Below are 115,343 nucleotides of genomic sequence, written 5' to 3' on the forward strand. Positions count from 1 at the left end.
CCGTATCGAAGAGGTTGGTTCAGGGAAGTTGTCCTGTACCAACCTCTTTTTTGTACGTTCGGATACGTTAAATTCTGTTATTGACAAGGTACGGAAATTGCTCTTATTATTTAATTAGTCCAGTGGACAAAATAATTAATTGGCCGTATAAATCTCGCAAAAGGAGGGCAGCTGTTTTTAGTTCATTCAAGCTTGCAGATCATACGAAGAAGATACAAGAGGAGAGGTCGCTATGAAAAAAACGAAGCTTGCAGCAATGCTTGTCGCCTGTTTTATGTTGCTTACCGTTATGGGCTGCGGCGCAAAGTCTGGCAGTGAAACAGGCGGCAACGCCACGAATGCTCCGACTGCTACGCCTGCTCAATCGAAGGAGCCCGCCCAAGAAGGGTTGACGGGAGAATTTGAAATTCAATATTTTGTAGGCGGTTACGGAGATGCTTGGTGGCTAGAGACGATTGAGCAATTCCAGCAGGCTAATCCTAAGCTGAACATTAAGCAATCTGCTGGAGCCGTTATTAACGATCAGATGAAGCCGCGCTGGATTCAAGGCGATCCGCCTGATGTCGTCTATATCGATGGTGCTGGCTCCAATCCTAGACAGATGATCGAAGACGATCAGCTTCTCGATATTACGGAATGGATTCAGGAGGCCAAAAACGCCAACAGCGAGCGATTGCTGGATGTGCTGATTTCGCAGCCTGAGGTATACGGTGGCAAGGTCTACAACCTCCCGCTTGTATTCGGGGCATATGGCAACTTCTATGATCAAGCGCTGTTTGAGAAGAACGGCTGGAAGGTGCCAACGGACTACAACAGCTTCCTTGCGCTTAGCGAAGAGATCAAGGCATCTGGCATCAGCCCTTACGTTCATACAGGTGTCTACCCTGAATATATTCATGGCGGCTTCCTGTTCCCGGCTATTATATCCGCTAATGGTGACAACACGAACATCTTGGTTGATATGGGCGAGATGAAGGAAGGCGTCTTCCAGAGCGAGCCTATACTGAAGGCGCTTGAGAAGCTCAGCGAGATCAGCAGCCTGGGGTACATCGACAAAGCTTCGTCGGCGCTGAATCATACGGATTCGCAAATGCTGTTCTTGCAGCATCAGTCGGCCTTTATTCCGAACGGACTGTGGCTGGAGAGCGAGATGAAAAACGATACGCCTGAGGATTTCAAATTTGCTTATATTCCGTCCGTGACACAATCGAACGGGGGCAAATATGTAGCTATTCCTTATACGGCTACTGTGGCAATCGCGAAAAAGGCGAAAAACGTGGAAGCTGCAAAAGCCTTTATCGAGTTTGCATTCACGAAGCAGCATTCGCTTAACTTTGCAGAGAAGACAGGAGCGCTTATGAACGTAAAGGCCGACCTGGAATCTTCGACAGCAAGCGATGTAGTGAAAGGCGCAATGAACTTCTACAGCGACGGCAGCACATTGGTGGCTCCGGTCGTTGAGTTTAATCCGGATGTGAAGACGGAGATGAACAATGCGACAGTAGCCTTGACTCTGGGCAAAATTACGCCGCAGCAATGGGGCGAGCGGGTAGAAGCCGCAGCAGCCAAAGCTCGCAAATAGATCGCTTATCCTGATAAATGGATCGTTGCCGGATAGCTTGCGGCACATCCCCGTGAATCGTGCGGGCGGCTATCCGGCTCCGGTCGGGATATGGATATGAATTTGATACAAGGAAGGATCAGAATGATCAATACGAACAAGAGAACATGGTTTATTCTTTCATTTCTTTTCCCTACATTTTTATTTTTCACCGTATTCACCATTTATCCGATTGCGCGAGGCATGTATATTTCTTTGTTTGACTGGTCGGGAAGCTCGGAATTTATGACGTATGTCGGATTTCATAATTTTGTGGAGCTTGCGAAGGATTCGATTCTGTGGAAGGCAGTTGCCAACGATTATTTTCTGGTTGCGGGCAAAGTCATCGGCATTGTCGTACTGGCTACTTTTTTTGCCGTAGCGGTTACGCGGTTCAAGATTCGCGGCGCAAAGTTTTATCGCATCATCTTTTTTATGCCGAACATCATCTCGGTCGTGGTTATCGGGGTGCTTTGGCGGTTTATCTATAATCCGAATATCGGCATTTTGAACTCGCTGCTTTCGATCTTTACGGAAGAGCCGGTAAGGACGCCGTGGCTCGGTCAGGCCGGTACTGCGCTATGGTCCATTCTGTGGCCTTCGATTTGGGCGGGGGTTGGCTTTTATTTTCTGCTCCTGGTCGCTGCCATTCTGAACATTCCGGCATCGTTGTACGAGGCAGCGGAGATGGATGGGGCGTCGGAGGGGCGTCAGTTCTGGTCGATTACGGTGCCGCTTATTTGGGAGCAGATCAAAGTCAGTATTCTTCATATTGCCATAACAACGCTGAACGGCTCGTTCGTCATGGTATGGATTATGACAGAGGGCGGACCGGATAATGCTACGCAGGTCATGGGCTCTTATTTGTATCAAATGGGCTTTAAACAGTTTCATATGGGATACGCCTCGGCAATTGGCGTCATGATTCTCGTGATATCCCTAATTACAACGTTGGTTCTTCAGCGGTTGCTGCGCCGTGATGAGACACAACTGTCCTAGGAGGATGCAGCCAAGATGAACCTTATTACAACCAAGCGTAACCATCGTTTCTTGAAGCTTTTATCGCAATTCATTCTGCTGCTGTGGACGACAGCCATATTGTACCCGCTGCTATGGACGGCTCTCGGCGCTCTGAAGAACAATAAGCAGTTCATGCTGGAGAAGCCGTGGGCACTGCCTAAGCTGCCTTTGCTATGGAGCAACTTTGCGGATGTATGGAATCGGTATCATTTCAATGAATACTTTCTGAACTCCCTTATTGTTACGGTAGTCAGCACTTTTCTTGCAATCTTGCTATCGGCGACTACGGCTTATATATTGGCCCGTTTCGCTTTCAAGGGCAGTCAGGTGCTGTTTTATGTGTACTTATCAGCGATGATGATCCCCATGATTTTGGGACTGGTACCGTTATTTTTTCTTCTGAATGACATGGGGTTAATTAATAAACTTGGCGGGCTCATTATTGTGTATACCGCTTGGGCGCTGCCCTTTAGCGTCTTCGTCATGGTGAGTTTTTTCAAAAGCTTGCCGAAAGAATTGGAGGAAGCGGCTTATATCGATGGAGCCGGCTACAATCGGACCTTCTTTCAAGTCATGTTCCCCCTAGCGCGATCCGGCGTGATTACGATCGGCATTATGAATGCGCTGAATACGTGGAATGAATATTTGATGGGCACGGTGTTTGTGAATGATCCTGGGAAGTATACAGTGCCCGTCGGAATCGCCGTCATGCAGGCGGAGATGCAATTCCGCACGGAATGGGGGCCTCTATTCGCAGGATTATTATTGTCTATGCTTCCGGTTATGGTGATGTACGTACTGTTCCAGCGTCATATCGTGGCCGGTGTAACATCAGGCGCGGTGAAGTAAGGAGATACAAGAACGGCAAAGATAGAGAGAGAGGATGGAGTGTATGGAAACGGCTGAACGGGTTGAACAACCCTCTGGCAAAAACAGATTGAGCCTCGAAGAGAAGGTTGCGCGCATGTGTGTAATTGGCGTACCGAGCACTCGGATAGACGCGGAGACGACGGAGAGATTCGTTGCAATGCCTTTTGGCGGACTTGGAATCTTTCCTCATAATATCGAATCGGAAGCGCAGCTAGAGAATTGGGTTGCGTCGGCTGATCGGTTGACGGCTGCCAAACATGAAGCAAAGCCATATTACCTGTCAATCGATGAAGAGGGCGGGAGCCTATCCAATATGAAGGCATTTTTCCCCTATGTGCCTAGCAACCGGGCTGTTGGACTGGCAGAGAGCGAGCGTATCGCTCATGAGCATGGGAAGCTGATTGGCAGCCAATTGTATTCAATCGGTATACCGATGAATTGGGCGCCTGTGCTGGATGTGAATACGAGCATTGACAATCCGGTGGTCGGCATACGGTCGTTCGGCGAGGATTCAGACACGGTCGCACGCTTGGGCGCTGCCTATATTGCGGGCATGCATGAGGCGGGAGTGGCTTGCACAGCCAAGCATTTTCCCGGCCACGGACAAGTTAGCGGGGATTCTCATATCGAGCTGCAAACCTGTGAACTGGACATTGAAGAGCTGATTGCGGGACCGCTAATCCCGTTCCGGAAAGCCATTGATGCGGGAGTCGATTCAATCATGCTGGCTCATATCGTGTTCCCTAATATCCCGGAATCGCAAGGATGGCCAGCTTCGCTCAGCCGTTACTTCGCCACGGAACTGCTGCGGGACAAGTTGGGCTTCCAAGGTGTCATCTGCACCGATGATATCGAGATGGGTGCCATTAAGAACAATTACGAGCCTGCCGAGATTGGAGTAATGGCTGTCTTGGCCGGCAATGACATGATTGTAATGTGCCATACGCCGCACTTTCAGAATGATGTGATGTCTGGAATCGTGAGAGCGGTTAGAGATGGTGTAATTCCGGAGGAGCGGATTGACGAATCGATAACCAGAATCGAAGAACTGCAAGCCAGGATGGCCGCTTACCGCGCATCGGCATCGCCTGTTCCGCGAGAGCAGTGGAAGGAACGCATCCTTGCGCTCGCCAGGGAGACGGTGAAGCTGGCGGTTGATCCACAGCAGATGGTTCCTTTGCTGAAGAGCAAGCGTTACTTGCTCGTCGTTCCGAAGCTGGAGAGACAAAGCAAAGCGGACAATTCGGATGGCAAGGGACTGCCACTTGCTGGATTGTTGGCCGACCGCGGCATTCACTTGACAGAGATCTCCATATCGCAAAATCCGGATGTGAATGAACAGAAACGGGTTGCCGATCATGCGGCAGGTTTTGATGCTGTCATACAGGGAACGATTAATGCGCATTTGTTCGAAGGACAAGCACAGCTAGCTCATACGCTGGCGCAGCATAAGCCGTTGCTTGCAGTCATTCTCCGTAATCCTTATGACACAGGAGTACTGCCGGAGCAAGCAAGCCAGGCGCTGCTGTGTTCTACCTCGGATTATTCGCTAATCGCACTGGCTGAACGGCTTGTACCGAGAGGGGGGATTGCATGAGAGTGAGGTAAGCCAGGGCATGGAGCACGGCATCACGAATTGCAGATGCAAGTGGATTCAACTGTTGTAAAACCTACACTTTCGAAAGGCGGTTGTGCAATGTTAAGTTGGAACACTCGATGGAGCGTTAGAAGATGGAGTCTGATGGTGCTGGTGATGAGCTTGCTGCTGCTTGGGACGCCGATTTACAAAGAGGTATCTTATGCAGCGCCGAGCAATCTGGCAGCTGGCAAATCCGTAACGGCAAGCCAGCCGATCACGGGAAGTCCTTCGATTGTGACGGACGGCAACAAAAGCAGCGATAATTATGTAGGCGTGACCGAGAACCTGCAATGGATACAGATCGATTTGGGACAAAGCTACTCGTTAAATCAGGTGAAACTGTGGCATTACTTTGCAGACGGCAGAACGTATCGCGACGTTATAGTTCGCTTGTCTAACGACGCCAGCTTCAGCGGCGGAGTCACGACGGTATTCAACAATGATACCAACAACAGCGCAGGACTAGGCTTCGGCAGCCATGCAGAATACAGCGAGAGCAGTGCCGGAAAAACGATCGACTTCTCTGCCGTCAATGCCAGATATGTTCGGCTGTATTCGAACGGCAGCAGTGCCAACATCTACAATCATTACGTTGAAGTAGAGGTTTGGGGCGAGGGCTCAGGCGGCGTTACGCCTCCAGTCGTTACGCATGCACTGTTCAATGACTTCAATTATTCGGGGCCGTTTGACTCTAATATCGGACTTCATAACTGGGTAATCCGTACAGGGTCAGGAGCTCCAGGTCCGGTTGGTACGTCCTGGTCCGCCAGCAATATTTCGTTCCATGACGACGCCTCGCTTGCAAGCAACAGGATTATGCGTCTGAAGGCGAGCACGAACGGTACGGGAGCGGGCACCAGCCAGGCAGAGATCTATACCTCCTCCATGAAATTTAGGGAAGGCACCTATGCGGCGCGAGTACGCTTCACCGATGCTCCCATCTCAGGGCCGGATGGCGACGGTATTGTAGAGACGTTCTTTACGATCTCCGCGCTGCGCTATGATAACGATCCGTTGTACAGCGAGCTTGACTTCGAATTGTTAGCCAATGGCGGATGGGGCGTCTCGCAGCCAGCGATGTGGAATACATCCTGGTACACGTACAGCAACAGTCCGTGGAGCAAAGACAATCTGTATTCCGCGCATGTGGGCAACTACACAGGCTGGCATACACTGGTCATGGTCGTCTCCGGGGGCGAAGTGAAATATTACTTGGACGGCAGTCTGCTGTCCACGCACGGCGGCAAATATTATCCGAGAACCAATATGTCGATCAACTTCAACCTCTGGTTTATGGCAGAGCAACTGATGGGCACTTCGACACCGAGAACGTATGAGATGGACGTAGATTGGGTCTATCATGCCAAAAACACGGCTCTGACGCCGGCACAGGTGCAGGCAGTGGTGCAAAACTACCGAAATCTGTCCATTCGGCAAGCGGATAATATTTAGTTAGCTGTAAGAAGGGGGGAGCCGATTCAACTCCCCTTCCCTGAGGATACGCTATGTCTGGCCCGTCTATTATGCTAAAATATAGGAAACACGCAGTCGGTGAAAGGATAGGTTTGGGTGCAGGTGAAAGGCAATCTTCAGCTTATGAAAGAAATTAATATGGCGACGATTCTGAATCTGCTCCATCGCGAAGGCATGCGGACGAGGGCGGAACTAACAACATTGACGAGGCTGAGCGCTACGACGGTGTCCGCGCTTATCGAAGAGCTGATTCAGTTGAAGCTGGTAGAAGAACTGGGTGAGAAGCAGACGACAGGTGTCGGCAGAAGAGCGATTTCGCTGCAAATCAACAAGGATGGCGGCTATGTCATCGGACTGTCTTTCGGCAATCAATATTTGAGATGCGCGATCATGAATTTGCATGGCCAATGTATTGCGGAATACAAGACGGAGATCGAGAAGGGCAATGAGGGGATCGCCTCTCAAATCGACGAGGCGCTTGACCACTGCATACGGCATGCGGCTGGTGTCGATTTGTCGCTTATAAAAGGAATTGGCGTTTCTACACCCGGCATTATTGATTCAAGCGGCGAGACCGTACTTGTGTCCCGTTACTTGCAATTAAAGCAGTTTAACGTAAAGACGCATATTGCGAGATCCTACCCGAATATTCCAGTGAAGCTGGTGAACGACTCTAATGCGGCTGCATTTGCAGAGTTTTATTCCGGTGCGGCCAAGGGAATCAGCAACATTGTCTATTTGACTATTAATGAAGGTATCGGCTCAGGCATTATTATCGATTCAGCTATTTATGCAGGATATCAGGGTACAGCTGGCGAGATAGGGCATATCCCGGTCGATCCCGGCGGCGAGAAGTGTACATGCGGAGCGGTTGGCTGTATTGAGACCGTATTGACGAGCCCTTATATATTGAAGAAAAGCCAGACCTTAGCTCAAAAGCGCGAGGTTACAGTCCCGGCTACGTTCGACGACGTGATGGAGCGCTACAATGCTGGCGAGGAATGGCTAAAGCCGATCTTCGATAAGGTGCAGTATGTGACAACCTTTATGCTGGCTAGCGCAGGCAACTTTGTCAGTCCAGAGGTGATCATCATAGAAGGGTGGATGAATAGCTCGCCGCGATTCATGAGTGGGGTGAAAGAGGCGATGGAGGCATTCCCGTTCCCGCTGCCGTTCCGTCAGGAGCGCATCATTCCGGCTTCCTTCGGCGACAAAGGCTCTCTCCAAGGCGCAGCTACGCTTATGCTGCAGCAAATATTCAGTGCATCGGTTCTAAAATAGGGAACTCATCTCCATAGTGCCCTCTTCAAAGCAGACCAGCGTCCTTAATCGAGACAGCACGTTTAATGAAAATAGCGTCAAACTAAAAGGCATAGCGGTACTAGGGAGGTCATCCCAGTACCGCTATTTCTATTTCTGGATCGATTGCCGCTTGTTTGAGCAAAAGATGGGCAAGTCAAACGTAATGGGATCAATCGAAAGGGAAAGGTTGACACTGTAATAAATCAAAGTTATTATAGACACATGAAGTCTTTGATTGGATGAAGGGTGAGACTTATGAAATATTCCAAAGCAACGAATTATGCGCTCCATACGATGATGTATATGATTGCGATTGAGCCGAACAGTCCGTTAGGCGTACAGCAGCTTGCCGACAAACAAGGCGTATCGCCTACTTATCTCTCGAAGATATTGACCAAGCTAGTGAAAGCGGGCTTAATTGAATCGGCATCGGGAGCACATGGCGGATACAGATTGAAAGGCAAGCGGGAGGATATCTCGTTTCTGGATATCATTCATGCTGTAGAAGGCACCGCATCCTTATTCGAATGCTGCGGCAGCGAAGATTCCAAATGCTTGATTCATGGGGTTATGCTGGAGGCTGAAGAAGGTATGGAGCAACATCTGAAAAACACGAAAATGATCGATGTCGCAAGGAAACGATTCAGCGGCATTTCATGATGCTAAGCGAAATTTATGCCAACATCAACCGGCATTGGCCCATGTATGAGGGTCATTGCCACTTATTTGATTTAATTATAGACATAAAATATCTACAAAGTCTTTCAATCGAAAATATGGAGGAATGATGATGATGACAAATTATGATTGTGCAATAGTAGGCGGCGGCCCTGCCGGATTAAATGCTGCGTTGGTGCTTGGCCGAGCGAGGAAGAGCGTAGCGCTTCTTGATAACAGCAAGCCTAGAAACGGCGTAACGCATGCTTCTCATGGCTTTATTACACGAGATGGCGTTACACCGGCCGAATTTCGCCGCATCGCTTATGAAGAAGTGTTGAGTTATCCGACGGTTCGTCATTGGCAGGATGAGGCAACACGAATGGAGAAGGACGCGCATGGCTTTGTCATTCACACATCCTCAGGCGAGCAGCTGCATGCGCGCAAGGTCATTCTCGCTGGCGGCTTGAAGGAAATATTGCCCGAAATTGAAGGCATACTTGATCTGTATGGGAAAAGTCTGTTCAATTGTCCGTTCTGTGATGGTTGGGAGCTTCGGGATCAGCCGTTGGTGGTCATTTCTGAGATGTCAGACTTGCATCATAAGGCGAAGCTGCTGCTGAGCTGGAGTCAAGATTTGGTTCTTTGTACGAATGGACGTGGTCAATTAAATGCTGAGCAACGGGAGGAAATTACGGCAAAAGGAATTCAGATTATCGATACGCCGATTGCAGCATTAACCGGACAGGACGGCAGGCTGGAGCAAGTGCGCTTTGCGGACGGGACGGCAATCGCTCGCAGCGGAGGTTTTATATCTCCTGTTATGGTGCCGCATGTGCAATTTGACGATACGCTAGGTTATGACACGACCGCAAGCGGCGGCATAGTGACCGATGAGATGGGCAGGAGCACGATGCATGGGATATATGCTGCAGGAGACTCCGCATATGTCATGCCGTCACAGTTGATTTACGCCGCAGCATCAGGCAGTAAATCGGCAATAGCTGTAGTCGCAGACTTGACAGAAGAAGACTGGCAGACTAAGTAACGTAGTGGCAACTGCCACACAACCAACATCTGTTGAAAACCATCAACCTTGTGGAGCTGGCTAACGTAAAGGAGATTAAAAATGAACATAAAGCACCGATCTATAACGCCGTTGAGCAGCAGTTAAAGCCAGTTTTGTATCGTGATGACGTTTAGATGATCGACACCTCCCGATTGTGTATCGCAGCCGTCAACAATCAGCATAAAACCTTAATTATCCATTTCCTTTCTGATATACTATAGGTACACGGTGGGGAAACGGGCTTTCATTATCCCTTTATGGCGGCATGTATCTTTTGGTTACCGGCGGTCCTCCTTTCTAAAAAGTATCCCGGGCATTTCGGAGCATCGGTTAGCTATAAAGTAGGCGGGGCATTGTTTGTCGTCAGCGGCACAATTTCCATCGTATTTCTTATCGACACATTGATCTTGATGCTAGTTTAAGAGAAGAAGTCGTATCGTATTCAGTCATAGCTCATAACATTTCTTCTATATGAAGTCGCGTTGAACGCGGCTTTTTTTAGTTTTAGCCTGCAAGGAATGATGATGGGAGGGCGTGCCAATGGCTGTTGACTTTGCCCTTAGGGCAAAGCGCATAGTTGGAACTGAGCAAAGCCGGAATTCATTAATACCGTTGTCCGTTCAGTGAGGGATAGAATGGAGGTGATCAGATGCTCTCAATCGGAGAGTTTTCGAAAATATGCGGCGTATCGACCAAAACGTTGCGCTATTATGCGGAAGTGGGCTTGATTCATCCGGAAGAGATTAATCCGGAGAGCGGCTATCGGTATTATTCCATTCGGCAGCTCAAAAAAATGCTGTTCATTAATCGTCTGAAATCGTATCATTTTTCACTTGACGAAATTAGGTCATTGCTGGAATGGGAAGAGGACCAAGCCGACGAGAGGGTTGGTCGCGCCCTGCAACGCAAGATCGGTGAGCTGCAGCAGAAAATGGACGCATATGCCTATACAATGGAGCAAATGAAACGAGATGCGGTACAACTGGAGAATGGCATACCGATGATGGCTTATCTGGAACATATCGAAGTGCAGCTAGTGGAGACGCCGCCGATGAATCTGTTGTATACACGGCAGTTGCTGCGCGTCGAGGATTATGCGGGAGGATATGGCCCTTACTTTAGCAGGCTCTACGAGCAGGTGGCGAAGAAGGGGCTTACACTGCTGGGTACGCCCATCACGATCTATCACAGCCCGGAGTTTAATCCGGCAGGCAACGATACTGAATTTGCTATTCCTGTTATGGAAATCGTTACGGGAACACGAGATTTTCCCGGCGGCTTGTGTGCAAAGTCCGTTCTTAGGGGTCCCTATTCCGAGATGACGTCCGTTCACGCGAGACTGCGGGAATGGATCGAGAACGAAGGTTTCGAATTATCGAAGGCACCTTATGAAGTCTATGTGACGAATCCCGCAGAGTCTGCCGTTCCAGCGGACATTGTAACAGAGGTATATTTTCCGGTCAGAAAAAAGTAACCTCGAGTGTACGTGTAATAGGATCATAATCGGCGTCATTCCGTAGAGGAGGAGCAGGATGAATCACAACGAATGGCCAATTGGACAAGAGCGCCACGCCGACTCGGCAAGCACGGATATGGACCTGGACAAATTGTCGGGACTCGGTGCCGTCGTCACATCAGAGTATAGCAATATGAACGGGCTCGTAATGGTTAGAAACGGATCGATCGCCCATGAAAGCTACTACAACGGCTATGGCCCGGAGGATAAGCACCATGTCGCCTCTGTCACCAAAAGTGTAGTATCAGCCCTGATCGGCATCGCAATCGATAGAGGCGATATTCCAGACGAACATGTAAACGTATTGGATTTCTTCCCTGAATACGACTTCGACCGTGCGGATAAGGACGGACAGAGGGGACGGATTACGATTCGACATCTTCTTACGATGACAGCGCCTTATCCTTTTCCCGATTGGCAAGAGCCGTTGGACAAGATGTGCATGCAGTCCGATTGGGTCAAGTATGCGCTGGATATGCTCGGTCAGAATGGAACCATTGGCGCATTCAAATATGCTACAGCAGGAGCGCATTTGTTATCCGCCATTCTTACGCGCAGCACAGGCAAAAGCGCCCGTGAATATGCCAATGAATATGTATTCCGTAAGATCGGTATTAGCGAAATACCGGATTATGGGATGACGGCGTTTGGCTTTGAAGAGCTGTTCGGGAGCGAGGTAAGAGGCTGGGTACATGATCCCGGCCATTACTCGACAGGAGGATGGGGATTGACGCTTACGCCCCGTGAGATGGCCCGGTTTGGCGAATTATATTTGAATCGCGGTAAGTGGAACCATGCAGGTGTGATTTCGGAGAGCTGGATAGAGAAATCAACGGCGATGAATCCGAATCAGTACGGTTATCTGTGGTGGCTGCGCGAAGAAGAAGGCATCCGTACGTTTTCTGCAATCGGCGATGGCGGCAATATGATCTGCTGTTTGCCAGATGAAAATCTGGTCATTGCGATCGCATCTTCATTCATGGTCAATCCTAGTGATAGATGGCCGTTAATCAAGCAACACATTATCCCGGCTATAAGGGGATAGCTACAGAGAAGCCCTGCGACGAGTCGAGGGCTTCTTGCCGTTTTTATGGTCAGCATGCCACGTGTGTACAAGCTAATTCATACCGACAGCTGCAGTTCTTAATGATAAGCTACGGGCATGAGGTGGACATGATCCATCGTGCAGTTGTAGTTGCTGTACGTGAATACTGCGATATAAGAGCCTGCCGACAAATAACCGACTGGAATGGTCAGTTCCGTATAAAAGCCGGTTACGCTTCTGGTTGTCTGATGAATCAGGGATGAGGGTTGACCGAGGAAATTAGTGCTGTACAGCTTAATGGTCACATCGCAAGATGAAGTGGTGGAGAAACACTGGATTCCGGCTCTCAAGTCATACGTGCCGGACGGGCCAATCGTAAAGGAACCGCTGTCAGCTGAAGCCGTAGCGGCAAAAGTGAAAAATACGGTCAACACTATAAATAAAGCTCTCTTCATCATTCTAAAACCTCCTTTGAAATGTCGTACTTCAATCTTTTAATGCTTAGACATAGGGATCGTGCGTTTTATCCCTCCCCGAATGATTATCTTTCAAACCTGTTTCCATCAAAAAAACCACTATTCAGATCCATCGCGAGAGTGTTATCGTCTCTTAAACAAGCGGGATCGACCAGTGGTTGGTTACTATTATATACCATTTATAGTGATTTCTCACTAGGATTCTGGATATCCAAGATGCGTAGGCCGAACGACTCAAATCGGAACTCTCTTACGAAAGATTATCTATGAGGATATGAGTACGGGGGGACTACAGACATGAGTAAGGCAGAAAAAACGAAGCAAAAGAGAAGAAGGGGATTATGGAAAAAGGGACTCCTGCTGCTCGGATTGTTCTTGCTGCTGTTGGGGGTATCCGGCTGGATCGGGCTTCGAATGCTCGTGTCCGCCCAGGACGTTGCGTTGCTGGATCAACCCTTGCCTGCACCAACAATAGTATTCGACGAGAACGAGCAAGAGGCCATCACTATTTCATTAAACGAGATCGAATCTATCGCTTTCGAGGAGATTCCAAGGCATATGATTGATGCGATTGTAGCTGTGGAGGATAAGCGTTTCTACGAGCACGAGGGTATGGATATTTGGGGCATCGGGCGAGCGCTCATCCAGAATGTAACGGCTGGTCAGACCGTTCAAGGCGGCAGTACGATTACACAGCAGCTGGCGAAAAACGTGTTCCTCTCCCATGAGAGAACGCTGAAGCGCAAGTGGAATGAAGTGCTGCTTGCTCAAAAAATCGAAGAGCAATACAACAAAAATGAAATTATAACGATGTACTTGAATCAAGTCTATTTTGGCGAAGGGGCATGGGGCATTAAGCGCGCAGCGGAGGTTTATTTCGGCAAGTCTGTCGGCAGTCTCACTGTATCGGAAGCGGCATTGCTGGCGGGATTGGTGAAGGCGCCCTCTGTATTGTCCCCATACAAGCGGCCGGAGCAGGCGGTTGAACGCCGTAACATTGTGCTGTTATTGCTCAAGAATCAAGGTTATATCGATCAGCAAACGTATGATCAGGCTCTTAACGAGGCTCTGTCGCTTCGCGAATCCAGGCCGAACCGTACGGATTCCATTCAATACCCGTATTATACGGATCAAGTTATTCGTGAAGCGATCAGCTTGTACGGTTTGACCGAAAACGATGTGCTGCACGGAGGACTGCGAATCTTCACGACTCTTCATCCCGGCATGCAACTGGCTGCCGAGCAAGTATTCCAGACTGAAAGTCTCTTCCCTCCTAGTATGGGCGATCAGCTTATACAAGCAGGAGCCGTTCTCATCGATCCCAAGACAGGTGGAATCAAGGCTATAGTAGGCGGCAGAGGCGATCAGCCGTTCCGCGGCTTCAACCGCGCCGTCCAATTACGCAGGCAGCCGGGTTCCACGATCAAGCCGATTGCCTCCTATACGCCGGCACTAGAGAATGGCTTCCGGCCAGATAGCCGTATTCTAGACGAGCCGGTACGCTTCGGCAGCTACGAGCCCAGGAATGTGGACAACCGGTTTCATGGCAAAGTTACGCTATATGAAGCGCTGATTCAGTCTTATAACATACCAGCAGTTAAGCTGCTGAATGAACTGGGAATGGATCGGGGAATCGATGCGTTGACCCGATTCGGCATTCCGCTTGAAGCGGAGGATCGCACGCTTGGTCTGGCGCTTGGCGGCATGAAGCATGGTGTATCACCGCAGCATATGGCTGAGGCATACAGCGCATTCATTAATGAAGGGAATCGTATGAGCAGTCATGCCATCATGCGCATTGAATCTGCTGACGGAACCATCATCGCAGAGCGCAAGGAGGAAGCGGGGACGAGAGCTGTAGCTCCTGAGGTTGCCGGGACGATGACCGCCATGCTGCAAGGCGTGGTGGAGCATGGCAGCGGCAAAGCAGCGGCGCTAGCAGGCCGCGAGGTTGCGGGCAAAACCGGCACGACCGAAATGCCGGGCGTTGCTGGCGGGGCAAGAGACAACTGGTTTGTCGGCTATACGCCACAGTTGGTCGGCGCCGTCTGGCTCGGGTATGACAAGCCGGACAGCCAGCATTATTTGACCACCACTTCCAAGGCTGCTGCTCTCGTATTCAAGGAATTGATGAACCGCGCGCTGCAAGACCAGCCGGCGATTCCATTCCCTGTCGTGAAGGGCATGAACAAGATTAAGCAGGATTCAGGGAAATCGGAGGATGAGGACAAAGATCATAAGGACAAAAAGAAGGATAAGGAAGAGAGGAAGAAAAAGAAAGATCGGGAAAAGGAAGAGCGGAAGCGCAAGAAACAGAAAGAAAAAGAAAAAGAAAAGAAGCAGCGTGAGCACAAGAAAAGAGACAGAAAAGATAGAAACAAGGACGATGATTAAAAGGGCTGGCAGTAACCGATGAATTACGTTCTGTCAAAAGCCGATTTGAACAACTGGAAACGTTTGGGTAGAATAATAGAATAAGAGGATAGAAAAGGAGGCTGGCATGGATGTATGAGCGATTAGTAGAGAAGCTGGAACGAACGACATCGATTAAGTGGTTCCAAGGACACGGCGTGGAAGAAGGCTGGATAACCGAAGCGGAAGCGGAGCTGGGGTATTCTCTGCCTCAATCTTATCTTTGGTGGCTCCGGCATTATGGCAATGGCCGACTTGACGGCGGATCCATTCTTTCGCTTACACCTCCCGAGTTTAGAGATATCGCCGACGATGATATCCTCTATATCCATCGGCTTAATCTAGCGGATGAGGATTGGGTGGAGCAATTCCCGGGTAGGCTGGACCTGTTCGTGCCGGACTCGGATGAGTTGTATTTTTTCGATACATCGTTCGTGAATGATCAGCAAGAATTTAACGTGATGCGTTATGATTTGATGAACGGCATTATTGAGGTGTATGCCCCGACGTTTGCGGAATTTCTGGAGCAGCTGATCGATCAATGGGGATAGCGGTATGACTGGAATAATGCCCAAGAACAGAGAACTGCGTTATCCGGACGGTCGCACCATTATCTGCAAGGCTTGGGGTAGGGATCAAGATGGCGAATATTTGCTGGTGGAGCATCGCATGACCCAGAAGGGAGCGATCAACGGGCCTCATTGGCATCCGGTGCTGACGGAGAGATTCATGGTTGAGCAAGGGACGATTCACTTCAAGGTGGACGGAGAGGTGATGGCGGCTGGACCGGGTTCCATCGTATCCGTATGGCCTCGCCAGGTTCATCAATTCTGGAAGGACGATGACGAATTGCTCGTTATGCGTCAGGAAATTCGTCCTCCGGGCAATCACTGGCACATGTTCGAGCTGATACATAAGCTGGAGACGGAGGGGCTTATGAATCGGAAGGGGCTTCCCCGCAATCCGCTTTGGCTAGGCGCGGCATGGGCGTCCATGGACGGCTATATTGCCGGTCCTCCTAAATTTGTACAAAAAGTGCTGTTGGGCGGTTTAGGCCGATTAGCCAAAGCACTTGGCTATAAAGTGTAAGAACCGCGCCTTGCGCGGGTTTTTTCTATTTCCTTAAACTTGGCGTGCTAGCATGAAAGTGACAAATGAGAAGGGGAGATGACAATGAACGAGTAACTAGCTAGTTTGTCAGTTAGGCGGGGATTATGGTAGTATGAATACCGCAACCAATCCTTTGAGAAACGGAAGAAATCAAGTCGCTGATCAGACAAGAGAAGCGATTGGACTACCCGTGAGACTGCTGACGGAACAACATATAGAAGTAAACAAGCTCATGCATGAGCTGAACGAACCAAGATGAACGGGAGGCATAGCCATGAGTCAACGATTTCGTATTACCAGATCCTTTCAAGAGAATACAGAGGAACTGACGATTACACTAGAGGAATGCCAGCAATACTTTGCGTCCAAGCCGGACTTTGAATATTCGCCGTCTTTTACAGTAAAGGGACCTGAGAGCACCATGACCATTGATGGAGATTTCTTCATGTGGAGCTATGGCGAGCTCAAGATTCCGTTCCGTCATTACATGGGCGATCTGTATGTAGCGGTCTCGAATGAGGCGGTTGTCCCCAAGATGATTGAAGTTGCCAGTGATCTTCAGGCCGATTTGACCGAGGGATAACAACCTCGATTTTTTTGTATGCCATCATTTACCCCATAATGGAAATAAGGCGCGCTCGGGAACGGGAAACTTCATGCCCAGGATGAAGAGAAGCCCGGCTGCCCATACAATCATCATCCAGCCCAGAAATACCCATGCGTCTCTGCGTTTCTTTTTTTTGAATATAAATCGGAATTGAAGGGCTGTTATGATCAGAACGACGCTCGAAAACAAGATGACAGAGCTTATCATTTTTTGATCATCGATTTGCTGGAATTGTAAAGCGGTGGTCCAATCGCTCCCACATTGGTAATCTCGGCCTGGATGTCCCATTGAATTTTCTGCTCGCGATACATGGTGTTCCATTCCTTGCTAATAGCATTCCAATAATTTGGATATTTTTTGTAGATCATAGCTCCGAGACCAGCGCTATCTACGCCAAACTTCTTTTGCAGTGTGTGGAAGAGGGTGGTGTAATGGCGCTGGATTTCTTTCTCGAACTGTTTGTTGAGCTGATTCAATATTTTGGGTGAAAATAAGTCGACATTGGCTGTATTATCCGTCACCTGGCCCTCGGCTTTCACCTTAAAGGAGAATTGCGGCTTATGGTCGACGATGGATACGTGGCGAGCGACTTTTATTTTTGAAATCATGACGGATACTCCTCCTTCTTGTTCCGGAAACTTAAGCATAACACCGGCAACAGATCTTTTTCCAAGTAAACTAGTAAATGCTTGCGTTTCATCTACGTTCAAAAATCCAATCAATTTGTGATCCTGAAAGATGGCTAATCCATTGAACGAAATTTTTCCGAATTTCTTGGTGTAGGCAAGCGCAAAGGGCTGCACGCCAGGTGTGGTGGAAGAGATAAAGTAGTCTCTTAAAGAAGTCGGCGTATGTGCTTTTCGTACAGCGATTTCATAAAAAGCCTCTTGCGGCAAAGCTTCAAGCGGAATATTCACATCCAGCAGTTGGTATGCGGGCATGTTCTTGGATATGATCAGCAAGGTGTTGATCCGGTTCTTCGGATTTCGACTGACTTGATCCAGGAACTCCTCGATGCCTTGGCGGGCCAAGGCTTCGCCGATAATGAGTACGCGCCGATGTGACGTAACGATGTCGCGTGACAGCATGTTCTCCGCGATAAAACGTGATTCATCAATTGAACGCGCTTCAATTCTCATGTGTGCGATGGAAGACTTGCCGGTCTGAGCCTCTGTGCCCGATTGTCCTTCTCCACCTAATTGCTTCGGCTCGGCGATATGGCTGTGAAAAAGATATTTATTCGGTGATTTTCCTACGTCGATCGTCGTCGTTAAGATGATGGCCTGATCGACGATTTCTTTGCGATCCCAGCATCCGGGCAACAGCAACATGCATATGATTAATGCGAGCACCTTGAAAGCTTTTATTTTCATTATGACCAATCCTTTTTGCGCTTGTGATCAGTTGTGACTTCTGATTGTGCCGTAGGCTTGCGAATGAAAAAGTGTTGGAAATGCTTCCAGACGAGGGGGGCAATCGGCGACAAGTAAGGTACCCCGAAAGATCGGAGTCCCGTCAAATACACCTGAGTGAAAAATATGCCCACTGCAATGCCGTAAAACCCTAGTGTTGCCGCCATGAAGAGCAGGAGCATGCGAAGGATACGAACGGCAAAGGTCATCTCATAACGAGGAATCATTAAGGAAGCGATTCCGGTAATGGATACGACAATGATCATAGGAATGGACACGATACCCGCCTGTACAATTGCTTGTCCGATGACCAATGCGCCCAGTACGCTCGCTGTTTGGCTTAAGCGCTGCGGCATGCGGACGACCGCTTCCCGCAAGGCTTCGAAGATGCTCTCCATAATCAATGCTTCTACGATAGCCGGAAAAGGAGTCCGTTCCCGAGAAGCCGCGATAGATAGCATCAGCTCCATAGGGAGCATTTCAATATGAAAGGTTGTGATAGCAACATAAAGAGAAGGCAGGAATAAAGCCATAATGATAAATATGGCCCTTATGATACGCAAAAAATTAGCGCTGCTGTACAACAGGAAGTGATCCTCAATCGACTGAAACGCATTCCAGAATAAAAATGGAGCCACTAATGCAAAGGGAGAGTTATTGACTAGAACGACTACCCGGCCTTTCAAAAGGGCATCCGCGACGACGTCTGGCCGTTCCGTAGATTGCAGCGTCGGAAACAAGCTGCGAGGACGATCCCTAATTTGTTCGCTAATATAATTGCTGTCGATTACGCCATCCAACTGAACGGATTCCAGTCTTTTTTGCATATTGGAGATTAGTGCGGCAGGAGCTAGTCCTTCCAAATAAAGCAAAGCGATTTTGGTGCCGCTGTAGGTTCCTTTGCAGGAATCATGAACTCTCAGCTTCGGGCTGGACAAAATTCGGCGCAACAGGGCTACATTCGTAACAAGCAACTCTGTGAAGCCTTCGCGTGGTCCATGAATGACATTTTCGGTCTCGGAGGTGGTTATGGAGCGGTGTGGCATAGAGGCCGCATCAGCCGCAATCACATATGACTGGTTGGGCTCCGCAATAAGGACCATTCCCGACAGCAGCAACTGAAGGGCCAGGTCGAAGTCATCCGTTTTTTGTACATGGGGCGAATCCATATCCGTATAACTGCCACCCGCGTCTGCGCTCTCAAGGGCTACAATGATTTCTTTCTCTACTCGAGCCTGATCAACCAGTCCGGCTATGTAGACGATCAATAATTCCTTGACCTTACGGAAAATAAGATCGGGCGGCCTCCCGAAGGCATGGCTAATTTCCTCACGGAATCTATTCAGATTAACCAGGTTCAGACGCTTGCTTGTGTCAGTTTGTTGTTGGTTCATGGAGTTTTCTCCCTTCACCTGTTCTTCTATTCTTTACAGTCATGATGACTAATACGATTGCTGGAAGCACGATAAACAACGGAAGCAGAATCAGCCAGCCTGTCCAATTGATCGCAACAAACAGATGGCTGCTCAAGTTGTCCGTCATAAAGTAAGCCAAGACAATCACAAGCAGCGATACGGGCATAATGATGCTTTTATAACTGTCCAGCTTGCATAAGCGAGCAATACCGGCACAAGTAGCAAGAGCATATACCGCAATTTTAATCATTAGCGTGATCATATAGTTCGTCACGATGACCGGATCGATATTGGTGATGAAGTCTGCAATGTTGATCATTTGGAAGGTCGTCATCAGAGGGAAAAAGGATCTTGAAAAGATGGTCGATCCAAGCGTGCTGACCGACAATATATCCCATATCGTAAAAATCAATCCTGCACTGGCAACAGAAAGCATGGCAGCTTTCTTGTAGGCGCGAGGGGCGACCGTAAGCGCTCCGAACATGGAGAATACGAAGGTCTCGCTGTAAGGAACACTTATACTGAACGGGAACACTGTCGTGGCGATCAGATTCCAGTTCTCGGCTACCGGCATGAGCCGTGAGAAGTCCATGATGCCAGAGAAAGAGATTAAAATGATTTGCAGCACGATAAATAAAAAAATAATAGGCATGTTCAGTTCTGCCAATCGCCCCATTCTCTGAATACCGGCATAGCAAATGTAAGCAACCAGTAATTGAAAAATCATCATATCGACAATGGGAGGCGTATTGAACAGCAACTGGACTTTCGTTACCTCTCCGAGATCTCTCAAGTTTCTGGCAGCCAAATATAGAAATACGACGATATATACAGTGTGCAAAAAAGTACCAAGGTATCTGCCGAAGCTCAGCTTCAGCAATGAAGTCCAATTCTCGCCAGGGCGAGTGGCGTATAGCTTATAGTACAGCCACTGGAGCAGGAAAGCCCCCAATGTGCTGAGGAACGCAACAATCCATGCGTCTTGCTTGGCGGTGCCGGCAAATCCGAAGACGACGTTGGTGCCCATTTGGAAAAGCAGCATGAGGCTGTAGATCTGCCAGGTAGATAAAGCCTTCATGTTGGACCTCTCCTTGAATAGATTGGAAATTCTACTGGTATTGTGTCCCAGAGAACGGCAATTATGCCTAATGGGGCTAGTGGAGGGGGAGCAGGGGCACGAAGATTTAGCAAATACTTAGCAAATAAGAAGAAATATTTGACCGTGTTCTGTGATAAAGTAATGGTGTTGGAATTCGAGAGGAGGACGACCAGGCAGCTGTTGGTATAGGTATGTTCATGTTGGGGATAATCGTGGAATAGTCATAGTTATGTAAATAGATCAAATTTGAGAGGGTACTTTTATCATGTCGCAAACGGAAGAGTCTCAACAGAAACATTGGAAGAGAAACATTATATTATTTCTAAGCAGCCAGACGCTCTCGTTGTTCGGGTCCGCTTTGGTGCAGTATGCGATCATGTGGTACATTACGCTGACTACACAGTCCGGTATCATGATGACGCTGTATATTATTTGCGGATTTGTTCCTACATTTGTGCTTTCACCCTTCGCTGGTGTATGGGCAGACCGCTTCAATCGCAAATATCTCATTATGCTTGCAGACGGTGGGATTGCGCTTGTTACGCTGATCCTCGCCATTACCTTTATGCTTGGCTATGAGGGCATGTGGCTGTTCTTCGTTATTGCAGCCGTTCGGGCACTGGGAGCGGGTATACAGGCGCCTGCAGTAGGGGCGATTCTGCCGCAAATCGTGCCGCAAGATCAACTGACGAGAGTGAATGGCATTAACGGAAGTCTTCAAGCCGTTATTATGTTTATTGCGCCGATTGTAAGTGCGGCCTTGCTGACGATGGCATCCATCGAAGCGATATTATTTATTGATGTCGTGACAGCGGCCATTGCCATTCTGACCTTGTTTTTCTTTCTTAAGATTCCGTTGCATAAGAAGGCAGCCGATGCGCAGCAAACGGGCTATCTGGAGGATTTCAAGCAGGGATTGCGCTACATTAACGAGCACGCCTTTCTGAAAAGCTTTTTTATCTTTTTTGCGTTCTTCTTCGTGCTTATGGCGCCCGGCGCATTTCTTACCCCTTTGCAAGTCACGCGGACTTTCGGAGATGGGGTATGGCGGCTGACGGCAATCGAGATTGCTTTCTCCATAGGCATGATGGCTGGGGGAGGCTTAATTGCGTCATGGGGCGGTTTCAAAAATAAAGTGTATACGATGACGCTGGCAAGCCTTGTCATGGCGGCATGTACGGTAGCGCTTGGACTGTCGCCTGTCTTCTGGATTTACCTTGCATTTATGGCCGTGTTCGGCATTGCGATACCGTTATTTAATACACCGACAACGGTCATGCTGCAAGAGAAAGTAGATCCCAACTATATGGGCCGTATCTTCGGTGTGTTCGGGATGATCTCGACCTCCATGATGCCGCTCGGGATGCTTATTTTCGGTCCGCTTGCCGATGTGGTCCAGATTGAATGGTTGCTTATTGGCACGGGTTTACTCATGCTCATCCTGACGGCTTTCTTTGTTGGCAACAAGCGATTGGTGGAAGCTGGGAAACCTGTTGAAGTGGAAGCTGTATCGGAATAGGGATGAAGCCGCCTCCAGTGCGGCTTTTCGTATGATGAGGTCAGCCAGTTTTTACTGGTTGGCCCATCAGTATGAACTTTGTCACAGGAATGTTTGTACAGACTAAGGAAGCATTTATGGTGATCTGTAGCGTTTGATAATAAAACACACCTGTCAGTCCAAAGGGAATTCCGGATAAAAGAAGTTAATCTAAAGGCTCAAACCCAAAATTAGCGGTTGACGAATGCGATTGAACTAAAATGAGGGTAAAAATGGAAAAACATCTGCAAATCCTGTATTGTTGTAAGTCCTACCAAACAACAAAAGGATATGACAGATGCCATTCCAGTATAGCAACGAACTGCTCGGATTACCAGAGATACAACTACAAAAAATCATCTCCATGGATACCCAGAATGTTCATTTAGAAGCATCGCCAGTGACCTACCAACAGGCGTGTCCCATTTGCGGTACCGAACAAGATGTGAAGCGTGACGGTCGTAACAAACCGCGCAAAATTCGGCATCTGAGTATTTTTGGCCGAAGGAGCTATCTGTATGTTCCATCTCTGCATCTTGCTTGCACCCGTTGTCGAATTAGCTTCGTTTGGACGGATGACTTTGTAGGTCCTAAGCAGCGATACAGCCTTGCTTTTCGTGCTCAAACGGTAGAACAAGCGCTTGGTTCCACAACAGCACATAGCGCAAGCATGCAAGAAGCGCCTGTCAGTACGGTACAGCGAATGCATCAGGATGCCCTTCCAGCGAAAACAAACGTTTAGCGGAACAGGCGTGGTGTGAAGCTCTGGACACTTCAGGTCTGGTACTGGGAATCGACGACTTAGCAATCAAAAAGGGACACAAGTACAATACGGGCATCCATGATCTTCGGGGTGAAACGATGCTGGACTTGTTGGCTGGTCGTAAGCTCGAAGACTTGCGTGCCTATGCTCGCCAGCATCCCGACTTCCTCGCACTAAACCCTAAAGCAGTTGTGATGGACCTAGCTCAGGCGTATCACACATGGATCCGTGAATGTTTCCCGAGCCACCCGCATTGCAGATCGCTTTCATGTTCATGGTTATGTCATTGATAGTGCCCAGGAGGTTCGCAAGTCGTTCAGCACACCCTACCTCCCAGGGCTAGGGCGATCTTAAAAAGTCACCATCGGCTGTTCAATCCTCCAATAGACCGCCTGAAATGAGCAAGACTCAGTTGGAAACCCTGTTTGCCTACTCTCCCTTACTACGCAGAGTTTGGGAATGGAAGGAATCTTTCACTCAATGGTATGACCGTTCTGCGAACGTCGACTTAGCCTGTTTGGAATTTATTCGCTGGATAGAGCAAGGCCAGAAAATAGACCATCTAGCCGTGCAGAGCACTTTGAAAACCATGTGTAATTGGCAGGAAGAGATTGTGAACTACTATCGCTGTCGCTGGACGAATGGAACCGTTGAAGGACGACATAATCGCATCAAAGCTTACCAGCGCCGGCACTATTTCACACGTAATCGAGAATGCTACAAAGCTGGTATTTTAATAGAATGTAATCGACTTCGCTTACCCTGCTGAAAAGTTCAACCACTAATTCTTAGATTGAGCCTTAATTATAGAAGAGATTGCAAAAGAAGCCAGTGGGGGGCAAATAACTATACCGCAACTCCACATAAGCTGAGACATAACTGCGAAAATGTGCTTTATAATGAAGGTTAGGAGCTGATCTGTTGGCAATTGTCTATTTATAGGGGCACGCAGACCCCAAAACGGCTACTATTTATACAAAAGATAACATAGAGAAATACGAAAAATTATAATATCAAACCCTTAAAATATTCTGGTTATGAGGGGGAAAACTGTTAGGCCAGGTTAATCCGGATTCAGGACAGGCTGCTTCATTTAATTACGCAAAATTCAAGTTAGACGAAATTATAGAAATGGAAATACATGTTTGGTATAATAGTCACAGATCAATTAGCTTGTTAAGCTCATTAAATAATTACAAAGTCATTTGATATATGCCATCAGGAAACAAGTTCAGTTTTCAACAATGGAATTTCAAACCAAAATATTAAAAAACGCATATTCGCATAGGGAAAGGGGACTTGAACAGCTGGGGTTCCTCATGGAGTTGCAGGAGAGAACAAGATGTGCCCCGGCGCCTATCGTGCCGCCCGGTTTCGTCAGAATGATATCGCTCAGCTCAGTGGGATGGAGGGACTAATGTATTCTCAGGTAAACATAAAGAGAAGTACACACTATTGGTAAGTTTATAGTCGAAGGCTTTAATTATGTCCTAAGAACAGAAGGGGAAATATGTGGAAATTGAATTTTATTTAGTAACATAAAGCCGTTGTCTCATATACTTAAAATCATTCAACATCTGTGTAGACAGACAGCTTTAAAGTGCTTAAAACAATTAAAGGTGAAAGGTTGAGTCTCTCTGACTTAAAATGAAAGTGCCAGAACTTTCACCATTAAATCTAAGAGAAAAGATTTGTTGGCATATATTTCATGACTCTTGTAATGCAAGAAAGTGAGGTGTTAATTTTGAATATTCGAAGGATTGGAATAATAATTTTAATTTTAACTATTATTGTTTTTTTATATTATCGTTATTTTTTAACAAGTACGATTATTATCGCAACTCTAGAGGAAAAGATTGAGACGAATAATACTCAATTTATTAAAGTAAGATCTGCGGATAATACACTTATAAAAGTAAAAGTACCTGAGATTGTTTGGCCCTTTTTAGAAGAAGGTTCAGAGTATAGCATTAATTACAAACGAAATGAGTTAAGGTATCCTTTTGTTACTTATATAACTCCAATTGATAAGAAATAAAAAATACTTCTAGTAGCTCGCGGGACTGACCCCATAACATGAGACAAATCAAAACACCTTTAAGGAAATAGAACTATGTCGTAAGATATGGGGATAATCTTGGAGGTGTTTTTGCGTTGGCAACAAAAGTGAGCTATCCTGTGGCGACGAAGATGAAAGCTACTGAAATGAGATTAGCAGGTGTATCCGTAAAGTAGGTCATAGGACGACTTCATATCCGAAATAAGACACAAGAGGAAACGTGGATGAGATGGTATGGCCGTGGTGAGTTGAACCGGTTAAAGTAGCCTGTAGGCACAGCATAAAGCTATGGAAAAGGGTCTAAGTACAGCACAGAACTAGAGCAACTGAGGGTAGAGAATCGTTTCTTGAAATAATAGCTAGACGTGTTAAAAAAGTAAAAGGAGTTGGAGAGGAGGTGTCGGTAAAGATTGTAGTAGAATTGGTCTAGATGCTTCGAAAGTTTGTGAGTATGACTCAAGTTTGTGTTTGGCTAGACGTTCCTCGTGCAACGTACTATCGTTGGAGAGCGGCGAAGGAGAAGACACTGGATCACGTAGTCGAAAAAGTTCGGGTGCTATGTATGGAGCATAAGTTCCGTTATGGTTACCGGAAGATGACAGCAATACTGCGTAGGGAATATATGGTCAACCACAAACGCATACAACGAATTATGCAGAAAGAGCAGCTGCAATGCCGAGTCAAGAAGCGGAAGGCAATGGGTCAACCAGCGTACGTAGCCGAGCATCACTTAAAGCGTCAATTTCAAGCAGATGCACCGTTGCAAAAGTTTGTAGCGGATATAATGTACTTGCCGTTTGGCAGGAAAATGATGTATCTTTCAAGTATGCTTGATTTATTTAACGGAGAGATTGTAGAGTGGAGTATGTCGGACAAGAAGGATACGGAGTTTGTACTCGACACGCTTCATCAATTACCTGCTCTGTCAGGAACGATCCTTAATAGAGATCAGGGCAGTGTCTACACATCACAGGCTTACTAGAAAGCTGTCAAAGGAAAAGGCATGACCATGGGCATGTCCCGTAAGGGTAGGCCCGTTAGATAATGCCTCCATCGAATCGTTTCATTCCACACTAAAGTCTGAAACGTTCTACCTCGAAGGTTTACCCATACAACGACGGCAATCGTTGAACAGCTCGTTCGAGACTACATCATTTACTATAACGTAATTCGGATTCAAACGAAACTAAATAACCAGTCGCCAACTGAATATAGACGACTGGTCGATTAAATAGAAAGGTGTTTTGATCCCTGTATCACAAACGGGGCGCAGTTACTAAAAGTGTTTTTTTATAGTCGAATAAATATTGACTTTTGATTGGCTAACTAGGATAACAGAACCTGGATTCCCCCGGTACACAAAACGAGGCGTAAGTACAATGCCAGTAATACCATGGGATTTATTTATTGGAGTCCACTTAATTCATCGTTTCCTTAACGAGACGTAGTTCCATAATTTTTATAATTTTGTAAGGGTGAGAATCCCGGAACAAAGATAGCCCTCCGACTTCCTATTGGAAGCAAGAGGGCTGTAAAGATAACTTATAAGAGGATTGGTCTAAATTATCATAATCGTTCTGAAAAATTATAATTATGCAATTGTAAATGTATTTTCCCAACTCCATGATTTTCCAAGAAATGGGGAGTAAGTAATTGAAACAGCTCCTATATTAACTGAAGGAGTAATTACTGAATAAGGATGAGCATACTTTACAACCCATTTGCCAGTTGTACCGGAGTAGATTTTGGGAATTCTAACTGTATCAATAAAATAGCCGAATGTCTCTTCAATAATTTGGGTATTGGGGAGTTTAATCGATGCGCTAGCTCCCGTAGTTGAATCATTATGACTTGTTGTTACATTCATGTTAGCCCAAATTCCAAAAAGTTTATACTGTGCTCCCGCCTCCCTACCTATGCTTACAGTATGCGGGTTCCAAGCATGAGCAATTCTATCGGTATACTTATAGTTAACATTAGCATCATAGGAAAAATATTCAATATATTCATATTCTAACTCAGCTGCAGTGGATCCACGGTACATCAACAAACTGTAGCCGTAAAAGCTCCCGTCTCTTTCGGAACCAAGAGAAAATGGTGTAATACCACTATTATTGTTAGAGTTATTTAATTTTGAAATCTCTTGTTGTTTGATCTTATCAATTTCTTCTTTGTTTTCTTCTGTTACTAACCGTTGCTTTCCATCTGGGGTTACAAAATGCTCAGTCTTTTTAGTAGTAGTGATTGGAACAGCAACCCCTCCTCGTGAAACCACTTTTTGTTTTATTGGTAAAGGCATATTAGATATTTGGTCATGATTAACATTCATATTTGTGAGAATAGAATCTAGTTGTGAGATTGTAAGCTTGTTTGCGTTTTTTATAGGCGAGACTCTCCCATCTTCGGTTTTCTCAATAGTAAGATTTGAATCCACAAAAATTATGGATGTAACATCTTCTCTTTCACTTTTGGGTGAATTCACAAATCCATGAGTACTTCCCACTGGTGTAATCAAGAAAGTGATCAAAAAAATAAAAGATGTAACATAAATAAAAATTTTTTTCATAACATTAACTCCTTTTTTGTATTTTTTGGTTCAATAAAATACTAACATAAAAAATAAATTAAAAAACAGTTTTCTAAAAAAATGGTTCTTTTTAACTATGTATATTCCTGTTATTTTGTCTAAATTTGTAGAACATTGAATGATTATTAGTGGATAATAATTTCATGGACAAGTTAAACCAAAAATCTATTAGGCAACAAAACGGAGGGACAGATACGAGGTTTCAAAAAATACATGAATAAATTGAAAAAACAAAACAGAATTTTATATAAAAATGTTGGCAGATGAACAAGAAGCTTTGTTTATAATAAGAGAAAAAAACAAGACTAAAGCGTCAGCGTAACAAAACAGCCAAACGTCCTCAAGTTTGACCGAAGATCATTCTAGTGTCTTGAAAATGGCCAAAGATATGTATCCACTGTGATGTCGTTAGACAAGAGGGTCGAGGTTGTAGGATGTCAAGAGTATGGGCCGATTGAATACCGCATAAATCGCGTTTTTTTGTTTTAGCGTGCCCAGCAAAGCACACATTTTTTAGCCGCTGTAAGTCCGGTCTCAGGAAGGGCCAAGTCCCCGCGTAGCTTAGATATTTGCGTATGGAGAAATCGGTGCGTAAAAGCGTATCGATAAAAGGACCTGTCAGAGATAAGGCGAGCACACTGCCAGGCCTTAAGATCAAGTGAATCCTGCCGCCTCGCAAGAGGGAAAAGGGGAAGCCGAGTCTTGTGAAACTGGGAGAAGGCCATGGAACTTACTAAGAACTTGAAGCGGTAACGAAGGGTCCTCCGGCGTAAGGGGAATGGCATGTCAGGAAAGAAGATGGAGTGAATTGGGGAGACCCTCCCCTGTACGTTTTTTGAGACCGTAAAGAGACGATCTATAAGCCAGAAAGGTGAAGTGAGCCGTCTGCAGGAAGGTAGTCTGAGGGGCGAATAGTACCGAAGAGCGCAGGACAACACAACCTGCGGGAGGGAAGGTGCCCTGCTTTGTTCATGTTTTTTAAGGAGGTACGAGTCAGTGAATGCCAAACAGCTAACGATACCTAAGGAAAACGTTCAACAATTCCAAGAGAAGCTAGGTCATGGGGCCAAGGAAAGCAAGAAGCGAAGATTCCATGCGTTGGACGACAAGGTCTACCGAATGGATCCTGTATGAATGCCATCGACTCCTGAAAGAAGGATATTATCACCCACAGCCTGTTCGGCGGAGATACATCCCGAAGAAAGACGGGAAAAAAACACCAACTATTCGAGACCGTGTCATACAGATGGCAACAAAATTGGTCGTGGAACCGATCTTTGAAGCGTATTTCAGGAATCCTCATTTGGATTTCGTCCGAAAAGAATGCAACCGCAAAGGAAATTGGGTGGTTGACGTCGACATCAAAGGCTACTTTCAGCGACAGACGTATCCTGAAACTGTTGAGGAAGTGGTTAAAGGTGGGAGTCATGGAGGAAGGAGCGGTGAGGCGGTCGGATTTAGGAACACCGTAGGGTGGGATGATTTCTCCGCTCTTAGCAAACATCTATATGAATTATCTCGACATCTTGTGGGAGAGACATGGCTGCGGAATCGGAGAACTGTCGCGATACGCGGATGACTTCGTCATCGTGTGTAAGACAAGGAAAGACGCAGATCGTACGTACTTATACTCACGATCATGGAGCTTCTGGATACGGTTAGAATAAAAAGTGGAAGCCTCCTAACGTTAATTAGATAATAATCCTAATAAAAGGTGAGGTGTTTACAATGGGGAAAACGAGACAACACTACAACGATGAGTTCAAGCTGCAGACGGTGAAATATATTCAAGAACAAACGAAGAACATCCCACAAATTGCAGAGGAGCTCAACATCCCGGAAAGTACACTACAGCAGTGGATGGTCAAATATCGAAAATTCGAGAATGAGCCCCTACTCACGCCAGAGGCCTTACGGGAAAGAGATCGTAAAATTAAAACTCAGGCTAAAGAGATTGCAGATCTCCAGGAGGAGATTGAGATTCTAAAAAAGGCCATGCACATCTTCAGCAAAGAAAAGAACTGAAGTTTCAATTCATTGCCGATCACCGCTCCAATCACGCAGTGGAGAAGATGTGCAACGCCCTAGGAGTGTCTAAAAGCGGTTATTACAAATGGATCCAAGGACATGCCAATGCGGAACAAAATTGATCGGAATACCTCACTACACAAGTGACTAGAACGAAGTTATCTCAGTTATATCCCTGTATTGTAGAAAATCTATAAGTCGCTTGACCGCAGTGATGTAATTCCTTATGGTTCATTAAAAACCGACCTTAGGGTAAACTGGAACTTCGAGCAGGTGCAACTTGAGGTCTAATTACACAATGCCATATGTAAAACGAATCAAATCAAGTATTCAATGATGTATTCATGGGGATGCTTTGTCGTAGTTTAGTGACACAAACCATTGCTTATAAGTTGTAATTAGAATTCAAAAAATAGTTCTTCACTTAACCAAGAAGGCTCAGGTGAAAAACTATTTTAATGTTTCAGTAAATTATACTTCTGTATTCCTTCTAACACTAAGAATAAAGGGGCGGCGTATCACTTCGGATAAGCGTGATATTCATTAAACGGAAATCGGTTGCGTTTGTTGTTGGCCCAACACCAATCTCAAGAATTCTTTTTACTCCAAATGGCAAAGTTATAGAACCTACATTAAAATCCTTCCATTTTGCGCCTCTATCTATTATTCCACTATTTTCAGTCGATGTATTGGCATTTAACACTCTAGTAGTTAATAATTTTCCAGTAACTCCATCCTTTTCTCTTATTTCCATGTATGTAGTTTGTAATGAACTTAATCGCAAATAAAGATCATAAGAAAGAGCTTCCGTAGAGTGGGCATTTAATAAATCATACTGTACGGTTATATTACTTCCTGACGGCGGAAAGCCAATGGAATCGCCATTGTTAGCGTATTGTTCTAACAATTGTTGCTTTGTCAATGACCCCATACGGCTCTCGGCGTATTGTAATGGTGGGATATTAAAACTCATTGGTAAGCGTTCCTCAACATTATAGGGTGTCCTATGTTCCCGATGAATACCATTTAAGAATGCGGTTTGAATATTAGGTCTGCTGAATACTGCGACAGGACCATTCACCCAATCTCTAGATGGCACATCAAGTTCCCAACCAATACCTGTAGTAGAAGTAGTCGCTACTGTTGGATGACTTACTATCCCTGAAAAATTAGTAACTTTATATTCTGGTAGAGAATAGTTGCTACCCGCAGCAGCAACTGTCTCTAATAAACTGTAAGATTTACCATTACCTGAAAATAATGCGGCATCTGTACTAACTGTTACTGCTGCAGGCTCAGGAGAATCAGGAGACAAATTATTCTGATGTACTGGATTAGGCCCTCCAGTAAATACCCTTGCATCTGTTAAAGGGAGTTTTGTTGGATCCGCAAAATGACTATTTGCTTGACGATGTTCCCATAAGTTAACAGTCCAACCTTTTCCAGGGCGTGGCGCTAACGTTTCTCCGCCAACACGACCGCCATTTATTCTGCTAACATATTTAGGTGTCAGCCAACATATTCCACTCCCTAGTATAGTTTCGCTCATTCCACCACCGGAGAAGCTTGCATGCCCTACAAAATATCGAGTTTCTGCTCCAGACAATGTAGCAGCTGGAGCCCCATGGAAAATTCTATTCCAAAATCCCCAATTGCTTGCGTTAATGACAGGGCCATTGCCTAAATTATTGTAATGATAGATATTTGCACTTGAACGTATACTTAAATTATCAAATTTGAAGAACGTCCATAAATTAGCTAATTCTAACACATTTAATATCATATATTTTCTGAAATTTAAAACCTTTTTGGCACCTTGATTACGTGCTAATTCTTGGCCAAATCCAGTTTCATATGTTGATGTACAATGGTTTGTATGCAAAATTACTCGATTCTTTAAACGATCCTTATATTTTTGTACAAAGGGATTCGGTAAATTCCACTTCGATTGATTAGAGATGACATCTCGAATAAAAACTAACTCCAAATTAGCAGCTTGAGCGAATAACGGTAATAAGACCAATTCATATTTTTTTTGCGTGAATCCTGGAATTTTTAAAAGGATATCCCCATACGTCGCATCAATATAAGTTTGGATATCTCTATTAATCGTTTCTTGGCTTACCGTTGAATCTTGATAAAATCGTGAAAAATCCAGTGCTACATCTTCATCAAATGCCTGCAGACGTGAACGTAAAGCTTCTAAATCAGTGTAAGCTCTATTATAAGCATCTTCTTCTAATTGTTGAGTAACATATTGTCTTACTTCATTCATAATCGTATCGATTAACTGTTGCGCACTATTATTAGGAAATAATTTTCCGAAAATCGGCCCTAATATGTATTTTTCCACTAATTTACTTCCGATCTGTTTTAACAAATAAGAAGCAATCGTAACACCTAAAGCTGCTGTTTCGTTATTCGGATCATTAAATGGCTTATCTAACACTAAAAGTTCTTCATCTGATTTTAATGATATTGGAGGAATAGAGTTCTCCTTTGGATCTTCCGCATGTAATGTGGAGTCCTCAGATGAAACAAAATCTAAAGCTGATACAACGCCTGTATTCGGAGAATGATCAATCCCTTTTTCCGTTGCAATCCCCGGACTTACGTCTACATTTCTGTTGTCTGATTCATCTTCATTCAATTCATCACTACAAGTACAATTCTCTGTGCAAGTACAAGATTCCATCCATCGCCCACATCCCTTTTGTTGGTTTTAAGACTGAACTTTACGTTAATTATTAGCACATCAAAAACTATATGCTCCTTCAGTGTACTTATACCGTTTTTGTCAAATTCACTGTATTTCCACTCTCTGAAACAGATTACAGATGTATACACGCCTCGGGTCCATTACAGTGCACTCTAATTAATCTATTGCACTTATTGTTAACCTCCGCTAGATGGCACGCTCGCGCGAATATCATAGATTCGATCGTCAGGCAATGGCTCGATTGGGCTATTGTGACTATTTTCACAAGGTTGTCAGAAAAAGTTGAACCTTTGTTGAAGTCAGCCGCAATTGACGGTTATTGGCGATCGGTTTGTTTATACTAGTACTTGAAAGCTGCGGATATCCGATCTTTGCCAGCTTCAACTATGAAAGGAAAGGAGGCGATCTGACATGGAGATTGATACGGTGTTGTGGAGCAGGCTGGTAACAGGGCTTACCCTCACCTTTCATGTCATATTTGCCACCGTTGGTGTCAGTGTTCCCTTAATGATCGCAATCGCCGAGTTTGTCGGCATCCGTAAGAAGGACCCGCATTATATCTTGATGGCGAAAAGATGGACACGCGGATTTATCATATCCGTAGCGGTAGGCGTCGTGACTGGCACGGCGATAGCGATGCAGCTGGCTCTGGTATGGCCGAACTTTATGAAGCTTGCGGGCAATGTGGTGGCGCTGCCGCTCTTTATGGAGGTTTTTGCGTTCTTTTTTGAAGCGATATTTTTGGGCATTTATTTGTACACATGGGACCGGTTCCGCAATCCGTACCTGCACTGGCTGTTGACGATTCCGATTGTCGCCGGGGCAGGCATGTCCGCTTTTTTTATAACAACGGTCAACGGTTTTATGAATCAGCCGGGGGGCTTTATGCTGGAAGCGGGCCATTTCGCTGCCGTTAATCCGATAGCAGCAATGCTGAATACGGCGACACCGTCCAAAGTATTTCACGTACTTACTTCGGCTTATTTGACCGGTGCCGCGCTGCTGGCCGGCATAGCCGCCTATACGATGTTGAGGAAGGGCGCAACGGCCTATTACAAGAAGTCGCTGAAGCTGATGATGGGCGCCATGCTTGTATTCGGCTTGCTGACGACGATTGCCGGCGATGTATCGGCCAAGTTCCTTGCGGAGCATCAGCCGGAGAAGCTGGCTGCGGCGGAATGGCATTTTGAGACGGAGAGCGGTGCGGATCTGATCTTCTTAGGGTGGCTGAACGCCGAACGGGAAGTCATTGGAGCGCTTCATCTTCCCAAGGCGCTCAGTTTTCTGGCATTCGGGAATTTCAATGCCGAAGTGAAGGGATTGAACGAGTTTCCGCCGGATGAGCATCCGCCGCTGCTTGTACATTATTTGTTCGACTTCATGGTGTCGATCGGCTTTGTCCTATTGGCAGTGTCGGTGCTTTATTTCCTTTTTGTACTGTGGAAGAAGCGCAACGAGTATAACAGGTGGCTGCTGGGAGCGATCGCCGCATGTGCGCCGCTCGCCTTTCTGGGTGTCGAGCTGGGTTGGTTTTACGCGGAGGTAGGCCGACAGCCATGGATTATTCGCGGTTATATGCGCGTAGAGGAAGCGGCGACTTCATCGCCGAATGTGATGCCGCTCTTTTTTGTCTTCCTGCTGTTGTACATTGTGCTCGGGGTGCTATGCGCAGTCGTGCTGCGGCGATTGTTCCGCAACAACCCTGCGGAAGCGGAGTACGAAAGGTATATGCAGAGCAGAAACGAGCAGCAGCCGGAAGCGGGTGAACGGACATGATCAGTTACGAATTGATAGGCATTACAGTTCTATGGCTGTTCCTGTACGGCTATTTGATCGTAGCTTCAATCGATTTTGGTGCCGGTTTTTTTGCCTACTACGCCCGTCTGACCAAGCAGGATCATCTTATTAATCGTCTGATCTCCCGCTATTTGTCGCCGGTTTGGGAAATTACGAATGTGTTTTTTGTATTTTTCCTGGTCGGGATTATCGGGTTCTTCCCGGACACCGCCTACTATTATGGCTCATCGCTGCTCGTACCGGGGAGCATCGCTGTTATTTTGCTGGCGATTCGCGGCTCCTTCTATGCATTCGAAAATTACGGGTCAAAGGAAAGCATCGTCTATTTGTTCCTATACGGAGCGACTGGCCTCCTAATCCCGGCTTCACTGTCTGTGGCGCTTACGCTGTCTGAAGGCGGGTTCATTACCGAGCAAAGCGGCGTCGTATCTCTGGCATACTTAAAGCTCTTCACCAGTCCGCTCTCTTGGAGTATTGTCGTGCTGGCTATCGTATCCGTGTTGTTCATCAGCGGGTCATTCCTGACCTTCTATGCTTCTCGCGCAGCCGATCAGTCCGCGCTTAAGCTCTTGAGGAACTATGCGCTGTTCTGGAGCACGCCTACCATTATTGCTGCGCTGACGGCATTTATTTATCTGAGCCAGCACAATGAACGACACTTCCAGAACATGATGGATTTGTGGTGGCTGTTGGCGCTGTCCGTTGGTTTCTTCATGCTGGCGTTGTGGCTGTTGTACAGCGGCCGTCGGTACGGACTGGCCTTCATCTGCGTCATGCTGCAGTTTTTCTGCGCCTTCTTTGCTTACGGGATTGGACATTATCCGTATATTCTTGATCCCTTCATCACCATTCAGGAGGGGGCTACTCAGGAATCCATGGGGATCGCGCTTGTCATTGCCTTCATTGGCGGTTTGTGCTTGCTCATTCCATCTCTGGTGCTCGTATTCAAGCTGTTTTTGTTCGATGCGGATTATGTGAAAGGCAAAAAGTAAGGCGACCAACTGACAATTGTTTGATGCAGCTCCCGGCCGAGGTGCCGGGTAAAGGAGGGGAGTCGGCGTGAAGAGGAAACAAACGCTGTTGTCTGAGCTGATGTCGGAGCAGCGGAGGAGCATGATCGTTCTGACAGGCGTGTCGCTTGCCCTGGGAGCAGCTATTATTGGCCAAGCTGCACTGCTGTCTGAAGCGGTGAACCGGATCTTTGTCATGCATGCTGATCTTTCATCGATTGTGTTCTTGCTGGGCTCGCTTTTGGCAGTTATGCTGGCGCGGGCGTTGCTTGCCTATGGCAACGGGCGCATCGGCCTGTATATGGCTGCCCGCGCCAAAAGGACGATGCGCGAGAAGTTAATTCGGAAGCTGGCAAATGATTCGGTATCGGCAACAGCCGGCGGCCAGACGGGAGGCAAGGTAAGCTTGATGCTGGATGCGGTCGACGAGGGGGAGGGTTATTTCAGCCAGTATCTGCCCCGCATGATCGAAGCGGCCGTCATCCCGCTGTTGATGCTGGGCGTTGTATTCGCCTGGCATTATCCATCCGGAATAATCATGCTGGTTACTGCTCCTTTTATTCCGATATTTATGGTGCTGGTAGGATTGAAGACGAAAAAAAAATCGGAAGAAAAGGTGGAGCAACTGTCCCAATTTGCAGGGACGTTTCTGGATTCGCTGCAGGGGCTGGTCACATTGAAGCTCTACGGAAGAGCGCGAAGCCAGGAGCAGGAGATCGAGCGCAGCAGTCTCGCTTTCCGGGATGCGACAATGGGTATTCTGAAGATCGCGTTCACCAATACCTTTATGCTGGAATTGATCGTCATGCTCAGTATCGGGCTTGTGTCGCTTGAGCTGGCGCTTCAATTGGTTGTGTTCCAATCGATGTCCTTCCATACGGCCTTTTTTGTTTTACTGCTTGTTCCGGAATTTTTCAGTCTATTAAAAAATACAGGCACGGCGTTTCATAGCGGCCGAACTAGCATGGGGGCTATGCGCAAGGTGGAACAATTGCTAGAAGAGAGGAAAGGGGAGGGGCAAACGGGAACGGAACGGACGACAGTTCAGCCCGGAGAAGAGGGGTTGATGCTGGGCCCGATGCCGCCGAACATTCAGTTGAACGATGTGCGGTTCCAGTACGCACCGGATTCATTCAAACTGTATGTCGAGAAGCTGACTATCGAGCCGGGGGGGAAGATCGCGATTGTCGGCAAAAGCGGTGCAGGCAAAACGACGCTGCTGCATCTCATTGCTGGTTTGCTTCCGTCCGATTCCGGCGATATTCAGCTGAACGGCCGACCATATGAGATGTATAAGAGGTCTTCCTGGTTCGAAGGGATGAGTTATATTACTCAGCATCCCTATATCTTCTCCGGAACATTGGCAGAGAATATTGCGATCGGCACGAATCGCGCGGTTAACCGCTCCGAAGTAGAGCAGGCGGCTGCTTCGGCTGGACTAGCGGAGATGATCGGCGGACTAGAGAAAGGGTTCGATACGCTGGTCGGCGAAGGCGGCAGAGGGCTGTCCGGCGGCGAGAAGCAGCGGCTGGCGCTCGCGAGAGCTTTCTTGAATCAGCCTGCCGTCATCTTGTTCGACGAGCCGACCGTTGGACTCGATGTGCATACCGAAAAGGTACTGCAACGGTCGATCAGCGAGCTGGCGGAGCAAGCGACTATGATTACAGTCGCGCATCGGCTTTATACGATTCGGGAGGCTGACCTCATCTTGTACGTGGAGAATGGGTTGCTTCTGGGCAGCGGGAAGCATGATGAGCTTGTCGAATGCCTGCCGGCATATGCCGAAATGGTACATTTGCAGCGGAAGGGGCGTGCGGGATGAGCGAGCTGACGATTTTGACGAAGGCGATGTTTCGCGAGCGGAAGGATATAGCTATTGCGATGGCGGGCGGCTTCGTCGCCGGAATAGGGGGAGTAAGCCTTTTCTCTGCAAGCGGTTATCTGATATCCCAGACGGTATTCGCTCCGCCGCTTTATACACTCATTGTGCTGATCTCCATTGTCAAAATATTGGGACTGCTTCGCGCAGTGAGCCGCTATGCGGAAAGGCTTTATACTCATCAAGCGACCTTCTCGATTCTAAGCCGCTTGCGGACATCCTTTTTTGCCAAGCTGGTGCCGATGGCACCAGGAAGGCTGCGCACGCAACGAAGCGGCGACCTTCTGGCTCGCATCGTTGGCGATGTGGAGAGCTTGCAGCATTATTTTTTGCGGGTCGCTTATCCGCCGGTAGTGCTGGTGATGGTGTTTTTGGCGACGGTGTTATTTGCTTCTGTGTATTCGATTTGGATCGCAGGTCTGCTCGTGCTGGGGATGCTCGTTGTGGTCTTTATCGTGCCAGCGATTATCTTGCAGGGGCAGCGGAAGATTCGCGGCCGTGTCCGGCAGCAACGGGCTGCGCTGTCGACGGATGCAACAGAAATGCTGTACGGCTTTCTGGAGTTAAAAGTGTACGGCAAACTGCGCAAACGGGAGCAGCAGTTGCTTGAATCCTCTGACGCGCTCGCAAGCGAGCAGCGGGCTGCGGGATTGCAACTGCTGAACGGTCAATCGCTGCATACTTTTGTTTCATTTCTCATTGCGTGGAGTGTACTCGTCCTTGGCGGGTATCTGATCATGCGCGGATCGCTGGCCGGCGTATTTCTTGCGATGCTGATTATGGCGGCGCTCACCGTGTTCGAGGAAGCAGCGGCGATGGCGACATTACCAGCCTATAAGCAAGATAGCCAGCATGCAGCCCAGAGACTAGCTGAGACCGTTCAAGACGGCGAAGCGGAGCCGCGGCAGCCGGAAGCTTCGTTGCGGAGCGACACTGCGCCGTCCATTGAGCTGTCCGGCGTATCGTTCCAATATGCGGATGAATGGCGGCCTGCATTGCGTGATGTTCATATTCGAATTCCGGCAGGCTCAAAGGCGGCGATTGTGGGAGCAAGCGGATCGGGGAAAACAACGATTATTGAATTGTTGCTGAAGCTGCATGCTCCAAACGAAGGCCTAATCCGGATGAATGATACTCCGCTAGAGGAGCTTCATGAAGCGAGCATCTGGCAGTCGGCTGCCGTTGTGCTTCAGCAGAGCCATTTCTTTCGCGGTACGATCCGTGACAATTTGCTGCTGAATGGAGACATGCTCTCCGAGGAAGAGCTTCGGGACGTGTTGGTGAAAGCCGGGCTGCCGTACAAATCGCTGGATGATTTGGTATACGAACGGGGCGAAAATTTGTCTGATGGAGAAAAGCAGCGTCTTGCCTTAGCAAGAGCAATGGCGAAGGGCGGCCATCTATGGCTGCTTGACGAACCAACGTCATCGCTGGATGTCGTGACGGAACAGCATATCTATCGGCAGCTCTTCGAACAGGCGGCAGGCGATACGCTTGTCCTCATATGTCATCGGCTAAGCGGTCTGGAGTCGATGGATCAGATCATCGTTATGGATCAGGGTACAATCGTTGAAGCAGGCACGTATGGGGAACTAATGGATAAAGAAGGCTTTTTCTATGAAATGAAACAAATTGAACGGCAATTGATAGGCGAAGGCGGGTAACGTTCCACTCCAATTGCAAGGACATGGCTCGAAGGGGACATGTTCTTTTTGAGCTGCGGAGTCTCAAACTCAATTGCTCTGTTTAAGAAGAATAGCTATGATAGTAGGTACCAATTATAGATGGAGGAACGACTTTGAAATTACTGATAAACACGACTCCTTATCGGCTGGAGCAGGATTATGAATCCGGTTTTGACCCAAATGCATTTGATATGATGGCTGAAGTCATTTTGGCTTTTTGCGAGCCAGGTCAAGATATTCTATTCTCTTACACCAATTGGGATAGCGAGCTGGACCCACACAAAGTGCACATGGTTGAAGAAGCTGCCCGTAATTTCCACAGCGATATCGTGTCAGATCCAGATCTGGCGATCAGCCAGAGGGTGAAGGAAGTGCTTCTGAATCATTATGCGCCAGAACGTGATCCAAACCAAAACCAGGTATTAATGGAGCAAATGTTCACCTACTTCAGAGAAGTGCCTTATGACGAGTTGAATGAGGAATTGCTGCTTAAGATAGGCAGTGCTGTGCACGGAATGCAGACCGTCTATACGTTAGAGGACTGTAAGGAGGATACGCAAGCCTTTATAAATAGCCGATTAGTGGATACCAATACAACGTGGCTGCTTCCTTATGAGCAACCTGTTTATTTGAAGAACATATTGTGGTACAGGGCAAGTACGAAGGAAGAGGTACTTCAATCCTTTGGGCTGACTGATTGGTGCTTCTCGTGTGCTATCGTAAATCCGCAAACGTCTGTTGACCAATATTCATTTTTCCTCAATTACACCGAAGAGGAGGACGGTATGGTGCTTTATATTTCCACTAACACACCGGACTACTTCAAGGAAACCGTAGTGCCGCGACTGGAAAGACTGCTTGGAGAAAGTCTTGAAATAGTGGAGTAGTTTTTAATGTACGCAAAGGCTGGCATTGACGATGTTACAAAAATGGATGGACCGCTTTAACGGTAATGCAGCCAAATATTTGCAACAATATTTGGTTTGATTTCGTTATATAGACAGCAAGGAATATGAGAATACCATATCTTTCTGCTTTTACTTGTTGAACTAACGGGAGGTGCATTTCGATCAAGCGAATGATTGTTTTATTTACCCTTATTTGTCTCGCGTTCCTGATTGGTTGCGGTAAAGAAACAACTGAGCAGAATAATGTTAAACATGGGGAATACCTTAAGTCGTTTGGTTGGCATATTGAGGAAAAAATGAGCGAAGGAACGCAAGATACAAAAAATTATCTTCCTGCATCAAACGTAGGTATAGATTTGAAGCCGTATAAAGAAATGTATATTACAACCTACTTGCTGAAAGAAACTCAAAATACAGGGAAGAAAATATACGCTTCCATTTATCAAGTTAATGGAGATATTATTGGGGGCAACGGACATTTAGAGACTTGGGAGCCTGGAGATTTTTCTTTGAAGGATAAAAAAAGGTTAATCAACGATGGAAAAATAAATAAATAGCGTGTTCTCCTTCATTAGGCTGATGGCATGAAAACTAGGAGCCAAGCTCATGCTACAATAAGTGTTGTAGGAAAAAGTCTACCTAAGCTATCAAGGAGGTTATGTGTTGGGAGCAGATCAACCAGTAACGATAACAGTAGAAAGTATTGTTCCTTCTCCAGTCGAGCGTGTCTGGAGCTATTGGACAGAGCCGGAGCATATTAAGCAATGGAATAAGGCTACAGACGATTGGCATACGCCATTCGCCGAAAATGATCTTAGAGTCGGCGGCAAATTTGTTTCGAGAATGGAAGCCAAAGACGGCAGCTTCGGATTTGATTTTGGTGGCGTATATGATGAAGTCAATATCAACGAAAGTATCTCTTATACGATCGGCGACGGAAGACAAGTGAAAATTGTATTTGTTCGTCAAGGCAATGACACCAAAATCATAGAATCATTCGACACGGAATCGACCAACTCCGTTGAGATGCAGCAAGCTGGGTGGCAGGCGATCTTAGACAATTTCAAAAAATATGTGGAAACAGCTGAACAAGAGTAAAATCTGTTGCAGCTTCTTAAGCGCATGCCGACGTCGGCATGCGCTTTATTATTGAACAGGGTGAGTACGCTGCGTGGTAAGATTTTTTTGGCTTGATCTGATGGGCTTTGCAGCATCTGCAAAAAAGGTTCATTCATACGAAGCTTCTCCGAGTGAGGAGTGATTGCAACCAAGTGGTGTTAACTTACGTTCTCGTAATAAGGTAATGATGTTTCTGCCTTATGGGGTACAGGGGAGAGTGGAGATCAATGCTTGTTCAAAGATATAGAAAACCGCTTAAAGTTGGATTGATATCGCTAGTACTCTTAGCCATTGTGATCGCGATTGGTTCGATTTATGAGTATACCAGGAAACATTTGGTTGATGTCACGATTCAAGGAGTAAATTATCAGCTTGGGGCCCAAAATAGCGACAACGTCAATACTGAGATCGTAACCATAAAGGGTGAATGGTCCAGAAGCTGGAAAGGATTACGAACCTTTAAAGGTACAATTGACTTCGCGAACCGAACGATTCCTGTGCCGGAGGAGAGTCGGGAAGTTACGGTTCGTTTTGACCGTAATGGATATGGTGCCATTACATACAATTATTTGGAGCTCGTTAATGAACGGGATGTTAAACCAAGAGGCTACTCCGACGGTGCCTTTTTTGCAAGCTCAGACTTTAACTCGGTTTCGTTTCTATTACACACAGAAGTGAATTCCGAAGAAGGCTTGAGGAGCAGTTATTGGGATGGTGGCGAGGGATTGATGTTTGCAGGTCCTGCTACAACCAGAGAGCAGGCGCTGACTATATCCAATGAATTGATGGAGCAATATCTGACAAATCCTGAGTTTCTGAATGGTCGATTTTTTTTGAAGTAACAAAAGTGAGCGGGCTGGGATTGTTTTCCTATAATCGTACTTTACTGCCCCCTGAATGCTAATATGAGTAAAAACAGGGGGAATCCTGATCATGAACTTAAGCACAGAGCGATTAACTATCCGTAATTTTCGATCAGCGGACTGGCGTACAGTCCTTGATTATACGTCCGACCGTCATGTGATGGCATATATGCCGGATGGAATATTTCAGGAACCAGATGCAAAGGATTTTGTGGATCAGAACATGGATGAGCATGCAGAGAAATTCGCTGTTTCATTAAATAATGGGGATATACTGATCGGCCATATGGTTTTTCATAAATGGTATGGTGAGAACACGTATGAGATTGGTTGGGTGTTCCATCCACAGCATCACAATAAAGGATTTGCGACCGAGGCTGCAAAAGCTGTGGTCAAGTACGCTTTTGAGGAATTGAACGCCCATCGTGTCATCGCGACTTGCCAGCCAGAGAATGTTCCGTCGTATCGCATCATGGAGAAGATCGGGATGAGAAGAGAAGCACATTTTAAGAAGTGCATTCCTGCCCATTATAAGATGGGTGCAGGATGGTGGGATGAGTATTTTTACGCTATTTTAGAGGAAGAGTGGAAAACGAGATAATACGATAAGCAGCGAAGCGTTTACCCTTGTTTGGAAAACTGTTTTTCTTATGCCAAGAGCGGTCCGTCTCTCTGAGACTCGGCCGCTCTTGTTGCGCTAACCAAGGTAGCCGAATTAGTCGGCGTGTGCAACAGCGCTCATTTCAATCCATTGCTAAGAGAACGCGAGATCGGTTACGCCGGGTGAATTTTTTATTAGATAGTTTCACAAGCGAACTAATGGTATACTGGAATTATCTTGAACAATTTGAACATGATTCGTTTCGCGATCTTGTGGGAAATTCGGAGTTTAGTAAAATACGAATGGAGCGAAGAATGATGACAGTTAAAGAAAAACAGTTAATTGCACTGGTAACTGGAGCCGGTGGGGGAATGGGCAGAGAGACGGCTGCGCTGCTTGCTGCTAAACACGGGATGAAAGTCTTCCTTATGGGACGGAACCGGGAGAAAGGATTGGAGGCTGTCCGGTACGTTAACGAACGCAGCGGCAGGAACGACGCAGAACTTATCCTATGTGATCTGGCTTCACTCTCCAGCATTAAGGCAGCAGCCGAGGAGTTAGCCGCTGTATGCGAGAGAATCGATGTGCTTGTCAACAATGCAGGCGTTGTAACTATCCGAAGAGAGGAAACAGAGGATGGCTTCGAGCGACAACTAGGCGTCAATCATCTGGGGCATTTTGTCCTGACAGGCCGCTTATTGCCCTTGCTTGAGAAAAGTGAGGCTGGACGCATTATCGTCATATCTTCCGGCGCGCACAAAATTGGACAAATGAATTATGATGATCCGCAACTGTTAAAGCGTTATACGGTCTGGGGAGCTTACGGACGGTCCAAGATGGCTAACATTTGGTTCACGAAAGAACTCGCTCATCGTTTGGCAGGAACAAAGATTACGGTTAATGCTCTTCATCCCGGCGCTGTATCGACTGATTTTGGCGTAAATCGCAGCACCGGCTTTGGAACTTTCGTTCATCGCTTGATGCGTCCGTTCTTCCTGACAGCGGAGGAAGGATCGGCTACAGCGATCTATTTGGCGACATCACCAGAAGTTCAGGGTGCAAGCGGCGGTTATTATTACAGGCAAAAGCTAGCGCCTGTCACGGAACGAGCGGGCAATGCCGAGCAAGCCAGCCGATTCTGGTCTTGGAGTGAACAGGTGACTGGTTATCACTGGCCACAGCTATAAAGTACGGTTGGGATAAAGCTGCTGTGAGCAATGGCAGCTTTTTTCTTTTTTAGTCAATACCGTTAATGATGATGCCTGCAACCTTGCCTTTTTATCTTACGTATAGGAAATGATCGGTGAGGGTAACACGTGTGTTCATGGTCACCGCTGTCCGTTAGAAGCCGAAATGCAGCGAAATGAGATTGTAACGGTCGCAGATGCCCCTTAGAGGCTGAAAAGAGGCGATTGAGGGGAAAAACGCCTTCTCGTGGTCACGGATGTCCATTAGAATTGGGAGGATGTAAAAATCAGCCTCTAAAGGTTAGCAGTGACCGTTAGAATAGGTTATTTTCGTATCTGGAAAATACTTTTCGTCTTGTATCTGAAAACGATGCTTTGAAGCGTATTACGGCACACTTACACGGTGATGCAGTCAAAGCGGAGCAGGAAGTAGGCGATACGCTGCTGCTGGCGTTAGACTCGGTTCAGGATGTCGGCTTTTGCTGGTGGGATGCGGGTGAGCTGCAGTTCTACATCCGGAAGGAAGATCTACTAGCCGGTAACTTCGCCCCTACCTATTGCTCCCTTTATTCAAGCTAATACAGAGGCAGCGACAACCTAACCGGAGTGAGGGCTGTCGCTGTTTTTTACGCTTTTGTGGTCAACATAACCCATTTTCGTTTATCATCCCAATTAATATGGAATCCAAACGTCTCGACTATGAACCGAATCGGAACGAGTGTATACCCATCGCTGATGTAAGGTTTCGCATCGATGGTTTGCTTCTTGCCATTTACGATGATTTGATTGGAATCAATGGTCAATATGATTTCCGATCCTTCATGCTTCAAGGTGATTTGTCTTTTCGTCCCATTCCAACTAAAATCGGCGCCAATCCATTCCAATAGTCCGCGCAGCGGCACCATGATTCTGCCATTGTACTGAAGAGGTCGAACAGGGAATTTTTGAACCTGATTGTCGATAAAGATTTTTGGTGCCGAGTAGGTTCTGTCACCAGATACAAAGTGCTGGTCTGTTTTAAATTGCTGTAAAAAAGCTTTTGAACTTGGATTTAATGTTGATTCGTTGACATAAATGGATGTGAGCGTGTCTGAATCAGCGATAGGTGTCAAATCGGTTATATCTGTGTTTGTAATGGAAATTCCAATTAGTTTCAAATGCTTTACTGGTGTCAAATCGTTTATTTTATTGTTTGATACATCGAGGCTCCACAGAGCATTTAATGGCTTGACCGGTAATAAATCTGTAATAAGATTGCCTTGGGCGTTTAAATAAGTGAGCTTAGATAATTGAGCCAGGCTGCTAATATCTTTTATGAAATTATCGCCTAATAATAAACGTTCCAGGTTCTTTACCTGCCTCAACGCCTGAATGTCAGATATTAGATTCGTAGATAGGTCCAAATCTATAAGCGATGTCATGGATTGAAGAGGGGATATATCAGTAATCAGATTTCGCTCTAGTATTAAAGTTTCGATCTTCTTCAATCCGCTTAGTGGACTTAAATCTGTTATTCGATTGTCTGCTAAATAAATTGAGTTTAATTGGTGCAGCTCAGAGAGTGGACTTAGATCATTGATTTTACTGTTAACCAAGTAGAGTTCTTTCAAGTTAACTGCGTGCTCTAATCCCTTCAAACTCGTAATATGGTTTATGTTCGATGAGAGGTTCTGAAGTTTGGCCATATCTCCAGCGGTAATGGCTCCTTGCGGTTTGTTCAAAGCGTTCCTTATGACTGTCTCGAGTTTTTTGTTTTCAATCTGGACAATAGGGGTATCAGCATGAATTTCGGACTGGTAGCCAGTTAACAAACAAATACTAACGATTAGAAAAACACTCATAGTCCGTTTTAATAAGCTTTTCATTTTTTGCCGCCTCCCTATATTTACTAAGAATATGGACGATTAAAATGTGAAAAAGTTACAAGTGGTTAGAGCATAAGCGAAATTCACTACATACTTAAGGAGAATTCCTATGGTCAATATACTCATAGAACCCTACTTACCTGAAAGAGATAAACCTTCAATTCAATCTATGTTACACGTACATGAGCCATTCGACGACATGTTTCTGAAGAGTGAGAGAATGTTCGCTGAGGGTATATTTGTAGTCCGTTATAATGGCAATGTTGTTGCTTTTCTATCTATGGATGGAATCAAGAGAAAGGCTGAAACTACGATTTTTGTTCATGATAAATATAGAAGAAATGGGATTGGTACTGCACTAGCGGCTAAAGCGGATCAAATGCTTTCCCGACAGGAGGCAGTGGAGCGCTCGATGGGGACATGTGTAGACGGAGACCGTGACTCGCTGCAATTTTTATACAAGAACGGTTACTATATCAGCTATTCCTCTTACATAATGGAGCGTATAGGTGAGCCGCTTCCCGATACTCAAGAAACAATTAGGACCTATGAAGATGATGATTATCTGGCATGGCATAGCATTAGCGAGATGGCTTTTTTCAACATGCACGAACGAGTAGGCATTCTTCCGTCCTTTTACTTTCTCCCCAATGAAAGAGAACGGAAAAGCTATGCGGAAGATAGACATAATCGATATGTGATGCTTGTTGATGATGAAATAGTGGCAGTCGGGGTCATTGACGGAAGAGAACTGAGCCATGTCTCTGTTCGACCTGAGCTTCAATCAAGCGGTTATGGCAAAGCTTTAGTGATATTTCTGATCAACGAGATCATGCGGAGAGGCGAAAAGGCGGTAAAACTTTGCGTTGTCAAAGGAAATCCAGCGAAACATCTGTATGAGAATGTTGGTTTTAAAGATAAGAGTTTACATCACTGGCTCACCAAGTATTATAAGCCTGACACTCGCTTAAGCAGACCACTCAGTAATTAATTAACAAAATATTGAAACTAAGGATGATGTAGTTGCGTTTATAAGATAGAGTTGATAGGGGAAGTACACTACATACTTAAGGAGTGAGGATTTGAGAGGGCTAGTTTTGTTGTTCGTATTTTTAATGCTGTGCGGGTGTGCAAGTCCCGTTGGTGTCGGGACGAAGCAATCCGAAATGATTGATAATCCCGATCTTGTTATTATTGGCTCTGAGATTGAGGGGGCGTATCTTGCTAGAGCTGCCAAGGATGAAGGATTGTCCGTAGTTATCCTGGATCCAAGAGAGAAAGCCGGCGGTCAACTGTTGCAAGGACAGATGCTATATTTGGACGAGCCGACGGATGATGCCAACAATACTCTGCTGCAGGGAAAGGTAGAGCAATTATTTACCGATTTTAAAAAAGGAAGTATCCGTAAAATTGAGGATTTTGAGACGTACTATGATAACTTGTTGTCAGGCATACATATAGAGTCCGGGATTGAAATTGTATCGATCGAAGTCGATAAAGGAATTCCAGGCAAAGGTACGGTAACGAAATTGATGTATAAAAATAAAGCGGGCGAAGAGAAGTCGGTCGAAGCGAAGTACTGGGTAGAAAATACGGACTTTGCCTACTTGTCCAGTCAATTGTCGGAGGATAGAATACCGGGCATTGAAACGATATTCCAATCGGATAAAAAGGAATACATGGCATCGTCTCTCATTATGAAGTTTAAAGGGGTAGACTGGGACATCTTCCAAAAATCTGTGATGGGATTGGACAGAGCTGCTAGGGAAGAACAATACGGGGGAGACACCCATGTAACGAATACCTTTACGTGGGGATTTGGCAAGGTAGGCGGCAGATACACCTCGAGCCGGGATGATTTATTCTTGCGTGGATTGAACATTTTGAATCAAAAGGACGGCGAGACTTTAATAAACGCATTGCTGATTTATGATGTCGTTCCGTCCGATCCGGAGCGGGTTGAGGAAGCTGTCGCATTGGGCAAAGCGGAGACGGATCGAATCTTGCCTCACTTGCAGAAGGAATTGCCTGGATGGGAGCAAGCACAAATAAATGGTTATCCGGACTATCTCTATATTCGAGATTATGACCGATATGAGACGGACTATGTGCTTTCGGCAAGGGATATGTTTTCAGGCAAAATGTTCTGGGACAACGTCAGTATTGGGGGCTATCCGCTAGACATACAAGGAATTAAGACAGCACCATGGGGGAAAGGGATTGGGCATCCAGATAAGTACGGAATGCCGTTAAGATCTTTTATCTTGAAAGATTATACTAATGTGCTGGTTGCCGGTAAAAACGTCGGGGCATCGGCTGCAGCTTACGGCAGCGCGCGTATTCAACCAAATACATCGCTTGCCGGTGAAGTCATAGGCATCGTTTTGGGCCAAATTGACGGGAAGCTTGAGCTGGTTGATCTGACGGAGAGAGACATGGGGGAGCTGCATGCTTATATCAAGAAAAAATATAAGATTGATTTAAAGGGAGAAAACGCCAAAAACAAGCTTGGTGCTTATACGGAGGAAGAGCTTGACCAGATTGATAAGGGCCAAATTCATGTGAAGAAATAGCTACGGTCATTTTAACGATGAGTGGAGTTGGTGAGGATGAAAAATAAATCCCTAGCGAAGCTTCTCCTGGCTGTGCTGCTTGCAGCAGGTGTGATTGTAACTGGCGTACCGTCGGATGTGCAAGCATCTGTCACCGCCGTTACAAAGATAGATAATGCAACAAAAGCGATCGCGCATGCCCAAGGGTTAAATCTCATCCCTGATGGAGCACGAGCTGCAGCTAAGCAAAACGGGGATAAGTGGGAAGTCACCTTTAAGAACGATGAGGAGGGTCCAGGTGGAGGGCCTTTGCTTTATGGCACAATTGTCTTGTATGCAAAAACCGGAAAAGTGGCTAGTTATGCGACAGGCTTGAAACAATCCAACTATAATGTTCAGCCCGGCGGTGATCCCGATGATGAAAGCGTAATGACATATTCAATCGAGGAATCCATAACCATAGCCACGGATTTCATTAAACAGCAGGACTGGAAGCTGGAGGATAGCTGGGTATTTAATCCCTATCCGCTCTCCGAAAACAGTACGAAATTCGATGCAAAACAATGGAATCATGTTCGCTTCGATCGTTCGCATGACGGCATTCGTGATTCATGGGATGAGGTAAGCGTTACAGTAGACCGCTGGAGGGGTGAAGTCGTCTCCTACTATGTAGATTGGGAGGAACGGATATACACTCCGAATAAAGGGAATCAAGCATCTCCAATCAGCCTGTATAAAGCGGGTCAGCTCTTCTATGATGTTATCGAGCCTTTACTAATATGGCAAGGAGTGAAGGACCCTAATCAGCCGGAGCTGGTATATGCGCTTCATGATCAATATGTAATGGCCATTGACGGAACAATTCCGTCAGAATATCAACGTGTGAATCCTCCACTTGAAGAGAATATAAAACCTGCTTATTCTAGTAAACTTGCGAAGAAACGGCTGCTCGCTATGTATGATCTCAATCTGGAATATATTAATGGAAATCTTGCATACAGGTTAAGGCTGCAGCCGGAAATTACGTTTTTCATGGATGGCTGGCATCCGACGATAGACGCCGACTCGGGCAAATGGCTTAATTTCTTAAATGATCCGATTCTAACCCCGTTTCCTCCAGCGGGAGAGTGGCTGGTCCATGCAGCGCCAGCTGGGAAAATCGGCTATGATGCCGCGATCCTATGGAATAACGAATTGCTCCCACTCGAAAATGAGCCTTTTATTCGTGATGGATACACGCTTGTGCCATTCCGCGAGCTGTTGGAGAAGCTAGGAGCTAAGATTACCTGGAATGCGAAGGAACGGAAAGTAACGGCCAGTAAAGAAGGCACATCCATTGAATTGACTGTTGATTCCGAGACCGCCTACATCAATGGAAACGCAAAGAAGCTGGATGCACCCGCACGTTTGAAGAACGGACGTACTTATATCCCGGCCAGGCTTGTGCTGGAAGCTTTCGGTCTGAAGGTCGGCTGGAATAACGAGTCCAGACTCGTCCTCGTAGGTACCAAGGATCAAATGCCAGTTCCGACTCAGGAGGAGCTGAAGCGGCATCGTTTCCAGGCGCAGCTTAATTGGGAGAATAAGGCGCTCCATTGATAAAGATGAAAGAAGCATAATGAACATATCTCAAAAAACATGGGAGCGATTTCCTTAGGGAGTCGCATTTTTGTGTCAATTATCAAAAAAATTGCTCGATTTTTGACTAGTTTTGCATGAGACAGGTTTCGACAGAAACATTTTCCTCGGTAGCATCGTTAAAGAGATATTCGCTGGCTCTCATCCGTTTACGAAAAGATAGATGTTCCAGCAAAAATATATAGGAGGAATACAATTATGAGGAAAATCGCTCTTGCAATGCTTGCGTTCACATTACTGCTTGGATTGGCTATTCCAGCTGCGGGAGCGTCGTCGCTCTCGACGGAAGAGAAGTTTCAGATTCTGAAGCAGAAAGGAATTATGACCGGGTTCGAAGATGGATCTTCCCGCCTGAATGAATCGATGTCTCGTGAGCAATTTGCTACCGTGCTCTACAAGCTGCTTGAACTGCCTGCATCTCATTCCACGCCAAGCTTCGTGGATGTGCTGAAAACGCGTTGGTCGTATACGGCGATACAAGCCGTACGAGGCGCCAATCTTATGGTCGGCAAGGGAGACAACCAATTCGGGCCGACTGCCCCGGTGAAAGTCGAAGAATTGGCTGCAATCTTGTTGAAAGTAAACAACGCCTCCTCTAACTCGAATATTAATTACTCGGGCAAAGTATCCGCTTGGGCGAAGGGGGCGGTGGGAACCGCGCTAAGCAAAGGCTGGATTGAACCCCGCTATGACTACACCGTGAACGCTACACGCGGCGTGCTTGTAGATGCGGTCTACGCTGTTTATTCAGGCTGGAACACTGCGCTTGATGTAAGGTCGGTAGAAGCAGTTGACGTCCAGTTGGTTAAAGTAAACTTGAGGACGAAAATTGATTCCACTGAAACCGGAAGATTCTCACTGCGGGATGATCGCGGCAACGATGTGCCGATCGTATATGCGACTGTCGGCGGAGATGGATTGTCGATATTGCTAACGACAGGCTACCAGATTGAAAGCCGCACGCATTATTTATACATCGACGGTAAGTCATGGGCCTATACGTCAACGAGATCAGATACGACGAAGCCGACAATTACCTCTTTGGAACGGGTAACGGCACGCGTCTACGTGTTGACGTTCTCCGAGCAAGTAGATACGATTACGGCTACGAATTCGAATAACTATTCATTCTCTGGAGGTTTGAGAATCACATCGCTGCAATTATCCTCCGATAAGAGACAGGTTACGCTAACGACATCAAGTCAGTCGAACAATACCAGGTACTGGCTGACAGTCAAGAATATTAAGGATCTCGCAGGCAATGTGATGGACACTCGCTCTGACTTGTCTGTTGTCGGCAATGACGATTCTACTAAGCCGACCATTATTGATTCAGAATTTAGAGTCAATGCAGATGCGTCATTGACGATTAAATTCAGTGAGCCCGTGAATCGAGATATTGCGGTGCAGACGGGACGGTACAGCATTAGCGGCTTGTCGATTGTATCGGCGACGCTGGATAAAGACGGACGTATTGTCACGTTGCGCACATCCGCTCACAAAGACAAAACCGTGTATAGCCTCACGGTATCGGGTATTCCTGATCTGGCTGGCAACGTGATGGATACGAAAACGGGGCTGCTGTTCGGAGGCATCTCCAATCCGATCCTGCCTGTGAAGCTTCAAAGCATAGCTGCAGTTAACGAGAATACGATTGAAGTTGCGTTCGATAGAGATATTAGCGACGCCGATGTCGCTTCACTAGCTGTAGCCATCCTAAAGGATAACGGCAACAATATTTCTAATAACGGCTGGAGCAGATACGCTGTTCGCAAGTCAGGGACGAATAGGGTCGTATCCGTCCAATTCAGGACGGGAGCTGATCCGAATCCAGCTCTATTCCAGGCTGGACATGTGTATCTGGCAAGAGTGACAGGCGTGACATCGCTTCTCACGCAGGATGGAGCGAACGAAACCTCGTTCGCGGGAACGATCACGGTTAATGACCTTCCTTTTGCGAAACAAGTGATCTACCTGAACCGGACGACGATTAAGGTCGTATTCAGCGAACCCGTGAAAAACGTAAGCGCTCAGTTCTTCACACTGAAGGAGCAAGGCGGAGATGCATTGGTGATTTCCGGCGATGAGTTGAACAATACGAATGCGGTTGTCACTGAGGTCACGCTGAAATTGTCCAAGGACCTGGTGCAGGGCCGAGTGTACGAACTCGCCTTTAAACCAGGCATTACCGACTCGGCAGGCTTCAACGGTTGGAAGACGAAAAACGGCAACGAAGACATCAGTATTTTGTTCACCGGTTTTTAATCGTCGTCTGAACAGACGATGCTCCCTAGATAGTTGGACAAATGAAAAAGAAAAAGCGGTTCGTTCTCGTGAACGAACCGCTTTTTTATATCCATTTGAATACTCCCCGATTCATTTTCCTTCTTCCAAAAAGGTTTCAATTCTTTCCTTAATCGCATCGCGTACATGACGGAATGTCTCCATGATCTCTTCTTCCGTACCGGCTGCCTGCGCAGGATCATCAAATCCCCAATGCCACTTCGTGACATTCGGATTGGAGACAACCGGACAATGCTCATCAGCATGGCCGCAAAGCGTGATGACATAGTGAGCGCGATTCAGTATTTCGGGGTCAATTACATCCGAAGTATGGTTGCTAATATCTATACCAGCTTCTTGCATGACTTGCACAGCTCTCGGATTTAAGCCATGAGCTTGGAGCCCCGCGCTTTTCACCTCATAATGATGGCTGCCGAGAGCCTTTAAAAAACCATCTGCCATTTGACTCCTGCAAGAGTTGCCTGTACATAAGAAGTATACGAGTTTCTTTTCCATTGGGAAGACTCTCCTTTAAAATTGGTTATTGGATTATACTGAGCCACAAGTAGAGGCCGGCAAGGGTAATAAAGAGTACGGGAATCGTGAGGACGATACCCATTTTAAAGTAGTATCCCCAAGTGATTTTGACCCCTTTTTTGGAGAGGACATGGAGCCAAAGCAAGGTAGCTAGTGATCCGATCGGCGTAATTTTCGGTCCAAGGTCTGATCCGATCACATTCGCATAGATGAGCGCTTCACGAAGGATGCCTGTCGTATTCGTTCCTTGGATAGCCAATGCGTCAATCATGACAGTAGGCAAGTTATTCATGACCGAGGAGAGGAGGGCTGCAATAAATCCGGTTCCCATAGTAGCTATGAATAACCCTTGATCTGCACTCCATTGGAATACTCTCCCTAATTGATCGGTCAGACCCACATTACGTAATCCGTAGACAACAACATACATGCCAATGGAGAATATGACGATCGACCATGGTGCGCCAAGGATGACGGAGCCGGTTTTGATCGCTTTACTTTTGCGAGAAGCGAGAATAAACAGAATGGCTGCAATACCCGCAACAATAGAAACCGGAATATGAATAAATTCACTGAGAAGATAGGCGATCAAGAGTACCGTCAGGATGATCCAGGACAGCTTGAACATACGGTGGTCTTTAATAACGTCTTTGGGTTGCTTTAACTGAGTGACATCGTAGTGTCTCGGTATGCTTTTTCGGAATACCAGGAACAGAACGAGTAAGCTTGCTCCAACGGCGAACAAATTCGGAACAATCATACGTGAAGCGTACTCTACAAAACCGATACCAAAAAAGTCGGCGGATACAATATTAACCAAGTTACTAACGACAAACGGCAGTGATGCTGTATCGGATATAAATCCACTCGCCATAACAAAAGGGATGATCATACGATCATCGAACTTCAAGGCTCTAACCATGGATAGGACGATAGGGGTTAGAATAAGAGCTGCACCGTCATTGGCAAAAAATGCGGCAACAACAGCTCCCAGAAGGACAACATAAGTAAACATCAGGTAGCCGTTTCCTTTTGCAAATCGTGCCATATGCAAGGCGGCCCATTCGAAAAATCCGATTTCATCTAATAGCAGCGAGATTAAAATAATAGCTACAAATGCAAGTGTGGCATTCCAGACAATAGACGTCACATCCATGACATCCTGGAAATCCACCACACCAAACAGTAAGGCGAGCAACGCGCCGCCGGCAGCAGAATAGCCGATATTCAATCCCTTCGGTTGCCAGATTACGAATGCTATTGTAATTATGAAGATGACTGTAGCGAGTACTAACATAGGATCGATTGTTCCTCCTGACTAAATACAACGGTTGTTATCTTTGCTTAATAACTCCAGCTTGTTCTCCATTGAAGGCAAAGAGAGAAGGAGCTCATGCAAGTAATCCTTATCCTCGATATTCAAAGAATAATAAATCCACTGCGCTTTGCGGCTCTCAACAACGAGTCCGCCTTTCTTCAATTTTCTAAGATGTTGGCTGACATTGGGTTGAGTAGTATCCAGTAATTCGGCTATATCGCAAACGCACAGTTCCCTTTCCTTCAGTAAAGCGAGAATGGTTAATCGTGATTTATCCCCAAGCAATTTCATCGATTCTACAATTTCATCTATGGATCTACTCATGGATGGCCTCCTTTTTCGTATGAATCTAGCGTCACTTATTAATATATAAGTAAATGATTATATTAGCAAGTGATTATATAAACTATATAGTTTAAGATCATGTAAAGGTAAAGGTGATTCATGAAGAACGTACCTGCTTATCAAATAAATGGTATGGTACTATAGATAAAGACTTATTGAAATTAAAGATTGCAAGGCAGATATTACTACGACAAGGAGAATAAAATGAGCTACCCAATCGATATCGAACAATTTCATCAAACTGTCCTCAAGCTAAAGGGCATTACGGAAGTCGAAAGCGGAGTTGAGAATCTGGAGCCGATCGAAGCGGATCTGTTGGGGTACAGCGCATGTGCGCATCTCCCTCATGCCGCTTTGCTGCGAACTGGCGGCGGGCTGGAGTCTGAGGTACTGCTCCAATTTGAAATCCGGTTTGACTATTCGCCGGAAAGTCTACTATCTGTAGAGTTTTTGGCCTGGTTTGTCAGGGACTGTGCGCGAGGAGGAACTAAGGTTCAACTTAGACCTTTTGCTCTGCCGCCGGAATCGCCCCTTGGCAGACAATTGGGAACAACGCTGAAATGGCATCTGGACTTATTTGTCGATGGAATCGAAGAAACTCTGGACCCCGCTTTTGAAACGGTTCGCAGACTTAATCATTCTCTGCAAACCGCGATCCGGCTATACCATATCCCGGTGAAATAATCAGGCAGCACGGGGACAAAGGGAGATTTGTATATGGGAGAAGTTTTCAAGCTGGAATGCGATACTTGCCAATATGAGAATCGGATATCCGTTGGCATTGGTTTTTTGTATACCTCATTAAAGTCGATTGCTTCGTTTGTTAAAGATCCTTCGATTAAACAGCAATTGGATTCGTTTATGAAGGACAGCTCAACCTCGTTCCATGCCTATGACGCAATGTACGTGTGTCCGCAGTGCAAAGGTATTCAGAATGAGCTGTTCATTGAGATGCAGTCGGAATCATCGCACTTCAAACACTCATGCAGCTGCATGAGATGCGGTACGATTATGATAGATATCCCCATGGAACATAACGTGCCTGTCCAGCTTAACTGTCCGGATTGCAGCGAGGGCGGGCTTAAGGCCACGTTTTATATGGACTGGGATTAATGGGCCTCATCGAGGCAGCAGCTAAAGCATAAGCGCTATAGCTGCTGCTTTTTTGCGTTCAATCTCATGCAACAACAATTATGTGTAGATTTGAACCCATCCAGCTATACTAAGAAAAGAAATTTCTAGGAGTGGTTAAAGATGGGGCGAGTCTGGGCTATATACACCAATGATCTTCGTGGAATTTTCCGAAACGTTGCCGCTGCTGTCATTATCTCCGGGCTTGCATTTCTGCCTTCCTTATACGCATGGTTCAATATTAAAGCCTCCTGGGACCCCTATAGCCAAACGGGTTCTCTCGCTATCGCTGTCGTGAACAAGGACGAAGGCGCGGTACTTCGTGAGATGCCGATTCGTGCCGGAGATGAGATTATGGCTTCTCTGAAGGAAAATAAGAAGATTGGCTGGGTGTTCGTGGACGAGAAGAAGGCGATGGAAGGCGTAAAGCATGGTGACTATTATGCCAGCATTACAATTCCATCAGACTTTTCGGCTAAAATGGCGACGGTACTGAGCGACAACTTGCAGCAGGCTGAGCTCGATTACGCCGTTAACGAAAAAATTAATGCGGTATCGCCCAAAATCGCCCAAAAAGGAGCAAGCGGCATCATTGAGGAGGTGCGAGCTAGCTTCGTAAAAACGGCTAATGAAACGATATTTCGTATCTTTGCTCGAATCGGGGTGGAACTGGAGGAAAACAAGCCTGCCATCGAGCAAGTGCGTAATACGGTATTTAAGCTGGAATCACTTATCCCGACCATTAACGATGCTATCGCTCTTGCGGCTAAGGATATCGAAAAGTCGAAAAAAATCGCCGGGACTGTTCAAGCCGAACTGCCGAAGGCTGCCAAGCTTGCCAAGGATGGCGAGGCTTTCACGAAACAGCTCGGCCTATTTTTCGAACAAAGCACATTGACTCTGGATACTGCTGGCCCTCTTATTAAACAAGATTTGGGGCTGTTGCTTGAAGCGGCTCATGCGATGGAGGAGCTTACAGTTATTTTGCAGGATTCTTCGATGGATTCGGCAGTCATCCGAACCACGCTTGAGCTTGCGGGCAAACGTCTTACTAGCGCTGTGACCGTAACGGATGGGATGATTAAGCTGCTTGGACGCTTGAACCATTTGAGTCATAGCGAGCAGCTCTCGTCTGCGATAGGGAGTCTTCAGCAGATCAACAATCGGTTCCAGCAGCAGCTTACGCTAGTACAGCAAATCCGTTCTGCCATCGATAAAGGCGAGGAGCCTGCGCAAACGCTTATGGATCGTCTTAGCACCTTATCAAAGGGAACCGCTGGACTTCTTTCCGATCTACTAAGTCGCTACGACAGTGAGCTATGGCCGCGTATCAAGCAAGCTGCTGATAAAGCGAAACAAGCTGCATCAACAGCTCAATCCGTATTGAAGGAAGCTGGAGCAGCTTTTCCCGATGTTGTTGCAATTGTAAATGATACAGCCAAGGGTCTTGAGCTTGGAGGTCAGGAGCTTGCGAAGGTTCAAGCTAATTTGCCGGCCGCTGAAAAAAAGATCATGGAATTTGCGAAGCAAATACGTGAGCTTGAGCAGGAAGGCAATTTGGACGAGCTGATTGATCTGCTCCAAAACGATGCAGAGCGCGAAGGCGCTTTTTTTGCAGAGCCTGTTGTGTTGAAGGAAAACCGATTGTTTCCGATTCCGAACTATGGCTCGGCTATGTCACCGTTCTTTACGACGCTATCCCTTTGGGTCGGAGCGTTGTTGCTAGTGTCGCTGTTGACAGTAGATGTCCATCATGCAGAGCATGCGTATCGCAGCTATGAGGTTTATTTGGGCCGTTACTTGACTTTTTTAACGATAGCCATTGTTCAGTCGCTTCTCGTTACATTGGGGGACATATGGCTGCTCAAAGCTTATGTGGCAGATCCAGTTTGGTTCGTGCTGTTCGGCATTCTGTTAAGCAGCGTCTTTATGCTGATTGTTTATACACTCGTATCCATATTCGGCAATGTGGGCAAAGCAATGGCTATTGTTTTGCTTGTGCTCCAGCTCGCGGGATCAGGAGGTACTTTCCCGATTCAGGTGACGCCGCCTTTTTTTCAAGCGATTCATCCGTTCCTGCCCTTTACTTATGCGATTAGCATGATGAGGGAGGCGGTGGGAGGCATTCTATGGGATATTGTGGCCCGTGATTTGTTGGCTTTGGCGATCTTTGCCGGGGTGGCGCTCCTGCTTGGGCTTGCGCTCAAAAAATGGATTAATCAGTATTCCACTAAAATGATGGAGAAAGCGAAGGAAAGCGGGTTGATTCATTAGCTAATTTGGAGCTTTAAATTACTTGATAAATAGATTGGTTAGGCTCATAACCAGAGCAGTTGCCGACTTTTGATAATAAGTGGATAATTATGGAGTATTGACTGGGAGGAGTGATGTTTTATGAGAAGACAATTAATTGACAGTAGGGTAAATCTAGAAAAGGGGATAGTGTATAAATAGCCCTGTACACTGGGTAAATCCCCTGATATGGAGGGGACAATTGTATGAATCAACGTTCGGTAACGTATAAGATGGATCATGTTACTTTTGAGCTTCAAGAGCAGTACGATTTTTCCTGGCTTCAATCCCTTGGGACCGTATTTTGTGTATTTGATCAACAGGATTCTGGCAACATCAGCTTCGGAGTCGAAAAGCATGGTGTGAAGCGATTTGTTAAATACGCAGGTTGCAGACCTATGGATTTCTCAGGAAACCCAAAAGATGCAATAGCTAGATTATCAGCTGCCATGCCGCTATACACGACCTTAGAACATCCAAATTTGATTAAGCTGGTTGATCATTTTGAACTGGATGAGGGCTATGCCGCCATATTTGAATGGTTTGATGGAAAGTGCTTGCACTCACATTGGTTGTTTGCAGGTGAATCTAAATATTCTCATCCAGAGTCACCTTTCTTCAAGTTTAAACAGTTGTCCATTGAGAAAAGGTTAAAGTCACTTGATGCTATATTTGAATTTCATATTGAGGTGGAGTCAAAGGGTTACGTAGCCGTTGATTTTTATGACGGCAGTATTCTTTATGACTTTTCTATGGATGTGACCAAGATTTGTGACATTGACTTTTATAGGCTAGCACCTGCCACAAATGACACGGGTGCGAACTACTGGGGATCAAAACGATCGAAAGCTCCAGAGGAGTTATATTTGGTGCACCGATTGATGCAAGAACGAATGTGTTTACGATGGGAGCTATTGCATTCGGATTGCTCGGTGGCGAAAGGGATCGTTCGTTCTCGAAATGGGAAGGAACTAAATCTCTCTATGAAGTCGCTTTACAGGCTGTTAGCATGGAGCGAGAGCAAAGGTATCCTTCCATTTATGCTTTTAAAAAGGCTTGGGATATTGCTGTACGTGAGCAGCTATAAGTTTAATCAGACAAGGAGGCAGCCGATGCTTAATGATAGACTGCCTTTTTAGTATCGTTGATAACGGCTGCTGATTGGAATGAAAGAGTTGACAGATTGTTACATTAATAATAACATACGTTATATAACATGTGTTATTATAGTTCGGGAGGGGTTTTATGCCGCCAAGATCTGAGGTTACGAAAGAAAAAGTGTTGTCCGCAGCTTTTGAGCTTGTGAGAAAGCAGGGGTTCGAAGCGTTGTCTGCACGAAACATTGCAGAGACAATCGGATGTTCTACGCAGCCGATCTATAGCCTATTTAACAGTATCGATGAGCTGAAGGAACGGATTTATGATAAAGCTGCCCAATATGCACGTGATTGTATGCTTGCGTATCAGGATAGCGATAACTCTCCGGCATTAAACGTTACAATTGGTTTTCTCCATTTTGCCCAGGAAGAGAAATTTCTGTTCCGAACGTTATATCTAACCGGTTATAAAACTTACAATCCGCATACCGATGAGTTTCTTGGCGAAGAGCTAATGAGTCGTTATTTGCGATACAGCAAGCGGTTAAATTATGTTTCTGACGAGCAAATGAAGCGCATTTTTCTAAAGCTGACCATTTATTTGATTGGTATCGGCACGCTGCTTAATTCCCGCACTTTGGAGCTCGATATGGATGAGGCGACAGGCATGATTCGCGAAATGTACGAAATGCTTTTGCAAAAAGAAGGACTTACTTATGAAGTCGGAAATAAGGAGGGAAATCAATGAGTGTTAAACTTGGTGGGAAAATTGCAGAAGGCGGCTGTGCAGAAGTTTTTGAGTGGGGAGAGGGCAAGATCGTTAAGCTGGCTAAACCGAATACTAATGAAACAGCCATACAAGCAGAATGGCGTCACAGCCGGATTGCAAAAGAGTGCGGTCTGCCGGTTCCCGACACATTTGACCTTGTAGAGTTGGATGGGCGCCCTGGAATTGTATTCGAACATATTGAAGGGGAATCACTAATTAAGCGTTTTGTTGGTCGGGGTACGACTGCCCTTCAGTCTGGATTTGATCAACCAACAAGTGAGTTCGATGATCATCTTGGGGCACAAGTGACAGCAAATCTACTGTTTCAAGTTCATCAGCATTCGGTTTCGAATATGCCGAGTCAACGAGAAAATATTACGTATGACATTCGTCGAACATCTTATCTGACGGAGGCTGAACAAACGGTCATCATTCATCATATGGAGCAATTGCCGAGAAAACAGCAGCTTTGTCATGGCGATCCCAATCCGGGGAACATTCTGTTGCGAGAGCTTCTGGAGCCCGTTCTCATTGACTGGAATAACGCCTCCATCGGCAACCCGGAAGCGGATTTGGCCGAGTATATTCTTATGATTCAATTTGCCATTCTTCCATCTTATTTGCCCAAGGAATTGAATAAGGTTCTGGATACAATGCGCGAAGCAACCATTCAAGCGTTCATAGCTGAATACGAGAGACTTTCTGGAATTGGATATCACGATATTGAGCCATGGCTTGTCGTAATCGCGGCTCGCAAGTTATCGGCAGACGGTATCAGCGAGGATGAGAAGAGCTTATTAATGAAGGAAATAAGGAGAAGACTTGCTGATCTAGAGGGCTCCTAATATCCGACTAGATTCAAAACTCCTGTTGATCACCCAACAGGAGTTTTGTGCGTAAGGCTATTCTTTTACATTGTAAACTACTATGAAGCGAGCAACTTCCTATTTATTAAATTTCATCAAGGGGCATATGTGATAGTGCTGGCACTGGACATATTGCTGCCATTTGAATCTCTCATGAATACAACATAAGTGATGTAATTCCCGCTTACATAATCTGTATCGGTATAGGAAATAGTCCCGAAAACCAATGTTGTGTCTTTGATGACAATAGTTCCACTGACATTTTGCTGAATGCTTCTTACAACGACTTGATGACGGGGAGTGATATTAGGCGGATAGCTCCATTGAAGTGTGCGTTCATAGCGTGATGCGGCTGTAAACCGAAGATTAGTAACGGGTGATAAAATATCCGCAAAGACGGTCACCGCAAAGCTTAGCAATAATAGGAATGTAAGTACAGCGGCAACAGAAGCTCTAATGCTCATTTTTTTCAAAAACATAACAATACCTCCTTGGTTTGTGTATGACGCAATTAAATTCTATGTCAGGAAATGCCGTTCAAAGCACTTATTTGCTTCGCAAAGTTTATCCCAATTTTTTACTGTTTGTTGAAAATAAATCCTATAGTTGCGGATGTGTTATCTTAAAATTGCTCAAGAGCGGTACGGAGCCAGAACTGCATGAGCAATGGGTTGCGTATATAAGAAGCAAATCGTATCGCTCTAATCCTACGAGCCCGGTCAAGTACCGGGCTTTTATCTTTGCCATTTTGATATGAAAACCGTATGATAATAGCTATTCTTATTGCACCATGAGGAAAGCTGATTAAGGTTTGGAGGATTTCAAATGAAAGAACGATTGAAAATTAGTGAAATGGCCAAATTGCGTAATCTAACCTCAGAGACGCTTCGACACTATGACAGAGTAGGCTTATTTAAGCCAGAATATGTGGATCGTTCTTCGGGTTATCGCTATTACTCTATCTATCAGTACGAAGTACTGGGAACCATAAAGGAATTAAGAGAAATTGGCATGAGCATTGAAGACATTCATGATTACCTGGAAGAAAGAAACTTGAGAAAGTCACTGTCCATTCTTGAAAGAAAGCATGAGGAACTGCTGGAGAAATTGAGCGAACTTCAACAATTGGAAGTGAACGTTAGAGAGAAGATCGAATTTATGAGGGTAATCTCACGATCCAATCCTTTGAATGAGATTGAACATAAGCGAATACCCGAAAGAAAACTAATTACAAAAAGCGGAGCGATTCATACCTTTTTGGAGCTTTGTTATGGCGTTATTGAATTGGAAAATACACTGCAAGAGATTGCTCCAATTGTGGGAACGAATCGACTTGGCGTGCTCATTGATCAAGAACATCTTACTCAAAGAAATGTTCAGGCGCCTTCCGTTTTGTTTGTAACAGCAAGGGGGATGACGGAGCCCTATAGCGACTGTGAATATGTGACGATAAGTGGCGGGGAATTTGTTTGCAGTCGATATGCTGGCGAGCTATGGGACCGAGCGGAATGTTTAACAAACCTATTGAATTACATGGACAGTCATCAGTATATGGCGGTTGGTCCCGCCCTTCAAATCGCACATACGGACATTTCAGTCACAGATGTGCCTAGTGAAATTACATTTGAGATTCAAATTCCTGTTGCCAATCAAAAGCATTGACCTTTGTGTAACACAAGGGCTTACTTTAGATTTGTATCTTTTTTGAAGGGATGATCGCAAATGAATTTATGGTTCACGGAAAAGCAAACAAAGGCATTCGGTATAACAGCTAAAGTCAAGAATGTACTCCATACGGAAACAACCCCATTCCAACAGCTCGATATGATTGAGACAGAGGAATTCGGCAATATGCTGCTACTGGATGGAATGGTCATGACGTCGGAGAGGGACGAATTTGTTTATCATGAAATGATTGCTCATGTGCCCCTGTTTACCCATCCTCATCCTAAAAAAGTGCTTGTCGTAGGCGGAGGAGATGGCGGAACGGTAAAGCAAGTGCTTAAGCATCCAAGTGTAGAAAAGGTAGTACAGGTCGAGATCGATGCCAAAGTTGTGGAATACTCCAAAATGTTTTTGCCTGAAATCGCATCTGCTTATGACGATGATCGTGCAGAGCTAATTATTGGTGATGGGTTCATGCATATTCTGAATAGCGAGAATGAATATGACATTATATTGATTGATTCCACAGAACCGGTAGGTCCAGCTGCTAATTTGTTTACGAAAGGTTTTTATGCGGGGATCTTCAAAGCATTAAAGGAAGATGGAATTTTTGTTGCGCAAACGGATAATCCCTGGTTCAAAGCAGATTTAATCAGAAATGCGATTAAAGATACGAGGGAGTACTTTAGTGTTACTCGACTCTACACATGTAACATTCCTACGTATCCGAGCGGGATGTGGACGTTCACTCTTGGATCGAAGAGACATGATCCTATTGCCGTAAGCAAAGATACGATTACTGATGTTGACTCCAGTTACTATACTGCTGACATACACCATGCTTCTTTTGTACTTCCGAAATTTGTACAAGATCTGTTGTAAGGATAAGGCATAATCGAGCAGAAGCCGGGAAACATGTCCCGGCTTCTCTTTTTTTATTTTCGATTTGATCCTTCTAGCCAGTTGATATGGGCTTGGAAGCGCAATTGCTTGAGCTCAAGCGCAGTAAGATTAGGAACGTCATCCTTCGTCGTAACAAGGACAAGCCGTGATTCGGCGTTCCAGCCTACCTTCGCGCCAAATGTTTCGAGCACTACCCGCGCAGGGATATATGTTCGGCCATTGCTTATTATCGCTGGAACGGAATTTTGAGCTTTGCCATTAATATAGATGGTATCATGGTAAATCGGAATTTCGATCGTCGTGCCTTGCTTGCTAGCCGTTACAACACGAGTTCTGGAATCCCACCCTACTTTGGCACCGAGCTTTTCCAGCAGCTCCCGGAATGGAAGCAGGGTGGAGCCTTGATGAACCAGAGGTTCATTCTCCAGCTTCATCAGCTCATTGTTCCATACGACGGCTGCCTTGTATTGGATGCCTTGCGGAGAGACAGCCGTATCGATGAGCCATTCGCTGGCAGGCGGTAATGGTTTGGTGACGGGATTGTTTATAAAGTCGAGCCAGTCTCCTGTGTTCGCTTGAATGGATGGTGGAGCTCCGTTATAGAAGAGTGGAACACCGGGCTTGATGCGCAGTTTATAATAGGGTTTTATAGAATTTCTACTTCCGTCATTGATGTAAGTCAGTTCTAATTCATAATTGGATAACAAACGAAGCTTTGCCAGTTCAAGCGGGTATTGCGGCTTTAGTTTGTCTGGGAAAGCGGGCGCTTGATTATTAAGAGACTCTGGGAGTTGGCCGGCCTGATTGAATACGTAATAAGGAAGAAGGGAATAGGTCAGAACCTTTGGCCCTACATTCTCATTCCAGTGCCAATAGGGCGTTACTTCTTTGTATATGTTTTTGGCTGCAGCTTGGTAGGACATGATGGGATGAGCGTCGTCAAAGGTTTCATTGCCCCAATAAACATGGTAACTTTGTACGTTTCCAGTTTGAGGATTAACATGTAGCTTGAAATAATTTCCTTCAAATCGTATACCGTTGTGTGCTCGATTGAACTGAATGGGGTCGCCGTATCTCTCCTTTTCATATTCTGAGATTGGATAGGGGTTGTAGATCCAAGTATCAGCCAGCTTCCAAGGGGTTTCCTTGATGAAAGCCGCTGCTATGAATACAGCTTCTTCCTTCGTAACTTCCTTCCCGTTGGTTTCATCGAGAAAATCAAAATTTTTCTCGTCAAACATAATAACCTCGCCTGTCTTACTGTTAAGCAGGATCTCGCCCATTTGATTGTTTAGTTTATACTTAATCTCAAAAAACGATAGGTTCGACTCCATATGAGTGATGGTAGTAGTTGCTCCTTCCGGCAGCAGCTTTAATTCTTTGGCGCGCTTAATGGCTTGTGCGCTATCCGCAAGCTTCCTAGTTGCTGCATCATCGGCCGCTTTGACAGGTGTTGAGGTTACATCTGCAACAACGCTGATTATGAGCGATAAGGTAATTAACAACTTGGCAAGAGACTTCCAATAAGCAGCATGCGAACTCTTATTCATGGACAATCATCCTCTCATACTAGAGAAAATTTACCTAAATATAGATATAATGACATCAAGACGTTACAAGCGGGAAAAGAGTTGCAGCTAGAAGGGGAATGGTATCGACACCGGCTAGAGGGAATAAGAAGAAGGCTAGCTGAATGGAATGAATTGCGTTCATTAGGCGCACCGAATGAATGGTGGGCTTTGGAACTTTTTACATAGCGATGGGTATGTTAAAATATTTGTAGATCGTTCATTTATGCAAGCATAAAGCACAGGAGGGGACCCGATTGAAAAACAGGCTGAAAAAAGCTGGTTTAATCCTATTGCCGCTAACCGTTGGCGGCATTATAACGGGCTTTTATTTGGAACAATTTAATTTCGCATTTACTCTAATGGGTTTGCTTGTGTTGGTTTTCTGGGGATGGGGAGCTGCACTTACAGTCAAAAACCGTTCAAATCAACATCTGGACTTGTATAACAGTGCCAAACAGGAACAAGACCCTATAGAGAAATATAGTAGATAGATAAACGGTTTACAACCTCTCATAAGACGCTGACCATGCCGGTTTGCTTCTCAAGAGAGGTTTTGTTAAATGTAGATGTTCTCGGCATTCTACTTTTTATATATTTTACTTTAAAATTATTAAAAATATACTATAATAGAGTCTACCAGCTTTTTTGCATGGAAATATAGGGGAGGAGCCATACGAATGAGTCCCATCTGATGAATCGCTTTTTAACTCACCCAATTCATACAACAAACAAAAATGGGAGATAAAAAGGGATGTTTAAACGGTCATTTTATTATTTATGGGGCTCGCAGTCCTTGTCTAATACAGTAGACGTTCTTTATTTAGTTGCGCTCACCACGCTTGTGCTGGATAAGACGGGTTCGATTATTTTTGCAACATTGGTGCCGTTCTTCCGGGTTATTGCCCAATTTTTGAGCGGATTAGCGGCTCCGCTGATGCTAGTTCGATATAGGCTTCCTTTCTTGCTTACCATCGCTCAATCAGGTCAATTTCTGTTATTTGGGGTTATGGCTTTGTATTTATCGCCGCTTATGAATGGACAATCCTTGTTGCCTATTTATATGCTCATCTTATTGATTTCGTTTCTGGACGGCTGGACTTCACCTGCCCGCAACGCATTGATTCCCCGGCTGGTTCATGATGACGTATTATTGAAGGCCAATGCGATGGTTGCCACGACGGATCAGATCATACAGTTCGCGGGATGGGCGGTCAGCGGTATTCTTGTAGCTGCGTTTGGCTCGTATCCGGTCCTGATGGTAGTAGCTGCCGGATATGGCGTAGCTATGGCGGTTACATTGTTCATTGAGGACCCTACCGAATCGAAACGACGGAGTATATGGGATGTACGAACAGGTCGAGCTTCAGCTTCGTCAGAGCATTCGGATCAAGTCAGTGCTCCATCCCGATGGGATACGTTGAAAGAAGGCTGGATTGTATTATGGCAGTCTAGGAGACTAAGGTCTATGACCTTTATGGATATGACAGATGCTTTGGGGAGCACGGTATGGGTCGGCGCCTTTATGCTCGTATTTGTAAAAGAAGTGCTGCTTAAAAATGAAGATTGGTGGGGGTATATCAACGCCAGTTATTTTGCCGGGACGGTAATCGGCGGATTCCTGGTCATTGCTCTCGTCAATCGGCTTGAGAAGCGGCTGTTCATGTTCATGCTGCTTGGCTTGCTGGGATATGCGCTGTGTACAGCAGTGTTTGCGTTAAATACATTTGCGCCGCTGACACTGCTGATCGTATTGGTGACAGGTCCGTTCACGGAGCTGTCGGCTGTTACGCGCAGGACGCTTATTCAGCGGAGCTGTACGAAGGATCAGCTGCCCAAAGTATTTTCGGCACAAGGCACGTTGTTGAATTTGTTATTCGGCATATCCTTGTTCGCGATGAGCTTCATTGCGGAGCTGCTTGGCATCGTGAATTTATACCTGATTGCTGCAGCGATCAGTGTGCTGGCCGCAGGTGTCGGCTGGTGGAATCGCAAAGTATTTGCCGAGGAGCATGCAGGTACTTCAACTTAATAGAAGGAGAAAAGGGAGCCTTGGGCTTCCTTTTTTCTATAAATAATCGAAAGGTCGTACTATAATGACTATATAGATTGGGCACATAAGGAAGTTTTAGGAAATAAATAGGAGGCGGAAGATGGCTGGGAAAATGGATGAATTTATAAATTGGGCTGATGAAAACGGTTGGGATTTAATCAAAAAATCTGAGTTTCAATTACATTTGGACAGCAGCATTACCGCTAGATATAAAGAAATACCTAATGAATATTTAGATTTTTTAAGAGTGGTGGGAAAATGCGTTTCGCCAAATGAGATGACTTGGTTTATCTGTGAGGATGAGTTCAATAATCGCTCGGATACGGAGTTTAAATGGAATGAATTTGAATGGACTAGCTTGGCAGCAGCATCAGATGATCAAAATTGGCAATCAGAAATAACCGCTTGGTGGGATCATTACTTACCGATTGTCATGTCGGTTAATGGCGGATATTGCTACTATGCGATTGATTTAACCTATGATAAAGGGGCTATTGTACGCGGATGTGAGCCTGAATTTGAAGAGGTTGAAAAAGTAGCCAATCATCTTGACCATTTTTTTGAATTAATCATGTCGAATGCCATAGAGGTATAACGCTATTAGCGGGCATCCGTTGCTTGAGAGCAGATGCCCGGTTCGATTAAATGATAGACCCTTGGGCTGTAGGCAAGGTTTCATTTTGTTCGCTTTATGTTGGGAAATACCTATTGTTACTTATTCCAAAACAAGGATAAACTATAAAGTCTGTTGACAGGACACCAAATAGTGTCCTATAATCAATTCGTCACCAAATGGTGTCCAATTAATGAAAATTAGGTGAGGGTGTTGTGAGCGAGATCAACCAAATGCGGGATGTGTTTGACGCGATTGCAGATCCAACCAGACGCCAATTGATTCATTTGTTAGCTTTGGGAGAAGAGCAGCCGCTTCATGAGTTGACATCGCAATTTCCAATGGGCCGAACAGCGGTATCCAAGCATTTGACCATTCTTAAGGAGGCAGGGCTTGTGAATGACCGAAAAGTCGGAAGGGAAACGCGATACAAATTAAATGCATCACCGCTCAGGGAAGTTCAAGATTGGGTAGCTTTCTACAGCAAATTCTGGAGTGCGAATATGTTGCGATTGAACCAACTATTAGAGGAGGAAGATTTATGAGTTTGGCATTAACCCTGGATTTTCAGTATAAAACTACGATTGATAAGCTTTGGTCTGCAATAACCGATTCCGAGAAACTGGCCAAGTGGGTATTGAAAAACGACTTTAAGCCCATCGTGGGACATCAGTTCCAATTCCGCGCGGAGCCAAACGAATATTGGGATGGCGTCATTGATGGCGAAGTACTTGTCGTAGATCCGCCAAGCCGTTTGTCTTATACTTGGGCTGTTGGTGAAGAGAAGCATACGGTTGTGTGGACACTGCAGGAGCTGGAGAACGGAAAAGTGAATCTTCATCTGGAGCAAACCGGATTCTCCAACCCTCATGGACTTGCAGGTGCCAAGCATGGTTGGAGCGCATGGTGCGGCGAGCTTGAAAAGCTGTTGGCACAATAACATCATTCGGATTTCGATGAACATAAGCCGGTTGCTTCAAGATTGCAGCCGGTTTTGTTCACTTCTATTTAACAACAACGATCTGTCCATTGGGGTAAGGTGAAAATTTTTTTTGCAAATGAAAGGATGTTAACATGAGCGAAGTGAATCAACAGTATATCGTCATCTCGGGTGCAAGAGAAAACAATCTCAAAAATGTATCCTTACGCATACCTAAGCGGAAGATTACGATTTTCACTGGTGTATCCGGGTCTGGCAAATCCTCGATCGTCTTCGATACGATCGCCGCAGAATCTACGCGATTGCTGAATGAGAACTTCAGCATGTTCGTTCGTAATTTCCTGCCTCGCGTTCCTCAGCCCGATACGGATGCAATTGAGAACCTGAGTATGGCCGTTATTGTGGACCAGAAGCGGCTGGGCGGCGGTTCCCATTCCACGATGGGCACTATTACGGACATCTCACCTATTCTCCGTCTTCTCTTCTCCCGATTGGGTCAGCCCCATGTGGGACAAGCGCATATGTTTTCGTTTAACGATCCGCAGGGCATGTGTCCCGAGTGCAATGGAATCGGCCGCAAGCTGGGCGTAGATATGAGCAAGGCAGTGGACCTCTCCAAGTCGTTGCGTGAAGGAGCTATTATGCTTCCGGACTATACTGTGGACAGCTGGGATTGGAATCTTCTTGTCCAGTCAGGGTCCTTCGATCCTGACAAGAAGCTAAGTGATTATTCGGACGAGGATCTGGAGCAGCTGCTGTACGGCAAGGCGAGGAAAGTACAGATGGATTTTGCCGGAAAAGCAACGAATATTACAGTAGAAGGTGTCATTGAGAAATTCACCAACAAATATATTAAGCAAGATGTGAAGACGAAGTCCGAGCGCACACAGAAGGCGGTTGCACCGTTCATGACGGAAGGTCCATGCTCCAGCTGCCGAGGCGCAAGGCTTAGCCAAGCTGCGCTTAGCTGCAAGATTCATGGACGCAATATCGCGGAGATGTCCTCCATGGAGGTGGGACAGCTTATCCGGGTGATCCGGGAGATTGACGATTCTGTCGCTGCGCCGATGGTTAAGTCGCTTACAGAAAGACTACAGCATCTGGTGGATATTGGACTGGACTATTTGACGCTGGACCGCGAGACGGATACGTTGTCCGGCGGCGAGTCGCAGCGCGTCAAGATGGTGAAGCACCTAAGCGGTAGTCTGGTGGATGTGACGTATATCTTCGATGAGCCGAGCGTTGGCCTGCATCCGCGTGACGTACACCGATTGAATGAATTGCTTCAAAAGCTGCGAGATAAAGGCAACACCGTCATTGTCGTCGAGCATGATCCCGATGTGATCAAGGTGGCGGACCATATTGTCGATGTGGGACCTCATGCCGGCAGCCGAGGCGGAACGATTGTGTATGAAGGAAGCTTCGAAGGTCTGCTGGCGTCCGGTACGCTGACAGGCGATCATATGAAGCGACCTCTTGAGTTGAAACAAGAATGCAGGAAACCAACGGGCAACCTTTCTATTCAAAATGCCACTTTGCATAATCTGCATCATGTGAGCGCAGAAATTCCTACCGGAGTGCTTACTGTCGTTACCGGTGTAGCCGGATCAGGTAAAAGTACGTTGATTAACGAAGTGTTCCTTAGCCAGCATTCGGATGCAATCGTTATCGACCAATCGGCTATAGGCGTGTCCACACGTTCCAATCCTGCGACTTATACGGGCATTATGGATGATGTGCGTAAGGCCTTTGCTTCCGCCAACAAGGTGAACCAAGGGTTGTTCAGCTTTAACTCCAAAGGGGCTTGCGAGAACTGCCAAGGGCTGGGAGTTGTCTATACCGATCTTGCGTTCCTTGAAAGCGTGAAGCTGCCATGCGAAGTATGCGGAGGCAAACGGTTTAAGGAAGAAGTGCTCGAATATAAGTTGAATGGCAAATCTATCGCAGAAGTGCTGGCGATGACGGTGGAGCAGGCACTGGATTTCTTCGAGCTGAAGGAAGTGGTGCGCAAGCTCCAGGCGCTGAGTGATGTGGGGCTGAACTATGTGACGCTTGGCCAGCCGCTTAGCACACTCTCAGGCGGGGAATGCCAGCGGATTAAGCTTGCAAGCGAGCTTCATAAGAAAGGCAGCATCTACGTAATGGACGAGCCGACGACTGGTCTGCATATGTCCGATATCGGCCAGTTGATGGGGATCATGAACCGTCTGGTGGACACCGGCAATACGGTCATCGTCATCGAGCATAATCTTGATGTCATCAGCCAAGCGGATTGGATCATCGATATGGGACCGGATGGAGGCAGCAAGGGCGGCCAAGTCGTGTTCGAGGGTCTGCCTTCGGGAATCATTCATGCAGAGCAGTCGATTACGGGACGATACTTGCAGCCATGACCGCTTAATTGTATAAGGAGTTGAGGAAATGGGTTTCTTTAAGGATATGGCCGCCATGTTCAAGAAGAGAGAGCTGTTATTCATATCAAGCAGCAAGGAAGCCGAGGATATATACACGTTTATCTTCGAGAAACACAGCGATCTGACCTGGCAAGCGGGACAATATGGGTTGTTCAGCATTACGCATAGGAAAGTGAAGAATCCGACCAAACCGTTCAGCATCGCTTCTGCACCATCGGAGAATGTCATTCGTCTAACTATGCGTATAGGAGATCATCCAAGCGAGTTCAAAAAAGCGATGTTAGAATTAAAGCAAGGGATGACGATTAAAATGAGCGGGTCTGTTGGGGCATTTTCGATGCAGGATAACAGTCCATCGCTTCTGATCGCAGGCGGTATTGGCATTACACCGATCCGGTCGATCGTCAAGCAAATCGAGTCGGAAGGCAGTCAGAGCGGGCAGCCCATTCATTTGCTCTATCTGGATAGCGGGCAATCATTTCCGTACAAAGAAGAGCTTGATTCCATTTCCAGCCGTACTGCTATACAAGTCACGTACTTGAGTTCGCGGGAAGACTTGAATCAGGAGATCGATCAATTTGCGAGTCAATATAAGGACAGCGGCAAATACTTTGTTGCGGGTCCAAAGGCCATGGTTGAGTCTATAACGGATTATTTGCAAAAGAATGGGATCCCAAAAGGTAATATCAAAAAAGATGCCTTTTTTGGGTACTAGTGACGTGTGACTAACCTTAAAGTTAAGTATGACAGCAGGGCTGCCGGTAGTAACGGCAGTCTTTTTTGTTTTCGGAACCGCTCGCTGACCATTACGTAACTGAAATATCGCAATCCAAATCAAAAATCGCTGTACGAGCTTATGTTATTCTTTATCACAAGAGGTGATCACGTGAGATACCATCCCATGATTTATCAAGCTTTAGGTTATATCGAAGCGCATTTGGAGGAGGAGGTGAAGCTCGAGGACGCGGCGGCCGCCGCAGGCTTCTCGATGTATCACTTCCACCGAATCTTTCAGGAGCAGGTAGGCATGAGCGTAACGGACTATATCCGCTCGCGCAGATTGGCTAGCGCATCCGCTTTACTCCTGTATACAGGGGAAGACATTATCCAAATCGCATTCCGCAGTCGGTTCGAATCGCAGGAAGCGTTCACCCGCGCGTTCAAAAAGGAATACGGCATGCCGCCCGGACGTTACCGCAAGATGATGGGGAGCGTTCAACAGACGATGGGAAAACGAGAGGAGAATAGGGATATGAGTGAGCATGGAAAAGTGAAGGGCTGGATTTTAAGTGGCAGCGATCCGTCGCATTATGAGATGGGCGTTGACCGGGAAACGGTGCATATGGGTAAGGTATCCGGTTATTTGAAATCCATATCCGCAACGTCGGAAACCCAGTTTGCGACCATAATGCAGCAATTTAAGTCCGACAAATATAAAGGTGAGCGCATTAAGCTGTCCGCGTTTATTCAGGCGGAGAAGGTGAACGATTTTGCGGGACTTTGGATGAGAGTCGACAACGCGACGGGAGATACGATTCAGTTCGATAACATGAGCAATCGGCCGATTCAAGGCAGCTTGCCGTGGAATTTATATTCCATTGTGCTGGATGTGCCGGGGGACAGTGATACGATTTCGTTTGGCGTGTTGCTTACGGGTCAAGGAAAAGTAAGGATGGATAACTTTGCATTTGAGATAGTTGATGCCCGTACGCCAAGTACGAATATGCAGATTAGCGGAGAGCTGCGGGACGAGCCGGAGAATCTGTCTTTTGAGGAATAAAGAGTAGTTGAACGGAAGAGCCTGGTGCTCTTCCGTTCTTTTTCTATGAGCAGCAGATGATCTATGAATTGGAAGAAAATACTTGTAAGATAATAGGAGTAGAAGGATAGAATAATTTAATCCTAGCATTTCTTGTGCATTTGATGTAAGGCATCGTAATTATGATTGTATTATATTAGAAGCAGTGAGAATACAGCGGACTGGGGGGATGCGGCTAGTGAATATTGATCTGGTTTTCAGCGAGTTTCCGATTTTGGAATCCGACAACATCATATTAACAAAAATCGAAGACATTCATCTGGAAGAGTTATATGGCATCTACAGCGATGACCACGTTTTTGAATATTGTGGCATTATACCGAAGAGCAATAAAGCTACGGTCAAAAACATGATTAGTCATTTTGAAAGGGATTTTAATAAACAATCGAGAATAAAGTGGGGAATATTTCATAAAAGTGAACCTCAAAAGCTTGTAGGCATTATGGAAGCATTTGATTTCAATCAAAGAGTTAACATGGTGACAATCGGATATTTTTTAGCGCGAACGCAATGGGGGAGAGGTATAGCTACGGAGGCCGTCAGTCTGGCTATTTTTTTCTTGTTTAATTTAGTACGTGTGAACCGTATCCAAGCTGAGGTCATGCTCCAAAATGACAGCTCCAAGAAAGTGCTTTTGAAAAATGACTTTGTGCATGAAGGAACTCTCCGGCAAGCGAGTGTGTGGTCAGGTAAAGGAATTGTTGATTTAGAAATATACGGGTTATTAAGCGAGGATTATAAACAGTGATAAGCAGATGCTCCATACATACAGAAAAGCAGTCGATCGCTCTGATCGGCTGCTTCTTTACCTATGGCTGTTTTCGTAAATGTTGTTGTTTTTGAAACTAATTTTGCAAGAAAAATCATATATAGTACAATACTTCATAGAAAAGGATTGGGGGAACGAATGATGACGAGAAGGAACGTTTATTTAATAGTAGCGGCAATTATAGTAATGTATTCTTTAATAGGTCATTTATTTAATGTTGGTATTTTAAAAATTATGACCATTCGAAAAGATGAATTTAGTATTAGTATTGCAGGAGTCGTTATATGTATCATCACGATTATTTTACTAAGTTATATTATTCGAAAATTTAAAAATACTAATGAATGAATCTCTAGCAACTCCTTGAAAACGTTACATCTAAATCTTCAATCGACCGTTTCGAATTGCAATCCCTTGATCTTGGCAAACTTCTTGTTAAAGCTAAGACTTCCCAATGCGTTCAAGTTTTTATGTCTCCAGTGGAATGCAGTAGTTATATGGATTTCAAGATGTACAGCGATTTTAGGTAGAGTAGAACCTTTGACCATTAGTTCAATGTATTTCAACTATTTTTCTGGGTATCGAGATCCCGAAAATGGTGTATGGGTCATTGATCGATAATTTCCATTTCGTTTCACAGATGTACTCCCACAATGAAATAAATCTCAACTAGCAGTTTGCTGAGTACAGAAGACAAGCTTAACCATAAAGCAACATGAGCGATCAATGAAATCCAATGGGACTCTAGTGTTTTGTTAACTATGGAATCAGAAGACTCGAAGAATACTATTTACCTATCAAGCATTATAGATAAAGGAGCTGGAACAGTTATCCAAAAACCCGCTTGCAATTAGTACTATATAGTATTATCCTATATAGTAAGAATAAGGTGGTGCCTCATGAAAAAAGAAACGCGCGGGGGATTTTATGTCTCCCAAATTAGACAGCTTAGCAATCGGATTTTTGAAAAACTCCTTAAGGAACATGCAATCGAGGAGTTCAATGGCGCTCAAGGACGCATCTTATTTGTTCTCTGGCAGAGGGATAATGTGACGATCACAGAACTAGGAGAGAAGACTTCGCTTGCCAAAACGACACTTACGAGCATGCTGGATCGCATGAGTGAGCAAGGTCATATTGAGCGCAATCCAGATCCAAAGGATCGCAGACAGACACGGATCACGCTAACCCCGCAGGCCAAAGCGCTAAGCGATACGTATGACAAAGTGACGGCACAGATGAATGAAATGTTTTACCAGGGATTCTCGGACAAGGAGATCGACCAGCTCGACAACATGCTTGCGAAAGTGCTACATAACCTAAAACAATGCGAGGAGTAATGCAATGATCATAAATACCGTTACTTTGAAGCAAATGACGTCTTTGGTAGAAGGGGCTCGTACCATCATGGTCAGTTCTGTTGATGAAAATGGCTTTCCAAACACAAAGCAAATGTTTAGAAAGGTACATAAGGGCTTATCTACCTTTTGGTTTTCAACCAACACCTCTTCCATTCGAACCAAACAATTTTTGGCCAATGCTAAGGCGTGTCTCTATTTTGCGGGTGAAGGCAACGGGCTTATGCTGATTGGGGAAATGAAGGTCTGCCATGACAGTGCAAGCAGAAAATTGCTTTGGACAGAAGGGGATGAGAAGTACTATTCACTCGGGATAGATGATCCTGACTATTGTGTCTACGAGTTTACTTCCATAAGCGGCAACTACTACTTCAACTTGGAGAAGCATCTATTCACTATGGAGGAGTTGAACGAGAGTGCCCTATATCCCATGTAAAAACGTAGAAATCTATTACGAACGGATGGGGAGCGGACGTCCGATCATCTTTTTGCATAGTGGATTTTCCCGTGGCATATTGGCATTTGCGAGTCAAATACTCGATTTTCAAGCAAGGTATAATTGTTATTTTCCGGATTTCAGAGGACATGGAAGAACGAAGAGCGACTCGCTTGAATGGAGTACCCCGCAGCATGCAGACGATATAATTGATTTTATGGATCAGCTTCAGATTCCAAAAGCTCATTTGATAGGGTATGGCATGGGGGGAGGGGTCGCTCTTTATTGTGCCCTTAACCAGCCGCATAGAGTGGCAACCTTAACTTCCATTGGTCAAAGCGGCTTTGTGGCAGCGATGGGCTCAGAAGCATTCGAACCAGAATGGCTGATTCAACACGGAAAAGATGATTTTATTAGATCCATGGAAGAAAGACATCAGGATGCGCATATGGGGAATTGGCAGCAATTTTTGAGGCAAAAAATAAAGGATTGGCGCACATACCCGCAGTTGACTGATGATCAATTATCTGGAATGGAATGTCCTGCATTGTTTATTGCTGGAGAATATGATGAATACGCTCCGGAAGACGAGCTAAAACGAGTAACCAAGTTAATTCCTCATTCGCGCTATGTAATTGTACCTGGCTGCAGCCATAGACCTCATATGAGCCGAGAAAACCCCGTATTTGTAAACGATACTATTCTTAAGTTTTTAGATAACAGTTGTTAAGGAGGATCACGATATTGCCTCATATAAAGCTTGGAGACTTGGATATGTTTTACGAAAAAATGGGGAGTGGGGAGCCTGTCATCTTTTTGCACAGTGGCTATTCACGCGGAATATTGGCATTTGCGAGTCAAATGCTGGATTTTCAAAGGGCATATACGTGTTACTTTCCGGATTTCCGAGGGCACGGCAGAACGAGATGTGAAAGTCTGGAGTGGTCTACACCTCAACTTGTCGATGATATAATAGTATTCATGAACCAATTGGGAATTCCAAAGGCCCATCTGATCGGCTACAGCTTAGGAGCCAATGTGGGACTTTACCTCGCTGTACATCATTCTGATCGAGTAGTGACGCTTACCACCATTGGGACTAGTGGTTTTTGCGATCCAACGGGTGTTGAACAATTCGAACCGGAGTGGATAGTGGCTGAAGGGCTGCATGGCATGATTCATCAGATGACAGAAAGACATCAGGAAGCGCATAAAGGAAATTGGGAAGAGCATATGAGACAAGCCGCGCGAGATTGGCGTCTATATCCGCAGCTTACGGAGAGCCAGCTTAGGGGCATTCGATGTCCCTCTCTATTTATTACAGGCGAACATGATGCATTTGCCGGAGAGGAGAGAGTTAAACATCTATCTTCTCTGGTCAAAGGATCACAGTACCTTGTTGTGCCGGGCGGAAGCCACAGCCCCCACATGATTAGAGAAAAACCAATCTTAGTGAATGATACGATTCTTCCGTTTTTGAATGCCCACATAATAAGTGAATAAATGGAGTCAGTGATCAATCCAAGAGCTGGAGGCGTCTAGATATGAGATTGCCAGTTGTAAATGAAGAATTGGCTAGACGGATACAACGATCCGAAATAGAATTTTTTCACTCCAGAATCAGCTCCATCAGCGAACGAAGCAATAACATAGCAGGGGTAGAAATAAAGAGAGCAGGGAACGCGATTGCCTTCTATATTCAATCCATGCCCTGGGGCTTATTCAATTCGGTTAAAGGTTACTCAGATGAAGATATAGATAGATTGGAAGAAGTCATGACCTTTTATCGTGAAAGGGAACGGAGATTTCAGCTAGAGATAGACCCTATCGGAGTAAGTCCGAAGCTCTTCAGACATTTATCGGAGAGTGGTCTATTCCAAGAGGGGTTTCACTCTGTACTCTATGGATTACCTGGTATGGAAGCGCCTGAACTCCCTCCCGAAATAAAGATCCGTCAAATCTATGATGAACATGAGTTTGACCATTTTGCAGGCATACATTGTGTAGGATCGGGTATGGACATCATTCATAAACACCACTTTGCAAATAATAACATAGGTTTGCTCAACCGCCCTGGCTGGAGGTTGTATTTGGCTTATTGGAAAGAGGAGCCGGCTGCTGTAGCTGTAATGTATGGCAGCGGCAACATCGCATCCTTGACGTTAGCTGCCACAGCGCCCCAATTTAGACGGAATGGATTACAAACTTCATTATTGAAATGGCGCATGCATGAAGCATATAAAGCAGGCTATGAACTGGTTGTGGCGCAAGCAAGCTTTGGAAGTCAAAGTCAAAACAATATGGAACGAGTTGGGTTGCAGATGGCTTGGACAAGAGGCGTTTGGATTCCTCATTAAATATGATCATCTAATTCCGTTTTTCGATCGGCTTATCTGATTTATTCATCTTTCAGCAGAATTAAAAATAGGGCTGCTTGATTTTATCAATCAGTCGGTTATAATAAGTTTAAATGATTAAACGAATAAACGGGAGGTGGAGTAGATGAGCCACAACACAGAGCATATTGTAGAGCAATTCAAAGAATGTATTCCTTTACTGGATGTACTGACGGATGAAAAACGTCAAGCTATCATCTTGCTGCTCGCAAAGCATAAGTCAGGTCTTAATGTGAATACGATAGCGGAACATATTGATTTGTCCCGTCCGGCCATCTCTCATCATTTGAAAGTGTTAAAGCAGTCTGGCTACGTTAGTTACGAGAAAAAGAGTGTAGAGAACTACTACGTCCTGACTGTTCGCAAACCATTAGAACAACTCAAATCATTAATCTCTGCAATTGAAGCTCAGTGCAACCATTCAACTGCACATGAAATAGAATAAGAGGTTTTTTTGAACTATTGGTTTATATGTTTAAACGAATAATTACAATGGGAGTGATTTATGTGAAAGCCATGGTCATTGAGAAATATGGGAAAAACGTTCCTTTAGTTATGATGGAAAGACCTCTGCCTATAATCGGAGATCATGATGTATTGGTGGAAATGTATGCAGCCAGCTTAAATCCTATCGATTTTAAAATAAAAGAGGGAAAGGTAAAGCTGCTGCTTAAGTATGAGTTTCCTTTAACCCTGGGAAATGATTTCTCTGGAGTAATAGTCAAGGTTGGAAAACATGTGAATGCATTTAAACCCGGTGATGAGGTTTATGGAAGACCTCGCAAAGACAGGATTGGAACATTAGCTGAATATATGGCCGTTCATGAAGAAGATATTTCTCTTAAACCACGGAATCTAACCTTTGAAGAAGCGGCTTCTATCCCGCTCGTTGGACTTACGACTTACCAAGCCTTTTATGACATTTTGAAGCTTCAAAAAGGGCAAAAAATATTGATTCATGCAGGATCAGGTGGAGTAGGCACCTTTGCTATTCAACTAGCCAAGCGGATGGGCGCTTATGTCGCTACAACTGCAAGCGAGAAAGGGTATGATTTGGTTCAATCACTGGGCGCTGATCAAATCATTAATTATAAGAAAGAGAAATTTGAAGAACTGCTTACGGGCTATGATGCGGTGTACGATACTTTGGGCGGAGCCGCCTTGGAGAAGTCATTCCAAGTGCTGAAACCAAACGGAAAAATCGTATCCATCTCCGGTCTGCCTAATGCGAGATTTGGAAAGGAAGCCGGCTTAGGCTGGTTGAAGACAACGATTCTGTCCATTGTAAGCCATAAGATTACTGCGCTGGAGAAGAAAAGCGGCACTAGCTATCACTTCCTCTTTATGAAACCTAGTGGAGCGCAGCTAAATGTGATTAAAGAGCTTGTTGAAGAAGGGCACATTGTTCCCGTTATGGATCAAGTGTTTCAATTTGAAGATACAGAGCAAGCGTTTCAATATCTGGAAAGCGGAAGGGCTAAAGGAAAGGTCGTAATTAAACTCAAATAAGGTTCATGATTGCTTCGACCTTGGCCTATCAACTATAATTTATGAAATACAAGGATAGGTTCTGGATGTGGAGGGAATAGCTGTGAACTATGATGTGATTATAGTTGGTGCAGGATCAATGGGAATGGCAGCAGGTTATTTTTTATCCAAGAGCGGGAAAAAAACGTTATTATTAGACTCCTTTAACCCACCGCATACCAAAGGAAGTCATCATGGAGAGACAAGAATCATTCGTCATGCTTATGCCGAGGGGGAGGAATATGTCCCATTTGTCCTTAGAGCGCAACAATTATGGAATGAATTAGAACAGGCTACGGGTAAGCAACTATTTCTGAAAACGGGCGTTCTCAGTATCGGTCAATCGGATTCCGAATCTATTCATAATATTATCTCTAGTGCCAAGAGGTATTCGTTGTCTCTCGATGTATTGGATGCAAATGAAGTCCAAAAGCGTTGGCCTGGGATTACGATACCGAGCGATTTCATGGGCTGTTTCGAACCTGCATCGGGCGTGCTGAAGTGTGAAGCATGTATTGAAGCTTATCAAGAGCTTGCTGAATCGAACGGTGCTACGATCCTCACCAATAGCAGGGTGAAGAAAATTTCTATTCAAGATGAGAGGGTTACGATTCAGACAGATGGACAAACCTATTATGCGAATTCATTGGTTGTTGCGGCAGGAGCATGGTCAGGGGATTTGTTATCTATGCTGGATTTGGACATTCCTCTTACACCTGTAAGGAAGACATTTGCTTGGTTCGAGGCTGATGAAGAGAGCTATAATCAACATAAGTTTCCGGCCTTTGATTTTATGACGCCTCAAGGCGTTTATTATGGATTTCCGAGTATGGATGGCAGCGGTATTAAAGTAGGTCGTCATGATGGCGGTTTGCCCATCCATCCAGATGAATCGATACCGGGATTTGGTGAGCTGGCAGGGGATGCAGAGGAGCTGACTCAATTTTTGAATCACTATATTCCTGACGTGGAACACTTAAAGTATGGGAAAACGTGCATGTATACGCTAACGCCTGATGAGGATTTTGTTATCGACCTACATCCGAAGTATTCCAACGTCGCCATTGCGGCAGGCTTCTCGGGACATGGATTCAAGTTTAGCAGCGCAGTTGGACAAGCTTTGAGTAATTTGATTGTTTCAGGTAAAAATGACGTGGATATTTCGGCGTTTTCGATTAGTCGATTTTAAGCATTGGACCGGTAATAAAAATAGGAGGTATTATATGTTTTCTGTCATTTTTGAAGTACAACCGAAAGCGGAGCAATGGAAGGATTATCTTGAAAATGCCAAGTTGCTGCGCCCTGAATTAACGGCAGTAGAGGGTTTCATTTCTAACGTCAGATATCGAAGCTTGACACGCGCTTCTTGGATTTTGTCGTTATCCACTTGGCGAGATGAGAAGTCTGTTGTACGTTGGCGCACACAAGTGAACCACCATGAAGTTCAAACAAAAGGGCGTAATGAACTACTAAACGATTATCATTTGCGGGTAGGTCAGATTGTATCCAGCATTACTGAACAACGCTCCGATCTAACGGAGGTGGGGGAAGGAACCACCGTAACGTTAATCGAAATCAATAAATCAACTGACTGGCTTGTGAATCATACAGTAGATGAGATGAAACAAGACTTTGGACTTTCACTCGAACATGAAGGACTTATTTCTTGGGATATTTTCGATGCGGTTTTGGAGTCAGGTCAATTCATTTCACTGCTGAACTGGCGTCATGCCGCGGATGCGGAGGCTTTTGAGAAGCACGTGAAATTGGACGATACAGCTCGGATTCATCGTGTCAACATCATAAGAGATTATGGCATGCACGATCGACGTGAAGCTCCGCAATATTTTCCTGATGCGCCTTAGGGCGATACAATGGTTGTATCGCCCTAAGCCCTTTAGATTACAACCATTCGTTAAATCTTCTGATGTACCATTTTTTCACGGCCTGTGTCAGCAAGCAATAGCTTAACAAGGTTACGACAAGCCATGGGAAATACGACATGGGCAGCGGCTCTAATCCGATGGCTGACCCAAATGGGCTGAACGGGATGTAGACACCCAAGCACATAATGAGCGCGGTCAAAACTAAGACAGGCCGGCTTGCCGTGCTTTGAATGAATGGGATTTTCTCCGTACGAATCATGTGTACAATCAGCGTCTGGGATAATAATCCTTCAATAAACCACCCGGATTGGAATAAGGATTGATGTTCTACCGAATTGGCTGAGAAGACGTACCACATTAATGCATATGTGGTGATATCAAAGATGGAACTGATTGGACCGATAAACACCATAAATCTGCTAACTGATTTAGAGTCCCATTTTTGTGGCTTTTTCAAATACTCCTTATCCATTTTATCCCAGGGGATGGAGATTTGAGAAACGTCATAAAATAAGTTTTGGATAAGCAAGTGAATCGGCAGCATAGGTAAAAAAGGAATAAAAGCACTTGCTACCAGAACGCTGAACATGTTGCCGAAATTCGAGCTCGCCGTCATTTTAATATATTTGATGATGTTGCCAAAAGTTATTCGTCCCTGAATGACGCCTTGTTCCAATACCATTAGACTCTTCTCAAGTAGAATAATATCCGCTGATTCTTTTGCAATATCGATGGCGGTGTCTACTGAGATGCCTACATCGGACTCTTTTAAAGCTACAGCATCATTAATTCCGTCACCTAAAAACCCAACGGTATGTCCTTTTGATTTGAGTACACGAACAATTCTCGCTTTTTGAAGGGGATTTATTTTTGCGAAAATCGTAGTTTGTTCAGCAAGTACAGCCAACTGGTCATCTGACCATTCGTCAATCTGAGTGCCCAGTATGACCTTATCCACCTCAATGCCCACATCTTGACACACCTTGCGAGTGACAAATTCATTATCTCCTGTAATGACTTTGATTGTGATCCCGTTTTCTTTCAGGGCATGAATCGCTGCCTTTGCCGTTTCCTTTGGTGGATCAAGAAACGCAAGGAAGCCAATCAGCTCCATATCGGTTTCATCATGAACGCCATACGGCAATCCTTGAGATTCCGTAGTACGCACAGCTACCGCTAATACACGCAAGCCATCCTGATTCATTTCATTGACGAGTTGAAGCATGTTGGACTTGATTTCTTGGGTAAGGGGAGTAGAAGCGCCATGAATGGATGTATACGCGCAGTTGCTGATCACTTCTTCTGGTGCACCCTTACAAATCAGAATGTCCGTTGTATCATTGTTTTTCACCACAACACTCATTCGACGGCGATCAAAGTCAAACGGAATTTCATCAAGCTTGCCGTACTCCTTTTCAACCCCAATGATATTCGATTGGAAAGCATGCTCCAGCACGGCTTCATCAAGCAAATTTCGAAGACCGGTTTGGTAAAAGCCGTTCAAGTAGGCATATTCTAAAACTTTAGGGTCCGCTTCTCCATCAATATTGATGTGTTTCTCCAATATGATTTTATCTTCCGTTAGCGTGCCGGTTTTATCTGTACATAGAACATCCATTGCCCCGAGGTTTTGAATGGCATTTAGTCTTTTGATGACGACCTTCTTCCGGGACATGGCAACGGCGCCTTTGGCCAAATTGCCTGCAACAATAACAGGCAGCATCTCAGGCGTCAGTCCCACAGCTACAGATAAACCAAACAAGAGCGCCTCCAGCCAATCTCCCTTGGTGAATCCATTAATCAGCAAAATAATGGGGATCATAATGAACATAAAGCGAATAAGCACAAAGGTAATGCTTTTGACGCCTTTATCAAAGCTAGTGAGCGGTTTTTTGCCGATTAATTGTTTGGCCATGGTGCCCCAATAGGTTTGAATACCGGTTGTAACTACGACGGCCCTCGCTGAACCGCTAATGACATTTGTACCCATGTAGCACATATTGTTTAGATCAAACGTATGGATGTCCTTCTTAGAAATACGCAGCTTTGCCAAGCCTTTCGGAATAGCAGCGCTTTTTTCTACCGGCATGGCTTCACCGGTCAGGGCAGATTCACTCACAAGCAGGTTCTTAGCTTGAATGAGCCTTACATCAGCAGGAATCATATCCCCTGCAGCAAGCTGAATGATATCTCCGGGGACTACATAGCGCAAATCTATTTTCCTCTCATCGGATTGACGAATAACGTTGGCGGTTGTTTTAACCATGGCCTTTAATTTTTCGGCTGTTCGTGTAGACCGATATTCCTGGGTGAACGTAATGAGTATGCTGATGGCAACCATTGTTGAGATGATGACGACCGCTTCCATATCCTCGTCCATTACATAAGAGAAGGCAGCCAGCGACAATAAGATGAGAATAAACGGATTCTTGAAACAAGCAAGAAATTGAATAAACCATGCAGGCGGCTGATCACGGCTTAACTCATTGGTACCGTACTGTTCAAGTCTGAGTGCTGCTTCTTGATCGGATAGACCCTGAGTCGTCGAATTTAGTTCATTGAGAATGTCCTCTTCTACTATGATGGATGCTTGTACGAGACGTTCAGTGATGCTTTGAGTCATGACCTCATCTTTATTAAAAAACGTTTTCATGTCGTTTCCTCCTGAAATATTGAATTTTTGCCCAACAAAAAAACTCCCTCTGCTATCAGAGAGAGTTGATGTTAGACTCTGCGATCGTACACACCCTAATTACTCATGCTTAAATACACCCACTAGTTTGATGGCGTGACTATAAAAGTATGGAATAGATGTGACAGAGAGCAGATTCATTCCCTCTGATATATGCTTCTTTTCACGATGGATGTTACTACTCTGACTACTATCCATGCTGGATATCCCCCCTGACGCCATAAAAATAACCCTCTAAAGACATAGAGGGTTAAAGAAGTGCACGAAAAAAACACTTTAATCTCCCCCTAGTCGAGTTTTGGCACTATACAACGTAAAGAGAGCAATGTCTCTTAGCCACATTATGGAAAGCCTTAATCCGACAATCCCTGTTCTACCCATGGGCATCTTTCGATATTTCTGGGCAGTGGCCTATGTTTGTATAGGAGCCTCACCTAACGAGGAACTATTCCATTCGATTTCGTTTACTCAGCGAGTATAATGGCAAATCAAATGACTTGTCAATTCTTTTTATTCATCCATTTCGTGGATTGACAGGCTCTTGGATAGCGAGTAGAATTCAAAACAGCGATTGAGCATCACACTCGGATGGAAGGGGAGGTTGGTACCCATGGGAAGTAGGATAGTGAAGTCTATCATAGATGCACGGATAAAAGAGGTTTTTTCATGCAGGTTCATAGGAATAGTCTTCATTGGATCAGAGGGCCCGCTTATTTCCCAGGGCAGTCTTCTTTGAGTGTGTATGATTCACGATTCATGAAGTCTAGGAAATGAACGTGTTGATGAGGGCCCTCTTTTTAAAGAGGGTTCTTTTTTATGACTATTTTGATGGAATGAGGTGATCCGGATGGGTTTCGAAATGATTTTTAAATTGTCGCTTGCATTGATTTTTGGTTTGTTGATTGGCATCGACAGACAATTAAAACAAAAACAGCTGGGACTGCGTCCAAGTATGGTGATTTGCGTCGCGAGTTGCTTAATTACGATAGTTTCGATTCATGCGTTCGATAAATTTGGCGGTATGAATCATCCCAATATGGATCCTATGCGTCTGGCTGCTCAGATCGTAAGCGGGGTAGGCTTTATTGGAGCAGGTGTAATTTTAAGAAGAAGCAATGAGGTGATTTCAGGCTTAACGTCTGCTGCCTTGATTTGGTCCGCATCAGCTCTTGGGATTGCAATTGGAGTTGGTTTTTATATGGAGGCGTTTTTTGGTGTGATTTTATTAATGACTGCTGTAAATGCGATACCGGTGCTTGTCAAGTGGATTGGACCGCAATCATTGAGCAGACATGATGTCGCGCTCAGAATTTTAGTCGAGCCTAACGCAAGGATGACCGAGCTTATTCAATTAATTGAACGGAAATATCCGAATAAACCAAATAAAAGCAGTGAGTTTAAAATTCGCTATATGAAATTAAAGGATCTCGAAAATAACTGTCAATGGATTGATTTGACGTTATCTGTCCCGGAATTCCAATATACAACTGAAATCTATTATGCCATTAAAAAGATTGACCATGTACGCTCTGTGGAGATTGAGCATCTGTAATCAGTGCAGAAGTAGCTAACATATTTTCTCATAAATGCGACGGCTAAGCTCAGATGGCTGTATGCTCAATTCCGCAAGTTTAAGCACCAATTTTCTGTATATCTGAAAAACATGATCATGTTTGCCTGTCAAGTAATAGGACTGCATCAATAGCCGATAGGCCTCTTCCTCATAAGGAGAAATGACAACAGCCTGTTCAGCTATATGGATCGTATCCTCATATTGCTCTTGTGCTAAATAACGATTGCCGATCGTAAGCATCACATTAACTGCAGATTTTTCTAGTTGCTGTGCTTTAAGGATAGCCCAGTGGTAATCCTCTGAATCGAGAAGCGGATTTTTGTAATGCTCCAGCACGGCCAGAAGTTCGCTTATCCCGCTCTCCTTTAAACTTTTAATCCGATCGATCCCGGCTGTGAATGCGGCAACATCAGTAGATAATTGTCCCATATGGTCCAGATAGTAACCTTCTTTTTCATAATGAATGATTTCTTCTAATCCATATTGACGCAAGTTTTTGCGCAGAAGGCTGATGCAGGTATGAAGATAGACTTTAGCTTTATGGAAAGGCTCGTCCGGCCATAATTCTTCGATAAGTTTGTCGCGGCTGACACGCTCGCGGCCATTAAGAAGCAGATAGGCGAACAATTCCTTTTCTTTCGATGTCCGCCATGTTAGTTTTTTGCCGATAGGAGAGAGGACCTGAAAATCGCCAAACATTCGTACCGCCAATTTCTTATTGGTTGCCGGATAGTGGTCAGAATGCCTAAGATGAATCTCTTTAGTCAATCGGTCAATCGTTTTCATCAATCGGCTCATCTCCATCGGTTTCTGGAGGTAGTCGATGGCTGCTAGTTCAAAGGCTTCAATCGCGTATTGATCGTAGGCGGTAGTGAAGACTACGAAGTCAAGCGGATTGACTTGATGAATTCGCTCCGCCAGCTCCAGGCCGGACATGCCAGGCATCTCGATATCGACAAACCATACACGAGACGTATCAGAGCCCGTCATCTGAAGCGTCGCTTCTATGCCGTTGTTATAACAGCCTAGTATCTCGACCTGGCCGGATTGCAGGAGGAAAAATTTCAACATATACATCGAATGAATCTCATCATCTACGAGAAAAGCCTGCAGCATAGTGTCGCCTCACTTATCTTGATTTATATCATGTACGGAAATTGAATGGTTACGGTAGTTCCTTGACCAGGCATGCTTGCGATATGCGGGATTTGACCGTTCAAATGTTTCATCCGGCGGATGAGATTTTGCAGGCCAATTCCCTGATCCGGTGTTTTGCGCTCATACATGGCGCTCACTTGCTCGGCAGTCATACCGACTCCGTCATCTTGTACGATCACGATGACGGATTGCTCCTGTCTTTTGATCGTCAGCTTTACTGTACCGCCGCTAATTTTTTTGGATACGCCATGACGGATGGCGTTCTCAACTAGCGGCTCGATAAGCAGAGGCATCACTTTGCAGGCATACAAAGAGGGATCGGCGTCAATCTCTACGGTCAGACGAGACCCGAAGCGAACCATCTCAATGTCGACATAGGCTCCGATCAACTCCATCTCTGTGCTTAGCGGAATCATATCATCGGAGCTGTCAGAATGAAATAGAATACGCAAATACCGGCTAAAGCTTCCGAGCAATTCCCCTGCACGAGGACCATCCGTATAGCAAAGCGACATGATAGTTGCTAGCGCATTGTACAGGAAGTGAGGTTTAATCTGCGAACGAAGGAAAGCCATCTCATGGCTCGCCGCTTCTTTCACCAGCTTCTTCATGCCAAGCAGCGTATGCACGCGAACCAGAATTTCGGATGTGTCCAGCGGTCTATGAATAAAATCATTGCCTTGTGCGGCAATGCAAGTCTCGATATCGGCCGGGGTGCTTCGCGTATTAATAAATAGTACGGGCAGCTCCGCCTGGCTGAAGTCCTTGCGCAGCTCCCGGCATAACGTATAACCATTGTGAGGAGGGAGCTGTACATCGATCATCATTAAATCTGGCCGCTCCCTACTTGATATCGTTTTCATCACTTCAGCGCTTGTAGCTGCCGTTTTGATCTGAAAACCTTCCATCGTTAGCAAACCGTATAGATATTCCAGATCGATCAGATTCGTTGTCGCAAGCAAGATGGTAACGGCTTTTGAGGTCGGATATTCCATCCCGTCATACGCTGTATTGTGCATGGCTAAGCTCAGGTTTTCCTGGTTGTTCTCATCGGGAGTTTCCTCCTCGATTGGATGATCAACAGCTGACAAATACAGCTTCACCCAAGTATTTGACTCGTCCATTACAAGTTCTCCGCCCATTCGCTGTACCAGCTCTCGCGATAACTCCAGTCTGGCATCAATTGCATGTGCAGATTCCCGGCTAGGCAAGCTACTCGAAGTGACCTGGCTCCGCGAATCCGACTCGTTTTTTTCAAATCCTACGGATAGAATAACGTGACGCCCGGATCTCTTGGTTTCGAGTACGATTTCGTCTTGCGCATGAGCATCCATCAGAATATACATAATGTTATAGAGAACCTGCATCAGACGATTGCTGTCAGCCGAGACATAACGGGCATCTTGCTGCACGTGTTGACGCAGACATACACCCTTGCCGGTAGCTAGCGTTGTGAATACTTCCATAACAACGGACAGCGAGGGTACCAGATCTACAGTTCCGATTGTTATATTCAGGCTGCCGTCTTTGAAGCGGGACGCATCTATCAAATCATGGACGGTATTGGACATGCGATAGGCGGTATTGCGTATCCGGTTCAGCTTTTGTTGTATCTCGTATTCATTCGCTTTTTTAAGCGGTGTTTCCAGCAGGGAGCGAGATACATGAATAATACCATGCAGCGGTGTATTCAATTCATGGGATGTAAGCAGCAAAAATTCATCTTTCATTTGATCGGCAATCTGAAGCTTTCCAGTCAGTTGCTGCATCCCGTTATAGGCCTGTCCATATTGGTAGACCAGCAATATGGCGAAGGAGATGAGCTGCATAATAAATAAACCGTTAACAAGCGTCATCGCAATCATATTCCATGTGCTCAGAATGGACAATATACTGTTCAGAAGCAAGATCCATATGGAAGCTATTAAAATTTGGAACTGTCTGAGGTTGATTGTGCCATACTGGCGTAATAGATACATACGGAATAGATGGGCTAAGATGATCACATACATCACTAAGCCCCATACATAAACGACATCTTGAGCGTAAGAGTATACCCGGAATGGTGTTGTTAGTATTGTTACTACATAGATCACGATAAGTGCGGTAGAAGCATGCAATAGCCGCTTCATTTTGCGGGATTCTACGATTCGCGTCATGATTTGGTAAATGATGATGGTTATCCCGTATAAAGAGATATATTTGATTTTGAATGCAGGTTCAAAGGACAGATCATGAAAGAGTTGCAGCAGCAGACGTTCTCCATTGGAGAAGATAATGACCGCAAAAAAGAAAAAGAAGATTGCCTGCAACAATACCTTTACATCCTTGTGAATGAAAAGATAGGAATAGAAAAACAGAAGTGAGAATGCAATCATAAAGCTGATAATCATATATTCCAGTCCTGTTTGATGTTTGATTTTGCCGTCGATCTGCTGACCGGATCCGAATTCAATAGTACTTAGTATGCCGCCGTCTCGGTATTCATAATTGGCGACTTGGATGACGATTTCGAGTTCGGGCTTTTCTGCAAAGAAATAAGTAGTATAGGGCATGTTGCGCGGTTCATATAAGGTAGGATCGGCAGATGGCGTTCCCGATTGTCCCAGCTGTTTGCCATCTACAAATAAAGCGTCTGCAAAGCGGATATAGCGCTTGGAAATCGCTAATTGCCGATCCGTAGGCACTCCTTCGACCAAAAGGCGGTATGTACCGAATCCTTTTCCGTTCATTTCTACTCCATTTGCAAGTGACTGGCCGTTCCAATTGCCGGGTACTTGTATAAAAGTGCCGGATGCCGTGTCTTGCATTGCGATTTCCTGGGGTGTCAATAACTGATTGGGAAAGAAGCTCCATTCCCCATCCAGTTGGAAGAGGTCGTGCTTATTCCAGTTCTCTTCGGTTAATTGCAATACTCCGGATTGGGCAAGCGGCTGATCGGTGCGCGATGCCATCTGATAGAGTGTGGTATATAGGATGATGGCCGTAATAACGGTTAATCCGACAAGGAAATAATCTTTGAATAAGCGCACGACAATAGTCCTCTCGCAATAGGTTTTCAATAAGAATAGTATAGAGGCCAGCACTTAAAAAACGCTGAACATCGACATAAATCGACTTGTTTCTTTGCCTATCATAACCTGTCTGGTTTAGAAATAGTAGATAGGAGGCAATGTCTCCACATACGAAAATGGACAATGAATCGTACATTTCAAAGCAAAAACATGTTATGTTTGTGAAAATGATTCTCAATAGAGGACTACATGTTGTCTAAGCATTCAAAAAAGTCATTCCGCTTCTGTCTCTCTGACATTCGTAAGTTGACTTTAAATCAAATCACTAGAATAGACCAACTACTATTTGTGCAAAATAAGAATAGAATCGTGCACATACCCCCATGTACTTTGAATAGGCGTGCTACTATAATAACTCTTATTGATATTGATAATTAATATCAATTATAATGTTTTTGAACAGATACTTACTATTGGAGAGGAATGTGGATAAGAGTATGAGTAAGAAACGGATGTCAAGCATAGCGCTTCTTGTTCTAGCATGCTTGCTGGTGATAGCAGGATGCGGAGAAAAGGCGAATAAAGAGGGGCAAGAGGAAAAGGTTCAACCGGAACATACGTCAACTTCTACAAGGATAGTAGAGCATCCATATGGAAAGACCGAAATTCCTGTTCAGCCCAAGAGAATTGCTACCTACCTGCTCGAAGATAGTTTGATTTCACTAGATGTGCCGTTTATCTATTCGTTCGATTTACCTGGCTATTATTTGCACGACCAAATCGCTGCGAAAAATATTCCGACAAGCGGCGCATTACCGCTGAATGTAGAGGCAGTGGCAGCATCCAATCCTGATTTGATTATCATTAGTCAATATGCAGTGGAGGATCAGTTGGGTTATGACAAGCTGAACCTCATTGCGCCTACTATCGCTTATGATCCTAATGATTGGGAGGGAAGCCTGATAAAGATTGGTGAGGCACTTGGTCTTGAGGATAAGGCAGCAGCCGTTATCTCTGCCTATAAAGAACATATCATTGAAGTGAAGGATAGTATTGTGAAGAAAGTGGGCACAGATAAAACAGTAGCTCTCATTCGACCTTTAGCAAAAGACTGGCAACTCTTTTATCCTACCTTTGATTCGTTTACAAAAATCTTTTATGAAGAGCTAGGCTTGAATGTGGATGAGAGTGTGGCAGCATCTCAACGTGAAAGCAGTAATGACTGGGGAGATAATCTCTCGCTTGAGGTTCTGCCTAAACTTAAGTCGGATTATATTTTCTCCATGTATGGCAGCTCACTTTCTGACAATGAAGAGTTTGAAACGGAGCGGCAGTCTGTGAAGGACTTTGAAAAGTCATCGTTATGGAAAAACTTGCCTGCTGTTCAAAGCAATCAAGTCGGCTATATTTCGGGTAGACATTGGATGACTAGTGGTTTCATAGCAGATAAAATGAAGCTGGATGATGTATTGGGATTTTTAACTAAATAATATAAAGTGAAAGTCGTCGTGTGAAACCGGCGGCTTTTTTTTGTCGGCTCTGGATAATAATCGATGGATCACAAGCGATCCTGTTGCAAGTTGGGATGTCCATACTTCTTTCTAATGAGATGTATGGCATACAGCAGGAGCGGGAGAACGATGGCACACGTAATGTCCCAATAGATGTAATAATTAATCATATAGTTGAAGTGTACGGTGTTCGGAGTAACGGCAAAAGCTAAACCGAATGCAATTAGGCCAACAGGTACGGTCATGGAGCGAGTATCACGAAGCTTCAGTAACTGTGTGAGCCCTAGCATGAGTGCATAAAAGTTTAGAATGATTTTGAAATAGGTCGATATGATCCAATTGATCGCAAGAATAGCTTCAACCCTCTGCAAGAAGTTGCCAATATTAATTTTCTGTGCTGCTGAATAGGTGGGATAAATGAGCGATGGGATTAGATTAGGACCGATGACGACCAATGTAAGCATTACGATTGAGCAGATCGCCATGCCACCGAGGAAGGCACCAATCAGGTAGTCTCTCTCGGTATGCTTGCTGTTTGCAACTTGAGGGAGAATCATGAGAAAAACATTCATCTCGCAGAAGGTGAAGGTACTGCTATATAAAGAGGCATAATTGATATTTCGCAAACCTTCGGTCATGATAGGCTGAATCCGATCCATTTGCACCTGCGGAAGCAAGAGTATAATTAGGGCGATGAATAGCAGGGCATTCCATGGGAAGAAGGTTTCGCCTGTTCGAGCAATCGTTTCAATACCGCTTTTCATGCTCCATATAATAAGAATGACCATTAACAGGTGAATGACCATGATTGGCGTTTCCGTCAGGAATTGCGTTGTGATGAAGTCACCTACTTCACGAAGGATCACTGAAACGTTGGTCAAATAATAATAGAGGTAAAAAATCGCAACTAATCCACCCAGCCATTTGCCCAGCAATCGCCGACTATATTGTACGATGGTCAGCTTAGGATATAAGCGGCTGAACTTGTATAGAAACCACGCAACGGGCCAGCCCACAATGAATCCTAGCATTCCGGAAAGCCAAGCATCCTGCTTAGCGGCCGAAACAATCAGTGAAGGCAGGACAAGAAGCATGTCTCCGATAATAAAATAAATCACAAGAACGGCAAGTTGTTTCGTACTTATTTTCCCGTTAGCCATCACAATTGCAACATCCTTTATGTTTAAGATTGATAAATCCAGCGATGTAGAGGCTTATACATAAGCTCCGGAATCATTAAAGGGCTCGGGAGTTGAATTTCCAGCAGCGCATATACGCTTAATACAGATCCGGCGATTAAGAACAAGACATAGAGGATGACTTCTTTCTTCCAACGCTTTTTGATCTGATTAGGCAGCTCGAAGCCGGCTGCGATAATGGCAATGATGGATACGATCATAATGGAATGAATCATTCTCTTTACTCCTTCATGATTCGAGTTAGGGAGTTGCTGGTCATCCCCGTATTTCGAATATGCATTTTAGTTTTATAGATAACTTGCAGCTTAGAGAAATGCTCATCCCAATCCTTTTCGAGTGTTTTCCATAGCTTGGGATGGGTTTTGTAGATAAGGTTGCCGAAACCGAAAATATCAATTTTGTATTTTTGCTGCATCGTATCCACAGACTTTTTCATCAAAGTATTCGCTCGGATTTCTGCATTTTGCTCCAGTTCTTTGATCGTAACAGGTGAACTAATATCAAGATTGCATGTTTCTTCCCCTATATTGGAATCCGTCTCGACCAGAACCTCAATAACGGGCTCGCCGTTAACCAGCATACATTTCAACTTGGTTTTCGTACGTATAATCTCAATAGCCAACAATTTCCCATCGGGACACTTTAGATGGCCAACTGAAGATTTTACTTTGTCGGTTATGTAGTTATAGCCTCTGGCTTCACTTGGACTAAGCCAACCAGCAAGCTTATCTCCCTTGAAAACCGCAAGCTCCGAAAGCACTAGCTTAACGGGTACATCGATTTCCTCTTTAGTAGCTGCTTGGCTGGCTGGCGCATTACCTGTCGTCGTCACGCCTGGCAAGACGGGATGAATTCCTTCAGTTGTTAATTGATCCATCAACATGTCCACCGTTATCTTCGAAACCGGTGACCAGATGTTTGAAGAGGTCTCCAAGGAATTAAACAAGGAATCGGCAGGCACTTTCTCTAGCGGCGTCAGAACGTTCATGATCTGTTCTGCAGGAACCTGCTTTGCGACCATTACGACATAATTCATTCGTGTTTCTTGATTTCTCACTAGCAAATCTAATACTTTGGCGACTCCTTCATGAGCAACTTCTTCACTTAGCACCAACGTTTGAATATGTGCCGTATAGATTTTTCTTGGGCTTGTTGTCGTCAAATTTCGAAAAGCTTCAAATAAGGTTGCACCCTTTGCTTTGTATAAAGTAACAGGGGCTTTTCCACCGCCTGTACGGCTGTTCACTTGATCAGGAATGATCACTTGAGCCGCTACTTGATAGTCTTTCCCCGCCCTATCAATGGCAACGCCTGAGAGGATGCCAAGCTCATCTAATTCGCGTCTGTTCCAGCAACCTGTCATGAGAGACAGGCTTAGTACGCATACAACAATCATTTGGCCAATGCGTTTCATAGATGTACAATCCCTTCCTGGCAATTACTTCGTACCTTTGGATCGAGCCATCCGAATGCTGTCCTTTGGATTGATTGAGCTTGGCCGCTTAATCATCCGAGGCCAGGGGATGCGAAATAAAGTGTCTTTTTGGTTATCTAAGTTGAATGGTGCGATTGGACTCATATAAGGAACGCCAAATGATTGGAGACTATTCATATGCAAGGCAAGCAGAATGCTGCCGATCAAAATGCCAAATAATCCGAAGGATGCGGCCAGTCCCATTAAGATGAAGCGAAGGATGCGAACGGAAATGGACATCGCATTAGCGGGGATGACATAACTGGAAATCGCAGTGATGGAGACTATTATGACCATAGCTGCGGAGATAATTCCAGCTTCAACCGCCGCTTGTCCAATGACAAGTGTACCCACAATGGAGACTGCTTGCCCGACGGTGCGGGGCATCCGAATGCCTGCTTCTCGCAAAATCTCATACACGATTTCCATCATGAGCGCTTCGATAAATGCGGGAAAAGGAACGCCTTCGCGCTGTGCAGCCAAGTTCAATAGTAAATTAGTCGGCAGCATCTCCTGATGGTACGTTGTAATGGCGATGTAGAGCGATGGGGCCAATAACACGATAAAAAAAGATAAGTAACGAATCAGTCGAATTAAGGTGCTGATATCTGAACGTTGATAATAGTCTTCGGACGTTTGCATGAAATGGATAAACAAGCCTGGAACCAGCAAGACGAAGGGTGTCCCATCAATCAGAATCGCTACACGCCCTTCTAATAGGCCGGCGACGATTGTATCCGGGCGCTCGCTATTATAAACGGTAGGGAAGGGTGTATATTTATGATCCTGAATAAATTCCTCGATATATCCGCTCTCCAGAATGCCATCCATATCGATCCTATTGAGTCTTTGTTTGACTTCCTTGATCAGATCATCGTTCGCTAATGATTTCTGATACATAATCGCGACGCTCGTCTTGGTCACTTGGCCAATGCTGTACTTCTCCAACCAAAGCTGAGGGTCTTTCATGCGACGGCGAATAAGTGAGACGTTGGTTTCCAGTGTCTCGGTGAAGGCGTCCATCGGGCCGCGGATACTGGGCTGGGACGTAGGCTCACTAATGCTTCTTTCTTCACGTCCCGTTACGCCGATTCTTAAAGCGTCCGGATAGCCATTCATGAGCAGAATGGCGTCTCCCGATAACAGGTGGGTGAAGAGAGTATCGAAATGATGCATCCATTCAATATCGCCAACGGACAACAGCTTCTCTTTCATGTAATGAAGCGGATGCATCGTTTGGTCGGAGTTATAAGCTGAAGAATTCTCGATCAATGAATTCAATATCGAGGTTTGAATCATTTGAACATCTGCAAGCCCATTCATATAAAGCAAAGCAATATGCCAATCTTGAGCCAATGTCATGTCCCGGATGATCAGATCTGGACTGTCACCCATTATGTCTTTGATGTACTGTACCGTTTCATGCAGTTCTGCATGAAGGCGTGTGTCTTTATTTGAAGGGATGGGAATGACCTCCATTTCTCGAAAGGATATCCCATATTTTGGCCAGCGACTGGTTAAATATACCCTAAGGCCGGGATGTGATAATATTTAGGGAATTGTACATATGAAAATGAGAGAGTGCAGGTGAGAGATTGAAATTAATATTCGTAAAACGACTTTTCATCGCAGCAGCCGTTTTGTTAAGCTGGTTAATTATTCATACTGCTTTCATCGTAATCGATGGGTTGAATGATGAATTAAAGCCAGTAGATATGGCTGTAGTATTGGGCAATAAAGTAGAGGATAATGGACAGCCGTCTGAGCGATTGAAAGCAAGGCTGGATCGAACCATAGAACTTTACAATCAGGGCTATTTTACTTTTATTCTTGTAAGCGGAGGGTTGGGGAAGGAAGGGTTCGATGAGGCACGGGTGATGAAGTTTTACTTAGCCGATCAAGGGATACCGGAAGATGTAATTATAGAGGATAACAATGGTTACAACTCCTATATGACCGCTCAAAATACCAGCACAATTATGGATGCGTTAAAGGCAGACTCCGCTATGATTATTACGCAATATTTTCATATATCCAGGACAAAATTAGCTTTTAGCAAAATGGATATGAAAGAAGTCTATTCATCTCATGCCAAAATCTTTGAGTGGAGAGATATCTATTCCATCCTGCGAGAATTCCCGGCTTATTATAAATATCTCTTCAAGTAGGGATAGTGGAAACCGGAACCAATCCCCGTAAGCCCGATTTATCGGAGTTTAACGGGGATTGTTTTGTATTGGAAAAGCTCTGTTTTTTGGATGGATACTAAGAAAAGAAGTTCATGTAGTTAAGGGTAAAATATTTTAGTTGATAATCGTTATCAATCATGATATATTGTTAATAAGTTAACAATATATTTTTTCTGATAGTCACATTTTGCTTAATTAAGGTGTTCATCATATTTAACTATTAAACAATAAGGAGAAAGGTGTAGTTTAGAGATGGATGTGAAAGATCGATCCAAACAGCTTCTGTATGAGCAGTACATTCAGTTTTTACATGTGCTTGAGAGTCAAAAGGATAAGGAAATCGATCATTTTCTTAGTATTGTGAAAAGGGAATTCATTGAGAAATTTTCCAGCAATTTGACCGCCGTTCATATGATCGATTGCATTGGTCAGCATGAACCGATTAATAGTACAGGCATTGCAGAAATGATGAATTTGTCCAAGGCGAGTATAACCAAGATTGGCGCCAAATTGCTGGAGGAAGGTTTTGTCAAACGTACGCAAATGAATGACAACAAGAAGGAGATTTATTTCCGCTTGTCACCTCAAGGCAAAAAAATCTTTGAGCTTCACGAACGACTCCATAAGCTTGAAGCCGAACGATTCTATCGTTTTTTGGACAAATACTCGGATGAGGAATTGAAAGTAATCCATACATTTCTTCAAGATACGAGCACACACATCGAATCCAGATAATGAGAAGGAGGATGAAAGGTTTGAATGTAGCTGATTTGATTATGGAACGCCGAAGTATCCGTAAATGTACGACGAGACCAGTGGAACAAGAGCTCGTTGTTGAATTGCTGAGAAACGCGTTGCGATTGCAGCCTTCACTAGAGAATGGGTCTTGGCGCGCCGTATATGCCGGAACGCCTGAAGCAAGCAAGGAGCTGACTGATTATATTTATGTACAGATGACCGAGAGCAAGCTGGGCAAGCTGATCCCCGGAAAGTTAATGGATGTCTTTAAGAAGAGATTTTCGGATATCCCCGCTCATCTTGTAGTGATGGCTGCGAAAGGGCCGGACCGTCCCAGCAGCGACCGGAATTATGCAGCCATCTGCGGATTGATGCAGAGCTTCCAGTTGCTAGGCTGGGAACGCGGACTAGGCATGCTGTGGGATACCGATCCCTTCCTTTATCATGAAGGATTTTTCCAAGGAATTGGGTTGCGTGAAGATGAGACATTCGTTGGTATCCTCCATCTGGGCTACTATGACAAAGTGCCAAAGAGTCGGAGAAGAACACCAGCCGAACGGAAGTGGACTGTATTGCAGGGAAGCGTTACTTAGTGGGGAGGATGTAAGATGACATTATCTGATTTGGCCGGAGAAATGGGTAGGCCTGTACACTTTATAGATCGTCCAGTTTCGCAACAGCTGATACTGGAGCTGCTTAATTGCGCCGTATGGGCGCCGAATGATGGACTACGAGAGCCTTGGCGGTTTATCTTTACCGACAGACGGAATGGGCAAGAACTGCGGGGGTTGCAGGAGCCGGCTCCTGCGTATCTGTTGGTAGTGGCAAAGGAAGAGGGGGATCCTCATATTCAGGAGGAGGACTTTGCAGCCGTCTGCTGCCTAATTCAAAACTTCCGCTTACTGGCACATGAGAAGGGCTTGGGTGTGCGCTGGACGTTGCACGAATGGATGTATGAGCGCAGCCGTACGGTAACTTTCGGTGTAGGGGACAATGAGCGTCTCGCTGCAGTGTTGGAGATCGGGTACAACGCTGTTCACTCCGAAGGAGAACCTGCGTTTACGGAGTCTCCGCTACCGTTCGAGCTGCTGGGAAATTAATCATTAGCAAGAGGAACGGTCCCGCCTTGGCATAGGTAGGACCGTTTTTTTTCAATGGAGAGACATTCATGACTGCAATTTTCTAGTAGGCAACTGGAAATAAGGAAGCAAATGACATTGTAGTAAAGGAAAAAGGAAACATGCCGTCGAACCAAACATATGTATTCATTGTAACGATTTGACCGATAAGGGGAGATTATGTTGATCAAGTTGTTTCAGTATAACTGGATGGTAAGAGATGAATGGTTTGAACGATGTAAGCAAGTCCCGATAGAGGAATTGCTGCGTAATCGAATGGGTGGGACAGGTAGCATACTCTATACCTTGTTTCATATTTTAGATGTAGAATATAGCTGGATTCGTGGAATACAAGGAGAACCAGATATCCAATTTCAATACGAGAACTATAAAACCTTGGAACAAGTTAAACAGCTTTCTGATTCTTGGAACAAAGAAACGAAGTCGTTCCTTGATAATTGGTCAGATGATTTGGATAGCGAAAAAATAACTGTTTCATGGATGGAAGGACATTATGCCAAAGGTGAAATAGTACGTCATCTTATTGCACATGAAATTCATCATATGGGACAGCTATCCATATGGGCAAGAGAAATAGGGATTCAACCGGTGTCAGCGAATGTAATTGATAGAGGGCTGTTCAAATAATCTGTGAGAGACGGAATTCATCAAGCTATTTACATATCGAGAATTATCGATTAATATAGGCTTATGAAAAATAACCTTGTAGAGATTTTTAAAGTGCTGGGCAATGAGACACGGTTGGATATGTTGAAGTGGTTGAAGGATCCTATGCAATATTTTGACAAGCCTACGGCACATCTTTCAAAAAACATCAGCGAGAAGGGCGGCATTTGTGTAGGAGATATTCAGGAACGTGCCGGATTGTCACAGTCCACAACTTCACATTATCTATCTATGTTGGAGCGCATCGGGTTGCTGGAATCCGAACGTCATGGCAAATGGACCTATTACCGCAGAAATGAAAAAACAATCACGGAATTAACGGAACGCTTGAAACTAGAGATATAAGTCTTTTTTTTGACTTAACATATCGACAATTCTCGAAATAAGGATGTGTTGTTGTGATGAAAATTTGGGTGTATGTGATGGCTTTATTGGCTGGCATTGCTTTGAGTATCGAAGGCGCTATTTATGGCGTGTTGGGTTTATCGATCGGGAAGCTGGAGAGCAGCTTTTATAACTTTGCCATTGGTACTGTCATTATTGGTGTGATTCTGCTGTTTTTCGGCAAAGGAAAGTTGTCCTATACCAAAAAAGCGCCGAAGTGGCAGCTGAGCGGGGGGATATTGGGCGTCATCTATTTGACGATTCTTGTATATGGCATCCCATATCTAGGCGTGGGGCTTACTATGATTAGCGTCATCGTAGGACAGATGGCCATGAGTATGGTCATTGAGCATAAAGGCTGGCTCGGCAGCGCGAAGTCAACAGTAAGCAAAGAAAAAATCCTGGCAGTGATTTTGATGTCCGTTGCTTTATTACTCGTATTTTAAGAAGGGGAGATCTTATGACCATTCTATTATTAGTAGCTGCTCTTATTGGCGGAATATTGTTAAGTGCACAATCCTCAGTAAATGGGTCTTTCAGCAAAGAGGCCGGAACATTCGAGAGCACGTTTCTCACGTTTATGACAGGTGCAATGTTTTTGTTGATTGTTGTTTTGTTTTTTGGAAAAGGAGACGTGGCTGCCATCCTGGACGCACCGAAATGGCAATTAAGTGCAGTCTGGTTTGGTGTAGGTTTCTTGTTCCTAACTATTCTCGCTGTGCCGAAGATTGGAGTCATCGCAACCAACATATCGACTGTAGTCGGACAGCTTGGAGCGGGAATTGTCATTGACCACTTTGGTTTCTTTGGCGGGGCGCAAATCTCATTTGATTGGCAGAGAGGACTAGCCATTGTCCTCATGCTGTTTGCATTAAGATTGATATATGTGGCCAACAAAAAAACAAATAAGTCGCGTGCATGATCCTTAACATTTTGTTTGAAAAGTAGCTGTCCCTTCCAGGACGTCATTTAAAAACTTCTTTGATTTATTCAAACGTTGTTGGATATCTTCGATGTCTTGGATTTTGTGTTCAATTATTTTTTTCTTTTCCTCATAGGATAAGTTAAGCTGTTGATCTACGAGCAAGCTGATGTCTTCTATCGAGAAGTCTACAGATAAAAGTGTTTTCACATCGCTTAAATATTCCACAACTTCCTCTGAGTAAATACGATAGTTATTTGCATCTCTTTGAACAAATCTGTCCGGAATTAGGTTTTTGCGTTCGTAGAATCTCAGCGTTGAGATAGGTAAACCCGTTAGTTTGGACACATCATTTATTTTCATTTGATGACCTCTTTTTCATTCTTGCTATAAACCTAGGTTTATAGTTCATACTACGATTATGATAACGATTGCCATACACAATGTCAAAAAATCTACTGTTATCAAGAGGAGAGAGGCATATGTTTAACCAGATTCTTAATAACGATTTCGAACAGATTGTGAAGGGACGACGTTCTGTCAGAAAGTACGACGAGAACATTAAAATATCGAGGGAAGAAATCAGTGAAATGATTGCGGAAGCCAGCCTGGCTCCATCCTCTGCCAATATGCAACCCTGGCGAGTAGTTGTAGTGGACACACCAGAGGGAAAAGAAAAATTAAGACCTCTTATGCGTTTCAATACGTTGCAAAATGATACTTCATCCGCCATGTTATTAATCTTTGGGGATACCGAAAGCTATTCATATGCTGAAGAAATATACAATACAGCTGTAGAACAAGGAAAGATGCCGGCTGAAGTACGGGATAGTCAGCTAAGCACCATTCTAACTATGTTTCCGGCTCTACCAAAAGAATTGAAAATTGAAGTTGCAAAAATCGATGGCAGCCTCTTTGCCATGCAGCTTATGTTAGTAGCTCGCGCACATGGGTATGATACGAATCCAATGGCTGGCTTTGAAGTGGATCAGGTAGCGAAAGCATTTGATCTGGATGAAGAACGCTACGCGCCAGTTATGATTCTTTCAATAGGAAAAGCCAAAGAAGCAGGGTATGAGTCCGTTCGATTGCCTTCTGACAAGATCATCTTTTGGAGATAAACATTCATCCGTGCTGAAGGTGGATGAGACGATATGAGCAGAAATAGGAAAAGGCATCTGGATAGATGCCTTTTCCTTAACCGATATTAATCCTTGCTCCAATATTTCTCGATAATGGCGTCGCGGCCTGAATAAATGCGGGACTCTTTATAGAACTTTGGATTTTTCTTATGGTAGTTTTGATGATACTCTTCAGCCGGGTAAAATACAGAGGCTTCCTCAATGGCCGTGACAACAGGCTGATCAAAGCGTCCGCTCTTGGCCAGTTCTTCACGTGATTGCAGCGCCTGTAGCTTTTGCTCTTCATTATGATAGAGAATAGCAGCACGGTATTGGCTTTTACGATCGTTCCCTTGACCTGTAGCGTCTGTAGGGTCAATCTGAGGCCAATAAAGCTCAAGCAACCTCTCGTAGGGGAAAATGTCCGGATCAAAGGTAATCTGCACAACCTCCAAATGTCCTGTTTCCCCTGTTAGTACCTGCTCATACGTTGGATTCTCGATATGGCCGCCCATATAACCGGATATAATCCCGTGAATACCGGGCTGTTCCTCGAATGGAGTTACCATACACCAGAAGCACCCGCCAGCGAAAGTTGCTTTATGCAGCATATTTATTCCTCATTTCTAGTTAGCTGTAGCTTTGTAATGATGCTGTTTAAGTCATTATGATAAGTGATCGTATCGCAAAACACAATATGGCAACGTTATATAATGATAATCAGATATAACGAGTTTCCATCCTGTTTCTTATCGAAAATTGTTTAATCAACTTTTTTTGATTAAGTATTGACATTCAGAATGCGTATTGATAAGATTGCAACATAAATCAAAAAAAGTTGATGAAGAATATTGAGTTTTATCTTGGAGGTAGACAGTCATGGTTAAAGAGCTTCAGATGGTGGAGAAAAGGGAGGTTGCAGTAGATTTTGCAAAGTATGAAGCGAAGTTCAAGGCACTTGCCGATCAGAAGAGACTTCAAATCATGTATGAACTCACACAACGTGGCAACACCTGCGTATGTGATCTTACAGAAATCGTTGATATGCCGCAATCTAAATTATCGTATCATCTGAAAATTTTGCTCGATGCCGGACTTATTCGTCGGGAAACAAGGGGCACTTGGAGCTATTACGAATTAAATTCATCTGAAGTGAATAATCTGCTGTCTCCCGAGCTGTGCTGTATTTTTCGCATGAATGAGGTGAAAACAGACGATTGCTGATAAGTGCTTTCGTCTGATCTTTAAATCAAAAAAAATTGATTAATTATCGCATGAACATTAGGAGGTCATATCCATGAGTCAATGTTGTTCTACACCCCAACCAATTCAAGAAACGTTGAAAGCTTCTACAGCGGTTTCGTCCAATCCAGATTTGCCTGTCGCCATTATAGGTGGAGGTCCTGTAGGATTGGCAGCGGCTGCTCATCTTGTAACGAAGGGAGAGTCCTTCATTCTCTTCGAGGCAGCCCCGCACATAGCAGGAAATGTGAATCAGTGGGATCACATACGAGTGTTCTCTCCATGGCAATACAATATGAATAAAGCGGCTAAGCAATTGCTGGAGGCATCAGGTTGGAAGTCGCCCGATGAACAAGCCTTTCCTACAGGCAGGGAGTTAATTGATGAGTATTTGGCTCCGCTGTCGCAGCTGCCTGTCATCAAGCCATTTGTCCATTACAATGCCAAAGTGGTTGCCGTAACTCGAAAAGGTTTAAGCAAAGTGAAAACAGCCGGCCGCGATAAACGGCCATTCGAGCTGCATGTTCAAGAAGAGAACCAAACGATCAAGTATAAGGCTAAAGCAGTTATTGATGCGTCGGGGACCTGGTCTAGTCCTAACCCAGCCGTTTCTGACGGGGTTTGGACCATCGAGGAGCGATCTTTGAGCAGCCAGATTACGTATGGGATTCCAGATGTGCTGGGCAAGGAGAAGGAAAGATTTGCAGGAAAAAATATTCTTGTAGTGGGCAGCGGTCATTCCGCCATTAATGCGTTGCTGGACTTGGAACGCCTCAAAGAGCAAGACCCTCTGACATCCATATCGTGGGTCATTCGAAAGTCGAATGTGAAGGATGTATATGGCGGTCAGGAAAATGATGAGCTTCGTGAACGCGGCACACTTGGTGTACGATTGCAACAATTAGTGGAGTCAGGCAAGGTCACCGTGTACCCATCGTTTCTCATTGAGCGCTTTGAGAAGAACGGAGTTCAGATCAATATATCTGGCACAGTAAATGGGGAGACCGTGTACATCCATGAACTGGATCAAATCATTAGCAATACGGGATCACGACCAGACTTGTCTTTCCTGAGAGAAGTAAGGACAGATATAGATTCTGCTATTGAGAGTGTAGGTGCGCTAGCGCCGTTGATTGATCCGAACGAGCATAGCTGTGGAACCGTAAGACCACATGGTGAAAAGGAATTGCGGCAGCCCGAACACCATTTTTATATTGTGGGATCCAAAAGCTATGGTCGCGCTCCGACTTTCTTGATGACAACGGGTTATGAACAAGTCAGATCCATTGTCGAAGGGATTACAGGGAACTGGGAAGCAGCTGCGAACGTAGAATTGGATCTGCCAGAGACTGGCGTATGCAGTATCAGCCAATCCGTTCAATTTAGCAATAACTGCTCAGACGCAGAACCGGCTGATAATCAAACGAAGGGCAGCTGCTCTACAGCACCAGACGTCAATAAGACTTCATGCTCCGGCTAAACAAATCTCATAGTCCACAAGGAGATAGCCGTCATAAGCAGGTACATATACTTGCGCTTATTACGGCTATTTCCTTGCTGGGCGATTCCATGCTCTACATCACTTTGCCTATCCATTGGAAGGAAGCCGGGTTGATTTCATTAGTCGAGGTAGGCATATTGTTATCCGTTAATCGATTTATCCGGTTACCGCTTAATCCGGTTATTTCATGGCTTTACTCCAAGATTAGTATCCGAACGGGGTTGTGGATAGCCCTTATAATTGCAGGAACAACAACCTGGCTGTATGGTTGGGCACAGAGCTTTGTTTTTTGGTTAATATTGAGAAGCGTCTGGGGAATGGCGTGGGCCATCCTTCGATTAGGTGCATTTTATATGATTGTAGAGGTATCCACGACGGGCAATCGTGGTCAGGTCATGGGTACCTTTAATGGACTCTCCAGAATTGGCGGTTTAGTTGGCATGCTTGGAGGAGGATTTTTCGTTGAGTGGTTTGGCATTCGGACTGTGGCATTAGTATTCGGTCTATTCGCTTTTTTAGTAATTCCTCTCATTTTACATTTGCCAAAAGGTTCTATAGAACACCAAAGTGGAACCTCCAAGTTCCATTTCTCCCTGTTCTTTAAAAACCCATCGTTGTTAAAATTACTGCTCACCGTGTTTCTTGTCATGCTTTGTTTAGAAGGCATGGTAAGTGCTACGCTCAGTCATCTCATTCACATTCGTGAAGTGATCATTGATATACAGGGTGTAATTCTTAGTGCAGCTATTTTGGCCAGCTTGGTTCAAGCTGCCCGTTTACTTATCGGTGTTTTTGTTTCCCCATGGATCGGGGGGAAGTCCGATGGTGACTGGGGGAGAAGACGTATATTAATAATGGCATTACTGATGGCGGCTCTATTTATCATTCTGACGCAGTTTAACATCCCGGATTATGTATGGTTGGTTAACTTAACAGCAGCACTTCTAACCACAACCGTATTAATCGTTCTTCTCGACTCGTTTGCATCGGATATAGCGGAGGAAAGATTAAAGGCAGCGACGATTTCGTTATATGTCATGATCTCTGATATTGGGGCTGCTTTTGGTCCTGTTCTGGGATACCTATCCGTAGAAGCCTTTGGTTTGTCTACAACCTACTTACTTTCAGCTGCAATATTATTGATTTTGTCTTTACTTTGGATTCTGTTAAAGGAAAGTCAAAGTACAGGTATGATGATGCGAAACACATCATCCTAGAATCGATTAAAGTACCTGGGAAAATTCACTTATAATTGTTTTTACTATCCAGTTTCTTAGCAGTGGCTGTTAAAATGTACATATATGGAAGGAGTTTTAGGGGATTCCTTTTATGTAGAAGGCATTTAAACAAGCAGCAGCTAAAGGAGAGATCGTATTAATTATAACGAAGTTGTTCAAATCAGTGATTCCTATTTACTTTCATTAGTAACAGAGATGTACGGTCTGGATGGCTATGAGTTCAACCAGATTCCCCCTCATGAAGGAGGACGCAATCTCGTATATACCTGTGTGAAAGAGGGCGCCGCCGCCAAAATACTAAGAATCTCTTTCTTGCCTGACAGAAGCCGGGAAGATTTTCTGGCTGAAGTGGAGTATGTACGATATTTATTCCAGCATAGAGGCAGTGTCTCCAATGTAATCAGTTCCCGTAAGGGGAATCTGGTGGAGGAAATCACTTACAATCATCACACCTTTTTTGTCTGTCTGTTTGAGAAGGCAAGGGGTAAATTGCTTGTAGAAAATCACTATCAGTACCGGGAAGGCGCACCATTAACCGAGTATTTTTATAACTGCGGCAAAGAATTGGGCAAGTTGCACCAACTATCGAAAGGGTATGAGCCCGTACGTCCACGTTACAGCTTCTATGACAAATTCAATGCCGTTTATATCGCTAAATGGATACCTGATTCCTTGTCTCAGCTTAAGGATAAGCTGGTAGAGCTCCTGACTATTTTAGATGGTTTGGACAGGAACAAGGAAACGTTCGGAATGATCCATTTCGATTATGGTGACGGTAATTATTCGATAGATTTTGATAATGGACAAATCACCGTATACGATTTCGATGATTCATGTTTTGGTTGGTATATATATGATTTGGCTACTGTCTGGACTCGCGGAGTGGGCTGGACACAATTTGAACCAGACGCCGCCAAACGTAAAACGTTTATGGATGATTATTTTGAAACCGTCCTGGCAGGTTATAGATCGGAGACCAAAATCGATGATTACATGTTGGATAAACTGCCCTTTTTTATTCGAGTATGCCTCATGGAAAACGTTGTTGATGCCTTCGAGGTGATGCAGAACGCGGGCGAGGAGTCGACTTGTGACGAGGAACTGTCTTATCTTATAAAATGTCTGGAAGACGATATCCCCTATAAGGGATTCTTCCACGAGATTTACTCTTGTGAAAAACCCTTCGCGTATGAGGAACGAACTATTTAGTTTTTATGTCATGGTGAACAGCCGACTCATTAGGGTCGGCTGTTTTCGATGCTCTAGCGATTCAGCAGTCTCATAAATGACGGTTTAGCTTGTTTGCGCCTCTTTAGTAGACGTGTTGTCACGCAGAATGACATTTGGAACAAGACGAACATAGATCAATTCCCCTGCAAGCTCAACAATCGTTTGCGTTACAATGATTGCGGCTACTAGTGTACTCCAGTCATCTGGTAACGCTAAGGCAAGGGGGAGCACGACAAGCGAATTGCGTGTTCCTGCACTAAAGATAACAGCCCGTCCTAATTTCACGTCTAGTCGAAACCACTTTGCAATCATACGACTAATGAACGGCATGATGAACATGAAGGCGATGTAGACAGGAATAACTTTAATAATGAGCTCCCAGTAGACGGATAGCTTGCTAATTTGCGATGCCACCACAATAAATAGAGTCAGAGCCATCAATGGGACAGGTATCCATGCGGACGCATCCAACAGCAGTTGACCGCTGCTGCGAGTTTTGCTGGAAACCACTTGTAAGATTATAGCCAGCAGAAGCGGTACTACGATAATGATTAGAAACGCTTCGATAAAGGGTCCTGCGTTCACAACCTCAGACGCTTTTTTGCCCATGAAAATCCATAGATAAAGGGGTAACAGGATCATTTGCGTGACAAACAGAATGGGAGTTGACAGGAGCATTGCTTTTTCATTTCCACGACCTAGATGAGTAAATACGATGACATAGTCAATACAGGGTGTCAGCAGAACAAGATAAACGCCAAGCAATAGGGGAGATTGCTGCGGCAGAAACTGCGATAATAACCAGACAACAATCGGAACCGCGATATAATTGGCGGTTAGTATAGCCATGATAAAGCGTCGATTTCCGAAGGATTCCTTTATAGACATAAAGGGGATTTGGGTAAACATTCCAAACATCAAGAGGGCTATAACGACCGAAATTAAGATGTGATTATCTAAAGGCGTCATTAGTTTAGGGAAAAACAAGCCGAGACCGGCTCCAGCTGCTAATACCGCTACATAAAGCCAAATCTGATTTTGTTCCAGTTTCTCACGAGTTATCATTGCACCATGTTCTCCTTCATTCATTCTATTACAACCATATAATCATAGATGCAAAAAGCTCCTGAAATCAAGGAGCTTTTTGTATTTTTATCATTCATTTTCTGCTGCTGAGCAGTCTGAAAGTCTGAATAATTTCCTAATGAGATGACACACTATTTCACAAGAGGTGAAAAATGTGGATGTTAGAAATGATCAATCCCTTAGCGATTTAGAATTACAAATCATTACCCCATTTGAACATAGTTCAGATTTTGTCTATAAATCCGTGTTCATCGGCAGAGAAAGATTCATGGCGTATTATTTGGAATCATTAGTAGACCTTTCGAAGACACTTTCGGTCATGAATACAGCAGATGGTGTAATGGAGCAAGGCGACAGCGCTATAGTCATAACGGATATATCCAAAGCCATTTTGCAGGGGAAGCTCATTTTATTTAACGCAGAAGGATTAATGGGAATAACGGATGCAGAGAGCCCCGATATCTCTCGACAGATCACGCTTCCTGCAAGCGAGAACCCCCTTCAATCCGCTTTTGATTCCTACACAGAAGATATCGATAAGAATATTGGTTTGCTGCGCAAAAAAATCGTAACAAGTAAATTGGTCATTGAACATAAAACAACTGGAACAGAAGTATCCAAAAAGCTTGCCATCATGTATCTCCATGGCATTGCTCCTGATAAAGTGGTTCAAGCGATCCGCACTAAACTAGAAAAAAACAGCCATAAAGAAATTACGACGGTCAGAGATCTTCTGGCTATATTAGGTCACCCCAAATTTGCTTTGACCCCAACGTATCTATCCTCCGAGCTGCCTGGAGATACCGTCCAGAATCTAAGGGATGGGAAGGTCATCATTCTGATCGACCAATTTTCTTTTGCCTTTGCCTTCCCAACCGTCATAAGAGATCTGTGGGCATCCAAATTGGATGAAAACTATCCGTACCTATTTCAACTGTTTATCCGTTCTATTCGAGCAGTAGGTACACTCTTCGCACTTACCCTTCCGGGGCTTTACATTGTACTGAATTCCGTTAATCCGGAGTTGCTGCGCATCCAACTCGCCATTGCTGTCGCCAAGAGCAGGGAAGGGATCCCGTATCCTTCCTTAATTGAGCTATTACTTGTCATGCTGCTGCTGGAGATGATTATTGAAGCGACCATTCGACTTCCGAAAAACATTGGGCCTACGATTACGATGATCGGCGGCATTCTTCTTGGGCAGGCCATAGTGCAAGCTAAGCTTGTCAGTAATCTGCTCATTATTATACTGGTTGCTTCGGCTATTGCTAACTTCGTGTTATCGGGTTATTTGAATATGATTGGGATTCGCCTGTATAAGTATGTCGTCATATTTGCCAGCTCCTTCTTTGGCATATGGGGGCTTGAAGCAGCTATGATCTGGCTGATCTATTACTTTGCCTCCCTTCAAATCCATACCGTTCCTTACTTAAGCTTAAGCGTGAAAGGAAAGAGCCTGGATGAATAAATACCTGCTTCTCACAATATTTTTGTTGCTGCACCTTGCTGCCATATTTACCTTTTTCCCAGATCGTATTATTGCGTCCACGTCAAAAGGTCACTGGGAGGCCATTACGCTAATTTTCATGTTGGAGATCGTGTTTATTTGGTTCTATATGAATGGATTGTCAAAATTCCCGGGTGAAACCATTGTTGATATTTGTTTGAGAACCATCGGGAGATGGGGAGCGTGTGTGCTTTTACTGCCACTTGTCGTATTCCTTATGGGTCAGATGGTATTGCTCATCTATTATCAAACTTCTCAGATCAGAGCTGTATTGCTTCAAAGTACTCCTACGGCAGCTACGACTTTTCTTTTTTTAGTGCTTTGCTTCTATGGCGCATGGAAAGGGCTTGCTGCGCTTATTCATGCCAGCATAGGGTTGTTTGTTCTGTTTATCCCGTTTATTCTATTCTCTATGTTGATCGGGATTAAAAACTTTAATTTCAACTACATCTTCCCGGTTTGGGATGGCACGTTCTCATTTCTTCATCATGCTGATTTCTACATATGTTTCACGATATTATCGAGCTTCCTTTTCCTGGGCATGATTCCTCAGAAGGAAAGACCCGTTCGATTTGGCCGGTTGGCAGTGGGGCTAGGCGTGGTCTATGTGTTCGGTATGGGTTCAGTCTATATTCCACTATTAGTATTTGGTCAAGAATCCGCTGTACTATTGCAATATCCCATGCTGATGGCATCAGACACGATAGATCTGGAGTGGGTTGTGTTTGATTGGCTGCCCAGTTTCTCTGTAGTGTCTTCCAGTGGATTAGCTGTGCTAATGGCCTCTGTTCTATTATGGATGTCCTCATCGTTGCTTCACCAATTACTTGTGCCCAAACTAAACATCAAATGGATGGTTTCCATGTTAAGCTTGCTTGTTTACATCCTTTGTTTGTTTATCCCGAACATTGAGGTCATGAATAGATATTTGCAACTGAACGCATTCGTAAGTCTGTTCTGTGTAATCGGGCTTCCGATGATGATATTCATTTTGGGACGTTGGCGAGGGAAGAAGGTGTCTACATGAAAGTTGGTTTTGCGCGCACATGTACACTAACTCTTAGTTTGGTCTTATTGCTTACGGGATGCTGGGATACGAAGGATATTAATAAGCATTATCTTCCGGCCGTTATGGGGATAGGCAAGGGAGATTCCCAAAAGTATAAAGTCATTCTTCAGATACCGATTGCCAATGAAAAAACGCAAATTCTGGAGAAGGAAGCCGAGTCCATCAGCAAAGCAATCGATTTGATTCGTACCGATTCAGAAAAAAGCATTGATCTCGTTCATTTAAGACTAATGCTTATCGATATACAGTTAGCACAGGACGGAATAGGGGACATTATTAATTTTGCGGTACGAGCCAACGATATTTCGATAAAGGGATTAGTGAGCATCGTAGATGGCGATTTTGACAAGACGCTATATCATCAAATATCACCAACTCCTGAAGTATCCTCCTATGATTTTTTTAGCGAAGAGGCTGGTTGGACACCCAATCAATCCATCTTAAGAATTTGGGAAGCTTACAGGAACCAAGAGTCTCTGTCAGAAGATATGGGCATACCGATGCTGAAAGATGGCAAGCAAACTCTATTTACCTTCAAAGGGACCGCAGTTATGAGAAAAGATCGACTGGTAGGTTCACTGAACCAGGAAGAAACGCTGCTGTACAATTTGTTTAAAGGAAAGTACACTGGCGGAACCATTGAGGTTGCCAAAAACACTAGCGTGCTCATTGAACACGCGAAAGTAAATCACCACACCAAATGGACGGAGCAGGGCCCTTTCTTGCAGACGGACATTCAATTGAACGTAGTGGTAACAGAAAGTCCCCATGGGAAAAGCGCAGATATCATCGAAAAAGATCTTTCTGAAAAGTTAAGCAAGCAATTTGATCAAACATGGAAGAAAATTCATTCGTTAAAAGCAGACGCATTGGGGATAGGCTTAATATTCCGTCCCCAGTCGAAAGAGGAGAAGATTAAGGAATGGAAGACCGTATGGTTTCCAAAGCTGGTGCAAAAGATTGACGTTAAAGTAAACATTTTAAATGAAATATACTTCAAAGAAAAAAGCTCAAAACAAAATGAGGGCGATATGTTGAAGAGAGGAACTAAATTATAATGAAATAAGAAAACCTGTATCTGAATAAAAGGTACAGGTTTTTGCGTTCCGTGAAGACTCGGATCATTCGGACAAAATGGCATGGTAACGGACAGAACTTTTTCTTCGATCCTTGCTATACTCACACTTATAAGGAGCATGCACTATGGAACAAATCAAAATCATATCCAGCATTTTGGGAGAAATAGAGTCGCAGATGTACGATAAGCAACTAGGTCCCGATTCGCTAGCCAAACAATTCTATACGAACGTGTCGGATTTGCAGAAGACATTCCGCATTTTAACGGGAATAACCATTGGCGAGTATATCCGGTTTAGACGGTTAAGCAATGCAGCGATGTCTTTGAGAATGAAACATCTATCCATTCTGGAAGCGGCGTTGGATGCGTGTTTCGAGACACCGGAAGCTTTCTCCAAAGCCTTCAAACGATTCCACGGCATCTCGCCCAGAGAGGCACGTCAGTCTACTGATACCGGAGAGACTCGATATTTTGGTCCTATGCATATCAAGTTCAGTGTGGAGAGCAGCGCGCCACTAGCTTTCAAAATGGCTTATTTGCCTTCATTATATTTTGTCGGCAAAAGCATATCCGTATCGAACGAGACCTCCCAGTATGAACAAGTCATCCAAAACTTCTGGGAGCATCAAACGTTGAATGGCTCGCTTGCTTACTTGGAACAACATTTTCAAGCCATAGCTTTTGCGGGAATTAGTTTGCCCGGAGGGCAAGAGACGTTTATTTACGGGGTTGGCATTCTCACGACAGAACCGGTGGCGGCTGGTCGAGAATGGGATGTCGTTCCCTGTATGGATGGGAGCTGGGTGCAGTTTGAAGTGGGCGGAGAAACCGATGAAGATTTCAGCCGGACTCGCAACCGGGTGTTATCAGAGTGGTTGCTGGTATCAGATCATTCCATATCGCTGCTTCCTGAGATTGAGTATTATCCTTTAGGAGAAAGCGAATCCTCTGAGATTTGGTTTCCCCTGACATCAAGATTTAAGCAGAAAGGATGAGGAATATGACAATTATCCCGCTGAATCCAATCTATTTGGATCAAGCTAGTCGATTGGTTAACGACGTTTTTGGAGATGAGGAAGAAGAGTTGTACCCCGCACAGGAGCTATGGGCCAGTTTGGACAAGAAACACCTGAAGAAGTATCAGACATCCGTGGATGCTGCCCTGCGTTCTTTCCAATACTACATCGCTGTCGAGGATAGGGAGGTATGTGGGATCATCGGACTTTATGAAATGCAGGAGGATTTCGAACAACAGGATTGGGTGGGCTGGTACTGTGTCGATGAACGGTATCGTGGAAGACGAATTGGCATTCAACTGTTGAATTATGTCATCGAGGCCTCCAAGAAACGCGGGAAGCAGCGCCTATGCTTGTATACCTCTACGCACGAAAGTGAGAGAAAAGCTCAAACGCTATACGATCAAAATGAGTTTTATGTCACGAAAACCGTAAACAAGGGAAGCTATCAATTATTGTATCGACAGAAGAATCTATAGCTCGCCCCTTAAAGGAGAAAAGCAGTTGAATAAGGAGATCAACCTCAATAACAGCCGTCAATATGAGCTGGACGCTGCACGTGGGCTGGCCGTTATATTTATGGTTTTGGTTCATATTGTTTTGGAGTTTGGGGATCGATACACGCAAGAGCAGTCCCTGTATGGGTATATCGTGCAATTCCTGGGCGGTATTCCAGCCGCACCTGTATTTATGTTCTTGCTTGGGGTTGGTATTGTCTATTCCAAGCGAAGCACACCTTTTCTTCTACTGAAACGTGGATTGATTCTGATCGCAGCAGGCTATGTTTTCAATTTGTTTCGTCTGGTGCTTCCGACTTGGATCAATTCGGTTAGGGGATGGGAAGAGTACACAGATAGCTTTACCGTGTTTTACGAGAATTTTTTTGTTGTCGATATCTTGCAATTCTCAGGAATCGCCATGCTGTTTTTTGCTTGCTTCCATCGGCTGCAGGCATCCAATCGTGAATATTTGCTCGTCCTAAGTCTGCTGATGATAGCCAATCTGGCTCTGCTTCCTTATATACCCTATATCGAAACGGCTGCAAACTTACCATTCTTGAGTATGTTGATCGGTACTAGCGATTTTTCGTACTTCCCGTTTCTTACCTGGATTCCGTATCCGATTGCTGGATATGTATTCGGTACTTTCCTAATCCGGGCTGCCAACAAGTCCGTTTATTATAAGCGATTACTCGCTGTATCCTCAGCCATTATCGTTATTTATATGCTTTTGGCCGTTTATGCAGGTCTCCCAAGCGGGTATGAGTCAGAGCAAGCCTATTATCATCACACGCTGTCCGTAAATCTGTTTTATATTGCTTTTATTTTAAGCTGGATCAGCTGTTTATATTTTATATCTAAACCTCTTCGACTTGTGGCGGGTAAGCTATTGGAGAGTGCAAGTGCATTGACTACCGAAATTTACGTCATTCATTTTCTCCTAATCGGGATCTGTATGCTGTTGATCTATCAACCGCTTGGATTAGGCGCAACGATTTTGTTAACCGTAATTACGTATTGTTGTTCGCATATTATGGCTCATGCTTTCATCAAATTCAGGAGTAGGAAGAAAGGATAAGATCATAGGCGAGTCTTTCCCAAGAGATGATAATCGAGGGAGAGAGTCGCTTTTTTTGTATGCTGTGATGTGGATGGGCTACACTTAGTTGGGCAACAAAAATATGGGCTTGTAGAATAAAACTATCAGCTTAAGGAGCGGATCATCTACAATGCCAAAACAAGCCCTTAAAAAAGTTGTTTGATTTACTGTTGAAAATCCATAATGATGGCAGGTCGTTATTCCAAAAATAGTATTAGTTCAGAAATTAAAGTGGAAATATTAGAAAGACAACGAAAGATTCCGATAAATGATGGAGTAGGATATCATTCGCCAAGATGACTGTGGGGAAATGAATAATGGAATTAATGAAAAAGTACATGAACAAATTGTACAATTGTGTAAACAGGGAAACACGCTATTTGAAAAAGGACAAACGGATCAGGCGATTGAGAGCTATACAGCAGCGCTAGAGTTGGTTCCGCTACCGAAGCATGAGTGGGATACAAGTACATGGATATACACGGCAATAGCGGATACTTATTTTCATAAAGGTAACTATGAGATAGCAAAAAACAATTTATTGAATGCTTTAAACTGTCCCGATGGAATTTCAAATCCATTTATTTTACTGAGACTTGGAGAGAGTTTGTTCGAGTGTGGAGAATTTGATCAAGCTAAGGAGTATCTATTAAGAGCTTACATGTTAGAAGGTTATAAGATTTTTTTTAACGAAGATGATAAATACATTGGATTGAATCTAGATATGATTTGAGGGGGAATGAAGTTGGCTATTCTGCCATCACCAATTAACGAAAGATTTGAAAACATTCTGAATGAAAGTAATGAACAGTTTAAGGGTGGCAACTATGTTGACTCTATTTTGTTATTAGAAGAGGCTTGGAACTTAATACCTGAACCAAAAGGTATTTATTCTGAAGAAGGTTATCATTTGGTAAAAGATATTATTGATACTTGTTTTATAATCAATGATTTTAAGAAAGCAAAGGAATGGGCAGATAAAATATTTCTAACTGGATTTGAACGTATTGATACAGGTGCTAAGGAATTTATTTCAGGTAAAGTTGCTTTTGAACTAGGCAATTTAGAAACAGCTAAAGCATTTTTCAGAATTGCTGATAGCAAATCAGAAGGTAGATGTTTTGGCAGCTCAAAGAATGTGAAATATCTCGAATTTTATAAAAGTTAAAGGTAAAATGATGGCCAACTTTATGGAATCAAGGTGGAGATATTTATGGGATTGAAAAAATGGCTCCATGTGGAGGGTCCCGTCGATGACGCTACAATAGCTGCAATTGAGCAGCTCTTTCATGTGACGTTTCCTCAAGATTATAAGAATTGCATTAAACAGTTCAATGGCGGCTACCCAGAACCGAGCAGCTTTGATTATGATAACGGCGCACAAGGAATATTTCATGATTTGATCAGTTTTACCAACAACGATTTAAATATATCCATGTTTCAGGAGTTTGCAGTTAAAAGCATTGTTCCGTTTGGGAGAGATCCATTTGGCAATTTGCTTGCTTTTGATTATCGTTTAAATAAGGAAAAACCACCGGTAATATTGTTCGATCATGAAGAAATAGAAGCTGAAGCGATAACACCTGTCTGCAATACTTTTACCGAGCTGCTTGATAAATTGTATTCTATAGAATCGTAGGTGGCACTGTGAATATAAAGTGTGAATTCTCATTTAACCCGATTGGAAATCAAGAAATAGAGGCATTTGAAAAAACATTCAATTTTGTCTTGCCAGATGAATATAAACGTTTTTTACTTTGTCATAATGGAGGGAAAACGGTTCAAAGAAGATTTGAAACGAAAGATGAAACGGTAACATCGTCAATTATGTTATTTCTTCCACTGTGCGATGAACATAAGAGAAATTTAGAGGGTTACTATAAAAAATATAATAGTGGAAAAATAGTTCCATCTAACTTTATTCCTATCGGAGTTGATCCTGCAGACAGTCTTATTTGCCTTTCAATAAAAGGAGAGGACAAGGGTGCGGTTTATTATTGCGATCTAGATTATTTGGAAGAAGATAATGAACTGAAGCAAGAATGTATGAAGCTCGTATCGTTCAGTTTTAGCGAGTTTATACATTCACTCTACCAAACCGATAATTAAGGCAAGGCAGTGCAAGAGTATCTTAATCATGAGAACGTACACATGGTTGGAGAAACAGACTGCTTCATAAGGAGATGCGATGATAAACGCTAAAAAAATGGATATGGCATTCAAAAGATATCGAAATAACTTTATTAATGGCATTAAATTTGAAGATGTAAAAAAAGAGTATGATGAATGCAAGAGCGAAGTCACTGAAATTGTTGAAATAGATGACGTGCAAAGAGATCATATTTTATTGATTAATTTATCTTCCATTTTTTCTTACTACTTGTCTCAATGGAAGCAAGATGTATTACATAACGGCAGAAACCATTTAGGCGGTTTAAAAAATATGCATAAGGTCGTATTTTACCAGTGCATGGGGCAGAAGCTCTATACAAC

Annotated in this window: 107 protein-coding genes, 4 pseudogenes and 1 riboswitch (1 of these 112 running past the window's edge); of the genes and pseudogenes, 88 read left to right on the forward strand and 23 right to left on the reverse strand. The window is 44.7% G+C overall.

Going from position 1 to position 115,343, the window contains the following annotated elements; translation table 11 throughout:
• Positions 1-232: 232 nt before the first annotated feature.
• The 10 genes from DX130_RS06990 (at position 233) to DX130_RS07035 (ending at position 12,191) form a co-directional block, all read left to right on the forward strand.
• The gene (locus DX130_RS06990; protein WP_116043900.1) at positions 233-1,582 is read left to right on the forward strand and encodes an ABC transporter substrate-binding protein; all 1,350 of its coding nucleotides are present in this window, start codon (positions 233-235) and stop codon (positions 1,580-1,582) included.
• A 123-nt stretch (positions 1,583-1,705) separates the two neighbouring features.
• On the forward strand, positions 1,706-2,599 hold the full coding sequence (locus DX130_RS06995; protein ID WP_116043902.1) for a carbohydrate ABC transporter permease: 894 nt from the start codon (positions 1,706-1,708) through the stop codon (positions 2,597-2,599).
• Positions 2,600-2,614: 15 nt separating this feature from the next.
• Complete coding sequence (locus DX130_RS07000; RefSeq protein WP_116043904.1) at positions 2,615-3,469, forward strand: carbohydrate ABC transporter permease; 855 nt, start codon at positions 2,615-2,617, stop codon at positions 3,467-3,469.
• A 43-nt stretch (positions 3,470-3,512) separates the two neighbouring features.
• Positions 3,513-5,087: a beta-N-acetylhexosaminidase gene (nagZ, locus tag DX130_RS07005; RefSeq protein WP_116043907.1), complete on the forward strand. Its 1,575-nt coding sequence runs from the start codon at positions 3,513-3,515 to the stop codon at positions 5,085-5,087.
• Between the two features lie 99 nt (positions 5,088-5,186).
• Positions 5,187-6,581, forward strand: coding sequence for a galactose-binding domain-containing protein (locus DX130_RS07010; protein WP_165861185.1), 1,395 nt, complete (start codon positions 5,187-5,189; stop codon positions 6,579-6,581).
• A gap of 117 nt (positions 6,582-6,698) precedes the next feature.
• On the forward strand, positions 6,699-7,883 hold the full coding sequence (locus DX130_RS07015) for an ROK family transcriptional regulator (RefSeq protein WP_116043911.1): 1,185 nt from the start codon (positions 6,699-6,701) through the stop codon (positions 7,881-7,883).
• Positions 7,884-8,159: 276 nt separating this feature from the next.
• Positions 8,160-8,564, forward strand: coding sequence for an RrF2 family transcriptional regulator (locus tag DX130_RS07020; protein WP_116043913.1), 405 nt, complete (start codon positions 8,160-8,162; stop codon positions 8,562-8,564).
• Between the two features lie 130 nt (positions 8,565-8,694).
• Positions 8,695-9,609: an NAD(P)/FAD-dependent oxidoreductase gene (locus DX130_RS07025; RefSeq protein ID WP_116043914.1), complete on the forward strand. Its 915-nt coding sequence runs from the start codon at positions 8,695-8,697 to the stop codon at positions 9,607-9,609.
• 670 nt (positions 9,610-10,279) lie between these two features.
• The gene (locus DX130_RS07030; RefSeq protein WP_116043916.1) at positions 10,280-11,104 is read left to right on the forward strand and encodes a MerR family transcriptional regulator; all 825 of its coding nucleotides are present in this window, start codon (positions 10,280-10,282) and stop codon (positions 11,102-11,104) included.
• 58 nt (positions 11,105-11,162) lie between these two features.
• A complete protein-coding gene (locus DX130_RS07035) occupies positions 11,163-12,191 on the forward strand; it encodes a serine hydrolase domain-containing protein (RefSeq protein WP_116043918.1) in 1,029 nt (342 codons plus the stop codon).
• A 98-nt stretch (positions 12,192-12,289) separates the two neighbouring features.
• On the opposite strand, the gene DX130_RS07040 is transcribed toward DX130_RS07035, so the two are convergent.
• Positions 12,290-12,649: a hypothetical protein gene (locus tag DX130_RS07040; RefSeq protein WP_116043919.1), complete on the reverse strand. Its 360-nt coding sequence runs from the start codon at positions 12,647-12,649 to the stop codon at positions 12,290-12,292.
• A 315-nt stretch (positions 12,650-12,964) separates the two neighbouring features.
• Here DX130_RS07040 and DX130_RS07045 point away from each other — a divergent pair, with 315 nt between their 5' ends.
• The 4 genes from DX130_RS07045 (at position 12,965) to DX130_RS07060 (ending at position 16,772) form a co-directional block, all read left to right on the forward strand.
• Positions 12,965-15,061, forward strand: a complete 2,097-nt coding sequence (locus tag DX130_RS07045) for a transglycosylase domain-containing protein (RefSeq protein WP_116043921.1) — start codon at positions 12,965-12,967, stop codon at positions 15,059-15,061.
• A 110-nt stretch (positions 15,062-15,171) separates the two neighbouring features.
• Positions 15,172-15,630, forward strand: a complete 459-nt coding sequence (locus DX130_RS07050; protein ID WP_116043923.1) for an SMI1/KNR4 family protein — start codon at positions 15,172-15,174, stop codon at positions 15,628-15,630.
• 4 nt (positions 15,631-15,634) lie between these two features.
• Positions 15,635-16,168: a cupin domain-containing protein gene (locus DX130_RS07055; RefSeq protein ID WP_240644331.1), complete on the forward strand. Its 534-nt coding sequence runs from the start codon at positions 15,635-15,637 to the stop codon at positions 16,166-16,168.
• A gap of 295 nt (positions 16,169-16,463) precedes the next feature.
• Complete coding sequence (locus DX130_RS07060) at positions 16,464-16,772, forward strand: hypothetical protein (protein WP_116043924.1); 309 nt, start codon at positions 16,464-16,466, stop codon at positions 16,770-16,772.
• A 227-nt stretch (positions 16,773-16,999) separates the two neighbouring features.
• Here DX130_RS07060 and DX130_RS07070 read toward each other — a convergent pair whose 3' ends face one another.
• Genes DX130_RS07070 through DX130_RS07080 form a run of 3 tightly spaced genes read right to left on the reverse strand, consistent with a single transcriptional unit; the run spans position 17,000 to position 20,701 of the window.
• On the reverse strand, positions 17,000-18,169 hold the full coding sequence (locus DX130_RS07070) for a Ger(x)C family spore germination protein (protein ID WP_116043928.1): 1,170 nt from the start codon (positions 18,167-18,169) through the stop codon (positions 17,000-17,002).
• Positions 18,169-19,602, reverse strand: a complete 1,434-nt coding sequence (locus tag DX130_RS07075) for a spore germination protein (protein ID WP_116043930.1) — start codon at positions 19,600-19,602, stop codon at positions 18,169-18,171. The genes DX130_RS07070 and DX130_RS07075 overlap by 1 nt, the downstream gene beginning before the upstream one ends.
• On the reverse strand, positions 19,583-20,701 hold the full coding sequence (locus DX130_RS07080) for a GerAB/ArcD/ProY family transporter (protein WP_116043932.1): 1,119 nt from the start codon (positions 20,699-20,701) through the stop codon (positions 19,583-19,585). Before DX130_RS07080 ends, DX130_RS07075 begins: the two co-directional genes overlap by 20 nt.
• Before the next feature lie 286 nt (positions 20,702-20,987).
• Between DX130_RS07080 and DX130_RS07085 the strand changes: the two genes are divergently transcribed.
• From DX130_RS07085 to DX130_RS07100, 4 genes and pseudogenes are all read left to right on the forward strand, one after another.
• Positions 20,988-22,241, forward strand: coding sequence for an MFS transporter (locus tag DX130_RS07085; protein ID WP_116043934.1), 1,254 nt, complete (start codon positions 20,988-20,990; stop codon positions 22,239-22,241).
• Positions 22,242-22,557: 316 nt separating this feature from the next.
• A pseudogene (locus DX130_RS27410) lies at positions 22,558-23,791 on the forward strand (ISL3 family transposase).
• A 975-nt stretch (positions 23,792-24,766) separates the two neighbouring features.
• Positions 24,767-25,060 (forward strand): hypothetical protein, encoded by a 294-nt coding sequence (locus tag DX130_RS07095; protein ID WP_133297902.1) that lies wholly within the window; start codon positions 24,767-24,769, stop codon positions 25,058-25,060.
• Positions 25,061-25,176: 116 nt separating this feature from the next.
• Positions 25,177-26,312: pseudogene (locus DX130_RS07100) on the forward strand (IS3 family transposase).
• Positions 26,313-26,672: 360 nt separating this feature from the next.
• Here the strand turns inward: DX130_RS07100 and DX130_RS07105 are convergent.
• Entirely contained in the window at positions 26,673-27,647 is a 975-nt protein-coding gene (locus DX130_RS07105; protein ID WP_116043938.1) for a hypothetical protein, read from the reverse strand.
• Between the two features lie 1,017 nt (positions 27,648-28,664).
• On the opposite strand from DX130_RS07105, the gene DX130_RS26875 reads away from it, so the two are divergent.
• From DX130_RS26875 to DX130_RS07115, 3 genes are all read left to right on the forward strand, one after another.
• Positions 28,665-28,802 carry a hypothetical protein gene (locus tag DX130_RS26875; RefSeq protein ID WP_240644334.1) on the forward strand — a complete coding sequence of 46 codons (138 nt, stop codon included), beginning with the start codon at positions 28,665-28,667 and terminating at the stop codon, positions 28,800-28,802.
• Between the two features lie 374 nt (positions 28,803-29,176).
• Positions 29,177-29,335 carry a hypothetical protein gene (locus DX130_RS26880; protein WP_240644335.1) on the forward strand — a complete coding sequence of 53 codons (159 nt, stop codon included), beginning with the start codon at positions 29,177-29,179 and terminating at the stop codon, positions 29,333-29,335.
• Between the two features lie 61 nt (positions 29,336-29,396).
• Positions 29,397-29,693: a transposase gene (locus DX130_RS07115; protein ID WP_116043939.1), complete on the forward strand. Its 297-nt coding sequence runs from the start codon at positions 29,397-29,399 to the stop codon at positions 29,691-29,693.
• A 499-nt stretch (positions 29,694-30,192) separates the two neighbouring features.
• Here DX130_RS07115 and DX130_RS07120 read toward each other — a convergent pair whose 3' ends face one another.
• Positions 30,193-32,391 carry an insecticidal delta-endotoxin Cry8Ea1 family protein gene (locus DX130_RS07120; protein WP_116043941.1) on the reverse strand — a complete coding sequence of 733 codons (2,199 nt, stop codon included), beginning with the start codon at positions 32,389-32,391 and terminating at the stop codon, positions 30,193-30,195.
• Positions 32,392-32,826: 435 nt separating this feature from the next.
• Here DX130_RS07120 and DX130_RS07125 point away from each other — a divergent pair, with 435 nt between their 5' ends.
• The 11 genes from DX130_RS07125 to DX130_RS07175 all read left to right on the forward strand — a co-directional run bounded on the left by DX130_RS07125 (position 32,827) and on the right by DX130_RS07175 (position 44,043).
• Positions 32,827-34,191 (forward strand): cytochrome ubiquinol oxidase subunit I, encoded by a 1,365-nt coding sequence (locus tag DX130_RS07125; protein WP_116043943.1) that lies wholly within the window; start codon positions 32,827-32,829, stop codon positions 34,189-34,191.
• Positions 34,188-35,204 (forward strand): cytochrome d ubiquinol oxidase subunit II, encoded by a 1,017-nt coding sequence (locus tag DX130_RS07130; protein ID WP_116043945.1) that lies wholly within the window; start codon positions 34,188-34,190, stop codon positions 35,202-35,204. Before DX130_RS07125 ends, DX130_RS07130 begins: the two co-directional genes overlap by 4 nt.
• Positions 35,205-35,271: 67 nt before the next feature.
• Positions 35,272-37,044, forward strand: coding sequence for a thiol reductant ABC exporter subunit CydD (gene cydD / locus DX130_RS07135; protein ID WP_116043947.1), 1,773 nt, complete (start codon positions 35,272-35,274; stop codon positions 37,042-37,044).
• Positions 37,041-38,765, forward strand: a complete 1,725-nt coding sequence (gene cydC / locus DX130_RS07140) for a thiol reductant ABC exporter subunit CydC (protein WP_116043948.1) — start codon at positions 37,041-37,043, stop codon at positions 38,763-38,765. Before cydD ends, cydC begins: the two co-directional genes overlap by 4 nt.
• 134 nt (positions 38,766-38,899) lie before the next feature.
• Complete coding sequence (locus DX130_RS07145; RefSeq protein WP_116043950.1) at positions 38,900-39,673, forward strand: hypothetical protein; 774 nt, start codon at positions 38,900-38,902, stop codon at positions 39,671-39,673.
• Between the two features lie 317 nt (positions 39,674-39,990).
• Entirely contained in the window at positions 39,991-40,251 is a 261-nt protein-coding gene (locus DX130_RS07150; protein WP_165861186.1) for a hypothetical protein, read from the forward strand.
• 106 nt (positions 40,252-40,357) lie between these two features.
• On the forward strand, positions 40,358-40,792 hold the full coding sequence (locus tag DX130_RS07155; protein ID WP_116043953.1) for an SRPBCC family protein: 435 nt from the start codon (positions 40,358-40,360) through the stop codon (positions 40,790-40,792).
• 248 nt (positions 40,793-41,040) lie between these two features.
• On the forward strand, positions 41,041-41,655 hold the full coding sequence (locus tag DX130_RS07160; protein ID WP_116043955.1) for a hypothetical protein: 615 nt from the start codon (positions 41,041-41,043) through the stop codon (positions 41,653-41,655).
• Between the two features lie 91 nt (positions 41,656-41,746).
• The gene (locus tag DX130_RS07165) at positions 41,747-42,277 is read left to right on the forward strand and encodes a GNAT family N-acetyltransferase (RefSeq protein WP_116043957.1); all 531 of its coding nucleotides are present in this window, start codon (positions 41,747-41,749) and stop codon (positions 42,275-42,277) included.
• 314 nt (positions 42,278-42,591) lie between these two features.
• The gene (locus DX130_RS07170) at positions 42,592-43,464 is read left to right on the forward strand and encodes an SDR family oxidoreductase (protein ID WP_240644336.1); all 873 of its coding nucleotides are present in this window, start codon (positions 42,592-42,594) and stop codon (positions 43,462-43,464) included.
• A gap of 375 nt (positions 43,465-43,839) precedes the next feature.
• Positions 43,840-44,043 carry a DUF1963 domain-containing protein gene (locus DX130_RS07175; RefSeq protein ID WP_240644337.1) on the forward strand — a complete coding sequence of 68 codons (204 nt, stop codon included), beginning with the start codon at positions 43,840-43,842 and terminating at the stop codon, positions 44,041-44,043.
• A 47-nt stretch (positions 44,044-44,090) separates the two neighbouring features.
• Here the strand turns inward: DX130_RS07175 and DX130_RS07180 are convergent, their stop codons facing one another.
• Positions 44,091-45,329: a stalk domain-containing protein gene (locus DX130_RS07180; RefSeq protein WP_116043960.1), complete on the reverse strand. Its 1,239-nt coding sequence runs from the start codon at positions 45,327-45,329 to the stop codon at positions 44,091-44,093.
• Positions 45,330-45,438: 109 nt separating this feature from the next.
• On the opposite strand from DX130_RS07180, the gene DX130_RS07185 reads away from it, so the two are divergent.
• The 4 genes from DX130_RS07185 (at position 45,439) to DX130_RS07200 (ending at position 51,784) form a co-directional block, all read left to right on the forward strand.
• Positions 45,439-46,320: a GNAT family N-acetyltransferase gene (locus DX130_RS07185; RefSeq protein WP_116043962.1), complete on the forward strand. Its 882-nt coding sequence runs from the start codon at positions 45,439-45,441 to the stop codon at positions 46,318-46,320.
• A 91-nt stretch (positions 46,321-46,411) separates the two neighbouring features.
• Positions 46,412-47,902, forward strand: a complete 1,491-nt coding sequence (locus DX130_RS07190; RefSeq protein WP_133297903.1) for an FAD-dependent oxidoreductase — start codon at positions 46,412-46,414, stop codon at positions 47,900-47,902.
• Between the two features lie 36 nt (positions 47,903-47,938).
• Positions 47,939-49,480 (forward strand): copper amine oxidase N-terminal domain-containing protein, encoded by a 1,542-nt coding sequence (locus tag DX130_RS07195; RefSeq protein WP_116043964.1) that lies wholly within the window; start codon positions 47,939-47,941, stop codon positions 49,478-49,480.
• 237 nt (positions 49,481-49,717) lie between these two features.
• A complete protein-coding gene (locus DX130_RS07200) occupies positions 49,718-51,784 on the forward strand; it encodes an Ig-like domain-containing protein (RefSeq protein WP_116043966.1) in 2,067 nt (688 codons plus the stop codon).
• 111 nt (positions 51,785-51,895) lie between these two features.
• On the opposite strand, the gene arsC is transcribed toward DX130_RS07200, so the two are convergent.
• The 3 genes from arsC to DX130_RS07215 are packed head-to-tail and all read right to left on the reverse strand — an operon-like array spanning position 51,896 to position 53,981.
• Positions 51,896-52,318, reverse strand: coding sequence for an arsenate reductase (thioredoxin) (gene arsC / locus DX130_RS07205; RefSeq protein WP_116043968.1), 423 nt, complete (start codon positions 52,316-52,318; stop codon positions 51,896-51,898).
• Between the two features lie 25 nt (positions 52,319-52,343).
• The gene (locus DX130_RS07210) at positions 52,344-53,636 is read right to left on the reverse strand and encodes an arsenic transporter (protein ID WP_116043970.1); all 1,293 of its coding nucleotides are present in this window, start codon (positions 53,634-53,636) and stop codon (positions 52,344-52,346) included.
• Positions 53,637-53,657: 21 nt separating this feature from the next.
• Positions 53,658-53,981 carry an ArsR/SmtB family transcription factor gene (locus DX130_RS07215; RefSeq protein ID WP_116043972.1) on the reverse strand — a complete coding sequence of 108 codons (324 nt, stop codon included), beginning with the start codon at positions 53,979-53,981 and terminating at the stop codon, positions 53,658-53,660.
• A 225-nt stretch (positions 53,982-54,206) separates the two neighbouring features.
• Between DX130_RS07215 and DX130_RS07220 the strand changes: the two genes are divergently transcribed.
• The 6 genes and pseudogenes from DX130_RS07220 (at position 54,207) to DX130_RS07245 (ending at position 60,136) form a co-directional block, all read left to right on the forward strand.
• A complete protein-coding gene (locus DX130_RS07220) occupies positions 54,207-54,686 on the forward strand; it encodes a hypothetical protein (protein ID WP_116043974.1) in 480 nt (159 codons plus the stop codon).
• A 33-nt stretch (positions 54,687-54,719) separates the two neighbouring features.
• Positions 54,720-55,115, forward strand: a complete 396-nt coding sequence (locus DX130_RS07225; protein WP_116043976.1) for a hypothetical protein — start codon at positions 54,720-54,722, stop codon at positions 55,113-55,115.
• 141 nt (positions 55,116-55,256) lie between these two features.
• On the forward strand, positions 55,257-57,407 hold the full coding sequence (locus DX130_RS07230; protein ID WP_116043978.1) for a YhgE/Pip domain-containing protein: 2,151 nt from the start codon (positions 55,257-55,259) through the stop codon (positions 57,405-57,407).
• 224 nt (positions 57,408-57,631) lie between these two features.
• Positions 57,632-58,512, forward strand: a pseudogene (locus DX130_RS07235) (serine/threonine protein kinase).
• Between the two features lie 158 nt (positions 58,513-58,670).
• Complete coding sequence (locus tag DX130_RS07240) at positions 58,671-59,270, forward strand: TetR/AcrR family transcriptional regulator (protein ID WP_116043980.1); 600 nt, start codon at positions 58,671-58,673, stop codon at positions 59,268-59,270.
• The gene (locus DX130_RS07245) at positions 59,267-60,136 is read left to right on the forward strand and encodes a phosphotransferase family protein (RefSeq protein ID WP_116043982.1); all 870 of its coding nucleotides are present in this window, start codon (positions 59,267-59,269) and stop codon (positions 60,134-60,136) included. The genes DX130_RS07240 and DX130_RS07245 overlap by 4 nt, the downstream gene beginning before the upstream one ends.
• Positions 60,137-60,252: 116 nt before the next feature.
• Here DX130_RS07245 and DX130_RS07250 read toward each other — a convergent pair whose 3' ends face one another.
• Complete coding sequence (locus DX130_RS07250; protein ID WP_116043984.1) at positions 60,253-60,636, reverse strand: hypothetical protein; 384 nt, start codon at positions 60,634-60,636, stop codon at positions 60,253-60,255.
• A 346-nt stretch (positions 60,637-60,982) separates the two neighbouring features.
• Between DX130_RS07250 and DX130_RS07255 the strand changes: the two genes are divergently transcribed.
• Positions 60,983-61,819: a MerR family transcriptional regulator gene (locus DX130_RS07255; protein ID WP_116043985.1), complete on the forward strand. Its 837-nt coding sequence runs from the start codon at positions 60,983-60,985 to the stop codon at positions 61,817-61,819.
• Positions 61,820-61,879: 60 nt separating this feature from the next.
• Positions 61,880-62,704, forward strand: coding sequence for a polyamine aminopropyltransferase (gene speE, locus DX130_RS07260; protein WP_116043987.1), 825 nt, complete (start codon positions 61,880-61,882; stop codon positions 62,702-62,704).
• 53 nt (positions 62,705-62,757) lie between these two features.
• Here speE and DX130_RS07265 read toward each other — a convergent pair whose 3' ends face one another.
• The gene (locus DX130_RS07265; RefSeq protein ID WP_116043988.1) at positions 62,758-64,275 is read right to left on the reverse strand and encodes a copper amine oxidase N-terminal domain-containing protein; all 1,518 of its coding nucleotides are present in this window, start codon (positions 64,273-64,275) and stop codon (positions 62,758-62,760) included.
• A gap of 275 nt (positions 64,276-64,550) precedes the next feature.
• Between DX130_RS07265 and DX130_RS07270 the strand changes: the two genes are divergently transcribed.
• The 9 genes from DX130_RS07270 to DX130_RS07310 all read left to right on the forward strand — a co-directional run bounded on the left by DX130_RS07270 (position 64,551) and on the right by DX130_RS07310 (position 72,880).
• Entirely contained in the window at positions 64,551-64,787 is a 237-nt protein-coding gene (locus tag DX130_RS07270; RefSeq protein WP_116043990.1) for a hypothetical protein, read from the forward strand.
• A gap of 260 nt (positions 64,788-65,047) precedes the next feature.
• Positions 65,048-66,325, forward strand: a complete 1,278-nt coding sequence (locus DX130_RS07275) for an MFS transporter (RefSeq protein WP_116043992.1) — start codon at positions 65,048-65,050, stop codon at positions 66,323-66,325.
• Positions 66,326-66,446: 121 nt separating this feature from the next.
• Complete coding sequence (locus DX130_RS07280) at positions 66,447-66,941, forward strand: SMI1/KNR4 family protein (protein WP_116043994.1); 495 nt, start codon at positions 66,447-66,449, stop codon at positions 66,939-66,941.
• A 233-nt stretch (positions 66,942-67,174) separates the two neighbouring features.
• Positions 67,175-67,504: an ArsR/SmtB family transcription factor gene (locus DX130_RS07285; protein WP_116043995.1), complete on the forward strand. Its 330-nt coding sequence runs from the start codon at positions 67,175-67,177 to the stop codon at positions 67,502-67,504.
• Positions 67,501-67,899, forward strand: a complete 399-nt coding sequence (locus DX130_RS07290; RefSeq protein WP_116043997.1) for an SRPBCC family protein — start codon at positions 67,501-67,503, stop codon at positions 67,897-67,899. The genes DX130_RS07285 and DX130_RS07290 overlap by 4 nt, the downstream gene beginning before the upstream one ends.
• Before the next feature lie 134 nt (positions 67,900-68,033).
• Positions 68,034-70,292 carry an ATP-binding cassette domain-containing protein gene (locus DX130_RS07295; protein WP_116043998.1) on the forward strand — a complete coding sequence of 753 codons (2,259 nt, stop codon included), beginning with the start codon at positions 68,034-68,036 and terminating at the stop codon, positions 70,290-70,292.
• Positions 70,293-70,320: 28 nt separating this feature from the next.
• Positions 70,321-71,028, forward strand: coding sequence for an FAD-dependent oxidoreductase (locus tag DX130_RS07300; RefSeq protein WP_116044000.1), 708 nt, complete (start codon positions 70,321-70,323; stop codon positions 71,026-71,028).
• Between the two features lie 171 nt (positions 71,029-71,199).
• Positions 71,200-72,093 (forward strand): helix-turn-helix domain-containing protein, encoded by an 894-nt coding sequence (locus tag DX130_RS07305; protein ID WP_420818505.1) that lies wholly within the window; start codon positions 71,200-71,202, stop codon positions 72,091-72,093.
• Between the two features lie 217 nt (positions 72,094-72,310).
• Complete coding sequence (locus DX130_RS07310) at positions 72,311-72,880, forward strand: GNAT family N-acetyltransferase (protein ID WP_116044003.1); 570 nt, start codon at positions 72,311-72,313, stop codon at positions 72,878-72,880.
• A 452-nt stretch (positions 72,881-73,332) separates the two neighbouring features.
• Here DX130_RS07310 and DX130_RS07320 read toward each other — a convergent pair.
• Positions 73,333-73,557, reverse strand: a pseudogene (locus DX130_RS07320) (transposase); the annotation flags it as partial.
• Positions 73,558-73,800: 243 nt separating this feature from the next.
• Here DX130_RS07320 and DX130_RS07325 point away from each other — a divergent pair.
• The 9 genes from DX130_RS07325 (at position 73,801) to DX130_RS07365 (ending at position 80,483) form a co-directional block, all read left to right on the forward strand.
• Positions 73,801-74,241 carry a MarR family transcriptional regulator gene (locus tag DX130_RS07325; protein ID WP_116044007.1) on the forward strand — a complete coding sequence of 147 codons (441 nt, stop codon included), beginning with the start codon at positions 73,801-73,803 and terminating at the stop codon, positions 74,239-74,241.
• A gap of 4 nt (positions 74,242-74,245) precedes the next feature.
• Positions 74,246-74,695 (forward strand): pyridoxamine 5'-phosphate oxidase family protein, encoded by a 450-nt coding sequence (locus DX130_RS07330; protein WP_116044009.1) that lies wholly within the window; start codon positions 74,246-74,248, stop codon positions 74,693-74,695.
• The gene (locus DX130_RS07335; protein WP_206098767.1) at positions 74,676-75,425 is read left to right on the forward strand and encodes an alpha/beta fold hydrolase; all 750 of its coding nucleotides are present in this window, start codon (positions 74,676-74,678) and stop codon (positions 75,423-75,425) included. Before DX130_RS07330 ends, DX130_RS07335 begins: the two co-directional genes overlap by 20 nt.
• Positions 75,426-75,469: 44 nt before the next feature.
• Positions 75,470-76,198: an alpha/beta fold hydrolase gene (locus DX130_RS07340; RefSeq protein WP_240644338.1), complete on the forward strand. Its 729-nt coding sequence runs from the start codon at positions 75,470-75,472 to the stop codon at positions 76,196-76,198.
• Positions 76,199-76,239: 41 nt separating this feature from the next.
• Positions 76,240-77,052 (forward strand): N-acetyltransferase, encoded by an 813-nt coding sequence (locus DX130_RS07345; RefSeq protein WP_116044011.1) that lies wholly within the window; start codon positions 76,240-76,242, stop codon positions 77,050-77,052.
• Between the two features lie 145 nt (positions 77,053-77,197).
• The gene (locus tag DX130_RS07350) at positions 77,198-77,536 is read left to right on the forward strand and encodes an ArsR/SmtB family transcription factor (RefSeq protein ID WP_116044012.1); all 339 of its coding nucleotides are present in this window, start codon (positions 77,198-77,200) and stop codon (positions 77,534-77,536) included.
• Between the two features lie 62 nt (positions 77,537-77,598).
• Positions 77,599-78,600, forward strand: a complete 1,002-nt coding sequence (locus DX130_RS07355; RefSeq protein WP_116045797.1) for an NADP-dependent oxidoreductase — start codon at positions 77,599-77,601, stop codon at positions 78,598-78,600.
• An 82-nt stretch (positions 78,601-78,682) separates the two neighbouring features.
• Positions 78,683-79,807 carry an N-methyl-L-tryptophan oxidase gene (gene solA, locus DX130_RS07360; protein ID WP_116044014.1) on the forward strand — a complete coding sequence of 375 codons (1,125 nt, stop codon included), beginning with the start codon at positions 78,683-78,685 and terminating at the stop codon, positions 79,805-79,807.
• Between the two features lie 34 nt (positions 79,808-79,841).
• Complete coding sequence (locus tag DX130_RS07365) at positions 79,842-80,483, forward strand: antibiotic biosynthesis monooxygenase family protein (protein WP_116044016.1); 642 nt, start codon at positions 79,842-79,844, stop codon at positions 80,481-80,483.
• A 37-nt stretch (positions 80,484-80,520) separates the two neighbouring features.
• Here the strand turns inward: DX130_RS07365 and mgtA are convergent, their stop codons facing one another.
• Positions 80,521-83,127, reverse strand: coding sequence for a magnesium-translocating P-type ATPase (mgtA, locus tag DX130_RS07370; RefSeq protein ID WP_240644339.1), 2,607 nt, complete (start codon positions 83,125-83,127; stop codon positions 80,521-80,523).
• Between the two features lie 346 nt (positions 83,128-83,473).
• A riboswitch (M-box (ykoK) riboswitch) is annotated at positions 83,474-83,645 on the reverse strand.
• A gap of 398 nt (positions 83,646-84,043) precedes the next feature.
• Here mgtA and DX130_RS07375 point away from each other — a divergent pair.
• Positions 84,044-84,748 carry an MgtC/SapB family protein gene (locus DX130_RS07375; protein ID WP_116044019.1) on the forward strand — a complete coding sequence of 235 codons (705 nt, stop codon included), beginning with the start codon at positions 84,044-84,046 and terminating at the stop codon, positions 84,746-84,748.
• Between the two features lie 15 nt (positions 84,749-84,763).
• Here the strand turns inward: DX130_RS07375 and DX130_RS07380 are convergent, their stop codons facing one another.
• On the reverse strand, positions 84,764-85,885 hold the full coding sequence (locus DX130_RS07380; RefSeq protein WP_116044021.1) for a response regulator: 1,122 nt from the start codon (positions 85,883-85,885) through the stop codon (positions 84,764-84,766).
• A gap of 23 nt (positions 85,886-85,908) precedes the next feature.
• Entirely contained in the window at positions 85,909-88,959 is a 3,051-nt protein-coding gene (locus DX130_RS07385) for a histidine kinase (protein WP_116044023.1), read from the reverse strand.
• Between the two features lie 479 nt (positions 88,960-89,438).
• On the opposite strand from DX130_RS07385, the gene DX130_RS07390 reads away from it, so the two are divergent.
• Positions 89,439-90,431: an ABC transporter substrate-binding protein gene (locus tag DX130_RS07390; protein ID WP_165861188.1), complete on the forward strand. Its 993-nt coding sequence runs from the start codon at positions 89,439-89,441 to the stop codon at positions 90,429-90,431.
• A gap of 68 nt (positions 90,432-90,499) precedes the next feature.
• Here DX130_RS07390 and DX130_RS07395 read toward each other — a convergent pair whose 3' ends face one another.
• From DX130_RS07395 to DX130_RS07410, 4 genes are read right to left on the reverse strand one after another with little or no spacing between them, the layout of a single operon-like run.
• The gene (locus DX130_RS07395) at positions 90,500-91,612 is read right to left on the reverse strand and encodes a GerAB/ArcD/ProY family transporter (protein ID WP_116044026.1); all 1,113 of its coding nucleotides are present in this window, start codon (positions 91,610-91,612) and stop codon (positions 90,500-90,502) included.
• 23 nt (positions 91,613-91,635) lie between these two features.
• Positions 91,636-91,866: a hypothetical protein gene (locus DX130_RS07400; RefSeq protein WP_116044028.1), complete on the reverse strand. Its 231-nt coding sequence runs from the start codon at positions 91,864-91,866 to the stop codon at positions 91,636-91,638.
• Between the two features lie 5 nt (positions 91,867-91,871).
• A complete protein-coding gene (locus DX130_RS07405; protein WP_116044030.1) occupies positions 91,872-93,065 on the reverse strand; it encodes a Ger(x)C family spore germination protein in 1,194 nt (397 codons plus the stop codon).
• 24 nt (positions 93,066-93,089) lie between these two features.
• On the reverse strand, positions 93,090-94,604 hold the full coding sequence (locus DX130_RS07410) for a spore germination protein (protein WP_240644340.1): 1,515 nt from the start codon (positions 94,602-94,604) through the stop codon (positions 93,090-93,092).
• A 116-nt stretch (positions 94,605-94,720) separates the two neighbouring features.
• Here DX130_RS07410 and DX130_RS07415 point away from each other — a divergent pair, with 116 nt between their 5' ends.
• The 8 genes from DX130_RS07415 (at position 94,721) to DX130_RS07445 (ending at position 99,163) form a co-directional block, all read left to right on the forward strand.
• Positions 94,721-95,293 (forward strand): YdcF family protein, encoded by a 573-nt coding sequence (locus DX130_RS07415; protein WP_240644341.1) that lies wholly within the window; start codon positions 94,721-94,723, stop codon positions 95,291-95,293.
• A gap of 273 nt (positions 95,294-95,566) precedes the next feature.
• Entirely contained in the window at positions 95,567-96,049 is a 483-nt protein-coding gene (locus DX130_RS07420; RefSeq protein ID WP_116044032.1) for a MarR family transcriptional regulator, read from the forward strand.
• An 11-nt stretch (positions 96,050-96,060) separates the two neighbouring features.
• Positions 96,061-96,645 (forward strand): nitroreductase family protein, encoded by a 585-nt coding sequence (locus DX130_RS26890; protein ID WP_240644342.1) that lies wholly within the window; start codon positions 96,061-96,063, stop codon positions 96,643-96,645.
• 15 nt (positions 96,646-96,660) lie between these two features.
• Complete coding sequence (locus DX130_RS26895; RefSeq protein WP_240644343.1) at positions 96,661-97,152, forward strand: nitroreductase family protein; 492 nt, start codon at positions 96,661-96,663, stop codon at positions 97,150-97,152.
• 201 nt (positions 97,153-97,353) lie between these two features.
• On the forward strand, positions 97,354-97,818 hold the full coding sequence (locus tag DX130_RS07430; RefSeq protein WP_116045803.1) for a DinB family protein: 465 nt from the start codon (positions 97,354-97,356) through the stop codon (positions 97,816-97,818).
• 63 nt (positions 97,819-97,881) lie between these two features.
• Positions 97,882-98,202, forward strand: coding sequence for an ArsR/SmtB family transcription factor (locus DX130_RS07435; protein ID WP_116044034.1), 321 nt, complete (start codon positions 97,882-97,884; stop codon positions 98,200-98,202).
• Positions 98,203-98,258: 56 nt separating this feature from the next.
• Positions 98,259-98,687 (forward strand): DMT family transporter, encoded by a 429-nt coding sequence (locus DX130_RS07440; protein ID WP_116044036.1) that lies wholly within the window; start codon positions 98,259-98,261, stop codon positions 98,685-98,687.
• A 14-nt stretch (positions 98,688-98,701) separates the two neighbouring features.
• A complete protein-coding gene (locus DX130_RS07445; RefSeq protein ID WP_116044037.1) occupies positions 98,702-99,163 on the forward strand; it encodes a DMT family transporter in 462 nt (153 codons plus the stop codon).
• Between the two features lie 3 nt (positions 99,164-99,166).
• Here the strand turns inward: DX130_RS07445 and DX130_RS07450 are convergent, their stop codons facing one another.
• Positions 99,167-99,526, reverse strand: a complete 360-nt coding sequence (locus DX130_RS07450; RefSeq protein WP_116044039.1) for a MerR family transcriptional regulator — start codon at positions 99,524-99,526, stop codon at positions 99,167-99,169.
• A 119-nt stretch (positions 99,527-99,645) separates the two neighbouring features.
• Here DX130_RS07450 and DX130_RS07455 point away from each other — a divergent pair, with 119 nt between their 5' ends.
• Positions 99,646-100,284, forward strand: a complete 639-nt coding sequence (locus DX130_RS07455) for a nitroreductase family protein (protein WP_116044040.1) — start codon at positions 99,646-99,648, stop codon at positions 100,282-100,284.
• Positions 100,285-100,370: 86 nt separating this feature from the next.
• Here the strand turns inward: DX130_RS07455 and msrA are convergent, their stop codons facing one another.
• Positions 100,371-100,895, reverse strand: coding sequence for a peptide-methionine (S)-S-oxide reductase MsrA (gene msrA, locus DX130_RS07460; RefSeq protein WP_206098769.1), 525 nt, complete (start codon positions 100,893-100,895; stop codon positions 100,371-100,373).
• Between the two features lie 268 nt (positions 100,896-101,163).
• Between msrA and DX130_RS07465 the strand changes: the two genes are divergently transcribed.
• The 4 genes from DX130_RS07465 to DX130_RS07480 all read left to right on the forward strand — a co-directional run bounded on the left by DX130_RS07465 (position 101,164) and on the right by DX130_RS07480 (position 105,474).
• Complete coding sequence (locus DX130_RS07465) at positions 101,164-101,508, forward strand: ArsR/SmtB family transcription factor (protein ID WP_116044042.1); 345 nt, start codon at positions 101,164-101,166, stop codon at positions 101,506-101,508.
• 73 nt (positions 101,509-101,581) lie between these two features.
• Positions 101,582-103,006, forward strand: coding sequence for an NAD(P)-binding domain-containing protein (locus DX130_RS07470; protein ID WP_116044044.1), 1,425 nt, complete (start codon positions 101,582-101,584; stop codon positions 103,004-103,006).
• Complete coding sequence (locus DX130_RS07475; protein WP_116044045.1) at positions 102,994-104,244, forward strand: MFS transporter; 1,251 nt, start codon at positions 102,994-102,996, stop codon at positions 104,242-104,244. The genes DX130_RS07470 and DX130_RS07475 overlap by 13 nt, the downstream gene beginning before the upstream one ends.
• A 216-nt stretch (positions 104,245-104,460) precedes the next feature.
• Positions 104,461-105,474 (forward strand): phosphotransferase enzyme family protein, encoded by a 1,014-nt coding sequence (locus DX130_RS07480; protein ID WP_206098770.1) that lies wholly within the window; start codon positions 104,461-104,463, stop codon positions 105,472-105,474.
• 84 nt (positions 105,475-105,558) lie between these two features.
• Here the strand turns inward: DX130_RS07480 and DX130_RS07485 are convergent, their stop codons facing one another.
• Positions 105,559-106,560 carry an arsenic resistance protein gene (locus DX130_RS07485; protein ID WP_116044047.1) on the reverse strand — a complete coding sequence of 334 codons (1,002 nt, stop codon included), beginning with the start codon at positions 106,558-106,560 and terminating at the stop codon, positions 105,559-105,561.
• Positions 106,561-106,735: 175 nt separating this feature from the next.
• On the opposite strand from DX130_RS07485, the gene DX130_RS07490 reads away from it, so the two are divergent.
• The 11 genes from DX130_RS07490 to DX130_RS07540 form a co-directional block, all read left to right on the forward strand.
• Positions 106,736-108,049, forward strand: a complete 1,314-nt coding sequence (locus tag DX130_RS07490) for a spore germination protein (protein WP_165861190.1) — start codon at positions 106,736-106,738, stop codon at positions 108,047-108,049.
• Positions 108,042-109,115 (forward strand): GerAB/ArcD/ProY family transporter, encoded by a 1,074-nt coding sequence (locus DX130_RS07495; RefSeq protein ID WP_116044051.1) that lies wholly within the window; start codon positions 108,042-108,044, stop codon positions 109,113-109,115. The genes DX130_RS07490 and DX130_RS07495 overlap by 8 nt, the downstream gene beginning before the upstream one ends.
• Positions 109,112-110,215, forward strand: a complete 1,104-nt coding sequence (locus DX130_RS07500; protein ID WP_116044052.1) for a Ger(x)C family spore germination protein — start codon at positions 109,112-109,114, stop codon at positions 110,213-110,215. The genes DX130_RS07495 and DX130_RS07500 overlap by 4 nt, the downstream gene beginning before the upstream one ends.
• A 145-nt stretch (positions 110,216-110,360) precedes the next feature.
• Positions 110,361-111,230 carry an AraC family transcriptional regulator gene (locus DX130_RS07505; protein ID WP_116044054.1) on the forward strand — a complete coding sequence of 290 codons (870 nt, stop codon included), beginning with the start codon at positions 110,361-110,363 and terminating at the stop codon, positions 111,228-111,230.
• 5 nt (positions 111,231-111,235) lie between these two features.
• Positions 111,236-111,730, forward strand: a complete 495-nt coding sequence (locus tag DX130_RS07510) for a GNAT family N-acetyltransferase (RefSeq protein ID WP_165861191.1) — start codon at positions 111,236-111,238, stop codon at positions 111,728-111,730.
• Positions 111,731-111,755: 25 nt separating this feature from the next.
• Positions 111,756-112,829: an acyltransferase family protein gene (locus DX130_RS07515; protein WP_116044058.1), complete on the forward strand. Its 1,074-nt coding sequence runs from the start codon at positions 111,756-111,758 to the stop codon at positions 112,827-112,829.
• Between the two features lie 331 nt (positions 112,830-113,160).
• Entirely contained in the window at positions 113,161-113,583 is a 423-nt protein-coding gene (locus tag DX130_RS07520; RefSeq protein WP_116044060.1) for a tetratricopeptide repeat protein, read from the forward strand.
• A 12-nt stretch (positions 113,584-113,595) separates the two neighbouring features.
• Positions 113,596-114,018 (forward strand): hypothetical protein, encoded by a 423-nt coding sequence (locus DX130_RS07525; RefSeq protein ID WP_116044062.1) that lies wholly within the window; start codon positions 113,596-113,598, stop codon positions 114,016-114,018.
• Between the two features lie 45 nt (positions 114,019-114,063).
• Complete coding sequence (locus tag DX130_RS07530; protein WP_116044064.1) at positions 114,064-114,489, forward strand: SMI1/KNR4 family protein; 426 nt, start codon at positions 114,064-114,066, stop codon at positions 114,487-114,489.
• Positions 114,490-114,497: 8 nt separating this feature from the next.
• Complete coding sequence (locus tag DX130_RS07535) at positions 114,498-114,959, forward strand: SMI1/KNR4 family protein (protein WP_116044065.1); 462 nt, start codon at positions 114,498-114,500, stop codon at positions 114,957-114,959.
• Positions 114,960-115,038: 79 nt separating this feature from the next.
• Positions 115,039-115,343, forward strand: partial view of a hypothetical protein gene (locus tag DX130_RS07540; RefSeq protein WP_116044067.1) — the beginning only. Its footprint extends 670 nt past the window's final position; 305 of the gene's 975 nt are visible here — the first part of the coding sequence; the start codon lies at positions 115,039-115,041; its stop codon lies beyond the right edge, outside the window.

It is taken from the genome of Paenibacillus paeoniae, from assembly GCF_003388735.1.
GTDB lineage: Bacteria > Bacillota > Bacilli > Paenibacillales > Paenibacillaceae > Pristimantibacillus > Pristimantibacillus paeoniae.

What these genes read in the sequence shown, in the direction of transcription:
- DX130_RS06990 (WP_116043900.1), top strand. Translation starts at nt 233, where the DNA reads ATGAAAAAAACGAAGCTTGCAGCAATGCTTGTCGCCTGTTTTATGTTG.
- DX130_RS06995 (WP_116043902.1), top strand. Translation starts at nt 1,706, where the DNA reads ATGATCAATACGAACAAGAGAACATGGTTTATTCTTTCATTTCTTTTC.
- DX130_RS07000 (WP_116043904.1), top strand. Translation starts at nt 2,615, where the DNA reads ATGAACCTTATTACAACCAAGCGTAACCATCGTTTCTTGAAGCTTTTA.
- nagZ (WP_116043907.1), top strand. Translation starts at nt 3,513, where the DNA reads ATGGAAACGGCTGAACGGGTTGAACAACCCTCTGGCAAAAACAGATTG.
- DX130_RS07010 (WP_165861185.1), top strand. Translation starts at nt 5,187, where the DNA reads ATGTTAAGTTGGAACACTCGATGGAGCGTTAGAAGATGGAGTCTGATG.
- DX130_RS07020 (WP_116043913.1), top strand. Translation starts at nt 8,160, where the DNA reads ATGAAATATTCCAAAGCAACGAATTATGCGCTCCATACGATGATGTAT.
- DX130_RS07025 (WP_116043914.1), top strand. Translation starts at nt 8,695, where the DNA reads ATGATGACAAATTATGATTGTGCAATAGTAGGCGGCGGCCCTGCCGGA.
- DX130_RS07030 (WP_116043916.1), top strand. Translation starts at nt 10,280, where the DNA reads ATGCTCTCAATCGGAGAGTTTTCGAAAATATGCGGCGTATCGACCAAA.
- DX130_RS07035 (WP_116043918.1), top strand. Translation starts at nt 11,163, where the DNA reads ATGAATCACAACGAATGGCCAATTGGACAAGAGCGCCACGCCGACTCG.
- DX130_RS07040 (WP_116043919.1), bottom strand. Translation starts at nt 12,649, where the DNA reads ATGATGAAGAGAGCTTTATTTATAGTGTTGACCGTATTTTTCACTTTT.
- DX130_RS07045 (WP_116043921.1), top strand. Translation starts at nt 12,965, where the DNA reads ATGAGTAAGGCAGAAAAAACGAAGCAAAAGAGAAGAAGGGGATTATGG.
- DX130_RS07050 (WP_116043923.1), top strand. Translation starts at nt 15,172, where the DNA reads ATGTATGAGCGATTAGTAGAGAAGCTGGAACGAACGACATCGATTAAG.
- DX130_RS07055 (WP_240644331.1), top strand. Translation starts at nt 15,635, where the DNA reads ATGACTGGAATAATGCCCAAGAACAGAGAACTGCGTTATCCGGACGGT.
- DX130_RS07060 (WP_116043924.1), top strand. Translation starts at nt 16,464, where the DNA reads ATGAGTCAACGATTTCGTATTACCAGATCCTTTCAAGAGAATACAGAG.
- DX130_RS07070 (WP_116043928.1), bottom strand. Translation starts at nt 18,169, where the DNA reads ATGAAAATAAAAGCTTTCAAGGTGCTCGCATTAATCATATGCATGTTG.
- DX130_RS07075 (WP_116043930.1), bottom strand. Translation starts at nt 19,602, where the DNA reads ATGAACCAACAACAAACTGACACAAGCAAGCGTCTGAACCTGGTTAAT.
- DX130_RS07080 (WP_116043932.1), bottom strand. Translation starts at nt 20,701, where the DNA reads ATGAAGGCTTTATCTACCTGGCAGATCTACAGCCTCATGCTGCTTTTC.
- DX130_RS07085 (WP_116043934.1), top strand. Translation starts at nt 20,988, where the DNA reads ATGTCGCAAACGGAAGAGTCTCAACAGAAACATTGGAAGAGAAACATT.
- DX130_RS07105 (WP_116043938.1), bottom strand. Translation starts at nt 27,647, where the DNA reads ATGAAAAAAATTTTTATTTATGTTACATCTTTTATTTTTTTGATCACT.
- DX130_RS26880 (WP_240644335.1), top strand. Translation starts at nt 29,177, where the DNA reads ATGAATTATCTCGACATCTTGTGGGAGAGACATGGCTGCGGAATCGGA.
- DX130_RS07115 (WP_116043939.1), top strand. Translation starts at nt 29,397, where the DNA reads ATGGGGAAAACGAGACAACACTACAACGATGAGTTCAAGCTGCAGACG.
- DX130_RS07120 (WP_116043941.1), bottom strand. Translation starts at nt 32,391, where the DNA reads ATGGAATCTTGTACTTGCACAGAGAATTGTACTTGTAGTGATGAATTG.
- DX130_RS07125 (WP_116043943.1), top strand. Translation starts at nt 32,827, where the DNA reads ATGGAGATTGATACGGTGTTGTGGAGCAGGCTGGTAACAGGGCTTACC.
- DX130_RS07130 (WP_116043945.1), top strand. Translation starts at nt 34,188, where the DNA reads ATGATCAGTTACGAATTGATAGGCATTACAGTTCTATGGCTGTTCCTG.
- cydC (WP_116043948.1), top strand. Translation starts at nt 37,041, where the DNA reads ATGAGCGAGCTGACGATTTTGACGAAGGCGATGTTTCGCGAGCGGAAG.
- DX130_RS07150 (WP_165861186.1), top strand. Translation starts at nt 39,991, where the DNA reads ATGAGCGAAGGAACGCAAGATACAAAAAATTATCTTCCTGCATCAAAC.
- DX130_RS07160 (WP_116043955.1), top strand. Translation starts at nt 41,041, where the DNA reads ATGCTTGTTCAAAGATATAGAAAACCGCTTAAAGTTGGATTGATATCG.
- DX130_RS07165 (WP_116043957.1), top strand. Translation starts at nt 41,747, where the DNA reads ATGAACTTAAGCACAGAGCGATTAACTATCCGTAATTTTCGATCAGCG.
- DX130_RS07170 (WP_240644336.1), top strand. Translation starts at nt 42,592, where the DNA reads ATGATGACAGTTAAAGAAAAACAGTTAATTGCACTGGTAACTGGAGCC.
- DX130_RS07180 (WP_116043960.1), bottom strand. Translation starts at nt 45,329, where the DNA reads ATGAAAAGCTTATTAAAACGGACTATGAGTGTTTTTCTAATCGTTAGT.
- DX130_RS07185 (WP_116043962.1), top strand. Translation starts at nt 45,439, where the DNA reads ATGGTCAATATACTCATAGAACCCTACTTACCTGAAAGAGATAAACCT.
- DX130_RS07195 (WP_116043964.1), top strand. Translation starts at nt 47,939, where the DNA reads ATGAAAAATAAATCCCTAGCGAAGCTTCTCCTGGCTGTGCTGCTTGCA.
- DX130_RS07200 (WP_116043966.1), top strand. Translation starts at nt 49,718, where the DNA reads ATGAGGAAAATCGCTCTTGCAATGCTTGCGTTCACATTACTGCTTGGA.
- arsC (WP_116043968.1), bottom strand. Translation starts at nt 52,318, where the DNA reads ATGGAAAAGAAACTCGTATACTTCTTATGTACAGGCAACTCTTGCAGG.
- DX130_RS07210 (WP_116043970.1), bottom strand. Translation starts at nt 53,636, where the DNA reads ATGTTAGTACTCGCTACAGTCATCTTCATAATTACAATAGCATTCGTA.
- DX130_RS07215 (WP_116043972.1), bottom strand. Translation starts at nt 53,981, where the DNA reads ATGAGTAGATCCATAGATGAAATTGTAGAATCGATGAAATTGCTTGGG.
- DX130_RS07220 (WP_116043974.1), top strand. Translation starts at nt 54,207, where the DNA reads ATGAGCTACCCAATCGATATCGAACAATTTCATCAAACTGTCCTCAAG.
- DX130_RS07225 (WP_116043976.1), top strand. Translation starts at nt 54,720, where the DNA reads ATGGGAGAAGTTTTCAAGCTGGAATGCGATACTTGCCAATATGAGAAT.
- DX130_RS07230 (WP_116043978.1), top strand. Translation starts at nt 55,257, where the DNA reads ATGGGGCGAGTCTGGGCTATATACACCAATGATCTTCGTGGAATTTTC.
- DX130_RS07240 (WP_116043980.1), top strand. Translation starts at nt 58,671, where the DNA reads ATGCCGCCAAGATCTGAGGTTACGAAAGAAAAAGTGTTGTCCGCAGCT.
- DX130_RS07245 (WP_116043982.1), top strand. Translation starts at nt 59,267, where the DNA reads ATGAGTGTTAAACTTGGTGGGAAAATTGCAGAAGGCGGCTGTGCAGAA.
- DX130_RS07250 (WP_116043984.1), bottom strand. Translation starts at nt 60,636, where the DNA reads ATGTTTTTGAAAAAAATGAGCATTAGAGCTTCTGTTGCCGCTGTACTT.
- DX130_RS07255 (WP_116043985.1), top strand. Translation starts at nt 60,983, where the DNA reads ATGAAAGAACGATTGAAAATTAGTGAAATGGCCAAATTGCGTAATCTA.
- speE (WP_116043987.1), top strand. Translation starts at nt 61,880, where the DNA reads ATGAATTTATGGTTCACGGAAAAGCAAACAAAGGCATTCGGTATAACA.
- DX130_RS07265 (WP_116043988.1), bottom strand. Translation starts at nt 64,275, where the DNA reads ATGAATAAGAGTTCGCATGCTGCTTATTGGAAGTCTCTTGCCAAGTTG.
- DX130_RS07275 (WP_116043992.1), top strand. Translation starts at nt 65,048, where the DNA reads ATGTTTAAACGGTCATTTTATTATTTATGGGGCTCGCAGTCCTTGTCT.
- DX130_RS07280 (WP_116043994.1), top strand. Translation starts at nt 66,447, where the DNA reads ATGGCTGGGAAAATGGATGAATTTATAAATTGGGCTGATGAAAACGGT.
- DX130_RS07290 (WP_116043997.1), top strand. Translation starts at nt 67,501, where the DNA reads ATGAGTTTGGCATTAACCCTGGATTTTCAGTATAAAACTACGATTGAT.
- DX130_RS07295 (WP_116043998.1), top strand. Translation starts at nt 68,034, where the DNA reads ATGAGCGAAGTGAATCAACAGTATATCGTCATCTCGGGTGCAAGAGAA.
- DX130_RS07300 (WP_116044000.1), top strand. Translation starts at nt 70,321, where the DNA reads ATGGGTTTCTTTAAGGATATGGCCGCCATGTTCAAGAAGAGAGAGCTG.
- DX130_RS07325 (WP_116044007.1), top strand. Translation starts at nt 73,801, where the DNA reads ATGAAAAAAGAAACGCGCGGGGGATTTTATGTCTCCCAAATTAGACAG.
- DX130_RS07330 (WP_116044009.1), top strand. Translation starts at nt 74,246, where the DNA reads ATGATCATAAATACCGTTACTTTGAAGCAAATGACGTCTTTGGTAGAA.
- DX130_RS07340 (WP_240644338.1), top strand. Translation starts at nt 75,470, where the DNA reads ATGTTTTACGAAAAAATGGGGAGTGGGGAGCCTGTCATCTTTTTGCAC.
- DX130_RS07345 (WP_116044011.1), top strand. Translation starts at nt 76,240, where the DNA reads ATGAGATTGCCAGTTGTAAATGAAGAATTGGCTAGACGGATACAACGA.
- DX130_RS07350 (WP_116044012.1), top strand. Translation starts at nt 77,198, where the DNA reads ATGAGCCACAACACAGAGCATATTGTAGAGCAATTCAAAGAATGTATT.
- DX130_RS07365 (WP_116044016.1), top strand. Translation starts at nt 79,842, where the DNA reads ATGTTTTCTGTCATTTTTGAAGTACAACCGAAAGCGGAGCAATGGAAG.
- mgtA (WP_240644339.1), bottom strand. Translation starts at nt 83,127, where the DNA reads ATGACTCAAAGCATCACTGAACGTCTCGTACAAGCATCCATCATAGTA.
- DX130_RS07375 (WP_116044019.1), top strand. Translation starts at nt 84,044, where the DNA reads ATGGGTTTCGAAATGATTTTTAAATTGTCGCTTGCATTGATTTTTGGT.
- DX130_RS07380 (WP_116044021.1), bottom strand. Translation starts at nt 85,885, where the DNA reads ATGCTGCAGGCTTTTCTCGTAGATGATGAGATTCATTCGATGTATATG.
- DX130_RS07390 (WP_165861188.1), top strand. Translation starts at nt 89,439, where the DNA reads ATGAGTAAGAAACGGATGTCAAGCATAGCGCTTCTTGTTCTAGCATGC.
- DX130_RS07395 (WP_116044026.1), bottom strand. Translation starts at nt 91,612, where the DNA reads ATGGCTAACGGGAAAATAAGTACGAAACAACTTGCCGTTCTTGTGATT.
- DX130_RS07400 (WP_116044028.1), bottom strand. Translation starts at nt 91,866, where the DNA reads ATGATTCATTCCATTATGATCGTATCCATCATTGCCATTATCGCAGCC.
- DX130_RS07405 (WP_116044030.1), bottom strand. Translation starts at nt 93,065, where the DNA reads ATGAAACGCATTGGCCAAATGATTGTTGTATGCGTACTAAGCCTGTCT.
- DX130_RS07410 (WP_240644340.1), bottom strand. Translation starts at nt 94,604, where the DNA reads ATGGAGGTCATTCCCATCCCTTCAAATAAAGACACACGCCTTCATGCA.
- DX130_RS07420 (WP_116044032.1), top strand. Translation starts at nt 95,567, where the DNA reads ATGGATGTGAAAGATCGATCCAAACAGCTTCTGTATGAGCAGTACATT.
- DX130_RS26890 (WP_240644342.1), top strand. Translation starts at nt 96,061, where the DNA reads ATGAAAGGTTTGAATGTAGCTGATTTGATTATGGAACGCCGAAGTATC.
- DX130_RS26895 (WP_240644343.1), top strand. Translation starts at nt 96,661, where the DNA reads ATGACATTATCTGATTTGGCCGGAGAAATGGGTAGGCCTGTACACTTT.
- DX130_RS07435 (WP_116044034.1), top strand. Translation starts at nt 97,882, where the DNA reads ATGAAAAATAACCTTGTAGAGATTTTTAAAGTGCTGGGCAATGAGACA.
- DX130_RS07440 (WP_116044036.1), top strand. Translation starts at nt 98,259, where the DNA reads ATGAAAATTTGGGTGTATGTGATGGCTTTATTGGCTGGCATTGCTTTG.
- DX130_RS07445 (WP_116044037.1), top strand. Translation starts at nt 98,702, where the DNA reads ATGACCATTCTATTATTAGTAGCTGCTCTTATTGGCGGAATATTGTTA.
- DX130_RS07450 (WP_116044039.1), bottom strand. Translation starts at nt 99,526, where the DNA reads ATGAAAATAAATGATGTGTCCAAACTAACGGGTTTACCTATCTCAACG.
- DX130_RS07455 (WP_116044040.1), top strand. Translation starts at nt 99,646, where the DNA reads ATGTTTAACCAGATTCTTAATAACGATTTCGAACAGATTGTGAAGGGA.
- msrA (WP_206098769.1), bottom strand. Translation starts at nt 100,895, where the DNA reads ATGCTGCATAAAGCAACTTTCGCTGGCGGGTGCTTCTGGTGTATGGTA.
- DX130_RS07465 (WP_116044042.1), top strand. Translation starts at nt 101,164, where the DNA reads ATGGTTAAAGAGCTTCAGATGGTGGAGAAAAGGGAGGTTGCAGTAGAT.
- DX130_RS07470 (WP_116044044.1), top strand. Translation starts at nt 101,582, where the DNA reads ATGAGTCAATGTTGTTCTACACCCCAACCAATTCAAGAAACGTTGAAA.
- DX130_RS07475 (WP_116044045.1), top strand. Translation starts at nt 102,994, where the DNA reads ATGCTCCGGCTAAACAAATCTCATAGTCCACAAGGAGATAGCCGTCAT.
- DX130_RS07480 (WP_206098770.1), top strand. Translation starts at nt 104,461, where the DNA reads ATGTACGGTCTGGATGGCTATGAGTTCAACCAGATTCCCCCTCATGAA.
- DX130_RS07485 (WP_116044047.1), bottom strand. Translation starts at nt 106,560, where the DNA reads ATGATAACTCGTGAGAAACTGGAACAAAATCAGATTTGGCTTTATGTA.
- DX130_RS07495 (WP_116044051.1), top strand. Translation starts at nt 108,042, where the DNA reads ATGAATAAATACCTGCTTCTCACAATATTTTTGTTGCTGCACCTTGCT.
- DX130_RS07500 (WP_116044052.1), top strand. Translation starts at nt 109,112, where the DNA reads ATGAAAGTTGGTTTTGCGCGCACATGTACACTAACTCTTAGTTTGGTC.
- DX130_RS07505 (WP_116044054.1), top strand. Translation starts at nt 110,361, where the DNA reads ATGGAACAAATCAAAATCATATCCAGCATTTTGGGAGAAATAGAGTCG.
- DX130_RS07510 (WP_165861191.1), top strand. Translation starts at nt 111,236, where the DNA reads ATGACAATTATCCCGCTGAATCCAATCTATTTGGATCAAGCTAGTCGA.
- DX130_RS07520 (WP_116044060.1), top strand. Translation starts at nt 113,161, where the DNA reads ATGAATAATGGAATTAATGAAAAAGTACATGAACAAATTGTACAATTG.
- DX130_RS07530 (WP_116044064.1), top strand. Translation starts at nt 114,064, where the DNA reads ATGGGATTGAAAAAATGGCTCCATGTGGAGGGTCCCGTCGATGACGCT.